Raw genomic sequence first — 115,343 nt, 5'->3', positions numbered from 1 at the left:
AAAAGACCGATAGAATAAAATACATAGTTGATTATTAGGGACGAATATCATTCGTAATTATCTAAAATAGCTTCTCCGAGTTCCTCTCCCAGCAACTGGTGACCTTTATCTATCACCAGCATCTTACAGGGAAAAGTGCCATCCATGAACTTCACACCCAGCACCGGAGGTATAACACGGTCATACTTACCAAAGATCAGCAGTGTTTTGACCTTGTACTTCCTCAGCAATTCCCTGCATTGTTTTTTATCCGGCATCATCTGCTTCATGCAGGTCCACACAAAATATACCCGTTCCCGTTTTTCCAGCGTGTTCATGCTCCCGTACGCAAACCGGTGCACACTGGGATTGAGGAAACCCAGCTTATGCCAGAGGTCCATCAATTTAAAAAGCAATCCGGGGTGATAGGTGCTGTACTTAAACAGCCAGGCGCCTATCTTTGTCTGCGTGGCAAACATATGCCAGGGGTTGTTCTTCAAACCATCCGGCGCCAGCAGGTACAAACGCTCTACCTGTTCTGCAAACGCAGGTATCACACACAATGCAGCCCTTGCTCCCATACTGTAGCCCATCAGCGAGAACGTGCGTTGCGACTGCTGTTCCAGCACAAGCTTTATCACCGCCCGCAAATCGTCTGGTGTGAACTGCCGGTTTTCCTTCCATTCTGTTTTACCATGCAGAGGAAGATCCAGCGCCACAATGGTGAATAGCTGCCCCAGTGTATGACGGACTTTCGAGAAACTCTCCGCATTTTCTCCAAACCCATGCAGACATATCAGCAGCTCCTCTCCATGCCCTTCGGAGATACCGTGAAAACGGCTGTTTGCATATGAGAGGAAAAAGGATGGCATATTACAAATGTATTAACTTTTAATTAGTGGTTATTTCCATCAAATCCATTAAATTACAAGAAGACTAAAACTTCATCACGATGGATGCCACAGTTGATAATAAACACGCGCTGAAAGGCGTAGAATTCCTCGTTAAAGAACCCGCTGCAAATGAAGTCTTTACACCCGAAGATTTCAATGAAGAACAACGGATGATCAAAGAAATGGCGGAACAGTTTGTAACCAAAGAAGTTTCTCCTGTATTAGACCGTATTGATAAACTGGAAGAAGGACTGATGCCTTCACTGCTTGACAAAGCCGGCGAACTGGGCCTGCTGGGAGCGGCCCTTCCTGAAGAATATGGCGGACTTGGAAAAGACTTTGTAACTGCTACCCTCATCAACGAAGCCCTGGGTGCAGGGCACTCCTTCTCTGTAGCCATGGCGGCACATACCGGTATAGGAACATTGCCTATCCTCTATTTTGGCACAGAAGAACAGAAACAGAAATACATCCCTTCCCTGGCCAGCGGCGCTATGAAAGGCGCCTACGCACTGACAGAGCCCAACTCCGGCTCAGATGCGCTCAGCGCCAAAACCACAGCAAAGCTTTCTGATGACGGGAAGTTCTACTTACTAAATGGCCAGAAATGCTGGATCACCAACTCCGGCTTTGCAGATGTATTCACCGTATTTGCAAAAATTGACGGCGATAAATTTACAGGCTTCATCGTAGATAAAGACACTCCCGGGTTTACACTGGGAGCCGAAGAACATAAAATGGGCATCAAAGGTTCCTCTACCCGCCAGATCTATTTCCAGGACGCAAAAGTACCTGTGGAAAATGTACTGGGAGAGATAGGCAAAGGACACCTCATCGCCTTCAACATTCTGAACATAGGCCGGTTAAAACTCTGCGCTGCCGCCCTGGGTGCAGCCAAGAACGTTACCACCCTCACCGTTCAGTATGCCAACACCCGCGAACAGTTTAAACAACCCATCTCCAACTTCGGCGCCATCAAACATAAACTGGCTGAAATGGCCATCCGTAACTGGGCATGCGAAGCGGCACTCTATCGTACCGCCCAGCTTATAGATGAAAAAGAAAAAGAACTCCAGGCTTCCGGCAAACCTTTCAGTGAAGCACTGCTGGGCGCTGCCGAAGAATATGCCGTAGAATGCGCCATCCTGAAAGTGGCCGGTTCAGAAGCGCTGGATTATGCTGTGGACGAAGGTGTACAAATACATGGCGGTAACGGTTTCAGCGATGAATACGTAATATCCAAAGCCTACCGCGACAGCCGCATTAACCGCATCTTCGAAGGCACCAACGAGATCAACCGCCTGCTCATACTTGACATGACGCTCAAACGTGCTATGAAAGGCCGTCTTGACCTGCTCAATCCTGCTATGGCGGTAATGAAGGAGCTCATGAGCATCCCTGACTTTGGCAGCGAAGATGAAACACTTTTCAGCGCTGAAAAGAAAGTGATAGCGAACCTGAAGAAAGCTATCCTGCTGGTAGCAGGTGCTGCCGCACAGAAGCTGATGGCAAAACTGGAAACAGAACAGGAAATTCTCATGAACATTGCAGATATGGCCATTGAGACCTTTACTGCGGAAAGCGCCCTGCTGCGACTTCTGAAAAGAGCAGAAGTAGAAGGCGAAAGCAACCAGACCTTACAGGCAGACATAGTACGCACTTATCTTTATGATACTGCAGACCGTGTCAATAAATATGCGAAAGATGCCATCAATTCCTTTGCTGAAGGAGATGAACAACGTATGATGCTGTTAGGTATCAAACGCTTTACCAAAACAGCTCCTTTCAATACACGGGATGCCCGCAGACGTATAGCTGAAAGGCTGATCGCAGAAAATAAATACGCCTGGTAAAACAGATCTTCATATTTTTCAATACTTTCGAAGTGCCATCCGTAAGAGCCGGATGGCATTTTTTTTGTTTATTCCGGGGAGGAACTATGAGGAGATTCGCATTAATATTACTGGTACAAATGGCATTTACAGGAGTACAGGTCCATGCACAGGCCTTCCTGAAAATGTTGCAACCTACAAGAACAGAGATTAACACCAATACAGCCAGGCAGTTCATGTCAGGCCGCACCTGTGTGGGCTGTAAAGTACTCCTGAATAATGACAGCATTCACGTATACCCCAACGGGGTATTTGCTTTAAAGCGCGATCTTAAACCAGGAAAAACACTCCTGGTGCTTTCGTCTACCGACAGTACAGGGAAATTTGTATCCCGTACCTACAACTACTATTTTAATCCGCCACCACCACTGAAGGTCACGCCTTCTTTCAGAATAGATTATGTTACCATCAGCCCCAAAACCAATACCATCGTTTCTCCCGGAGATACATTGCGGGTAAGGATGAAAGGCTACCCCGGCGGGAAAGCTACCTGGTTCAATAGCGAACCTCTCAGTGAACTGCCGGCAGATCAGACCAGCGGCATACCCGGCTTTTATACCGGTCTTCATGTTGTGACCGAGGCAGACTCCCTGCTCAACAACCGCATCAGCGTTACACTAAGAGACAGATCAGGCGCTACCGCCGTATTGCCCGGCACTTACCGTTATACTTACCAGCGCAACCAGCTGCTTGTAGGCCGTACAATAGACGATCAGACCTTTGTAACCGTTTCTCCTGAAGGAGACCGTCTGGGGCCGGAGAAAGCAGGGTACCTGGACAAAAATGTGCTGTTACGGATAACAGGTAAAGAAGGATCACATTATAAGGTACAGCTCAGCAGTAAGCGCTTTGTTTATATTCCGGAAGGGTTGGTAGATACAGCTACTCTTGCAGAACCCGCTCCTCTCAACATCATCGATACAGTGAAAGTCTGGGGAGATGATAAGTACGATTACATTTCTATTGTGCTTTCTGAGAAGCTACCCTATCTCTCCACACAGGAAGTAGGTCCCGGCAGGATCATCGTCGATGTACATGGCGCCTATTCAGAGCCGGACCTTGTACCTGAGCTGCAAAGCACCGGAGAGATCAGTAAGATTGGATGGCAGCAGACAGAACCGGACGTGTTCCGCATTGCTATCTCCCTGAAACATGCACAACCCTGGGGCTATAAGATCTATTATAACGGCAATACACTTATGGTACGTGTAAAACGTCAGCCGGCCAGCCTGTTGCTGAAAGATCTTGTTATTGGCCTGGACGCCGGGCATGGCGGCGGGAATGTAGGAGCTGTAGGGCCAATGGGAGTTTACGAAAAACAGCTCACCCTTTCTCTTGCCATGCTGGTGAAAGTAGCGTTAGAGAAAGATGGAGCGCGCGTTATTACCACCCGTATGTCAGATCAGTTTGTAGATAACCAGGACAGGCTGCTCAACTACCGTCAGCTTAGCCCTGACCTGCTGCTCAGCATACATATGAACTCTTCCGTCAATCCTGTTGATGTGAAAGGCACCGCCACTTACTATAAGCATCCCTTCTGCGAACCATTGAACCGGTATATCCATAACCGCCTACTGGAAACAGGATTGGGAGATTTTAAGAACAACGCCAATTTCAATTTCATACTGAATCAGCCTACTGAGTTTCCAAATGCATTAATAGAAACTTTGTTCCTGAGCTACCCTGAAGATGAAATGAAAATACTGGATGAGAACTTCAGGCTGTTACTGGCAGATAAGATAGTTCAGGGAGTAAAAGACTTTTTACAGGCTTCGGAAGAAGATGATAGCAAGATCCAAAGTTCAACCATTCAATAATTTAGAATAGCTCAATAAAGAAGAAGGCCCACAAAACTGCGGGCCTTCTTCTTTCTATTTTTTGATTCTGCTTTCTATATCCGTCCATGAATAGTAATGAAACACTTTCCCGTTACTCATTGCCACAAACATTCCTTTAGGAAATTTACTGCCCAATGGTACAGGTGTAACATCACTTCCATCACTTTCCAGTGTTGATACCGGGATCTCTGCCAGCAGCTTCTGGTCATTACCTTCACGGGGATACACCATAAAAGTATTGTTCTGCTGGTTGGAGACAAGCAGATAACCGGTGCTGTCTGAAGTTGGATAGATAGAAATGCCTTCGTGATCTGATACAAATCCCTCTGTAGCAAACAGCGCCAGTTCTTTATTGTCATACCTGGAAGGATCTGCCAGGTACTTGCGTACGCCAACGGTTTCGTCGGAGTAATAGATGTAACCGAGGCGGTTATCCACCGCAACAGATTCAATCTCCTTCTTACCGCTGTAAGCGCCAAACTTACGCACCAGCTTAGCTTTTATTACCCCGCCGGCATCTGCTAAACGGTATTGCCAGAGATAACCGTCTGCAGGACCGGACTTACGTCCTACTACGGCGAAGATGGCGCCATCTGCAGGACGGGTATAGAGGGCTATTCCCATTGGCGCACGTTCTTTCTCTCCCGCAAACACCGGGATGCCTCCATTGTCAAGCGGAGCCAGGTCAGGCAGGCGGAACACGCGGATGCTGTTGGTCTCACGTTCAGTCAGCACCGCGATGTCCACCACCTGTCCATTTAACTTAAAGCCATAAGCTATATCTACATTGTTAGGACGTTTTAATCCCAACACCTTATTCACGATCTTTCCCTCCAGGTCAAAAGCATATAATCCTCCGTTACTGTCTTTGTCAGTACCTATGATCAGGCTTTTTGACGTATCTGCGCTGTTGATCCATATAGCAGGATCGTCGGTATCATAGCCTGTTTCCTGCGTAACTATCACCGGTTTTATTCCATCCGGCCTTGTAACTGTTTTAGCCTGGTTCTGGCAGGCATTCAGAAAAACGATACAGCCTGAAAGTGCCAGTATATTCTTTAACATCCGCTCTTTTATTTAGGGTATTGTACCAGTCCGTCCGCCGGCGGATAGACTGATACAATAAGTATTTAAGAACTATAAATCAAACTTTAAACCGAAGTTATACCTTGGACGATAGTACTCTGCCTGCATAGTCCTGGAAGAGATACCCTGGTAATAACGCAGCGGCTGATTGGTCAGGTTGTTTGCTTCACCGAAGATCCTTAAACGTTTAGTCAGTTTAAAAGATGCGTTGGCGTCCAGGAAAAACTGTTTGTCATAGTAGCGGTCACTGAAATCGTCACCACCCAGTTCATCCAGGTAAGCAGCAGTGTAGTTGCCGGACAGCCTTGCCGTAAAGCGGCTGTTCTCGTAAGACAAGGACGCGTTGAACATATGCGGAGCAGTACCCGGCAGGGTTACGTCTGTACGTTTATCGCCATCAGCATTGAAGATACCGTCTGCCTTTGATTTGGTATAAGTATAGTTTACATACACGCCAAAGCCTTTCAGGAAACCAGGCAGGAAGTCCAGCTGACGCTGTAAAGCCACTTCAAAACCATATACTTTTACATTGTCGCCGTTACGCGCCTGCTTGTATGTCCAGTTCTCGCCATCAGGAACAGGGTTAGTAGCAATATCGCTGTAATCGCTTGCAAATTTTGCCCTGGTGTACTGATCATCCCTGTAGGTGTAGATAAAATCGTTGATGCTTTTATAGAATACACCACCGGAAAGAATACCTACTGATTTGAAATACTGCTCTGCCATGAGATCAAAGTTCCACGCATATGCAGCTTTCAGATGAGGGTTACCTGCACTTACTGCCGCATCGCCGGCTACGCTGCTCACATAAGGAGCAATGTCATAGTAATTGGGACGTGCAATAGAAGTAGTAGCAGCTGCACGGAGCACCAGGTCACTGTTTACATTGTATTTGAACGTAAGGCCCGGCAATACGTTGGTATAGCTGTTCTGCACCTCACGTTTTCCTTCCAGCTCTTCCTCTTCAGCTACCACGTTACCTTTATAATCGATATGTGTGTTTTCAATACGAACACCTGCAATCACAGACAGCTTGCTGGTAAGGTCCTGGTCCCAGCGGATGTAACCTGCTGTGATCCTTTCTTTGGCTTTGAAGTTCACAGCCAGGTATTCAGCAGGATTATCGCTCTTCTCAAACAGGGAAGCATTGTTTAACTGCAGGCCTCCCAGGTAAGTGTTGGAGATGAAGGTACCCGGTGTATATTTTGTTCCCGGCTGATAACCATCGCCGCTGATATTAACAGTAGGCATGTTGGCCAGGGTAGCAAAATCTGTTGTTGGTTCGTAGTCGAAGAAATTGTTATCACGTTTTTTGTCTTTCAGACGCAGCCTTCCACCTATACGCAGGCGTCCTTTCTGGTCAGGCAGGATGCTGAAAGGGAAACGCAGGTTCACTTTTGCACCAAGTTCGTCCTCTTTGGTATAGTCATGGTTTTCTGACAGAGAGCTTAATTCAAAATCTTCGTTTGTTACTTCCGGGGCAGTTGCCAGCGGGAAGCGGGTATTTGCGAGGTCTAAAGTAAGCGCTTCTCCTTTCTTGCGGTATTCAATATAACGTTCGTTAGGACGGTCTTCGCTGGCGGAAGAATAGCTCACTGCCCAGTCCAGGTCAACCTTGCTGCCCAGCAGGTGCTCACCACGCAGGGAGTAGTTTTGCACACGCTGGTCTTCCAGCCTTCTGCTCTTGTTACGGCCATTATCTATGCCACCTTTCGTTTCACGGCGTACCTGCCCGGTATAACCTGTAACATTGTTGCTGCCGTCATATTCAGGTTCAATATCTGCAAAACGCAGGCGGTAACGGTTTTCACGGTCATCACGCCAGTTGTACATAGCATTGGCGTAAATAGTGTTCTTAGCGTTCAGTTTATAATCGAGGGCGGCCGACAAACTTCTGCGGATACGCTGTACATTATATTTACGCACTTCCACTTCTTCTGTATACACATGGCCAAAATCGTCCTTCACCCAGGTAGCTTCCACGTCGTCAGAGCCATAGTCGTTGTTATTATAAGAAGCGCTCAATACGGCGCCCAGTTTATTGTTGAAAAAACGGTTGCCCAATACCAGTCCGCCGGTATATAAAGGTTTATTACGGATGGGGTTCACACCTCCGGAGATGGTAGCCGATACGCGAGGACCGTTTGGAGCGGCGCGGGTCACCAGGTTTACAGATCCGCCGATGGCGTCTGCATCCATATCCGGGGTAAGGGTTTTATTCACCTCGATGGTTTGTACCATATCTGAGGGAATAAGGTCCATCTGTACACGGCGGTTATCACCTTCAGCAGAAGGGATACGGTCGCCGTTCAGGCTCACAGCGTTCAGCTCGGGCGCCAGACCACGGATGATGATATTACGGGCCTCTCCCTGGTCATTCTGCATGGTGATGCCGGGAATACGCTTTATAGCGTCGCCAATATTGGCATCCGGGAAACGGCCTATCTGGTCGGCAGATACAATGTTGGTGACATTGGGATTATTCCTCTGCTGGTTCAGGGCTTTTGCCTGCCCACGGAGACGGTCGCCCACTACAAGCACCTCTTTCCCGGAAACGCCACCTGCCTCCAGCTGAAGAGCTACTTCTGTAGCTTTGCCGGAAGTAACGGTCACTTCCTGGGTAAATGGCTGGTACCCTATATAAGTTACTTCCAGGGTATAGGTACCTGCAGGTACACTGAGGAACTCGAATTTACCCTGCTGGTTCGAAACAGTGTAGTGACTGCCCGGTTTCAGTTTCAATGTAGCTCCGGGAAGAGACAAGCGCTGGTTCTTATCTATAATGTTACCGGTAACCAGTCCGGTTGATTGACCCAGGCATATCATGCTGAGCCAGGAGAATAAAACAGTTAAAAAGATTTGTCGCATATCGGTAGAAGGTTAATCCTTCGGCAAAAGTGCATTTGAGCCGCTATGAAGCAAAATTCTGAGGGTATACAAAAAGGAAACAGCGTTACAACTACCGTATACAGATAGGCAACAAGCGAAACAAAAACCACACAATCAACTGAATATCAGCCATTATCATCGTAACAGAATGACCGTTAAGAAAATATTACCGTAACATTATGGGAATGTTAAGCATATATGACGAGGTCAAATAAATATTTGACACAAACAAATAATAAATAATATGTTCTATAAGCTTTGGATAAAGGCGGTAAGGCTTTCCCCCTGCTGCAGGTTCAGTTTCTTTCTTAACCGGTAGCGTACCACACGAAGGCTATCCTGTGAGATACCCAGTAAAGTGGCAATATCAGTAGACCCCATATTCATTTTCAGCAGGGCTACCAGGCGGAGGTCATTAGCCGTCAGGGAATCACAATATTTCTTGAGATTGTCAAAGAAAGTCTGGTGCACCTGTTCAAAGATGTTCCGGAAATCTACCCAATACTGATCATGATTAAAGCTATGGTTGATTTGCTGAAGCAACTGTTTCAGCTGTTTCTTCTGGTCCCGTTTTTCATCCTTTACCATCTCATCCAGCCTGAGGCGCAGCTCTTCCAGCAACTGGTTCTTCTGGATAATGTGAAGGGTATGAGTGGTCAGCTCTCTCGACCTGGCCTCCAGTTCTTCTTTCAGTTTTCCTTCCTGCAGTTGTTTATTTTCCAGGGCGGTGGCCATCAGTTCTTTTTCTGTTTCAAAGATCTGCCGGTGCTGAAGTCCCAGCATCTGTTCATTTTTGATCTTCAGCCGCTGCCGGCTGATGATGAGCAGGCAAAGTACTACCAGCAGCAACACTACTATTATGATGGCCACAGTAATGATGCCGGTGGTTTTCCGGGCATTCTGCAGCTTCTCTATTTCGTTATTCTTCTTTTCAATGTCGTAAACGGTTTGCAGGAGCGCTACCTGTTTGCTGTTCTCGTCTGAATAGGTATCCAGCAGATACTCCCTGCTCTGCTCAAGGTATACAAAGGCGCTGTCATCCTGTCCCATCAGGTGATAGGCTTTGCCTATGTCCCGGTAGGCCCCGCTCATCTGCCGCTGTTCATTCAGCTCCATTGCCAGGATGAGGGCCTTGCGGGTCTGGATAATAGATTCCGGGTAATGGTCTGTCTTTCTCAGTACGTCTCCCAGGTTGTTCAGTATCTCTATGCGGGCAATCCGTTCTCCGGTCTGTTCATTCAGTTCAAGCGCTTTGCGGAAGTAGTAATAGGCGGAATCATATTTTGCCAGGTCTTCATAGATACTTCCCATATTCTCATAGATCTTGGCAGTGCCCTGCTTATCATTTGCCTGTAAGCTAACGCCCAATGCCCTGCGCTGGTAGGAAAAGGCGCTGTCGTACTGCTGCTGCTTCTCATACAGGTGGCCAATCTTTCCATAGGTGACTGCAATCCCGGCATTATTATGCAGCCGGGTATAGATGTCCAGCGCTTCTTCGTATTGCTTCCGGGCCATGTCCTTCTGTTTATTATAATAATATAGCAGCCCTATATGATTCAGGTTACTGGCAACCCTGTCCTGCGCTCCCTGCTCCCGGAATATCTGCCCTGCCTGCAGGTGATAATCCAGCGCCTGGGGGTAATGCCCAAGGTGAAAACAGATCTCCCCCATTTTCTCGAGGCAGTCTGCCGCTGCCAGCGGGTCTTTCTTTTCCACAGCCTGGTTATAAGCATCTTTCAGCGCCAGGAACTCAGTATTGGGGCCCTGTCTCCTGTATTCTTCATGTTGTTCCAGTTGTTGTGCGGCAAGATATATTACTGGTAATCCTCCTAAACACAGTAATAAAAAGAAGCGTATTACAAACATAGTCAGGCAATAATGCCGCAAAGGAAGGGTTTTAATATTATCTTATTGTTAAGGGGAGTAATAAGGATAATGCCCGGTGCAGCATCACTTCTTGTTATGTCTAATAACCTGTAGTTATAAATACCCCCATAACAAATTCATTATTAACACATTAAGAAAGCGGCCTTTTCAGTGCCAAATGACATAGTCTACCAAACAAGTAGATTGATTTATATTTGCTAATCTCTTCATAGCTTTAAGGTGTGCAAATAACTATAAAATGGCAGATGAGATAAAAGCTTTTAACGACTACCGGGCTAAAATGAACGAGGTGATCCTGGAAAAACAGAACAAGGTGATCAACCGCCTGTTTAACCTGGATACAAATACTTATGCTGAAGGAGCATTAAGTACCAAAGTAAAAGAAATGCTGGGACTGGTATCTTCGATGGTACTGCGTTGCGATGATTGTATCAAATATCACCTGGGTAAATGTTACGAACAGGGCATTACCACAGAAGAAATGTATGAAATATTCGCCGTAGCCAATATTGTTGGAGGCACGATAGTCATACCACATACCAGGAGAGCAGCCGAATACTGGGAAGCTTTACAGGCACAGGCTTAAGTTCAGGGGGGCATTATATGGAAGTATTCCTTATTGCGTAAACCGCTTAGCGCTACAATTCGTAACTTTGCCCACCGAAAATCATTTTTCTCTTTAAAATAAAAAAATGTCAACAGCAACTATAGCACCGCAGACATTAACAGCGAAGGATTTTGCAACAGACCAGGAAGTACGCTGGTGCCCCGGATGCGGCGATTATTCTATATTAAAACAGGTACAGACCATCATGCCCGGACTGGGTATTCCAAAGGAAAATATCGTGATAGTATCCGGTATTGGATGTTCTTCCCGTTTCCCTTACTATATGAACACCTATGGCATGCACTCGATCCATGGTCGCGCTACAGCCATAGCTTCCGGTTTAAAAGCAGTGCGTCCCGAGCTCAGCGTTTGGGTAGTAACAGGCGATGGTGACGGCCTTTCCATTGGTGGTAACCATACCATTCACTTACTGCGCCGTAACTTCGATATTAATGTCATGCTGTTCAATAACCAGATCTATGGTCTGACCAAAGGGCAGTACTCTCCTACTTCCGAAGAGAACAAGGTAACCAAATCCACTCCTTTCGGCAGTATAGATCATCCGTTCAACCCGCTGGCCCTGGCCCTGGGTGCTGATGCAACCTTCATTGCACGCAGTATGGACCGTGATCCCAAACACCTGCAGGAACTGCTGAAACGCAGCCATGCACATAAAGGCGCTTCCTTCCTGGAAATATACCAGAACTGTAACATCTTCAATGATGGCGCTTTCGAGATATTCACAGAAAAAGGCAGCAAGCCGGAAGAAGCACTGTTTGTAGAACAGGGTCAGCCGCTGGTATTCGGCGCACAGAAGAACAAAGGTATCCGCCTGGACGGGTTAAAGCCTGTAGTAGTTGAACTGGGAACCGATTATACCGCTGATGACTGCTGGGTCCATGATGAGAAAGACTTCTACAAGGCGCAGATCCTGACACGCATGTTTGACGATCCGCGTATTGAAGGACATATGCCACGTCCTTTCGGCGTGTTCTACCAGGCATTCCGTCCTACTTACGAAGACCAATTGAACTTCCAGGTAGAAGATGCCCTTACCCGTAAAGGTGCAGGAGACCTGGATAAGCTCCTGGCAGGTAAAGAGACCTGGACCATCAAATAGATTTTTACCACCACCAATAAAAGCAAAAGCCATTCGCAGTGTAAACTGACTGAATGGCTTTCTGCTTTTAATGTCTTTATATACTAATGTGTGATCGCTACATCAAATAATACTTTGTACAGCAGTACTAACCCAAACAGGATCATACTTCCACCCGCTATTTTATTCAGCCAGACCACATTACTAAAGGTCAGCTTATGACGGATCTTATCTGCTACAAATACCTTCAGTACGTCGGTAGATAATACCCAGATAAGACAGGTACCATACATTATTAAACGGTGGGAAACAGATGTGGCGGTATTGGCAATGCATACCGGCAACCAAAATACCAGTACACCAGGGTTCAGCGTATTCATCAGGAAACCGGCCAGCCAGATCTTAAGATAATCATGTGTACGGAACATTTCAGGACGCTCATCCCCCGTACTGATCTTTACTTTTTTGAAGAACAGGCCATACACTCCCATACCTATCAGCAAAGTACCACCACCTATACCTATCCATTCATTATATGCCTCCAGGCCTGTGATAAATGAAGTGAGCAGGTTACCGGTAAGCACATAGAAGATATCACTGAAAGATACTCCCAACGCAAAACTGATACCGGCCTTAAAACCGTTATTTATACTATACTTAATAATGGCGAATATTACCGGACCTACAGATAACGACAAAACCAATCCCAACCCAAGTCCTGCTACGAGTGCTGCTATCATCGCTTCAAAATTCCAATTACCGTTACCCTTCTGGGGTGTAAAAAATAAAGGGTAACCTGATGAATGAAGTTACCCTCTTTTGGTCTATAAAAATCGTTAAAAATTATTGATAATATATCCTCTCCCGGATAAAAGATCAAACAGACTTCACACTCAGAAAGCTCTCCCAGTCCTTCAGCTTGTCTCCTTTCAATACACGTGGGAACTTGTTCATAGCGCCTTCCTTACCCTTTGCCCTCATATAATCAATAAACACTTCATTAGGCAGTATCTCCACAAACAGCTCTTTCAGTGCAGAAGTCCTTTCAACCGCATAGTCATCATTCACCTCAGATAACGTCTGGTCAATGATCTCACGTACACGGTTGCTATCTACATTCAGATCATCAGTACCAATATACCAACGGTGAGCAAACAGGCCATTATAAGGGAATCCTGCAACAGTAAATTCCTTAATGGTAATACCCAGCTTCTTCTGCACAATATCAATAGCCCTGTTCATGTTGTCAATGCTCATGTGCTCTCCGCAAAGGCTCAGGAACTGCTTGGTACGTCCTACTATAATGATCTCATGTTCTTTCACGGAAGTGAACCTCACCACGTCGCCGATCAGGTAACGCCATGCACCCGCACAGGTAGACAGCATCACTGCATACTCCACATCCTCTACTACTTCGTGGATCATATAAGATTTCGGATTAGGCTTTACATCACCATCCGAATTGAAGTTCTCTTCGTTGAACGGAATAAATTCATAGAATATCCCGGTGTTCAGCACCAGTTTGATCCCTCTTACTCCCGGACGGGCCTGGAAGCCAAAGGAACCTTCAGATGCCATATAGGTTTCTATGAAATTGATAGGTTTACCCAGCAATTTCTGGAAGCTGTCCCTGTAAGGTTCAAAAGATACCCCACCGTGAATATATACTGCCAGGTTAGGCCAGATATCATGGATATTCTTTACACCGTGATATTTGATGATCTCCGCCAGTACTATCTGTACCCAGGCAGGCACCCCGCATACGGTACCTACGTCCCATTGCGGCGCCTTTCTTACTATCAGTTTAATACGCTGTTCCCAGTTGGGCTTTCTGGAGATATTGCCACCAGGCTTATAGAAACGTCTGAACCAACGGGGAATGTTCTTGGCCTGAATACCGCTCATGTCTCCTTCATAATAATCTCCCTTTTCATACAAGGCGGTGGTGCCACCCAGCATCAGGATCCCTTTGGAAAAGGATTTGGGAGGAATATCGAAGTTAGCCATAGAATACAGCTGTTTCACGCCTACTTTCTTGACGTTCTTCAGCATATCGCGCGTTACCGGGATATGTTTACTGGCTGATTCGGAAGTACCCGAGCTCAGCGCAAAATATTTGATCTTTTCAGGCCAGCTAACGTTAGCCTGCCCTTCCAGGCATTTGTGCCACCATTCATCGTGCATCTTATTGTAGTTATGCACGGGCACCTGGGCGCGATACTGCGCCATCATATTGGAGCTACTCAGTATTTCCTGGAATTTGTAATGCTGGCCAAACTGCGTATCCTTCGCTTTTGACAGCAAGCGGCGTAATACCTGCAGCTGATATTGGCGAGGTGTCCCTAACTTGAATGTGAATTTCTTCCTGATGCGCAGTGACCTGGATATAAGATTTCCTAAAATGGCCATTAATTACCTTCTCATTTATAATTCGCAAAAATACGCCGAATTTCGGATTGCCATGTACCCGGTTGGTGGGAATTAAAGGATTCCATTGTTCCCCTGGCAATCTTATACAAACATATTACTAAAAACGATATGGGCGGTAAAAAAATTCCCGCGTACCTTTGCCCCATGTTAAAATCAACCCTTCTTAAAGCTACACAAGCCGGCGGTAAAGTACTACAGCAATACTTTAACGGCTCCTTCCAGATAAGCAGCAAAAGCTCAGTCAATGACCTGGTGACGGAAGCCGACAAGAACGCAGAGACGGCCATATTCAGTGCCATCAGGGAAAATTTCCCCCAGCACTTCATCCTGAGTGAGGAATCCGGTGAGCTGAGCACTGACTCCAACGTGAAATGGATCATTGATCCGCTGGACGGCACCGTTAACTTTGCACACGGCATCCCCATCTGCTGTACCTCCATTGGTGTTGAACAGGACGGTGAAATGGTTATGGGCGCTGTCTACAACCCCTTCATGAACGAATTCTTCTTTGCTGAAAAAGGAAAAGGCGCAACCCTGAACGACAAGCCCATCCGTATCTCTGCCAAAGAAGACCTGAACAAGGCCTGCCTGGTAACCGGTTTCCCTTATACCTGGGAAGATTCTGAGAACAATCCTATCACTATATTTGAACACTTTGTCAAAAAAGGACAGCCGGTACGCCGTCTCGGCTCTGCAGCCATAGATCTTTGCTGGGTAGCCTGCGGCCGTTTTGACGGTTTTTATGAGCATAGCCTCAACGCATGGGATGCCGCTGCCGGTTTCCTTATTGTTGAAGAAGCCGGTGGTAAAGTGACCGACTTCAGCGGAAAACGTTACTCTCCCTACCAGAGAACCCTGATAGCTACCAACGGGCTGATACACCAGTCGTTGGTAGATGTTGTAAACGGTAAACGATAATCATTACAATAATGAGTGAAGAAAGAACAGAGATTAACGCGCTCGGCGAATTCGGACTGATAGAAATGCTGACCAAAAATATAGAGATCCAGCAGGCCAGCACTATCCTGGGCGTAGGCGATGACGCCGCTGTAATAGATCATTTTGGCCGGCAGACAGTTATCTCTACAGATATGCTGATAGAAGGCATCCACTTCGACCTGATGTATACCCCACTGAAACACCTGGGCTATAAATCAGTAGTGGTGAACCTTTCTGATATCTATGCCATGAACGCTACTCCCACCCAGATCACTATGAGCATAGCTTTCAGCAACCGCTTTTCTGTAGATGCCCTGAACGAGTTCTACGAAGGCGTATATGCTGCATGTGAGAAATATGGTGTAGACCTGATAGGCGGAGATACTACCTCCTCCCAGAAAGGGTTTGTGATCAGCGTTACCGCCATAGGTGAAGTATCTCCTGATCAGTTCGTAAAGCGCTCCACCGCCCAGAAAGGAGACCTGCTCTGCGTATCCGGAGATCTTGGCGCGGCCTACCTGGGACTTACCCTGCTGGAAAGGGAGAAAAAGATCTTCCTGGAAAGTCCGCAGTTACAGCCTGACCTGGAAAACCAGACCTATATAATTGGCCGCCAGCTGAAGCCGGAAGCCCGTAAAGATATCATTGAATTTCTCCAGGAGCAGGATATTGTTCCTACTGCCATGATGGATGTGAGCGATGGCCTCAGCTCCGAGATACTGCATATCTGCAAGCAGAGCAACCTGGGTTGTGTGTTGTACGAAGAGAAGATACCTATTGCAGGAGAGACGAAGGAAATGGCGCTGAAGTTCAGCCTGGACCCGACAGCTGCCGCGCTGAGTGGTGGAGAGGATTACGAGCTGCTGTTCACAATGAAGCAGGCAGATTATGATAAAATAGTGCTTTCAGAACAGATCAGTGTAATAGGTTACATGACAGATATCAGCGAAGGAGCACATATTCTCACTAAAGGAGGAAATAAGTTTAAGTTAGTGGCGCAGGGTTGGAATGCGTTCCAGCAATAAAGAAAAAGAGGCTGTACCGGTTGTGATACAGCCTCTTTTTAAATAAAAAAACAACTTATTCTACAATGACTTTTACGCCCTGACTATTATGTGTTGGAGGCAGCACACCTGCAAACACACAGAATTTCAGCTGGTAAGTACCCGGCTTATCCGGCATGATCACTTCCATTGTAACTATCTTCCTCTCTAATGCCCGCGTCAGTGTTATATCTGTTTTTACTGCCGGAACAGCGTCTTTCTTCCTTGTAAACGCATAACCTATTACAGGATTGGAAGTATCTGCAGGCAGTGGTTTGCTGTACCCGCTCCTTACATTCACAACAAAGTAAGCCCTGTCTCCCGGCCTTGCCTTCATTTCTTTCAATCCCGGCGTCATAGAGATCAGCGAATAAGAATAGTATGGATCAGCTATATAATAATTCCACTGACCCTTTACGGTACGCACACTGTCTGTTACCGGGATATCCTTATTAGATGGTTCAAAAGCTATCATTACCGGCTTTCCCCACAGCTGTTCTTCTGTATGCCAGTAATTGTACTGACTGCGGCGGGAATAACGGCTGTTAACGCTGTAAGAAACATCACCACTGTAAAACATGTATTTGGATGGCAGCTGATAACTGTTCAGGAATACCACCGGCTTTCCGCCCGCCTTTTCTTTCAAAGCTGCTGCCCAGGGTTTATTATTATGTATCTCCGGCCTTATTTCAACCCCTGGCAGAAAATCCCATACAAGATAGATCCTTACTATCAGCACCACCATTACAGTAATAGGCGCCAGGTATTGCAATACTTTCACCGACCATTTCAGGGAACGTTTCCTGCGTATAGCCTGGTGTGCAAGCACCAGCACAGGAGTGAACAACATTACCGTCCAGTTGGCCTCTACCCTTCCTTTGATAGTGCTCAGCAGGAAAAACGCCAGTACGCCTATAACGGAGATCTTTAATGCTCTCTCAAATGCGCTCTGTATCGGACATACAAAGGCATAGTATAATACCAGCCATCCTGCCAGCGGACCAAACAAAAGCAGCTGCCCAAGAATATATTCTGTTGTATAACTGAAATCATATGCGGGCGCATTCCGCTCTACCAGATGATATTGCAGTGAGGGAAATCCATGCGCATACTGCCAGTAGAGATGTGGAAAGAACAGGATGGCCGTTACCACACAGGCTACGTAGAATTTGAATACACGCAGCAGGTTGAGATTGGAAATAACGGTGAAGCCTACCAGTAAAATGCCGTGGTACTTGCTGTAGAACATCAGTGCCATGCTCGATGCAAGCAGTAATGTATTTTTCCAGCTTTGTTGTTCCAGGAAAGAACGGTATACCAGGAAATAAAGAGCAGCAAAAAATATAAGCGGCACATCAGGAACCGCCAGCATTCCACCTATCTGCATAGCGCCCATGACGCAAAGGAGAAGGTAAAAAAGACGGTTGTCCCTTCCCGGTATCAGTTTATCTGTGATGATGAGGGTGAGGAAGTTCAGTATTACCATACCTATACGCACGCCCAGTTCATTATGGAACAGGGAATACCCCAGTTTAATGAGCAACGCCACCATAGGAGGATGATCAAAATAGCCCCAGTCCAGGTGTTGTGAGTAAACCCAGTAATAAGCCTCATCATCCATCAGCTCTGTGAAACATGCCTGGCCTAGTACCAGCAACAGCCATGTAAGCAGGAAGAGATTCTTATACTGGTTCTTCTTTAAGAAATGTATGATGCTCATAATCAGCGATAATAAGAGTCAGCCCGGTAGGGGGAAGCTTGTTTTAATGTTCTGTTTTAAGCGTAGATCATTGCCTGTTCAGAGCACTAAGATAGGCCAATAAACTGTTCAATATCCCACTCTGCGTTCAGAGCAACCATTGCGGCACGGTATCCTGGAGCAATTTTCCCCAGCTCATGTTGTAAACCAGCCACTTTTGCCGGATAGGTAGACGCCATGCGCAGCGCCTCTTCCGGCGCAATACCCACTTTCGTGATACAGTTCTTTACTGCCTGTTGCATAGTAAGGCAGGAACCTGATAATATTCCATGTGAATTGACGAAATGATCTGCTTTCCTGATATGCTTATAAGGTTCTTCCCCTCCCTCTTCTACTGCGTCAGTAATGAGGAACAGCCTGTCTCCCATGATCTTTTTGCTGATGCGGATAGCGTTAAAATCCACATGTATCCCGTCTGCCACTACGCTGGCGCATACCTGCGGATGGTCGTAAATAGCGCCTACCAGGCCAGGAGCACGGCTTTGCAGGGGAGACATGGCATTAAAGAGATGGGTGGCAGTGGGAATGCCTGCCTCAAAGGAATTGTAAGCTGTTTTATAATCAGCGTTGCTATGACCGGCAGAGATCACCACACCTGCACTCTGCAGCTTTCTTACCAGTGCCGGATCACAGCATTCAGGCGCCAGTGTCATCATCTTCAGAATGCCTTCACCATACTTCAGCAACAGGTCTATCTCCTCTTCAGTAGGTATCTTGATATATTTTTCGGGGTGTGCACCTTTCTTTTCAGGGTTAATGAACGGCCCTTCCAGGTGCAGGCCTAATACGCCGGGACCTCCTTCTTCCCAGTATCGCCTTACAGCTTCAATGGCCTGCCGTATGGCCAGGTATGAATGGGTAGGAAGTGTAGGCATAAAAAAAGCCGCGCCGCCGGCGCTGCTGTACTCATAAATAGCGTGCAGGGTAGCACTGTCCAGTTGAGAGGGGAAGATCCTGCCGTTACCTCCATAGATCTGCAGGTCAATGAATGCGGGCGACAGATAAGTGTCTTTCAGGTCAACAACACCGGCATCCGCCGGAACCTGTGCCAACGGCAGAACATCTGTGATCCTTCCTTCTGATGTAAGCACTGCATAACCCTGCAGGCAGGCATCTCCTGTAAAAATGGTACTGTTAACGTAGGCAGTCAGCATTAACTATGGTTTTAACCGTTTATAAGTCTGCAAGTCATAGTTAATCCTGTCAGGTGTTCCTACAACTTGCTGTTAACCTTCATAAAGTTCCAGCGGTAATCCGTCAGGGTCCGTAAAAAACGTGAACCGCCTGCCGGTGTAGGGATCTGTACGTATAGGCTCGGGTACTACGGCATGTGATTTAAGATGAGTCACAGCCTGTTCAATGTCATCTACTGCAAAGGCAAGGTGCCGCAGGCCACAGGCTTCCGGACCACTCACCCGTGGCGGCGGGTCCGGAAATGAAAATAATTCTATAATATAATGACCGTTCAGGGACAGGTCCAGCTTATAGGACTGACGTTCCATGCGGTATACCTCCCGGATGATCTTCAATCCCAGTACCCGTGTGTAGAATTCCTTGCTACGTTCATAATCAGCGCATATTATCGCAATATGATGTATTCCTTTCAACATTTAAAAAACCTGGAATTTATCTGCATCCTTCAGGAAAGGAATATTCTTCCTTATCTCGTCCAGGCGGGAGCGTTCTAATGTAGTAGTGAAAATGTCCTCGTCATGCTCTTTCCTGTAAATGATCTCTCCCAGTGGGTCTATGATGCTGCTGTCGCCGCTATGGTAAATGTTGTTCCCATCATTGCCTACCCTGTTCACGCCTAAAGCGTAACACTGGTTTTCAATGGCACGGGCATGCAACAACGTTTTCCAGGCAATACTCCTTCTCTCAGGCCAGTTCGCTACATTGATCAGCACATCATATACAGGTGCGCCTGTTTCAGGAGAAATCACGTTGCGGGACCATACAGGGAAACGGAGGTCATAACAGATAATGGGGCAGATCTTCCAGCCTTTTACCTGGGCTATCAGCCTTTTATCGCCAGGCTGGTAGTGTTCATGCTCTCCTGCATAACCGAAGAGATGGCGTTTATCGTATGTACCGGCTACGCCGTTGGGTTGCATCCATATAAGACGGTTCAGGTACTGGTCATTTTCTTTAATGATCAGGCTACCTGTGATAATTATATTCTTTTCGGCCGCTTTCTTCTTCATCCACTGCACGGCACTGCCATCCATAGTTTCAGCCAGCTGCTCAGATTTCATGCTGAAACCGGTGCTGAACATCTCAGGCAGTATCACTACTTCTGTACGCTCTTTAATGGAATTGATCTTCTCATCGAACATGCGCAGGTTCTGCTCAATATTCTCCCAATGCAATTGCGTTTGTATCAGCGTTACTTTCAGGTCCGACATATATTCTTTTTATATTAAGAATTAAAATTAAAAAGACTTCCATTAAAAAATATGAAAATTTCGGGCAACATATCAGTTAATATTTTCAGCGGCCACAGTTCTTTTCCCAAAAGAAGCTCAATCTGAGGCAGTTTCCCTGTTTTTCTGATCTTTCGCAATCTGTTCCACAGCCCCCTGTACCAGCTCGGGCTCATACCCTTTCTGCAATAAGTACTGTATGGTCTTGTACTTCCGTTTCAGGTACTGTTCCCCTTTCAGGGAGGCATATTTCTTTATGGCAAGGCTGGTAAGCATATGTTCATATTCTGCGTCATCAATTTCTTCCATGCTCTTTTTAATGCAATAAGCAGATACCTGGCGTTGCTTCAGCTCTGCCAGGATCTTTTTTCGCCCCCACTGTTTGGTACGGAACTTCCCTCCTGCAAAAGCCCGGGCAAATCGCTCCTCGTTGAGGAAGTTGTCTGATATCAGCGCCGCTATGGCTTCATCCACTTCCTCCCCGCGCAACCCCAGCTCCAGGCATTTGTTCTTTATCTCACTGTGGCAACGTTCCTGGTAAGCGCAGTAATGGCGCAACTTCAATATGGCTGTTGACGGCATTTATCGGGAAAAAGGATATTTATTTCTTTACTATCATCAGGCGGGCGTAGTTCAGCATGATCTTCTTTTCGCCTCCGCCTTTAGGGAAATTGACTGTAGCAATACGGTTATTGGGCGCTCCTTCCATATTCAGGATGGTACCAAAGCCAAATTTCTGGTGTTCCACTTCCATACCTGCCTCCATAGTAGCCGGATCGTCCGGTGCAAAGCCAGCAGAAGGCACATGGGTGCTGGCAGCATTGGGAGCGGGCGCCTGCTTGGGCATAGGACGTGGTCCTGCCTGCGGTTGCGGCTGACCAGGCGCTTTTTTCTGCATGCGGTCAAACATGTTACTTCCGCCACTATTGCCCCAAAGTCCGTTGCCGGTGTTGAGGGAGCTGCGTACAGCACCACCGCCGGCATAGCTGCGGTCAATATATTTTTCCGGCATCTCTTCCAGGAAACGGCTGGATTCATTATTCACCAGCTGTCCGAAGCGGTAACGGCTGTTGGCATATGTAAGCCAGAGACGTGATTTTGCACGGGTAATTACCACATAGAAAAGGCGGCGCTCCTCTTCCAGTTCTTCCCTGGAATTGATGGAAAGACTACTGGGGAAGAGGTTTTCTTCCAGTCCAACAGAAAATACCACCGGAAATTCCAGTCCTTTTGCCGCGTGGATGGTCATAAGCTTCACTACATCGCTATCCTCATCCCCTCCTTTATCTGCATCTGTAAGCAGGGTGATCTGCTGCAGATAGGAGCCCAGGGATTTTTCCTGCAGTACCAGCTCTCCATCTTCCGTAGGCGTTTCTGTAAACTCTTTGATAGAGTTCAGCAACTCCTGGATGTTCTCGTAGCGGGCCAGGCCTTCTGTGGTCTTATCGTTGAAAAGCTCTTTTACAATGCCGGTCGATTTACCCACCTGGAAAGCTATCTCATAGGCATCATGTTTACCCAGCATGGCCTGGAAGCTTCTGATCATCATCACAAAGTTCTCTATCGCTTCCAGCGTACCGCTTTTGAAACCAAACTCTGCCGCTCTTTCCAGCACCTGCCAGAAAGTAAGGTTGTGATCGTTAGCCAGCACAGCTATCTTATCCATGGTGGTTTTACCTATACCACGCACCGGGTAGTTGATAATACGTTTCAGGCTTTCTTCTTCCTGGGGGTTGGTCACTACACGGAGGTAAGCTACAAAGTCCTTGATCTCCTTACGCTGGTAGAAGGACATGCCTCCGAAAATGCGGTAAGGAATGGCTTTACGGCGCAGGTTTTCCTCAAACGCACGGCTTTGGGCATTGGTACGGTAAAGGATGGCAAAGTCCCTGTTGGAGTAATGGTTGCGGAGTTTCTGTTCTGCGATGGTCTCTGCTACGAACTTTCCTTCCTCATTATCTGTCATGGTGCGTACCAGCTTGATCTTTTCTCCGTCGCCATTGTCTGTCCACAGGTTCTTTTCGATCTGGCCTTTATTATTGGCGATCACTTCGTTTGCAACGTTAAGGATGGATTTGGTACTGCGGTAGTTCTGTTCCAGCTTCACCACTTTGGCATCTTCATAGTCTTTTTCAAACTGGAGGATGTTCTGGATGGTGGCGCCGCGGAAGGAGTAAATACTCTGGGCATCGTCACCTACCACGCAGATATTTTCATGGGCAGCGCCCAGCAGTTTTATGATCTCGTACTGGGCAGGGTTGGTATCCTGGTACTCATCGATCATGATGTATTTGAACTTGTGCTGGTATTTGTGCAGTACTTCGGGGAAGCTTTTCAGGAGCACGTACATTTTGAACAGCAGGTCGTCAAAATCCATAGCACCGTTCTTGAAGCAGCGTTTAGCGTACATATCATACAGTTTCCCGGTAAGGGGCCTGTTGGCCCTCATATCTTCCTGCTGTACGGCATAGTCATGCTGGTATTCTTCCGGCCCCATAAGGCTGTTTTTAGCCGCGGAAATACGGTTATATACCAGGTTGGGCTTATAGTGCTTATCGTCAAGATTCTGCTCATTTATGATTGTCTTGAGCACACTTTTAGCGTCGTCAGAATCGTAGATGGTAAAGTCGTTGGGGTAACCGAGCCTGTGCGCTTCTGCTCTGAGCAGACGTGCAAAAACAGAGTGGAAGGTACCTATGTACAGGTTGCGCGCTTCTGTTCCTCCAAGTATCTTTTCCACACGTTCCTTCATTTCGCGGGCAGCCTTGTTGGTAAATGTAAGCGACAGTATATTAAAAGCATCCACACCATTCCTCATCAGATGAGCGATGCGGGTAGTAAGTACTTTGGTTTTACCGGACCCTGCACCTGCCACGATCATCAGCGGACCGTTGATATGCGCCACAGCTTCGCGCTGCCGCTCGTTCAATTCGTCTAAGTAGTTTGCCTTCATTCTTTTGTTTAAAAGGGAAGGCGTAAAAATACGAAAGAATGGAGAATTAATATCTCGCTATGCGGGATTTCAACATTTTGCGTGCAAAATGGATACGGCTTTTCACTGTTCCCAGCGGCTCATTCAGCATAGCCGCAATCTCATAGTATTTATACCCCTCAAAGTACAGCATAAATGGCTGCTTGAAAATAACGGGCAGATTGTAAACCGCCATATGTACATCTTTGATACGGAGGTTGGTTTCTGCCTTGTTGTCTATTACCGGTTGCTGCAGGTGAATGAGATAATCCCCTGCACCATTGTCCAGCAGGCGGAACTGCCGGTTACCTCTCCGGTAATTGTTGATGAAGATATTCCGCATAATGGTATACAGCCATGCCCGGATATTGGTTCCAGCCAGGTATTTGTCGCGGTTTGCCAGTGCGCGGAACAAGGTCTCCTGGTAAAGATCCTTCGCCGATTCTGCGTCTTTAGTCAGCGTAACGGCGTACGGGCGCAGGAAATCAGCGTTTCCCAGCAATAAGGTGTTAAATTCTGTGGATGACATAATGGTGAAGTTTAAGCATCTGAAATAAAATTGCTTCAGCTGATAAACCATTTTAAGGGAAACAATTGTTTAAGTAAAAGTTCGCTATCATATGTAAGGGTGTTAAATGGTTACATAGATCTTACTTACACACCAGGCCTCGTTGAAATGTTTACAGGATCGGGATATAACAACGGCTGCTTTTCTCAAACACGGTAAGGTTATGCTAATCAATTTCGTGAACTAAGTGATAAAATAACAGATAAGGCGCGATCGGACCAGTTCAGTCACACCCTGTGATGTGATGAAAACCGGACGTACGCTTACTGCGGGCGTTTCCATTTTTTGGTAAATTTTTAAGGTTACAAAATGGGGTTCAATATTGCTCTACTCCCAGCTCTTCCATACAATCATTCACAGACTAATCTCAGACAGAAATATATTACGAACTAACATCCAACTAACTGACTCTTAACACAATTTAACAAAATCAATTCTATTTACCAAATAAAATAAAAGGGATAACATATAATTAAAAAACGCAAAAAAGAACCTTATATGGTTCTTTTTTGCGCTATATACAGCTTAATAAAATAAGAAATGCCGGCTTATAAACAGGCAATCTTTCTCACCCTGTTTTCGTGGCGGCCACCTTCAAATGGAGTACTGATAAAAACATCTACCATCTGTTTAGCCACTGCATCATCTACAAAACGGGCAGGCACACATAACACATTTGCATTATTGTGCGCACGTGACAGACGCGACAGTTCTTCGCCCCAGCAGATAGCGGCGCGGATGCCCTGGTGCTTGTTGGCAGTAATGGCCACGCCATTACCACTGCCACATACAAGGATACCGAAAGCGGCCTGTTCCCTTTCAACCAGTGTTGCCACCGGGTGCGCAAAATCAGGATAATCTGCAGACTCACTGGAGTGTGCGCCTACATCTTTTACTTTCAGTCCTTTTGCTTCCAGGTAGGAGATGATCTCCTCTTTATATTCATACCCTGCATGATCTGAGCCGATAGCTACCGGCAGGGAAAGATCGAATAATGATTGTGATGCCATAACATTAAGTTTTTTTAAGACCATTCTTCTACTTCCGGTTCATTCTCCCTGTCTTCCATTCCTTTCAACGCTCTCTTCGAAATGTAGATACTTATTTCATATAACGCATACAAAGGCGTAAACACGATCAGCTGATCAATTACGTCAGGCGGTGTGATCACGGCTGCCAGTACCAGGATCACAACTATTGCATGACGACGGTAGGTACGCAGGAAAGTAGGCGTGATAAATCCTATTTTGGTAAGGAAGAACACCAGGATCGGCAATTCGAACAACACCCCCATACCCAGTACGATCTGTGTCATCAAACCAAAATAATCATCTATAAAGAACTGATTCACCGCCTTGTCTGTAACGGTATACCCGGCCAGGAAGTTGATGGTGAAAGGCGCCATCAGGAAATAACTGAATGCTATTCCAAGAAAGAACTGGAAAGACACCCAGAAAATAATTCCCCTCGCTCCTTTCAGCTCACGCTCTCTCAACGCCGGCTTAATAAAACGCCAGAACTCCCAGAAGATATAAGGAAATGCCGCCACCAGGCCAATCATAAAGGCCAGCTTGAACTGCAGCATTACCTGACCAACCAGTATGTGGTTCTGGAACACAATAGGTACCGGCTCAATACAAAGCTTATCCCCCAGCCCTACCAGCTGCCCCAGTTTACATAACGCTACATAAGAAGGGAAGTTCTTGTTGGTAGGTCCGAAGATCACATTATCAAGGATCTCTTTAGTGTAAACAAAGCCAAAAATACTGAACACAATCAGCGCTATAATGGACCGGACAATGTGCCAGCGCAGGTCTTCCAGGTGATCAAAGAAAGACATCTCCGCTTTCTCATCGTTATTGGCAAAAATTTTCTTGAACATATCTGTTAGTCGGGCTCTGTTAAACTATTATCTAAGGGCACAAAGATAGCTGTTGCCTGCAATAAAATACAGTGCATAGCCAAATCAAATGCGGCGAAAAGGTAAAGAAAAGTTTGAAGAAAGAGGAACAGAATTGACGAATAGTGTTAACAAAAGAGGGAAGGGGTGATACAGGTACAAAAAAAGAGCCAGCCCGAGAAGAATCAAGAGCCGGCCTTTCATCCATTGTTTGTTAACCCCAAAAAAGTTGAATTCGAGAATGTCTTTGTTTCCAGATTCACATTCCATCCGATTGATGGCAAGCTTTCAAGATAGTTTGTGCTTCTGGTTACTTTTAAATTTCTATTACAAAAATAGAAAGAATTATGTTATTATCAATGTTGTAACAATTTTTTTTACATCCTTTTAACAAAAATCAAATCATTGTGTTACATCATCCGTAGCAAATGTATAAAATTCGTGTTAATTCCCTACTACTTTTTTTAAATCGTTTTAGCAGGTTGGATGCTTTTTGATAATGCAAATATATTAAAAAAAATATAACAATGTCAACACCTGATTTCTTTTCTTTTATAAAAAACCAGTAAGTTCTCCTAAATAATTGACACCGAGAGAAATAAAAATCGGGCTTTCTGGAAAATAAACGTCAATTAATCGGCAGAAACTACCCAAGCACCTTCAGTTTTACCATTTCTATCCTTGTTTCCGTCACATTCAACACGTCAAATTCGTAATCATCAATGATGATCCTTTCTTTGAGACGGGGAATAGTTTCATGATGATTGATAATATAACCGGACAATGTTTCACTTTCATCTTCAGGAAAATCAAATCCGTATTTCTCATTGAGATAATCCAGTTCCAGTCTGCCGGAGAAGATATATTCTTTTTCAGCAATCTGTTTCTCTACAAACTCCTCCACATCATGTTCATCCTTGATCTCTCCGAATATCTCTTCAAGTACATCTTCAATAGTAACAATACCTGCAGTACCGCCAAACTCGTCTACCACCCAGGCAATGCTCCTTCTCTCCTTGTTAAACTTGCTGAGCAGGTCTATAGCGCTCATCGTTTCCGGAACGGCCAGGATAGGATGCAGGATAGCAGAAATATCTGCCGGGTTCTTGAACATATCCAGCTGATGGATATACCCGAGTATATTATCGATCGTAGATTCGTAAATAACGATCTTGGATAGCTTGGTCTCGACAAATTTGCGTTGTGCCTGTGCAATAGGGCTGCTGATGTCCAGGGCCTCTATCTCCTTCCTGGGAATGAGACAACCACGGATCTTTACATGGGTGAGTGACAGCGCATTTTCAAACAGCTCTGTGTTCAGCTCCTGGTTTTCTGTTACATGCTGCTGCGATTGCCTTATAAAATGCTCAACATCCACCCGGGGAAAAGATGTGGCATTTTCTACTATCCTCACATTGAAAAGATATTTCAGTATCCATTCAGATACAGATACCAGCAGGCTGCCTAATACAAACAGTGGTTTTGATATAAAAGAGATGGGTAATGCGAAGAAACCCAGTAATGCTTCCGGCCTTGAACGGAATACAGCACGGGGAATGAAGAAACCGAATGTAAGCAGGACCAGTGTTGCCAGCAGCACTTCCATGAGGAGCAACAGGGGCTGATAGCTGGTGTTCTCCTGCGGCGATAATATCCTGTCCCACAGGGGTTGAAAGAAACCGGCAAAAAGTATCCCATATATTACTACGGTTATGGTCAGTCCCAGCAAACTGGTAGCCAGGAAGCGGGAGGGGTTGTCATTAAAACCGGCTAAGATCTTTCCTGTAGCGCGGCCCTGTTTCTTCTTCAGCTCAATGCTCAATTTGTTCACATTGGCGAATGCCGTTTCCAACCCGGCAAAGAAACCTGCCAGCAATACAAGAGCAGCCAGTATCAGGAGTGTATACGTATCCATAGAGAACAAAAGTAAGTAATTAAAGATTCCGCATGTTTATGGGTGATGTTACCACTTTATTTTTGGGTTCAATAGTTTGCCGCAAAAAACGCAGCTCAAAATCATTTACTAAGAAAAGAAACTACTAACGCTTTTACAGCTGCATAAGCAGTTTCCAGGTCATCATTCACCACGATCTCATCAAACTCATGAGAAAAAGACATTTCATACCGGGCCTTTCCCAGCCTCTCTTCCAGAGACGCCTGGGTTTCTGTTCCCCTTTCGCTCAGACGTGTACGCAGGGTATCCAGGGTAGGCGGTGCTATAAATATAGTTAAAACACCGTTATGATACTTCTCTTTAATAGAGAGGGCCCCTTTTACATCAATATCCACCATCGGTACTTTACCGTTATCCCATATACGCTGCAATTCAGACTTCAGCGTACCATAATATTTACCGGCATATACCATTTCGTATTCAGCAAATGCGTTATCATCTATTTTCTGGTGAAAATCGTCCAGGCTCAGAAAGTGATAGTCCTTTCCATCCACTTCTGCTTCCCTGGCTTGCCTTGTGGTGGCAGATATTGAAAATGAGAGCTGGGGCAGTTCAGACAACAGCTTTTTTACGATGGTGGTTTTACCCGCTCCGGAGGGAGCGGTAATGATGATGATCTTATTGGCCATGATGCAAAATACGATTAATACAAAAGCCCAAAACCATGAGATAAGTGCGATTGTACAGATCATTCGCTCCTGTCTATAGCTTTGAGCTAACAGAAAGCTGACGCCTTACGGCACCAGCTTTAAATTCTTAAAATGCTTATTCAGCTTTAAACTCTTTTGATATCTGCGCCCAGCTTTCTCAAACGTTCATCTATATACTGATAACCGCGATCTATCTGTTCGATATTCTGAATGGTGCTCTTGCCTTCCGCGCTCAATGCGGCGATCAGCAGGGAAACACCTGCACGGATGTCAGGAGAGGACATTGTGATGCCACGCAGCTGGTGCTGCCTGCCTAGTCCTATCACCACAGCACGGTGCGGATCGCACAATACGATCTGCGCTCCCATATCAATCAGCTTATCCACGAAGAAAAGCCTGCTTTCAAACATCTTCTGGTGAATCATCACACTACCTTTAGCCTGTGTAGCCACTACCAGCACAATGCTCAGCAGGTCAGGCGTAAAGCCCGGCCATGGGTGATCTGAGATAGTGAGGATAGAACCGTCCAGGAAAGTCTGGATCTCATATGAATCCTGCGCGGGAATATAAATATCATTATTGCGGATTTCCATCTGGATACCCAGCTGGCGGAACTTCTCAGGGATAATGCCCAGGTGTTCTATACCCGCATTCTTAATAGTGATCTCACTCTGGGTCATAGCGGCCAGTCCAATGAAGGAACCGATCTCGATCATGTCCGGCAGCATAGCGTGAGTACAACCGCCTAAAGAGCTTACTCCTTCAATAGTGAGCAGGTTGGAACCTATACCGTTGATCTTCGCGCCCATACTGTTCAGCATTTTGCAGAGCTGCTGCAGGTAAGGCTCACAGGCGGCGTTATAGATTGTGGTGGTCCCGCTTGCCATTACAGCTGCCATTACAATGTTAGCCGTACCTGTAACGGAAGGTTCGTCCAGTAGCATATAGGCTCCTTTCAGTCCACCGTTACCGGATTCAAGGCGGAAGTAGTTATCGTCATTATCATATACAAACTGCACACCCAGTTTCTCGAAACCGATAATATGTGTGTCCAGTCTGCGGCGGCCTATCTTGTCTCCTCCCGGTTTAGGGATATATGCTTTCCCGAAGCGCGCCAGTAAGGGGCCGGCTATCATAACCGATCCTCTGAGACGCCCGGATTTTTTCTTGAATTCTGCACTCTCTATATATGGCAGGTCAATCTGGTCAGCCTGGAATTCGCATGTATCACGTGTTACCCTGTTGGTCTTCACCCCCATATCTCCCAGCAGTTCTATCAGCAGGTTTACGTCCAGGATATCCGGGATATTGCTGATGGTCACCTTTTCAGGTGTTAATAAAACAGCGCTGATGATCTGTAAAGCTTCGTTTTTGGCTCCCTGGGGCACAATTTCCCCCTTAAGACGGTTACCACCTCTTACTTCAAAGGCACTACTCACTTGTTCCTGTTTTTATTGTATTTATTGTTGTTATTGTGCTTGTTACTTTTCCCGCTGTTGTTTTTGAACTTGTTTTGCTGGAAGTTCTTGCGTTTGTTGCTGCCGCCACTGCTACCGCTGGTGCGGGGCTGGAATTCAGCATTGGTGTTGAAGTTAGGCTGGTTGGCTACTGCTGCTGCAGTTACCGGAGGGGTATAACCAGGTTGAAACTCTAACTGGCCGTTGGTAATGGAATTCAGTTCTGCCCTGATAGCGTCATCATGCACACTTTCCTTATGCCAGTTGCTATAGGCCAGCTTCATATAATTACCTACACATTGGGTAAACCCTTCTTTTTTCTCAGGATTGGTTTCGTTGATCGCTTTGTCGATCACTATTTCCAGGTTTTTACCGAAGTGGCGGTTACGGGGGTATTTTTTAGGATAACCCAGGCGCTCGGGTTTAGCCTTTAATGTTTCCCTGGTTGGAATAGGATATGGGGATTCCACATCCAGTTTGAAGTCAGATATCAGGAATAAATGGTCCCATAATTTATGCCTGAAGTCCTCTACATTGCGCAGGTGGGGGTTAAGCGTACCCATCAGCTCTATCAGTGACATAGCATTCCTCTGACGGTGTTCCATGTCTTCTATGCTCAGCACATATTCTATCATCTTCTGGATATTCCGTCCATACTCCTTCATTATCAAATGGTTACGGGTGGTATTGTATTCCATATCGCAAATTAAAAAATAATATCAGTGTAAATTTTGAAAGGTAAGTACTGCTCGCGCATTCACAAAGCAAAATAGCTACTGGAGAACATCTTTGTACCGGGGTAGTTGCCCGTACGGAATGACTTTTAATGTGAAAGCAACCGTTCTATGCAAACTTATGAAAAATAGTTTAATTATAAAGTGTCTCAGAGATCGGGATATTATACTTTAACTTTTTGGATGCAAAAATCGCTTCTGCCTTCGGCAAAAGCGGTTTTTGCGGTCTTTTTTGCCTTATGTGCGGCTGAAAAACCAAATAATTACTCTTCAAAGGCCAGCTTTCCCCAGTTCTCCAGCTCTTCTTCCGTCCATATTTCAGGGAAAAAGACGATCCTCTTATGCCTGGGGGGCAAATACTGCTGCCAGTTGGTACCACCGGTAGCGGCAATATCCTCCGGTTTACGGTTCAGGTACCTGACGGCAGATTTATAGTGCATGAGCGGCCATCGCACATTAATATTCAGGTCGTACTCTTTCAGCAACGGTAATACTTCCTGCTGTACTTCCGGCGCCAGTTCCTTATAACGCAGCTGCATATTGCAGGGCTTATAACGGTTAGCAAGCAACAGGAACTCCTGCATATACTTCTGCTCAAACTGCCGCAGGGTAAGGGTTTTCTTCCCTGTAGCCAGCTCTGTGGCGCCGCTTCTCCAGTAAATATTATCCAGCACCTCAGACAGCTCCTTATCTTTTAAGGGTGGCCGCTGGGGCTCATATACCAGGTTCACCAGCGTGGTGGAACATATTTCTATTTTCCTGAACTGTCCGCTCTGGAAACCGCTGGCCGGCAGCAAAGCCATTCTGAACTGCAGGAACTGCTGTTTATCCATCCCCTCTACCATGATCTCGAAAGAATTGATCAGGTTCCGGAAATAGTTATTGATCCGCTTCAGCTGGGTTTTGAACAGGTCTGCCGTCAGCACAGGGGCATGGCATACCTGCTCAATAGCCTGCAGGGTCAGCTTGAAATACAGTTCTGTGATCTGGTGATAAATAATAAAAATGTTCTCGTCAGGGATCGGGGTGCGGGGGTGCTGCAGGTTTAATAATACATCCAGCTGAATATAGTCCCAGTAAGTCAGATAGTCCGCGTAGAGGAGCCCATCAAGATATGATGAAAGATCCTGTCCCATAGCGGCATACTTTTCTTCCAGCCGTCTTATCTTGTCGGCAATTTCAGTTGTAACCATAACTAAATGTAGGAAAATATCAGGGCCGGCTAATAATATAGCCGGCCCTTTCAGTAATATTACTTACTCAACAACATTTATAGTCCTGTAGAAACTTTCCTCGAGAGAGATCAGCGTCTCAGTGCGTTCAATCCCTTTGATCTTCTGTAATTCATCATGCAGTATCCTTCTGAGCTGGCTTATATCCTTACAAATGATCTCAGCGAACATACTATAGCTACCGGTAGTATAATTCAGCCTTACCATTTCAGGGATCTTGCGTAATTCTTTGGCCACAGTATCATACATTGAGCTTTTTTCAAGATAGATACCAATAAAGGCAATTACGTCATACCCGATCATTTTTAAATCTACATGTAATTTTGTACCTTTAACAATACCCAGTTCTTGTAATTTCTTCATTCTAACGTGGATCGTGCCACCGGAAACGAAAAGCTTCTTCCCGAGGTCAGCGTAGGAGATTTCAGCATTATGCATCATTTCACTGATGATCTGCAAATCTAGTTTGTCAATATTCAAATTGTGGCTCATTTTTACAATTTGTTTTTGAATGTATTAAACCTATATGCAAATATTTGAAAAATTTCGAAATTTCAAAAATTTTTCTTAAAAAATTTGCAAGAAAACCTCCGTGTCTTTAGATTTGCATCATAATCGTTGTTCAAAAACGGAATTCGATATAAAGTCAGCCTTAAAAAACTGAATAAATTCGAAGAAACCCGGACAAAAGTTGAATAACCAGTTCTTTAAAATTGTGGGGTGATGAAACTGGCAGACATGCCCTCTTGTCTCGGGGGTGGGGATCACAGGATAAACACAGCATAATGGGTTGACCACTAATCTTATTTGTGCTGCGGCTAACTGCCCCGTGGAGGTTCGACTCCTTCCCCTACAGCTAAAAAGCCTGATCGTTTAAAACGGTCAGGCTTTTTTATTTTCAGCAGGATTTAGCCCCCGGCACTGCCCAAAAAACAGTTCTCCTCGGGAAAACATTATTTTTGCAGCAAATGGGACAAAAGAAATTACAACGCTTCGCAGAAATTGAGACTTTTCCTAATGTGCTCATCTACCCGGAAAATATGCCGGGCCAATGGCATACATTCTATAAGAATAACCACCCGCTTACACTTGAGCTGGCTTGCGGTAAAGGGGATTATACCCTCGGCCTGGCCCGCCGCTACCCGGAAAGGAACTTCCTGGGAGTAGACCTGAAAGGCAACCGTATCTGGAGAGGTGCTAAAACCGCCCTCGAAGAACCGCTGCCCAACGCAGGCTTCCTCCGTACACAGATAGATAAATTACAGAATTACTTCGCCCCCGGCGAAATAGCAGAGATATGGATCACTTTCCCCGACCCGTTCCTGCGTCAGTCCAAATCAAAAAAACGTCTTACACATCCGAAATTCCTGCAGCTGTATCAACCCCTGCTGGCTAAAGACGGCACCATCAACCTGAAAACAGATTCTGCAGAACTGTATGAATTTACCCAGGAAGTGATCACCGCCAGCGGTTGCACACTCATAGAGAATATCCCGGATGTATATGCACTTCCTGAAATACCACCGTTATTACAGATCAAAACCTTCTATGAAGGCATGCACCTGGAAGACGGCCGTACCATCAGGTACCTGAAATTTGCATTACCTTCCACGCCCCTCAACTGGCGTGAAATACAACTGCCATCAGATGCAACAGCAGCCGTTGAAGGAGGGGATTGATTTCTACTATAACGAACACGGGTATATGGTGTTCACCGAACATTATCACCTCCGGCGCGGATCCTGCTGCGGCAACGGCTGTAAACATTGTCCATACAATTATGAAAAAGTTCCCGAACCCAAAAGGACCACTCTCCTTGCCGGAAGAGAAAAAAAGGACGACCAGTGAAGGCTCCTTCTATGAAAGGGTATTCGAACTGGCAAGGCAGGTGCCCAAAGGCCGCGTAACCACTTACGGCGCCATAGCAGAAGCCTCCGGGCTGAAACTCTCCGCCCGCATGGTAGGCTGGGCCATGAATGGCGCAGGACATGTAAAACCACGCGTACCGGCACACAGGATAGTGAACCGCAACGGTATGCTGAGTGGCAAACACCACTTTGCAACCCCTACCCTGATGCAGGAATTACTGGAACAGGAAGGTATCCAGGTAAAAGACGATAAAATATTAAATTTTAAAGACGTACTTTGGTTGCCGGGTACTAAACCCACCGCTAAAAGAAGTGCGAAAAAATGACGACCTTGGCGAACATTGAATCACATATTACTATATGTCGGTATTAAAGTTAAAGCTGGACCAGGACCAACTGCTGGAAGATTTCTTTGAATCTACCCACATCGTTGGTGTTGTTTCTTCTGCCCGCGACTATCAACTCTGCTGGCAGATAAACAGGACCATGCACTTTAATTTCAGGGTCAATAATTCACTGGAAATTAATCTTTCCAAGAACAACAGGGCCTTCTACTTCAGCGTGTTCGATTTCGAAGAACCTACCAAATCAGCTGTACACTACTTCTATAATAATCACTGCCAGGCAGAGTTCCTGCTCCCGGAACTGAAAAATATCGATTACCTGTGGATGATAAAAGGAGACTATTATCAACTGCAGGATATCAAAAAATTAATAGAGCAGTTACGCCAGGTAGAGCTTGTACAATTAGTATCTTTACTGGACATCAGAGAGATCAAAAATAAGATGAACCTCATCTTCTGACCGGCTCACACCCCGGTCTTCCTTCGCCGAATCACCCCATAAAAGCCATGCTTTTATGATTAAATACTTTTGTTATGTGGGAAGAAAAAAACAACCAGTTGCATCGCTCTTTCACGTTCCACGACTTCAGGGATGCGTTTGCTTTTATGACAAAAGTGGCTTTATTAGCTGAAAAAATGGACCATCACCCATATTGGACAAATGTTTATAACAAGGTAGATATATACCTGAATACACACGATGCGGGAGATGTGATCACTGATAAGGACCGGAAAATGGCTAAAGCCATAGACGGTTTGTTGTAACACTTTATTACTTGACAGTGAATCGTATTTATTTACTATTCCTGTTCCTTTGTAGCTCCCTCAATATCTTCGGTAGCGCACCGGCCAACGACACCCTGGCAGCAGACTTCAGCCATCTGCCGTCAGGTATTGATTTACGCCCGTACCTATTCAGTATCGAAGATAAAGGAGAGCATTTAACATTGAAACAGGTGCCAGCAGCAGAGTTTAGCCACAACTATCTGATTTTCCATGAACAAAGAAAGAACATAGGAAAAGAACATAATTGCTGGCTGAAACTGCATGTAAAAAATACCGGCCAGTCTGATTCAGCACTTACCTTCTTTGCCGGCTGGCATGACTACATGTACTGGTACATACAGGACAGCTCACAGCAATTACACCTGCTGAGGCAAACAGGTATGATGCTGGACCGCGATAACGTGCGCAGATGGGAACATTACGGGTTTCCCATAACCGTACCCCCCGGACAAACACGCACCTTCTTCCTTCATATCAACAATAAGATCCATAATGAGAACGCATTGATGCCCACCCTCTTCAATGCACTTCAATATGAAGGTTTCAGAAGCAGCCAGCTGGAATTTTACCGCAAAGAAACCGTACTGGTACAGGTCCTGCTGGGCATGCTGCTGGTATGCCTGGCCATCGCCATCATCAACTACATCCAACTGCCGGACCGCTCCTACCTCTATTTTGCAGCCTATATGCTGGGGCTGATCCTCTTCTTCACCCTCCGCCTTGAAAGCAAACCTTACCAGCTCTCCGTGTTCTACCGGTGGCCCATGCTAAAATATTACTGGGACGTCCCCGCACTGCTTTTCTGCTTCTACCTCATGTACCTGGCATTCGGGAACGCCTTCCTCAACCTGCAGGAACGCTACCCTTTCATGGAAAAACTCTTTAACTATGTAGCTGCTTTCATCGGGGCCATTATCCTGCTCTGCTTTTACTGCATAGCGATGGAGCAATACCACGTGCCCGGCATGATATACAGTTATGTTTACCTGGCCACCCTCCTGCCCCTGCTGGTAGTATTTGCAGCACTGGCAAGACGCTCCAGGCACCATCCGCTGGTACGCTTTTTCCTGTTCGGCTCATTATGCTTTTACATTGCCTGTTTCGGCTCATTTATCATGCTGGTAAAGCCATTAGGGCTTATCAGCGCACTGGGAGAGCTCTCTGCTCCTTCCCTCCTTATCATAGCCGGGGTGTTACTGCAATCCATGTTCTTCCTGGCAGGGCTCAGTTACCGGAACAAACTGGTACACAATGAACGTACCCGCACCCAGGAAATGCTCATCAAACAACTGAACAAGAACAAAGAGCTGCAACGCAAGCTGAATGAGCAGCTGGAAGAACTGGTAAAGGAACAGACCACAGAAATACTGCGTAAGAAACAGGAGCTGGAAGAACAAAGAAAAATACAGCTGGAAACAGAGTACGATAAAAAACTGACGGAAATAGAACTGAAGGCCATCCGCGCACAGATCAACCCCCACTTCATTTTTAACTGCCTGAACTCCATACAGCTGTTCGTAATGCAGCGGGATTATGAATATGCACAGAAATACCTATCAGATTTTTCTTACCTGATCCGGAAAACGCTGGACTTTTCCCGCCGCAACTTTATCTCCCTGGCAGATGAAATTGCCTACCTGAATACTTACCTTGGACTTGAAAAGATGCGCTTTGAGAATAAGATGGAGTATGAGATAGTCATAGATCCTGTCATTGCCACGGCAGAACTGGAAGTACCGGCCATGCTGCTGCAACCTTACGTGGAAAATGCTGTTAAATATGGAATGACCAACAGCAGCCAGGCCATAGGCCGCCTGCTCATCCAGTTTAACCAGGTAGCACCGGATATGCTGGAATGCCTGATAGAAGATAACGGCATAGGCATTAACCGCTCCAAAACATTGCGTACTTTACCCAAACATCACCAGTCGTCCGGCATGGAGATCAGCTTCAACCGCGCCGAACTGCTTAATAAGATGTATAATACAGGTATCCACATATACGTCATAGACAAATCTGAAAATAATAACACAGAAAGCGGTACTATTGTCAGGATCCTGATTCCGCAGTTATAACCGCCCCATCCATTTTAAGTTATGATAAAGGCCGTTATTATAGATGATGAACGCAACAGCCGGGATATAATATCCCTGATGCTGGAGAAATATTGCCCAAATGTACAGATTGCCGCCACCGCATCTGATTGTGCCGGCGGTATAGAAACTATTCGCCGGCATGAGCCACAGCTGGTATTCCTGGACCTTGAAATGCCTGACGGCACAGGGTTTGACGTGCTGCTGGGCACTCAGGAAATACCTCCGTTTGAAGCCGTGTTTGTGACTGCATTCGAAAAGAAATTCCTGCATACCATACGTTTCAGCGAAGTAGAGATCATTCTCAAGCCTATTGACAGGGAAAGCCTGATGGCTGCTGTAGAAAAGATCGCTTCCCGGATAGAAGCACAGGCCAGCACTTACAGGTATAAAGTACTGCTCGATAACTTCAACAACGGGCATAACATCAATATGGACCTGGTCATACCCGCCGGAGGTAATGAAGAACATATTATTTCACTGAATACCATTGCCTTCCTGGAAGCAGGTACAGAGAAATGTGTATTTCACCTGAATGATGAACAGCAGCTTGATGCAGAACGTTCCTTCCGGTATTACACAGACCTGTTCAGTACCTTACGTTTTTTCCAGATCAATAACCACCAGATGGTGCAGCTATCGCAGATCAGCCAGGTGGATGCAGAGCATAACAGGGTTTCCCTGAAGAATGGGGTGAAGCTGGAGGTGGCAGAAAGAAGGAAAAAAGACCTGGTAAGCCACTGGAAACAGTATAAATAATAACAAAAAGCGCTTTTGCCAAAGGCAAAAGCGCTTTTTAAATATCGGCTGTAAATCAACCGGAAAAAATTATCCATTCATTGAGATCAGGAACTCTTCGTTGTTCTTGGTTCCTCTCATATGCTGCAGCATAAAGTGCATAGACTCTTCAGTATTCATATCTGCCAGGTGATTACGCAGTATATGGAGACGTTTGAGAATGTCTTTTTCCAGCAGCAGGTCATCACGACGGGTAGAGGAAGCAGATACATCGATAGCAGGGAATATACGCCTGTTAGCCAGTTTACGGTCAAGCTGCAATTCCATGTTACCGGTACCTTTGAACTCTTCAAAGATCACCTCATCCATTTTGGAACCTGTATCTATCAGTGCAGTAGCCAGGATAGTGAGAGAACCACCGTTCTCTATCTTACGGGCAGCACCAAAGAACTGTTTAGGCTTCTGCATGGCATTTGCTTCCACACCACCACTCAATACTTTACCGGAAGCAGGAGCTACGGTGTTGTGCGCACGGGCAAGACGGGTAATGGAATCCAGCAGGATCACTACGTCATGACCGCATTCTACCAGGCGTTTAGCTTTCTGTAAAGCAATAGCAGATACTTTAACGTGTTTCTCTGCAGGCTCGTCGAAAGTAGAAGCAATTACTTCTGCCTTCACGCTGCGCTCCATATCTGTCACCTCTTCCGGACGTTCATCGATCAGCACCACCATCAGGTATACTTCAGGGTGGTTGGTAGCAATAGCGTTAGCCACTTCTTTCAGCAGCATGGTTTTACCCACTTTAGGCTGAGCTACGATCAAACCACGCTGGCCTTTACCTATAGGGGTAAACATGTCCATGATACGTGTCGAGTAGTTGTTGGAAGTGGTGGTCAGCCTCAGCTTTTCGAAAGGGAACAGCGGGGTCAGATAGTCGAAAGGTACGCGGTCACGCACTTCTTCCGGAGACTTGCCATTAATGGTTTCCACTTTCAGCAGCGCAAAGTATTTCTCACCTTCTTTCGGAGGTCTTACAGAACCTTTCACAGTATCTCCTGTTTTCAGTCCGAAGAGCTTTATCTGGGAAGGAGAAACATATATATCGTCAGGAGAGCTGAGGTAGTTATAATCTGAAGAGCGCAGGAAGCCATAGCCGTCAGGCATCATTTCCAGCACACCTTCACTGATGATTATTCCATCAAACTCTATATTAAATGCAGGCTCTTTTTTTCCGAAGCGCTGTTTCTGCGCCAGTACCGGCTCTTCCGGCATTACAAAGTCATCCTCGTCATCCTCCTCGTCTTCTTCCTCTTCTTCTGCCACAGGCAGCTTGGTGATAACTTCTTCTTCCTCTTCTTCTTCTTCATCTTCTGTGAACTGGGGAATGATCACATCATCATCATCATCAAAAGTTAAAGAAGGAATGCTATCTAGATCTATATCAAAGTCTTTTTTCTTGGATTTGGGTTCTGGAGCTTTATGTTCTTCCTGTTCTGTGTCTTTGGATTTTACACCGGCAGCTGGTTTCCTGCCACGTTTCGGTTTTTCATCTGCAGCCGTGGTTTCTGCTACAGGAGCCTCTTCAGCGTCTTCGTCTTTCTTTGATTTTCGTTTCCGTGTTTTTTTCTCCTCACCATTGGCCGGGTTACCTTCAGAGGCCATTACTGCCTGCTTATCGAGTATTTTATAGATAAGATCCTGTTTGCTCAGTTTTTTGGCGTTTGGCACATCCAGTTTCTCTGCAATGTCAAGCAGCTCAGGAACGAGCATGTCGTTCAATTGTAAGATGTCGTACATCATCGTGTGTTGTCAAATTTTAGAAGTGTTGCAAGGTGGGTACCACTACATACCAACATACACCAATTATAAATAATTGTTTTTTGAGTCCAATAAATTTAATCTGGTTTATTAAATCTGATAGGGAATGTTGAGTTTAGGACTGCTGATGAAGATGGAAATTAGAACTTAATCAGACAGATTATACCGCAAGATTAAAACAACTTTCGCTATTATCCAAAAAAAATGCACTTTACCAACCCCTGCTAAGTGGTGCCAGACAAGCATCTGTCACTTTTCACCTGTTATAAAACACGCTCCGGTAGCTGGTTTTCGGTTTTTCATGTCTATTCTCATCAATATTCCTGCCAGATTGCTGGCTATCAATGACAAATTATTTTAACATTTTATTTAGGAGTCCGTCCCTCTGTGGTATACTTCCCTATGCAGTCTGCCTGTTATCCATTATTTTTGCAGTCCAAAATTTATATTCATATGAGCCAAAGAGTAAAAGTCAGGCAGATACTGCAGGACGAGAAAACAAACTACGATGTAGTGGTAAAAGGTTGGATACGGTCTTTCCGCAACAACCAGTTCATAGCTTTGAACGATGGCTCTACCAATAATAATATCCAGGTAGTGCTGGACCAGGAATCCGTAACGCCGGAGCTGCTGAAACGCCTTACCACAGGCGCAGCCATCAGTGTTAAAGGTGCTGTGATCCCTTCCCTCGGGAAAGGACAGCGGGTGGAAGTAAAAGCTGTTGAACTGGAAATACTGGGAGATTGTGACCCCGAGAAATATCCGCTGCAGCTGAAAAACCGCCCCAGCCTGGAATACCTGCGTGAAATAGCTCACCTGCGTTTCAGGACCAACACCTTCGGCGCTATCTTCCGTCTGCGTCATTCACTGGCTTTTGCCGTACACAAATTCTTCAACGAAAAAGGATTTGTATACCTGCACACGCCTATCATCACTGCATCTGACGCAGAAGGCGCCGGTGAAATGTTCCATGTCACATCTTTCGATATCAAAAACCCGCCACTCACAGAGAACGGCGAGATCGACTATAAAGAAGATTTCTTTGGCCGCGCCACCAACCTCACCGTATCCGGTCAGCTGGAAGGTGAACTGGGCGCTATGGCCTTCGGAGATATCTACACCTTCGGTCCTACCTTCCGTGCAGAAAACTCCAACACCGCCCGCCACCTGGCAGAATTCTGGATGATAGAACCAGAAATGGCATTCTATGACCTGGACGATAACATGAACCTGGCTGAGGCCTTCATTAAATATGTGATCGGCTACGCACTGGAAAATAACAGGGAAGACCTGGAATTCCTGGCACAACGCCTGCTGGAAGAGGAAAAACAGAAACCTCAGAACGAACGTAGTGAAATGGGCCTGATAGAGAAACTGGAATTTGTACTGAACAATGAATTTATGCGCATCACTTACACTGAAGCCATAGATATCCTTAAGAACAGCAAGCCTAACAAAACAAAGAAATTCTCTTACCTGATAGAAGAATGGGGTGCCGACCTGCAAAGCGAGCACGAACGCTACCTGGTAGAGAAACACTTTAAAAAACCAGTTATCCTGACAGACTATCCTAAAGCCATCAAAGCCTTCTACATGAAACAGAATGAAGATGGTAAAACCGTAAGGGCGATGGATATCCTGTTCCCCGGTATCGGTGAGATAGTAGGAGGTTCACAGCGTGAAGAGAACCTGGATAAACTGGTAACCCGTATGCAGGAAATGCACCTGCCGGTAGAAGAGATGAGCTGGTACCTGGATACAAGACGCTTCGGAACAGCGCCGCATGCCGGCTTTGGTCTCGGGTTTGAGAGACTGGTGCTTTTTGTGACCGGTATGGGTAATATACGTGATGTAATACCTTTCCCACGTACACCTAAGAACGCGGAATTCTAATAAAAGAAAAAACGCTTTTGCCTTCGGCAAAAGCGTTTTTTCTTTTAACATATCTTCTGACTTCAGAGCGCCTTAATGTTTAAAAAAGTTTTTCCATCACTTATGGAATTTCAGCCATCTCCCATCTGTATATAAAATATCTGTTATGGCTGAAATGAATACCAACAACCCGCAAAGCAGCCGCAAAGGCGGTACCCGCTCAAAGAAATTAAGTACCCGTGTAGATATGACACCTATGGTAGACCTGGGTTTTCTGCTTATCACCTTCTTCATGCTCACCACTACACTATCTCAACCCAAGACACTGAAGCTGCTCATGCCAGCCAAAGAAGATCACCAGCCTCCCAGCCTGCTGGCAGAAAGCAAAGCGCTCACTATCCTGCTGGGCGCCAACAACACAATACGCTATTATGAAGGAATGGGTAACGACCCCGCACATCCGCCAATGGTTAAAAACAGCTCTTACGCCAACAGCAAAGGTATCAGGGATGTGATCATGCAGAAACGTGACCAGGTAATAACCCGGTCCGGAAAGAATGACCTGATGGTGCTGATCAAAGCAGACAAATCTGCCAATTACAGGAATGTAGTGGATATTATGGATGAGATGCTGATCAGCCATGTGGAAAGATATGCCGTAGTAGACATCACCCCGGAAGATGTAGCTTTCTTAAAATGAGTTAACTTAGTAAGGAAAACTCATTATTATGGCACTTACTCATTCCATCCCGGTTGTGGACCTCGCCGCCTTTACTTCAGGCAATGCTGCAGATAAAGCAGCTTTTGTACAGCAACTTGGCAAAGCTTATGAAGAAGTAGGCTTTGTAGCAGTAAAGAATCATGGCATACCTGACAGCCTGATCGCAGACCTCTACAAATACGTACAACTGTTCTTCACTCTTCCCGCTGATGTAAAACGCGGGTACGAGATCCCTGAACTGGCCGGCCAGCGTGGCTATACCTCTTTCGGGAAAGAACATGCAAAAGGGTACGACGCTCCCGATCTGAAAGAATTCTTCCAGTTCGGACAGACTGTAGAGGATGGTGACCCTATCAGCGAAGAATATCCTGAAAATATATCAGTACAGGAAATTCCCGCCTTCACCCCTACTTTCTTCAAGGCATACCGTGCTTTTGAAAAGTCAGGACGCTCACTGCTGCAGGCCATTGCCATTTACCTCGGGCTGGATGAGCATTATTTTGACAACTACGTACATAACGGTAATTCCATTCTCAGAGCTATTCATTACCCTCCTATCACCCAGGAGCCGAAATCCGCCATCCGTGCAGAACAGCATGAGGACATCAACCTCATCACCCTGCTGGTAGGCGCCTCCGCCGATGGATTGCAGATACTGGATAAGCAGGATAACTGGGTACCGGTCACTTCTCTTCCTGAACAGATAGTAGTGAATGTGGGAGATATGCTGCAAAGACTTACCAATAACAGGTTGAAATCTACTACACACAGGGTGGTAAACCCTCCGCGTGAGCTGTGGAATACCAGCCGTTATTCCATTCCTTTCTTCCTGCATCCCAAGTCGGAGATGCCATTGAATGCGCTGGAAAGCTGTATAACGGCAGATAATCCGCTGGCCTACGAGCCTATTACAGCGGGCGAGTACCTGGATGAACGGCTGAGAGAAATCGGATTGAAGAAATAAAGACTTTTTTGCGCTGCACACAATGCAAAAGATCCTCTCTCAAAAAAGAGGTTTCACCTTCATATCTGGCCGGTCTGCGACCGGCCACCTCAAAAAAGGGTTTCGCCAAAGGCGAAACCCTTTTTTGAACAATTTCTTCCGGTCTTACATCAAAAAGAAATTTAAACGCGCGCACTTCCACCTGCTTTATCGTTTAATTGTTTGATATTTTCAGGATTTTGTTGAAATTCGGGCATCTTAAAGATGCTCACGTTACGTCATATTCCCTTTTTGAAAGCTGTTTTCCTGCATAGCATAACGGCCTATGGGGGCCCGCAGGGCCACCTGGCGATGATGTTGAAAACATTCGTACAGCAAAGAAAAGATGTGACAGAACAGGAACTGATGGAGTACAATGCCTTCTGTCAGCTATTACCCGGCGCTTCTTCCTCGCAGACCTTAACCCTCATAGGATATAAAAGAGGCGGTGTCTCCCTGGCCATAGTAACATTGCTGATCTGGATAGCGCCCGCCTGCATCTTAATGGGTTCCCTGAGCTTTCTTCTTCAATACCTTGACAGGAAAGCATTAAACACCGATATTTTCAAATACGTACAGCCAATGGCTATAGGCTTCCTGCTGTACGGCAGTATCAGGGCGTTCCGCGTCAGCATAAAAAACCTTGCTACAGCAGGTATCATGATAGGTTCACTGTTTGTGGCATATTTTCTTAAATCCCCGTGGACATTCCCCATATTGATCATACTTGGAGGCACCGTCTCCAATTTCAGCGATAAACGTATCCCCGATATTGCAGACAAGCCTAAAAAGATCCGGTGGAACAATATCTGGCTGTTTGTCTCCCTCTTTATCCTGGCGGGTTTCTTTTCGGAACTTGCCCGTACACATAACTGGATCACCCGTCGTCCGTTTAACCTTTTTGAGAACTTCTACCGTTTTGGCAGCCTTGTGTTTGGTGGTGGAGATATACTGATAGCCATGATGCTGGAACAGTATGTATACCGCGCCAAATCTGCATTTATGGACGAGAGCGATCTTCTTACCGGGGCTGGTATCATGAGAGCTTTACCCGGTCCTACTTTCTCTATTACAGCATATGTGGGAGGAATGGTGATGCGCAACCTGGGAGCAGGCTACCAGCTGCTGGGATGCATACTGGCGCCCGTAGCCATCTTCCTGCCCAGCCTTTTGCTGGTGCTCTTCTTCTTCCCCATCTGGCATAACCTGAAGAAATACGTGGTGATCTACCGCGCACTGGAAGGCATCAACGCAACCGTTGTAGGTATTATGTGGGCAGCCACCATCATGCTGTTTATGGCCATTCCCATGACCTGGTACAATATTACCATTACGCTGACCACACTGGGCATCCTCTGCACGTCAAAGGTCCCTTCTCCCTTTATTGTACTTGCCTGCCTGCTTTTAGGCTGGCTCACCACCTGAGCCTAGTCAGGCCGGGTAGTTTTCTGATTTCTCTTGAATACCATAGCTCCTATCACTGAAGCCAGTACACCCAGTACCAGGTTGGTAAAGAGAATATTGGTGACCAGGAAGATCCAGAAATTAGATGCTTCTATCCCTTCCTTATACCTGCCAACAAGATGTAACACAATATTAAAAGCAGAAATGATCACAACTGTCCACAACGTAGTTCTGAACCCCATGGAGAACAGAGCCAGTAAAGAGGTCCTTTCATGATGCTGGCTGTTGTAATGAATAATAGAAAATAATACTCCAAGAAATACCAGCAGGTTTACAAAGTATCCTGTCCACAAGGCGCCGGAAGTATTTGTGAAGTAGAAAATGGCCATGAAGACGATAGATATCACCGATATGGATATACCGTACACGGGAGTCAGGTTAAGATGATGATTTGCTGTTCTCATAACTAAAGATTTATTACTTTTCTCAGATCGTTTTTTACAGATAAAATGCCTTCCCACAGGTCTCCCACTTCATTTAATCTCTCCTGCATGTTGAAAATGGTAAAATCTCCAATAGCCAGATCATCCGTCAGCTCATCCCAGCTTAAAGGGGCAGATACTGTTGCTCCCGGCTTCGGACGTACGGAATATGGTGAAGCCACCGTCTGTCCGCGGCTGTTCTGCAGATAATCTATATATACTTTCTTATTACGCTGCGATTTTGCCCTTATGATACTGGTAGTACGCGGTAATTTCTTTTGCACCAGCCCGGCTACATATTCCGCAAATAAGCGGCAGGTATCATAATTATACTTTGCCCCGGTCGGAATATAAATATGAATGCCCGATGCACCGGAGGTTTTGCAGAAGGCAGTCACGCCCATTTCATCCAGCGTTTCCTTTATTACCTGCGCAGTTTCTACCACATATCTGAATGAAATACTCTCCGGGTCAAGGTCCAGCACTATATAATCCGGGTTATCCGGTTTTTTGATCTTAGACAACCAGGGATTGACCTCTATACACCCCAGGTTGATCATATAAGCCAGTGTGGCTTCATTATTACACACCAGATAATCTACATTCCGGGAAGTAGATTCCGAGTAAATGGATATTGTTTTCAGCCATTCAGGAATGGTGGCCGTATCAAGGTCCTTCTGATAGAACCCTGCACTTTTTATACCATCAGGAAAACGATGCAGGCTTAAAGCACGGTCTTTTATATATGGCAGCACATAATCTGCCATAGCCAGGTAATAATCTATCAGCATTCCTTTGGTGATCTTTTCTTTGGGCCAGTACAGTTTCTGCTGATTCGTGAGCGTTACCTTTTTGCTGTTCAGCGTAAGTGTACGTTCTTTTTCTGCTGCTGCAGGCGCCTTCTCAGCTATGTTCTTTGTTGCCATATCTGCAGATCTTGCGGTCTCTTTGCGTACTTCTTTCGCCGGCTTGTCCTTCCGTAATCCGAGAAATACCGGCTGCCGTAAGTGATTGCCTCCCGTCCAGGAAGCAAACTTTACCTGGCATACCAGCTGAGGTTTTACCCAGGTGACCGGCGTAGGCGTCTTTATCTTTTCTTTCAGCGGAGATTGCTTCTGTACCAGGGGCTGCATCTTTGTGTACAGCTCGTCTATCAGCGCACTGTTCAATCCGCCGCCACAATTACCGATGTACTTCAGCACTCCCTCATTATCGTAAAGCCCCAGCACCAGCGCGCCTATCTTTTTACGGCTGCCCCTGGGTTCAGTATATCCGCAGATGATGGCTTCCTGCTGATCCACTATTTTTATCTTCAGCCATGACATCACACGCTTTCCCTGAACGTAAGTACTATCTGCCTGTTTGGCAATAATACCTTCCCATCCCTTACTCTGTGCCTGCTTATAGAATTTCTCCCCATTCTCCAATACATGATCAGAGTAGATCACCCGTTTATCACCCAGCTGTTCCACTATCTCTTTCAGCAACTCCTTACGCTGCACCAGCGGCATATCCTGCAGGTCCTGTCCATTCAGCTCCAGCAGGTCAAAAACAGCATAGACAAGATTCCCTCTCTTCTCAGACCTGTAATTCTGTAATGATTGGAAATCTGTCACTCCATTCTTTTCAAGTATCACGATCTCTCCATCCAGTACTACATTGTGCTGCAGTTTCTCTACAGCTTCCACCACGGGGGAATAATCTTTATTAAAAGAGAGATGGTTCCGTGAATAAAGCGCAACCTTCCCCTTCCGCACATCTGCAATGGCCCGGTATCCGTCCCACTTGGTTTCAAACAGCCATCCCTCCCGGCTAAACGGTTCATCTACCAATGTTGCCATCATGGGTGTAAATAGTTCCTTCTCTGTCTTCTTCTCAGCTTTTTTCTCTGTCCTTTTCTCAACAGTCCTGCTTTTTGTTTTTTTAGCAGATGATTTCCCGTTATGCACTTTCTCGCCTTTATCCCTGATGCGTTGTGGCGTATAATCCTCACTGTTATAAGCCTCCTTCACTGCATAATCGTCTTTATGCTTTAACAGCAGCCAGGCATTATCGTCACTGTTCTTCATCTTCACCAGTGCAAATTCACCCTTCACCTTTTTACCCTTCAGACGGATCTTCAGGTTACCGCTTCTGATCTCTTTTTCCGCTTCCTTATCAAAACTAGTCCCGTCATGCAGCAGCTCATAATTGCCTTTATCCCATATGTACACGAAACCTGCACCATAATTCCCTTCGGGTATAATACCTTCAAAATCCTTGTAATCATATGGGTGATCTTCTACCTGCATGGCCAGCCGTTTATCAGCAGGGTTCATAGACGGACCTTTGGGCACAGCCCAGCTTTTCAGTACACCATCCACTTCCAGCCTGAAATCATAATGTAACCTGGATGCGTGGTGACGTTGTATAACGAAGATGTGTGCTTTCCCCGCGCTCTTCTTCTTACGCCCGGCAGGTTCTGACGTAGATTTAAAATTCCGCTTTTTATCATAGACGTTTAAACTCATGATGCACGTTTTTTACTTTTGCTGCCATTGCCGCCCAGACTGGCTTTCAGTTGAGAGAACAGATCGCTGCTCCGGGTATGTACTACTTTCATCTTCTTCACGGTACGGCGTTTACCGCTGGCTTTCGCCTTAATGATCTTCATCAGTTCATCACGGTAGGTATCTTTAAACTGGCTGATGTCAAAAGGTTCTGTGTATTGTTCTACCAGTTTAACGGCCATGTCCAGTTCCTTTTTTACGATCTTCGGATCGGCCGGGATAGAGAGGTCTTTAGGAGAACGTATCTCTTCTTCAAACCTCAGCTGATGCAGCAACAGGTAATCTTCCCTGGGGCGTATTACAACCAGGTGCTCGCTGGTCCTGAGCACAAACCTGCCAACGCCGGCTTTACCTGTTTTCTCCAGTGTTTTAAGTAATAGACCATAGGCTTTCACGCCGGCTTTATCAGGTTCTATATAGTAAGGAGATTCGAAATAGATATCGTCTATTTCCGTCTGGTCCACGAATGATTCTATCGTGATGATCTTACTTTTTTCCGGGCTTGCTTCTTCAAAATCCTCATCTTCCAGTATTACATATTCATCATTCAGCAGGAATCCTTTCACTATCTGTTCCCAGGGTACTTCTTTCCCCGTATCTTCATTAACGCGTTTAAACCTGATATGGGCGTGGTCTTTTTTGTCCAGCATGTCAAGGTCCAGCCTGCTGTCCTGTACCGCACTGTACAGTTTGATTGGAATATTTACCAGCCCAAAACCGATTGTTCCTGACCATACTGCTCTCATAATGTTATGATTTAAATGGTGATGATCTAATAAGTCCAAACTATATGCCATGGCACGTCTTTTGGTTTTAACCTTATAACCAAATAACCTTTGTTTATGGAAAAGCCAGGCGAAATGACCACCCTTAGCCGGGTGATGCAAAAGCTGCACGATAGGGGTCTTGATCATGAACTGAAGATGAGTGATCATGGCAGAATGCAGAATATTGACAAACAAAAGATCTACAATCCGGAAGAATTGAAGATCATTAAAACCTACCGGTTTGAAGGTGAGTCAGATCCGGCAGATATGTCGGTACTATACCTTATTGAAGACAAAGAAGGGGAAATAGGTTATGTACTTGATGCCTATGGCGCTTATAGTACACATGAGGAATCAGGCTTTGACGAATTTCTTCAGAAAATACCGGTAGAAGACAGGGAAGATCAGCTGATCTTCGCCTGATCAGTATAAATAAGATAAAGGTTGCCACATGCACTAAGTCATATGGCAACCTTTATTTTTTTCCTGCTTCCAGGAATTTCAGCAGTACTTTTTCATCATTATGCAGCCCGCTCTTCGCGGTTTTGTTCCTGCCAGCCCTCAGCTCAGACAGATAAGGTTCGAGTTCACATTTTTCATATGTTTCCAATAACCTGGGATGAATGTAATATTTCCTGCAAACTGCGCGTGTATTACCCAGTTTTCCGGCTACACTGTCTATAATATTCACCAGGTTCTGCTTACATTCTGTGGCAGAGGAAAAAGGGGCCAGGTCTGCCAGCAAATTCAATGCGTTGACCGATCCTGACCAGGTACGGAAATCCTTACAGGTAAAATCTTCTCCCGTCCATAGCTTCAGGTATTCGTTGATATCTCCTGAATCGAGACTTTTATGCTCATCTCCTTCATAATACTGGAAAAGCTCCTGTCCGGGTATTTCCCGCACTTTCTGCAGCAGTTTTGCCAGTTGTGCATGCCTGAGGGTGATCTGCTGTATTACGCCTTTTTTGCCTTTAAACCGGAAGAAAGCGGTATTTCCGTTTATTTTGATATGCTGGTCGCGCAGGGTGGTCAATCCGTAGGATCCATATAATTTTTCATAGGAAGTATTGCCTACCCTCATCAATGTTTCCTGCATGACGCTGAGGGCAATAGCTGTGACTTTTTCTTTATCCATATTTCGTTTGCGCAGGGCGGCCTCCATATTCCTGCGCAATTGCGGTAGTTTCTTCCCAAATTGTAGCAGCCGGTCATATTTGGTTTCATTGCGCACCTTTGCCCATGTGGAGTGATAACGGTATTGCTTGCGGCCTTTTGCATCAATGCCGGTAGCCTGCAGGTGCGCATTCTCATATGGTGAGATCCAGACATTTTCCCACGCAGGTGGCAATACCAGCCCGCGGATCCTTTCCAGTACTTCCTTGTCTGTGATCTTTTCACCATGCTGGTCCAGGTAATAAAAACCATTCTTTGAGCGCTGGCGGCTAAACCCGGGCATTCCTGTCCTTACATACCGTAGTTTAACAGCCCTGGCGGTGGCCATTGCTTCTGCAAGCACATCCATATATCATCCTGTTTATGATCTTAAAAAAGGCCCCTGGCATTATTACATGCAGAGGCCCTCCGGGTTTCTATGTGGATGAACTTTTATTCTGCAGCAGCTTCTTCATTTACGGAAGACTCTGCGATCTGTGTGAGCAGACTATCTGTTTCCTTTTCTTCGTCCAGCGTTGTCTGCAGTATCTGTGCCGCCTCTTCATGACCCATTCTGTGTGCCAGCGTACGCAGGCTTCCATAGGCGGCAATTTCATAATGCTCAATTTTCTGGGCGCAGATGATAAGGCCTGCATCCCTTACGGCGCTGTCTTCTTCTGTATCGTCTATTACTTCCTGCCCTTCAGCTATCAGCCCTTCCATTGCTTCGCATTTTTTTGCTTTAGGAGCTTGCCCCATCTGTTCGAAGATCTGTTCAATACGTGTAACATGTTCTTTTGTCTGTTCCTGGTGTTCCACAATAGCATTGGCCAGTTCTTCAGAAGTGGCGGCCTTCTGCATTTTACCTAATGCTTTCACCAGGTTCTTCTCTGCCCAGTAAATGTCTTTGAGTTCGTCCATAAACAGTTTATGGAATTTTGAGTTGGGCATCTCTTCGCGTTTTGTCTTGTTACTGCTGCGGGATGCAGTTGCTGATGAGCGGCTGTTGCCGGTAGTGCGGGTTTGGGTTCTTGTTGCCATAATATCTGGAGTTTAATAGTGATGAAGCTATTCCTCAGGAATTGGCCGTACGCTGTCTTCCTGGTCGTAAGTGTCGCCTGTTTCCATAATAGTTGGATCAGGGAAAAGGTCCGGCGATCTTTCTTCTCCATCTTCCCTGTCCTGTTCTGCTATCTTTTCAGCCCTTTCTTCTAACTCCCCTTCCTTTTTCTTTGCTTTAGGCGTGGGCGGATTACGTTCAATATCATGCCCGGGTATTTCGTCCGGCGTCTTCTCCGGAGGGCCCTGTGGCGAAGGTGGAGGTGTAATTTCCGGCCCTGGCTGGGGCGGAGGCCCCTGCGGCCCGGAGGGCGGTGTTATTTCCGGTCCGGGATCTTTTCCGGGTACACTACCCGGACCCGGATTCCCGGCGGACATATAATAAACTTGCATGATTTTATTTTTTTGGGTGAACGATTCTTTTTGTCCTGAGAGTATTATTCTTTTAAAAAAACAAAGTTCATTCCACAGGCCCGCTACTATAGTATTTACGTACATGCGGAAATATCATCCTCCTCACAGAACGCCATACAGATATAGGATACAGCCACTTCAAACTAACGTATAAGGATATACTCATTAATAAAGCAGCCACGGCTATAACTCCTGTAGAATATGCCTTGCACTATGTGGAAATTGTTGAACAATAAGCGCTGAGCGCTGGACAGTATCCTATTTTCCCGTAAATTCGATTGCTCACCACATAATTCTCTGGCTAATGCATATTCCTGTACAGAAGAAGATAAGAGTAGGTTTTTTTGTAGCTTTTACTGTGATCATAGTAGCTTCAGTTTGCTCCTTCCTTGTAACGAAAAATCTCCTGGACAATGCCCAGCGGTTGAATCATACCATACAGGTATCAAAAAGCCTGGAGGTGATCACCCGTCAGCTAAAGGATGCTGAATCTGCCATCAGGGGGTATAATATCACTAAAGACACCGCCTTCCTGAAACCCACCATGCGGGAAAGAAGTAACAAGATACAGGTTGAATATATGCAGCTGAGGCTGATAACATCGGGCAATCCCCAGCAACAACGGCATCTGGATACACTGAAGAGCTTACTGGATTATAAATACCGTCAGCTGAGAGAAGGTGAGCAACGTATTACCACCCATGAGAAAGATACCTCCGCAGTACATCAGGGTGAGAAAACCATAGATAAAATAGAACGGAAGGTGCAGGATATGCTGAAAATAGAGGCATCATACCTGAACCGCAAAGCAGTGCTGCAACGTTTCTATTCTGCCATCTGGATACCTGTTATCTTTATTTCATCGCTGATGGCTATCCTGATAGGGATCTATTCCTATATTACCCTTACGCGCGAGTTCAGGTTACAGCTACATATAGAATCAAGACTGAAAGCTTATCAGCGGGACCTGCAACAGAATATCAGACTGCTGAACAAGTCTAACGAAGAACTGGAACAGTTTGCCTATGTAGCCTCTCACGACCTGCAGGAGCCCCTCCGTAAGATCTCTACATTCAGCGACCGTTTACAGTCAAAATATGGTGATAACCTGCCGGAAGAAGCCTCAGACCTGCTAAAGCGGATGATGGCTGCTGTAGGCCGTATGCGGGTGCTCATCAATGACCTGCTGCTTTTCTCCCGTGCAGGCAGGATCACCCCGGAAAACGTTGCCCTGGTAGATATGGTGGCCCTGGTCAATGAAGTGGTGAGTGATGTGGAAGAAGGTTTACTGGAAAAGAATGCAATTGTAAATGTAGGCCCTATCCCTCCCATAGAAGGAAATGCCACCGCTTTCCACCAGCTTTTCCAGAATATCATTACCAACGCCGTTAAGTTTGCATCTCCGGAAAGGCGGTTGGTCATTAATATCACATCATCCACGATAGATAATCTATGCAGTATCCATGTTGAAGATAACGGTATAGGCTTCGACCCTGCCTATGCCGAGCGCATTTTTTTACTCTTCCAGCGTTTACATGGCATGAGTGAGTATTCCGGAACGGGAATAGGCCTGGCCATTTGTAAAAAGATCGTAGACAGTCACCACGGACATATATCTGCTACAGCCCTTCCCGGAGAAGGCGCTACTTTTATTGTTGTCTTACCGCTAACACAAATTAATCTACATGAAAGTTAGCCTGACATAAAAAAACTAGCATTCTTATTGCAGAGAATTGCTGAACCTGGCAAATATTTCGGCATATGACAGATCAACCCGTAAACATATTAATGGTAGATGACGATGAGGATGACTTTTTCCTGGTAAGCCAGCTGCTGCAGGACATTTCACCAGGACAGTACCAGCTGGACTGGGCACCTACCTACTCAAAAGCCGTTGAAGAAATAGACCGGAAAAAACATGATATTTACCTGGTGGACTATCGCCTGGGGCCATACACCGGTATAGATATCCTGCATCATTTTCAGCAGCTGGAATACAGGGCCCCGGTAATAGTGCTGACCGGTAAGGGTGATTATACCATCGATAAGGAAGCCATGCAGGCAGGTGCTTCAGACTATCTTGTAAAAGGAGAGATCAGCGCAGACCAGCTGGAACGCTCTATCCGTTATGCTCTTGATGAAGCACATCACCTGCGGGTTATTGAGGAGAATGAGAAAAAGTACTTTGGCGTGTTCGAAAAAGCGCACGATCTCATTATTCTGGCAGATTGTGACAAGAATGTCATAGACGCCAATCCCGCCGCACTCAGAAATCTGAAGTATTCCAAAGAGGAAATGCTGAACTTGAACCTGAAAGAACTGTTCTATCATGAAGACCAGTACCGGCATTTCTTTGAGAATATCTGTGGGGAAGATTCCAGCCTTCGGACAGAATATAATTTCCTGACCAAAGAAGGGCGTAAACTGGACGTAATGGTCAGCGCCGTTACCCTGGATGAAACGGAACAGATCTTTCTATGTGTGGCGCAGGATATCACCGAGCGCAAACGGGAAGAACAGGAGAAACAGCAACAACAGAAGTTTGTGGTAACAGGCCGTATAGCAAGGGTCATTGCCCATGAGGTGAGGAATCCGCTCACCAATATACTGCTGGCAGTGAGCCAGTTCAAGGGAGAACCTGTAGACCCGGAGGAAAGCCAGGTATATGTGGACATTATTGAGCGCAACTGTACCCGTATTAACCAGCTGATCACCGAACTGCTGCATTCTACCAGGATGATGGAACTGAATATCCAGCCTCATGGCATCAATGAGCTGACAGATAAAGCACTTACACTGGCGCAGGACCGTTTGCAGCTGAATGAGATAAAAGTGAATAAAGACTATCTGAAGCAGGATATCATCATCCCGGCGGATGAGGAGAAAGTTGTGATAGCGTTGCTTAACATTATCATCAATGCTATTGAGGCTATGACGCCGGGTAAGGGAGTACTTACTGTGCAAACCCTTCAGCAGAAAGATAAGGCTGTCATTACAATAAGTGATAATGGCCCTGGCATTCCGGAAGAGATGAAAATGCGGTTATTTGATCCTTTCTTTACCAGTAAGCCCAAAGGTACAGGGCTTGGCCTGACCAGCACACAGAACATTGTCATGAATCATAAGGGCACTATCCATGTAGAAAGTGAACCGGAGGCAGGAAGTACGTTTACAATTACGCTGCCTGTTAATGGATAACTGCCTGCTGGTCAGAAGGACCGGTTTCGCCGGAGGTGAAACCGGTCCTTTGAGTAGCTGATACACTTCCCATTATATTTCATTGAACTTCTCGTCTGTATTTTCTATTGCTTCTTCCACAGAATGAGATTCCTTCATGTTCATTCTTTTCTTTGTCTCCTCTGCAAGCCTGGAGTAGTATTTATGCAGCGTATCGAGCTCATCTTCCGTCAGGTCTTCCACTACTATCAGCCTGTTACTCGCTGCTCTGTTGGCTGCTATCAGTTCATTCAATTTTAACTGGATGGATTTTGAATCTTTATTCTGTGATTTCTGGATCACGAATACCATCAGGAAAGTGATGATGGTAGTGCCTGTATTGATGACCAGCTGCCAGGTATCTGAATAATCGAATACCGGTCCTGTTATTCCCCATATAATGATCACTGAGAGTGCAATAAAGAATGCCCAGGGAGTTCCTGTCATCTGTGCTACTTTACCGGAAAAGCGTTCAAAGAAATTGTTATTGATCTTCTCTCCGGCAGCAGAATTAATTTGCTGTTCCATAACGTACCTGTTTATCAATACAGGCGTTGCAAATAGTATACCGTGCACATGAAAAAGGGCGCTTGCAGCGCCCTTCCCTGATCAGTAATTTATGTTGAGCAATCGTAGTTTGTTGTATAACGTCTTACGATCTATGTTCAGCAGTTGTGCCGCTTTCGTTTTATTGTATTTCACTTCTTTCAGCACATTGATGATCTTGTTGTATTCTGCCTGCAGCGCTACTGTTTTAAGATCGTTCTCATTGGTAATGGATATCAGTTCTCCGGCCATATTCACCTGGTGGTCATCTTCATAAGAAGCCTGAGAGAATGATTCTTTCATTTCCAATGGTAATGTAGACAGGGTAATATCGTCATGCTCTGGCGTGAGCAGGCATGCGCGTCTGATCACGTTTTTTAGCTCACGGATATTACCTGGCCAGTTATATTTATTAAAGCATTCCCATACTTCGTGGGTGATCTTCCCGCAATTCTTCTGCAGCTCTCTTTCCACCTGGCGGATAAAAGCGTCTACAAATAGCGGCAGGTCTTCCACTCTTTCCCTCAATGGCGGGATGTAGATAGTGAATTCGTTAAAGCGATGGAAGAGATCTTCACGGAAACGGCCTTTAGCAACGGATTCCGATAATTTCTCGTTCGATGCTACTATGATACGGACATCGATAGGTATCTCTTTCAGGCTACCTACGCGGCGTATCACTTTCTCCTGGATAACACGCAGCAGGGCTACCTGTATATCGTAAGACAGATTTGACACTTCATCCAGGAAGAGGGTACCTCCATGTGCCTGTTCAAAGGCGCCGATCTTGGTATTGATAGCACCTGTAAAGGCCCCTTTCTCATGACCAAATAGTTCACTGGCGGCCAGCTCTTTGGATAGGCTTCCACAGTCCAGTGCTACGAAGGGTTGGTTATGTCTTTTACTGTGGTGATGGATAAGGTGTGCAACTGACTCTTTACCGGTACCTGTTTCTCCGAAGATGATCACACTATAATCAGTTGGCGCAACCAGTTTTATTTGCCGGAACAGTTCGCGGGCATTACTGCTTTCGCCATAAACGTATTTATGTGTTTTATCCAGCATTTCGCTATTAGGATCGTCAGGTGTGGGCACTCCGTCGGCATTGCCGTTACCGTTAGCTGCACGTATTGCCGGCATGGACGATTCCCGTTCACGTTCTGAGTCCATATGGGCAAATGCTTTGTGGACCAGGTTGAGTATCTCGTCAGGGTATAGCGGTTTGGAGAGATAATCATAGGCTCCATTTTTCACCATATCCACAGCAACTCTAACGTCGGTATAGCCAGTGATGATGATCACTATTGTACGTGGATTTATCTGCAGGATATCCTGCAGCAGCTGGGCACCATCAGTGTCCTTTAAACGGTAGTCACACAACACCAGGTCGAAGGTCTTTTCCTTCATCATCTTCAGGGCAGTTGCACCACTCATTGTAGTATCCACCTTAAAGCCATGTTTACCAAGAAACTTGCTTAATAACGTACAAATATTTATCTCATCGTCAATTATCAAAATATTTCTCATAATATTTATATGTGGTGTTAGACAACAGCAATTAAATTTACAAATTTATAATGACCTTACTTTCGGCTTAACATAACACCCATTAATTCATCCAGGCTTTTCACATTGAATGGTTTAGCCAGGAAATAACTGGCGCCTGCATTCAATGCTGTTTGTTTCTCCATGCCGTTATCATATGCACTGATCGTTATCACTGGCAAGGTGGGACATTTCTTCTTAATAGCCGGAAGAGCTTCCAGTCCTGAGCCATCTGGCAGATGGATATCCAGGAAGAGAAGATCCGGTTGTTGTTGTTGTAAATATTGCAATCCGTCGGTAAGTGCATGAACATACTTGACGTTATATCCATATCTTACAAGGCTAAGCTGCAACAGTCGGCAGATATCCGGTTCATCGTCAATTATCAAAATAAACGATCCTTTCATCCCCTCTTTTGATAACATTTCGTCAGACGGGTGGTCCACGTCTGGTTTAACATGTTGTACCATGCGTTCACTTATTCCATTAACTAATTGATTATCAAATAAGAAACAATCCTTCCTCAATTACAGGTCTTTTCTCTTGTTTTCTGTTTCCAAAATACCTATCCTTCTATACTTCCAAATATCAATCCATTGCTGAACTGGCAGCTCCGGCAAGCGTTTACCTTTCAGGACTGTGGAATTTTCTCCACAGTCCCGTTATCGGTTCCACAAATACGAGCGCTTTTTCTGGCAGGTGCCACTCTCCTCCTCTGAGAGGAAGGGGGGATGGTATGGTAATTGGACTTTTTCAGAAGCATTTAGTTTTTTCATTCATAGCTGTTGTTTTAGTTATTGTCCCGGGGTACATCTCCGGGACAATTTTATTTCATTAACATCCCGTTCACAGATTTCTGTTTTCTCACCTTTATTTTTGAATCTGTCTTTTGGTTTTTTATTGAGTTTTAACAGGTTGTTTTCTTGTTTTAAATAACAGAGCCAGGTTCTTTAGCCTGGCTCCTTCAATTGTTAAAGATTTATTAACCTCACTTTTTTTGTGTCCTTGCATTAACCCGGTAATATTACCTGTTTCAAAAACCTGTATGCCAATGCCCCTCAAATAAATTATTGATGACATGAACGCCACAATAGAATATGGCTTTCCTGGTATCCCGGAACACCATATTAAAGTAATCCATCAGCTCCCCTCCCATTATGCAGCATATCGTTGTGATTTTGCAGATCCGGTACTGGTCAGCGCTCCACCGGCGGATATCATTTACCATACAGCCATGGTACAGGGTTGCTCCGTAAGTAATAATGTTTTTATTGTCAGGGAGCCCATACAGCTTCTGCCTGCTGTAAAGGAACCGCTGAGTACTATCAGCTGTATGCTGCAGGGCAGTGTGAATGTTGTGCGTCATGACATGACGGTACTTCCTCTTCTGCAGGGACAGTATAACTGTTTGCAGGTAGACCGGCTGCAGCAGCCAACTCTTTTCACACCGGGCATTTATGAGGTGCAACATTATGAGTATTCTCCTGATCTCCTGGCTACCTTTTCATCTGGTTCTCTTTTGGTAAACAGATGGCTGTCTAAAATAAACAGCGGTGTTCCCGGGGTGTTGACGCCTACTCCGGGGGTGATATGGGATAAGCTGTATCATCTGAACAAGGAGGTAAAATATAATATGGTCAATACTACGCTGCGTAAGGCCTGGTTATCCCGCAAGCTCCAGGAGCTGCTGATCCTTGAACAGCGCTACTACTCTTAAGTTTCCTTTTAAGTTTGCCGGTAATTTAAGAGAAATTACTATTGAGGGAGAAGCCTATCTGCAAGTGGCAAAAGATCCAAACCGGCCTTTTATCCTGCATACCCCAAAAGGCGCCGTGCAGGTACTCGGCACCTCCTTCAATGTGAATACATATGACTCAGGTATGGTAAAGGTTTCTTTAGTAGAGGGCGCTGTTGCTTTCAACTCAGTTAAATTAAACCCTGGACAAGCTGCTATATCTACAACTGAAACTACAGTGACTACCCTGAATGAAAATGACCTGCTCTGGATAAAAGGCAGATATAAACTAGACAATACGCCATTGTCGGAAATCACGAAGATATTGCCCCGCTGGTACGGAATCCAGGTAGTTATAGACAACAGTAAAATTGCAGACAAAAAGTTTACTGGTACAATATTGAAGTCAGAACCAGTTGAAGAATTCCTGGATGCAATAAAGATAACTACAGGAGCAGAATACTATTACAAGGATAAAATATTACATATCCATTAATGTCAATATTATCCAGATTTACCCCAAATCTTCACTAAAACCGTACTTTTGCCCCGATGCAAAAATACGCTACCATACTCTCCGCTCTCCGCATAGACGAGCTGAACGAAATGCAGCTCGCTTCCATAGAAGCGAACCAACAATCAGACAACGTCATTTTACTGTCCAATACCGGCTCAGGAAAGACCCTGGGATTCTTAATTCCCATCCTCGAAAGGCTGGATAAAAACATCCCCGGTACTCAGGCACTCATAGTTGCCCCCTCCCGGGAACTGGCAATGCAGATTGAAAAGGTCTGGAAACAAATGACCACCGGCTTTAAAATAACCTGCTGCTATGGTGGGCACCTGAGGGAAACAGAAGAAAATAACCTGCTGGAAGCACCAGCTCTTATAGTCGGTACCCCCGGCAGACTGGGAGACCACATCCGCAGAGAAAATATAAAAACCGCAGGTATCACCACTCTTGTATTGGATGAGTTCGATAAATCCCTTGAACTGGGCTTCCAGGATGAAATGGAATTTATCATAGAATCCCTGCCTAACCTAAAAAAGAGGATCCTCACTTCCGCCACAGAAGCGGTGGAAATACCCGATTTTGTTGGCTTGGAAGAACCGGCAAAACTGAACTTCCTTACAGAAGGAAAGTCTGAAGCACTCACCCTGAAATACGTAGATAGCGAGGATAAAGACAAAGTAGATACCCTGTTCAGGCTTATCTGCCACCTGGGCAGCCGGCCCACTATAGTCTTCTGCAACCACAGGGAAGCCGTAGAACGTACCAATGGATTGCTGAAAGAAAAGGGACTAACCAGTGTTTTCTATCACGGCGCCATGGAACAACAGGAAAGAGATGCCGCCCTCTGTAAATTCAGGAACGGCACTTCCAACATCCTTGTCACCACAGACCTTGCCGCCCGTGGCCTCGATATCCCTCACATCCGCTACATCATACACTACCATCTGCCTCATAACGTCGAAACCTTCACCCACCGCAATGGCAGAACGGCCAGGATGGATGCCAGCGGAACCGCTATCCTGCTCATAGGACCAGATGAGAAGCTACCGGAATATATCAATGAGGAAGTTGAACTGATGACGGTTCCCGATAATGTCGAATTACCGGAAAAACCCAAATGGACCACCTTCTTTATAGGAGCAGGTAAAAAGGATAAGGTAAATAAAGTTGACATTGTAGGCTTCCTCACCAATAAAGGACAGCTGAAAAAAGATGATATAGGCCTGATAGAAGTAAAGGATTTCTTCTCCTTTGTAGCTATAAGGAAGAGCAAAGCAGCAGTTACCCTCCCACTCATCCAGGGACAAAAGATCAAGAACAAGAAAGTGAAAATGGACATCGCGAAATAGATTGTATACAAAAGGACGCTTTTGCCTCCCGGCAAAAGCGTCCTTTCCTACTCCTCAACTCCCCCTTTCAAGTATGTCTCAAGCATGTTTAAAGCATGTCTTAAGCATGTTTAGTGCATGTATTGCGGTAGCACTTTAGCGCCACGGTATAGTTATTTAATTAACCACATCTTCGTATTCAGGTTATCCGCTCCCTGGCGGGTCACCGCTTCCATACGATGCACCCCGTTAAGAGACTGTTCCTTCAACGGATAGATAAACCTCACCGGTACCAGGTTATTATTCAGGTTAGACGGTCCCGGAATAACCTCCGGCATTCCCGTCCTTCTCCAGTCATACCAGGCCTCCAACCCATTAAAATAAAATGCGATCCACTTCTGCAAGGCGATCTTCGCCAGCACATCCCCCGTATAAGCAACGGTGGTCTGGGTAAGATAACCAGCAGGCATAGTCACATCAATACCATATTGAGCAGGAACTATACTCTTCCAGTAGTCAAAATTGGCAGTAATGCCATTAGTATAATAAGTAGCCGCATCACCGGTAGAGATCAGGTTCTTCTCCCGGGCCTCTGCAAGAATGAACTGAAGCTCAGCATAGGTCATAAGCAACGCCCGGGGAGCAGCAGGGTCCGGCGGAGCCTGGTTCAGGTCATTACATACCAGGCAGGCAAAAGTATACCCCACACGGGATACACCCTGTACACCACCATTATACGCCAGCGCATCCACATCGCTCAGGCCATTAGGAATACCTTGTATCTTCGGAGTACCAGCTGTTACGGAAGTCTGCGTCGGCCGACCAAACACCTTCAGCCTGGGGTCGCCCAAAGCCGTAAGACGATCACTCAAAGTCTTGCTGACACGGAACTCGTCGATAGAACCCACACGGGAAGTATACAACGGCCACTGGTTAGGAGCGGCTGACAGATAGACCATCTCCGCATTATCAGCATTACCGGTAAACACAGGATTATTAACAGCATCGGCAACTATCGCCTGCATCTGCGCACTCACGTTCTTCTGTTTAGACATACGCAACAGGTAACGTAACCGCAGGGAGTTAGCCAGCTTACGCCACTTGATAATAGAAGCCGCTCCACCACCAAACAGGATATCCCCATCCAGCGTAGTACCACTTACCGCCAGCAGGGAGTTAGCACGAGCCAGATCTTTCAGGATACCGGCATAAATATCTTCCTGCTTGTCATACGCCGGCTGATAAACACCCTCCAGCTTGGCTTTACCGGCCTCAGAATAAGGGATGTCGCCATAAGCATCAGTTGCCTGGGCAAACATCCAGGATTTCAACACAAGAGAAACTCCATAATAAGGGTTAGTAGTATCCTGCCCCAGCGTAGTGAAGATGTTCTGCAGATTGCGATAATTATCATATACATCGTCCCACACACTGTTCTGCTCTCCCCAGAGGTACCGGTCCTCATTTACGAACTGGATCTTGGCGTGATGCTGTACCACAATGTTGCCAATGCCCCAGGCGCTGTTTACCTGCCGGTTCATCATATTCCTGATCACACCACTCAGCAGCAGGTCAGGCGTTACATTAGTAGGATTGTTATTGTTGGTATTGGTTTCCCTGAAGTCCTTGGTACAGGATGCCAGAAGCCCTGCCAGTATAAATATCTTAAATAGTTTCATCTGTCAATATTTGATTTTTATCGGTCAGATGGAACCGCGAATACAGGAGAATCTGTCACCCGCGGTTTCATTCCTGTCCTTTTTAGAGTTTAAAGCTGAGATTCACACCATAACTACGGGTGGTAGGAAGGCTCATATATTCAATACCTGGCAATGCAGTACCACCGGAATAAGACATATTCTCAGGGTCCACATGCGGTACATTATCCCACAGCAACAGGTTACGTCCCACCAGCGATACATTCAGCCCCTTGATCAGACCTTTGCCAAAAGAAGGGAAACTATAGCCTATCTGCAGCTCCCGAAGCTTTATAAAAGAAGCATCATACATCACCCCTTCTGCAATGGAACGGCCACCGGTCCAGGCACTATGCCACTCACGCACAGGCACTTTGGTAGTGTTAGTAGCAAAAGTGCCATCTGTTTTCTGGGTAACGCCCTGTCCTATCACACCATTACCTTCTTTAGTGATGTCATAACCATCTGCACGGCCTTCCAGGGTCTCTTTAATGATCCCGCCTTCACGGCCCACAGTCTGGGTATGGGAATAAAGTTTACCTCCCTGGCGAATGTCAAACAGGAAACTCAGCTTCACTCCTTTATAATTGAAAGTATTACCTACCCCCATCAGCCAGTCCGGATTGTAGTTACCCAGCTTGATCTTTTCTGTAGTAGCCATCGGGCGACCATTAGCCGCAAATACCATCTGACCGGTATACTGCTTCGATGCATCATAATATGGCGCATCAGGGTCAGAGCTCTGCACTCTTGCAAAACCGATTCCATATAGGTCTCCCATACGCTGTCCTACCCTGGCTTCCACGCTTACGCTTCTGTCTGCCATTACATAGTTGTCCAGCTCATCGCTCAGCTCTATCACCTTGCTGCGGTTGGCAGAGAAGTTCACATAAGCGTCCCAGCTGAAATTTTTCGTTTTCACCGGCATTACATTCAGCATCACTTCCACACCATTATTGCGGATAGAACCGGCATTGATAACCCGGGTCTCATACCCGCTGGTATTAGATAAAGGAATGTTCAGTATCTGGTTCCTGGTATTACTCTGGTAATAGGTCACATCCAGTCCAAGGCGGTTCTGGAAGAAACGCAGGTCCGTACCAAATTCATAGGCAGAGCTGATCTCCGGTTTCAGGTTCAGGTTAGACAACCTGCTGGTCTCTTCATACACCTGTGCTGCCCCATAAGGATCGCTACGGTTGTAGGTCTGGGTAAATGCAAACGGATCGGTGTCATTACCTACCTGCGCAAAGCTGGCTCTTACTTTAGCAAAGCTGAACACAGAAGGCAATGTGATCATATCACTGATAATAGCACTCAAAGCCACTGAAGAATAGAAATAGGAATTCTGCTCCTTACCGAGGCTCTTCAGATCTTCCGGCAGGGTCAGGGCGCTGCTCCAGTCGTTACGGCCCGTTACATCCAGGAACAGTTTGTTCTTCCAGGATACACCGGCAGAACCATATAAACTGTTGATCTTCTTACCCACGTCATTCTCATTAGACACCAGCGCTATCCTGGAATTGGTTAGCCTGTAGATATTGGGGAGGTTCAGCTGACCAGCCACTGCTTCTTTAAAAAGGGAGGTCTGCTTCATCTGGTTACCGCCAAAAGTACCGTTCACAGAAAAGTCTGAGTTGATCTCTTTATTGGCAGTGAACAGGAAATCTGAGTTACGCTCTTCGTTGATGATGTCCACTTCCCTGTATTCGCCATAAGGGAAACGCTGGGTGCTGAATGCACGGCGGTATTCCCTGCGTTCGCTGCTCCAGTCCGTTGCAGTACGAAGCTGAACGTTCAGCCAGTCTGCAAGGTCATAACGGAGGATCACGTTCCCAATGATCCTGTCATAAAACTGACCGTTAGTGTTTTGAAACACGGTCATGTAAGGGTTATCGTGATAGTTGTAGTTCCAGTTGTACTGCTGCTGGTTTTCGCGCCCCCTCATCCACAGGCGTTTCAGATCGCTCACTTTCACAGAAGCGGGCAGCCAGCAGTTGAACAGGTACATAATACTTTCTGTACCGTAGCTGATAGAAGGACGGTTGTCGCTCTCACTCTTGATATAGCTCACAAAAGCCCTGGCAGTGAATTTGGGCGTCAGGTGATAGCCTCCGGAGAAAGTAGTGGTATTCCTGTCCAGGCCTGTATTAGGTACAATACCTTTCTGGTGAAGATTGGTATAGCTTAACCGGAAATCACCATTATCGTTAGCGCCGGTAAGGGCTACGTTATTAGTGAAGGTATTTCCCGTTTCAAGGAAGTTCTTCAGGTTGTCATTGTCGGCCTCCCATTTTGTGGGGGTAATAGTGCTGCCTGCAGGGGCATTCAGATCTCCACCGGTATAAGGAATAGCCTGGCCGTTCAGGGTACGGGGAGAATTGAACTGTGGATAAAGCTGTCCTTTAAAAGCGGGTCCCCATCCTTCGTCGGTACCATCTGCCAGTCCGCCGCCGGCGCCGTTCACAAAGGCGAAGTCGCCGCCGCTGCTGTTACCCTGGCCGTATACTTTCTGGTATTCCGGCAGCTTCAGGGGAGTTTCTATAGTAAGGTTGCTGTTTACCTCTACGCCGATCCCTTTTTGCTTACGCCCGGCTTTTGTCTTGATCATTACCACGCCATTAGCTGCCCTGGAGCCGTATAAGGCAGCTGCTGCAGGGCCTTTCAGCACGCTCATGCTCTCAATATCGTCAGGGTTGATGAAGCTGGCGCCGTTGCCAAAGTCCACCTCCATATTATTACTGCCATTTGCACCGGTGATGGCATTGCTGATGGGCACACCATCAATTACATACAGGGGCTGGTTCTTATTGAGGTCTACAGAACGTTCCCCACGGATAGATACCCTGGCAGAACCGCCTACACCGGAAGGGCTGCTTATTACGGTCACACCTGCTACTTTACCGGCCAGCTGGTTCACTACATTGCTTTCACGGGCTACGGTGAGGTCGTCTCCTTTCACTTCCTGGAGAGCATAACCCAGTTTCTTCCGCTCTTTTTTAATACCAAGAGCGGTCACTACCACCTCTCCCAACCCTTTGGTGTCGGTAGCCATGGCCACAGTAGCGGCGTCGCCGGCTTTCAGTTCCTGGGTGGTAAAGCCAACACTGCTGATAATAAGGATGTCATTGTTCCCGGCCTGGATGGTAAAGTTGCCGGTGTTGTCTGTAATGGCTCTTTTTGTGCCCCCTTTCACCTGGATGGTTGCGCCAGGTAAGGGCTGTTTATCATCGCCGGAGATCACTTTACCGGTGATAGCCTGCTGGGCTACTGCCGTAAAAGAGAGAAAAAACAGGAGGAATCCTGCGGCAAAGATGCGCAGATAAGAATGGTTTAGTGGCATGCAGAATATAGATTATTAAATAATGATGAATCTGCTGCAAAAATGCCTAACCTATCTTATCCACATCTTAACAAGACGTTAACATTCAATTAAATAAATCCTTTCTCTAAGGAAAGGAAGGCTTCCCGTGGATTAAGATGTTGCCACAATATGGTATAAACCGCCTGAGCCACAGGCATATATGCACCTACTTCCAGGTTCATTTCAAATAGGCATTTACTGGCGTAATATCCTTCAGCTATCATGTTCAGTTCCAGTTGCGCGGCTTTTACACTGTAGCCTTTACCTATCATATTCCCGAAGGTGCGGTTACGGCTATGCAGGGAATAACAGGTTACAAGCAGATCGCCCAGGTAAGCGCTGGCATTATAATTATGCTCCTGTCCTGCCTCCGTATGTTCTTTACCGTAAGCCTCCAGGAAATGCTGCATTTCCCGGAAACAGTTGGTTATATATACACTGATGAAATTATCTCCGTATTCAAGACCATGGGCTATACCTGCGCCAAGAGCATAAATGTTCTTCAGCACCGCTGCCAGCTGTACACCTATTACATCATGGTTCACTATCGTTTGCAGGTAACTGTTAGTGAACATGTCTGCCATTGACTGGGCCTGCGTTTCCTGCAAACCGGAAAAGGTCAGGTAAGAAAGTTTTTCATTAGCCACTTCTTCTGCATGACAGGGGCCGGTAATAGTGAAATATCGTTCCAGCGGCAGATCAAAGATCTCAGAAAGATAATCGTTGATGAGCAGGTTGTTGCCCGGCACCAGACCTTTAATGGCATTGATCACCTTTTTACCTTCCAGCATTTCAGGTGTTAACTGCAGCAACACATCTTCCAGGAAAGCAGATGGTACGGCAAGTACCAATACATCACTGGCTGCAACTACTTCCTCTATGTTGCTGCTCAATTGTATCAGACTGGTATCAAAGTATACAGAAGTGAGATAGTGCCTGTTGTGATGGCGTAACTGCATGTAACGGATAGTATCCTCATTCCTGATCCACCAGGCAATCTGCCTGCCATTGTCCGTTAATATTTTGGCTAACGCCGTGGCCCAGCTGCCACTACCTATAATACCTGCTTTCACGTATCTGCTCTTTTTTCCGCAAAGTAAGGAATTTTACTTGCTAATGTTATCATACCGTTAAGTCAGTACTCCGGATAGTTATGCGTACTATCATTCACGTAGTCCAAAAGAGTTGCTTTCATATAATCCTTAAAATATTTATATATAACTTCAAAAGCAACACGCCTAAATATTGCAATAAATTAAATATCACTTCTTTTGGGTCAATCATCACAGAGAAATACACTCTCTTCTCTATACTTTTTCAATTAAAGATGACCATTCCAGATATTCCAACCAAAAATAAAATTGACATTAATTAACCTATAGCTTAATTTAGTGGTTAAGAGAATTGCATATATAAATAGAAAGATCTGACACAAGCCGGAGGCAAGTGTGCATAGATGCCGAAAATGAAAAAGAGATTTTGAGGTTTCTTAAAGAAGATCCTGCTCGTATAAAAAAGTTTCGGCAAATAGTTAATCTATTAATAGAGGGCATTCGGAATACAGAGCTGTATGACAAAGAAGATATTGATTCCGGATGTAAGGATGTTACAGCCATGAAGATGTTCAAAAAGGGTCAAAACATCAGACTGTATTGCAAAGAGCAAAAAGGACCTTTGGGTACATATTATATTATAGTTAGTGAGTTGTTGAAGAAAAAGAAATCTCAAAAGAACGGGAATACAGAAAAGACTCTCATAAAAAAAGTTTCCAACTATGACTACGAAATCAAAGAGCGCCCGGAAGAATAATCCATGGGAAGAGATCTTAACTCCAGCTACCCATAAAGAAAAGATAGAGCTTGACACGCAAATGCTTGCTTTCAAATTTCTGTCTATAGTTGAAAAATGCCAGGATATCAGGAAAATATCCCGAAAAGAATTAGCTAAACGGATCAATACTTCCCCAAGCTACATAACTCAACTCTTCCGTGGCGACAAAATTCCCAATCTGGAAATATTAGTCAGGATGAGTAAAGCTATGAATTTCGATTTTCAGATTTCGGTCTCTACGAATGAAAGTATCCTGGAAGAATTCAAGGAAGATGAATTACTTAATACTATGAAAAAAGCCCGCTCTGAGCGTGTAAGGATGGTATTAAAAAATACTCCGGCAATCTCTGCTGAAATATACAACAAGTCAGCTATTCTGTGTCCAATAAATAATGAAGAATATCAAGATGAAAGTAAAGCCATCCCCGCTTGAATTGAAAGAATTTGTCGTATTGGATTTTCATTACGATTTCAATCATCCTGAAAAAGAAATATCTATTCCTGAATTATTTAAAGAATACAATTACGACTTAGACTTTGCAATTAAAACAAGCGATCCTGCATTAATACAGATCTTTGTAAAATGTGATGTTAACCGGGGAGTTTCGGAGCCTTTGCCTGGGTATTCTCTCAAAGTGGAATGCATGGGTATGTTTTCAATTACTGAAAACCAGATCCTTGACAGCAAAGAAGAAATGGAAACACTTGTAGTAAACTCAGGTGTTGTTATGACCATTAGTTATATGAGGACCTTTCTGGCTGGCATAACAGGACATTTTCCCTTAGGCAGAATTCTGTTTCCGTCTATTGATCTAAAAGATCTGATAGCCAGGAAGAAGGAGCAAGCAAAAGCAAAACAAGAACAATCCGGGAAGAAAAAAACAAAAAAAGGCGCGAAATAAGGTTCAAATTCAGCACAGGCTGTTCTTTTTCACCAAATACACACGGCCCATATATAACAAGTGTACTGTTATATATGGGCCGTGATTATTACTATGAAAAAAGCTTACTCTGTTACGGAAGCGGTCTTTTCAGCTGCGGCTGGCTTGGCTTTCTTTGTTGCCTTCTTCTTCACAACTGACTTCTTCTTTTTGTCCAGCCCTTTGCTAAGCAGTTTAGCAGCTTTTCTGATCCTGTTCTTAAATTTAGTATCCCCAAGTTCCTTTTTCAGATCAACCAGGAGAAGGTCCAGTTTCTTTTCAATGGTATGGCGGGCTTCTTTATTGTCCGGCTTGGCTGGCTTAGTGGCTTTCGTACTTGACATAACTTATTCTAAATTGGTTTAATGTGGTAACATAAATTTAATCTTAAATTAACACTGGGCAATGTTAAGTTTTTTAGGACAGAGCCTTAAGCCAACAAAAAAGCGCTTTTGTCAATGACAAAAGCGCCTTTAAAAACAGATGCTTAAATATTATTTAGCGGTGCCTTCAAACAGTTCTTTCTTGGCAACCACCTTTACTTTCTTGTTGTTTTCCAATTGTTTTGATACTGCAGAATAAGGAGCACTGATTATCTGCTCTCCCGGTTTCAGACCGGAAAGTATCTCGATATTACTCTCATCCTGCAAACCGGTGGTTACTTCCACCTGTTTTACCGTATTATCTTTATTCAGCACAAACACCACTTCTTTAGATGTACGGGAAGCTTCTTTGGCATCTGCTTCATCTTTTTTACCACTTGCCGCTTTGGTAGAATCAACAACATCCCTGGTCGTTACTGCATTGATAGGCACTGCCAGAACATTGTTCTTACGACGGGTCTGTATATCCACACTGGCACTCATACCCGGACGGAAAGGAAAATTCTTCAGGTTAACGGGATCTATCAGGTCTTTATAGCTTTCAGGTAATATCCTGATATGTACAATATAACTTGTTACCTGCTCTGCTGAAGAAGAGGTGGTAGATGTTGTTGTGGCGGCGCCTTTGCTGGAACTGGCTATCTGCGTTACAATACCTTTGAATTTACGGTTGTTGTAAGCATCAACTTCTACGATAGCGGTATCATTGTATTTTACCCTGGGAATATCGTTCTCTCCCACATCCACCTGTACTTCCATTATGTTCAGATCAGCTATGCGCATGATCTCTGTACCGCTCATCTGACCGGTACCAACCACACGTTCACCTTTCTTTACCGGCAGCAGGGAAACGATGCCGTCCATAGGTGCAACGATAGTAGTTCTTTTCAGGTTGGTGTTAGCTTCGGTCAGACCTGCGGCAGCGCTCTGCACGGCAAATCTGTAGCTGTTCACCTGCTCCTGGGCAGCGTTATAATCTGCCAGGGCTGCCCTGTAACTGCCTTCTGCCGTTTCAAATTCACTCCTGGACACCACTTTCTGGGCATAGAGTTCTTTGTTACGGTCATAGGCTGCTTTATTCTGTTCCAGTTTTGCCTTGAATGCGTTCAGCGAAGCGGCAGTGTTGGCCAGTTGTGCCTGCGCCTGGCTGAGAGAGGCTGTGGCTTTATCCCTTACGGAGCCATAAACGTCAGCATAGATCCTTGTCAGTACCTGTCCTTTTTTTACAGAATCTCCTTCCAATACAGGCAGTTCCACTATCTCACCGGATACGTCAGAACTAACCTTTACTTCTGTTTCGGGGTATATCTTGCCGCTGGCGGATACTACCTCAATGATGTTCTTCTCCTCGACTTTATCTACCGCAACTTTAATGCTATCATCTTTTCCTGCTCTTGAGAGGGCGATGATAATGACAAGTAAAACAATGCTACCAATAATCCAGAAAAGTGTCTTTTTCTTCATAAACCGGCTTATTTCAAAAGGAAGGGAGACTACAGGGTGATCTTCTGATCTCTGTAAAACTCCAGTAGTTTCATTTTAAAAATATAATCGTACTGAGCGGAAACCTTATCGATCTGCGCCTTAAACAGGTTGCTTTGGGTAGTAATATAGTCAATAGTATTCATTAATCCCAGGTCAAACCTTTTGGTAGCAAAATCATAAGCACGCTGGGAAGCTTCCACTCCTTTAGAGGATGCTGAGAATTTCTGAATAGCAGCTACTGCATTAGCATGGGCCGTGTAAATATCCTGTCTCAGCTTCTGGTTATCCTGCTCTTTGGTCAGCTGCTGATTGAGGATGTTCACTTTTGCTTTCTGCATATTGGTACGGGCCTGCCAGCCATTCAGGATGGGAATGTTCAGGGAAAGACCTACAGACTGACGGAAGTTATTATTAAGCTGATCAAAGAAGGGAACGGTTTTAGTATATGCACCTGTACCTGATACAATCACCTGGCGTACAGTATACTTGGTGTTAGCATCTACATCTGCAACGCCAAATGGTGTATTCAGCGTATCCGTCCGGACCCCTGTATAAAAGGTATTCTTGGAAGTGGTAGCGTAGCTGCTGTTGGCATTACCGGAAAGGGTCAGTCTGGGATACAGCTGGGCTTTTGCCGCCGCATAGGAACGCTCTGAATACTTGATAAGTTGCTCGTCTGCCTTCATCAGCGGATTTGAATTCAACGCTGCACTGTACACCATTTCAGGATCAACTTCAGATAATCTTGGTAACGGTATAGAAGCTATATTCTCAGGGATCTGTGGTACAAAAGGCACATCAAATCCCAGGTTCAGCAATGCTTTTATCTGTAAGGTGGAGAGTATTACCTGGTTCTGGGCATTTACCAGCTGCACACTGTCGCTCGCCAGTTTAGACTCAAGATCTGCCTGGTTGCTTTCCGGCACAGAACCAGCTATCACCAGTTTCTTTGTATTCTCCAGCTGAGACAACGTCAGTTTTACCTGCACTTCGCTGATATGCACCTGCTCATTATTAAGCAGTATCTGCAGGAAGGCGCTGGCAATGTTGAATGCCACATCATTTCTTGCCTTATCCAGCAGGAAACTTTGCGCATTGGACTGGTACTTATTGGCAGAGATGGTATTTCTCTGGTAGAACCAGTTGAAAAGAGTAGCACCTATTGATGCACCTGCACCAAAATTGAAATAACTCTGGGTAACGAAGGCGTTGGAAATGGGGTCAATGTTACGGCCGGAACCCAAACCGCCATCAAAACCAAGATTAACGGTAGGGACCTGTGCCAGTTGGCTTTGTTTGAGGGTAAGTTCTGCCAGCCTTTTCTGCACTTCCTGCTGCCTGATGGTTATATTATTTGCCAGAGCGTAATCTACGGCACGCTGGAGTGTCCAGGTATCCTGGGCGTTTACCGCCACAGGGTTCGCAAACAGGAAGATGAGCGCCAGGAGGCATCCCGGGATTTTGGATAATTTCATGACGTTCCAAAAATATAATAATTGTGATGATAACATAAATCTTTTCTTTATCAAGAGCATAAAACTTTATTCCGGACAAACAATTCCCGGTAAAGTTATCCGGAACGAAGCAGGCCTCTGGCTCCTGCATAACGGACAAGACGTTGCTCAACCGGGAAACAACAGCCTGAATTATGCGATCTTACCGTCACGGATCTGTATGATCCTGTGACCGTAAGCTGCATTTACATCGGAATGCGTCACCTGTATGATGGTGATCTTATCTTTCTCATTCAGCAGCTTGAATAATTCCATGATCTCCTTTGCCTGGTCTGAATGCAGGTTTCCGGTTGGTTCATCCGCCAGTATCACCCTGGGCTCTGCTACAATAGCCCTGGCAATGCCTACCAGCTGTTGCTGTCCACCCGATAACTGGTTAGGGAACAGGTCCTTCTTTGCCACAATATTAAACCTGTCCAGTACATCCGCTACCCGGCTCTTTCGCTCTGATGCAGGTACGTTCTTGTATAAAAGTGGTGTCTCAATATTCTCATATACTGTCAGCTCATCTATGAGGTGATAAGCCTGGAACACAAAACCAATGGCTCCTCTGTGCAACTGGGTCCGCTTTTTCTCATTCATTTTGTGCACAGATTCTCCTTCAAACAGGTATTCTCCCCGGGAAGGCTCTTCCAACAACCCTAATATATGCAATAATGTGGATTTACCGGAACCGGAAGGTCCCATTATTGAAACAAATTCCCCTTCAAAAATAGTAAGGTCAATGTCATTCAGAATTTCATGCTTTCCAAATCCAACAGGATAATGTTTCGAAACGTGCTTTAACTGTATCATTCGTGATTCTTTTTTCCGGTAATCTAAAATAAATTTAATACGCCTATTCTGTTCTGAGCGCTTTCACAGGATTCATCAGTGCAGCTCTGACAGACTGCACACTTACGGTAAGCAACGCTATCAGTATGGCCAGCAGGGCCACACCTGCACACATCCACCATTCTATTGAAATACGGTAGGTATAGTGCTGTAACCAGCGGTGCATAATATAACAGGCTACAGGGGTAGCTACTATAATAGCTATAAATACCGGCTTCAGGAATTCGCCGGACAATAACACGGTAACCTGCGTTACGCCCGCTCCCATCACTTTTCTGATACCCACCTCCTTTTTCCTCCTGGCAGTAGCAAATACAGATAGGCCCAGTAACCCCAGGCAGCTGATCACAATAGCCAGCGTAGCAAATATTTTCACCAGGCTTCCCAGCAGTTTCTCATACGCATATTTCTGCTGATAAGATTCATCTACAAATGAATACCCGAAAGGATAATCAGCATTGAAAGAATGATACACCTTTTCCAGCCTGGCCATACATTCACTTACAGACAGGTCCGGGTTCATCCTGAACGTGATCACCCCTCTCCAGGAAGGATTATAGGGAAACACCATGGGGCCGGCCGGCATGTAAGACATCTCCCAGACAAAGTTCTTTACCACTCCGGTAATGGTCCTGGTCTGTCCGTTCAATACTATCTGCTGACCTGTAACCGGTTCCTTCAGCCGCATTACTTTCAGGGCCGCTTCATTTATCATGATGGAGAAAGAATCTGCCGGTGAAAGGAAATCCCTCCCCTCTTTAACCGTAAGCCCGAAGGTAGAGGCAAAATGTTCTGTGCCCGTCAGTATCCCGAAGTTAATTTCCTTCTCTCCTTCCCGCTGTCCGGGCCAGCTTAGTCCCCAGACACTGCCTGACGGAGTGGAAATAGAATTCATGACAATGGTACCGTTGGTAACGGCGCCGCTGGCAATAGCCTCTTCCCTGAAAGCACTATATTCATCGTAGACCTTTCCTTCCAACTGTACATCTACCAGTCCTTTTACGTTATATCCAACAGGCTGCTGTTGTATAAAACGGATCTGCCGGTATATCACCACAGTAACTATCATCAATGCAACTGCCAGGGTAAACTGGAATACCACCAACGCCTGCCGCGGCCGGAAAGTGCTTCCTACCTGGATAATACTGCCCTTCAGCACCGCTACCGGTCTGAAAGAGGACAGGAAGAAAGCCGGATAACTGCCGGAAATGATCCCGGTCAGCAGTCCCAATCCTACTACTGCTATCCAGAACGCAACAGGCGCCTGCAATAAGGTCAGGCTGCTGCCCGTCAGGGTATTGAACCAGGGCAACAGGGCCCACATCAGTATCAGGGCCAGCAACAGAGATACACCTACCAGCAGCAGGGACTCTCCCATGAACTGCCCTATCAGCATTGTCCTGTTAGCGCCTATCGCTTTCCTGACCCCAACTTCCCTTGCCCGCTGTTCACTTTGGGCAGTGCTCAGGTTCATAAAGTTTACACATGCAATCAGCAGTATGCCCAGCCCTAATAATCCAAATAAACGTACAGTGTCGATCTTACCCCCTGTTACTTTTCCATCTTTTATTTTGTCATACAGCTTCCATTCAGACATAGGATGCAGCATGAGGTAAGTACTGGCAGGTATGGATGCCTGCTGTTCATGCAATACATCTCTTATTTTACGTTCTACTGCTGCAGCATTTGCTGCCTGTTCCAGCTGGACGTATGTATTTACGCCAAAGTTTCCCCAGGAATTTTCCTGTACCCACAATTCATTTTTCTCGAATAACCTCCAGCTTAACAAATATGAAAATGTTATAGTTGAATTGCCCGGCGGGTCTTTTACCACGGCAGCCACCATAAGGGACTGCTTTGTGTCAAGCTTCACCATCTGCCCCACCACGTCCGTCTTTCCAAATAGCGTACGGGCCGTACTTTCTGTCAATACAATGACGTTCACATCGCCCAGCGCCTGCTCAGAACCTTTAATAACCGGGAATGTGAACAGCTGCTGGAACTGAGGATCTGTATACATACCATTCAGCTTCACAGACTTTTCTCCTGCCTGCAGCAAATGGGGTGCAGGGTAAGAAGTACGTACCGCATAACGGATCTCCGGTATTGTTCTCTTTAAATAAGGCGCCAGTGGAATAGGTAGATTAGGCCCACCTTCGCCACCGGTTTTTACAGCAAAAACCGACCTGTTGTTCTTATGGAAACTGTCAAAGCTGAACTGGAACAACACATAAAGTATAAGCAGGAAGCTGACAGCCATTCCTATAGCCAGTCCTGCAATATTGATCAGGGAGAAGGTCCGGTTCCTCCTGAGGTTCCGTAATGCTATCTTAATGTAACTGGTAAACATAAGCTCCTTTTGAAGGCTGTTAAAAAGGTAAGGGCCGGTAGACACCCGCCCACTTCATTTTTTACTTGTCATTTTAACGTAACGAACTTTAAAGACCTATTCCGTTCTTAATGATCTTACCGGGTTGCTGAGCGCTGCCCTTACTGTTTGCAGGCTCATTGCCAGGAATGCGATGATCAGTGCCAATGCGCCCGCCAGCAGGAATACAGACCAGTGTATATTGATACGGTATGCAAACTCCTGCAGCCATTGGTACATAAGGTACCAGGACAATGGCATAGCTATAAGCAGTGCAATAAGCACCAGTTTTAAAAAGTCTTTTGAAAGGAGGAAAAGTATACTTCCTACAGAAGCACCCAGCACTTTCCTGATACCTATCTCCTTTGTACGTTGTATCACTATGTAGGAGATCAGCCCCAGCAACCCGAGCACAGCCAGCGAGATAGCCAGCAGGGTGGCTGTCAGTACCAGGCGGCCAAAACGTTCTTCATTCCCGTACTGACGGTTAAAGGCGTCGTCTACAAAGAAATATTCAAACCGTCCGTCAGGTGCATAACGGTTATACAGGCTTTCAACACCGGCCACCACCTTCTTCGCCTGCTCCGGACGTACGCCAATGGTGACAAGCTCAAAGCTGCCCGGTTCAAAACGGATGGTGAGAGGGTGAATATCATCCCGCAGAGAATGATAGTTGAAATTCTTCACTACGCCTACTACTTTTCCATCACGCCCCCATTGCGAGAAACGTTTGCCAACAATATCCTCCGGTTTCGAATATCCTAATGATTTAACTGTAGCTTCATTCACCAGCATGGCCCTGGTACTGTCAGTACCCATCTGACCTGAAATGTCACGTCCCGCTATCACCTTTATACCGTACTGCTTTATAAAGTCGAAATCCACGAAATAAACGTCAATATTACTTGCCTGCATCTCCCCGCTCTTCATCTCCATTTTGCTATAGGCAGAGCTATGCTCCCTGCTGGGAATAGAAGAGCTGAGAGTTACCCCGGTCACTCCCGGCATTTGCAGGATCTCCTGCTTTATATTCACCCATTTATCTTCCTTCTTCTCAATTCCTCTTAACTCTATTACCAGCTGTTGTTCTTTCTTAAATCCCAGGTCCTTTTCCTGCATATAGGTAAGCTGATGATAAACGATCAGTACCCCTGCAATCAGTATTATTGTGATGGCAAACTGCAGAATAACAAGCCCCTGCCGCAGGAACAGCCCTTTGGTACTGCTGCTGAAAGCGCCTTTCAGTACAACTACAGGCTTGTAGGAAGACAGCACCACTGCCGGATAAATGCCTGCCAGCAGCCCTGTCGCAACAGCTATCAGGAAGAACCATATTACCGCAGCATTCGCAAATATGTAACGGGCGATCTCCTTTCCGGACAGCATATTGAACGCGGGCAACAACAACTGGCACAATACGAGAGACAGTACAAAGGCTACCAAAGCCAACACCAGTGTTTCACAGAGAAATTGCAGGGTCAGCTGGCCTTCATAAGCGCCCACAGCTTTCCTTACTCCTACCTCGCGCGCCCTTTCCGTAGCTCTTGCCGTAGCCAGGTTCACAAAGTTGATCACCGCAATCAGCATAATAAAAAGGGCAATGAATGAAAAGATATAAACGTTGGTTACACTACCTTTCACCGGCGCCGTCTTTTTGGATGTCATATAAACATCCTTCAGGCGCTCCAGGTGCAGCGTGTAGTACATGTTGCTGGTCTTCATCATTTTACCCACATGCCTTTCCATGAAGTCAGGCAGTTTCCTCTCCAGTTTCGTTGCATCTGCTCCCGGCTCAAGCAACAGGTAGGTCATAGCGCCAAAATTACCCCAGCTGTTTTCCAGGTCTACTCCAAGCCCCTTGGAAGCAGTGGTCATTGATACCACCATATCAAAAGGCAGATGGGAATTTTCCGGTATATCTTTCATAATACCGGTTACTTTCATCGTATATTTCTTTCCTTCCACCTCTAAGGTTTTACCAATAGGGTCTGCATTCCCAAAATATTTCTTTGCCTTGCTTTCAGACAATACCAGGGAAAAAGGCTCCGCCAGCACCCTCTTGATATCTCCCCTTATCAAGGGGAAAGAGAACATGCTGAAAAAGCCGGAATCCGCTACCAGCACTTTAGATTCATGGTATTTATTCTCTCCCGCCAACACCAGCATATCATCCTGCAATATTCTTACGCAAGCTTTCACTTCCGGAAAATCAGCGTTGATATTCGGCCCCATAGGCATAGAGGTAATACCACTCTCTATCAGCTCTGTCGGCGTTTTTACGTCAGTCACCACCCTGTATATATGATCTCCCTGTTTATGGAAAGTATCATAGCTCAGTTCAAATCTTACATACATGAAGATCAGAAAGCAACAGGTCATACCTATTGTAAGTCCCAGGATATTCAGGATAGCATAGAACTTCTGCTTCCTGATATTCCTCCATGCAATCTTTAAATAGTTCCGGATCATAATACTATTCTGTTTTAAGTGACCGTACAGGATTCATGAGTGCGGCTTTTACTGCCTGGAAACTAACGGTACATAATGCCACCATAACGGCTATGCCGCCCGCCAGTCCGAATACCCACCACTGGATGGCTATACGGTAGGCATAGTCCTGCAGCCATTTGTCCATCGTATACCAGGCTATGGGGATAGCCACCAGGATGGCCACACAAACAATTTTCATGAAGTCTGTAGTAAGTAATGTTATAATATTGGTGATGGAAGCGCCCAGTACCTTCCTGACGCCTATTTCTTTTATACGCTGCCCTGTGGCAAATGTGGCCAGGCCAAACAATCCAAGGCAGCTGATAAAGATGGCTATACCGGCAAAGTAATTGAACAGGCGGCCTGTACGCTGGTCTGTATGGTACATTTTATCCAGGTCCTGGTCTACAAATGAATAGCTGAAAGGATATCCTTCATTGTAACGTTTATATAATTTTTCAGCAACAGCTATTGCCTTTGGGGTATCCTTTCCCGTAGTACGTACATAGATCTTCCAGCTGTTAGGCTGGTAATAAAATACCAGCGGACCAATCCTCTCATGCAATGAAGAATAGTGAAAGTCCTTCACTACACCGGCAATAATACCTTCCCGGCTCCACAGCTTGAACCGCTTACCCACAGGGTCTTTCATTCCCATCATCCTGACAGCAGTTTCGTTGACGATATAACGCGCAGAATCTGAAGAGTTGCCAAAGAAGTTTTGGCCTGCTACCAGCTGTAACTTCATAACGCTCAGGAAGTCCTTATCTGTTCCTATATTACGGAATATCATGGAGGCGTCCTTCTCTTTCCCGTCCCATTCAGTATCCCCCGTGCTATTATCAACATGTATCAGGTCCTGGTTGGCGGTAGATACACCGGCTACGCCTGCTGCGGCAGATAATTCATCCACCGCACTGGCAATATGCTCTCCCATACCTCCTGAAGCAAACGTGAATACATTTTCCTTATTATATCCTAGTTCTTTATGCCTGATATAACTCAGCTGCTGCGCTACTACCAGCGTACTTACTATCAATACGGTAGCTATGAGGAACTGTACCACTACAAGTGCCTTACGGAATGAGATATTGCCGGAACCCGGCGCCAGCCGTCCTTTTAATGCTTTTAAAGGGTTAAATGACGATAGTAATACTGCAGGATAAATACCCGCAACAACAAGCGTAAGCAACATAGACAAGCCTATGGCCACTATCAGCTGCAGGTTATGGAGGGTTAAAGAGAGATGTTTGTCAGTAAGATTACTATAGAAGGGAATAACAAGGACTATCATTATCAGTGCCAGTACAAGAGATAATAAGAACACAAGTACAGATTCCCAGAGAAACTGCATGAACAGCTGCCCCCTGGTGGCGCCGATCATTTTACGAACGCCTATCTCTCCCGCCCTCTGTATGGCCCTGGCTGTAGAAAGGTTCACATAATTTACACAGGCTATGAGCAGGATAACTATTGCTATTATGAGGAAGATCCTGACTATCTTAATACTACCTTCACTCTGGTCAGGATTGTACAGATGCATATCCTTTAGCGGCTGTATATTATAACGCATGCTGGGGTCTGGCTTGGAATCCGGCCTTAACCGGGCCAGCTGTGCCGCTACCTTTCCAGGCAAGGCATTAGGAGAAAGCCGCAGGTAAGTGTCAAAGAAAAAATCTCCCCAGTCGCCATCCAGCGATCCCCAGTAAGTATTCTTGCCAAATTCCTGCGCCAGTATACCATAAGGTAGCAGGAAATCAAACCTGATACTGGATTGTTCAGGGAAATCCTCAATTATGCCGGTTACGGTATAGTTTGTTTTATCATTTACCCTCAGCACCTTACCAATGGCATTATCAGTGCCGAAATATTTCTTTGCCGTACTGCGGGTCAGCACCACAGAAGCATTGTCCGGGAAAGGATGCTGTACATTTCCTCTTATTAACGGGAAGCTGAAAAAGGTAAAGAACGAGGCGTCAGTGTAAGCACAATTCACATCGAAGAAATCCTTATCTCCATATGTGAGCTTTGAAATACTGCCCCAGTTGCCTCTTATCCTGACAAAACTTTCCACCCCGGGTATTTCCTTCACCGCATGAGCCCCCAGGGGGGCAGGAAGACCGGTCCAGGTCTGTACGTCCTTACCGGAAGTGAAGGTTACGCTGGCTCTGTATATCTGCTCTCCGTTCTTATGGAATTTGTCATAGCTTAATTCATCCTGCACCCAAATCAGCAGTAAGATACCTACCGCAAGCCCCAGTGCAAGGCCGCCAATATTTATACCACTATAAAGTTTTTGCCGGAGAATATTCCGCCAGCCAAGGCGCAGGTAATTGCTGATCATAACAATTTTTTAGACGATGATCTTACACATGAAATTGTTCCTTGATATTCTCGGTCACTACTTTACCGTCAAACAGGTTCACAACACGATGGGCAAAGCCGGCATCATAAGGGCTGTGAGTTACCATGATCATGGTAGTACCGGCTTCATTCAGCTCCTGCAACAATTTCATCACCTCTTCACCGTTGGTAGAGTCCAGGTTACCTGTAGGCTCATCCGCCAGGATCATTTTAGGCTTGGCAACAACGGCCCTGGCAATAGCCACACGCTGCTGCTGACCACCAGACAGCTGCTGAGGGAAGTGATTACGGCGGTGCATGATGTTCATGCGTTCCAGCACTTCCTCTACTTTCTGCTTACGCTCACTTGAGGGAACTTTCAGGTACAGCAACGGTAATTCCACATTCTCGAATACGGTCAGTTCATCAATGAGGTTAAAACTCTGGAATACAAACCCGATAGAGCCCTTACGCAGCTGCGCACGTTGGCGCTCGCTCATCCTGGCTACTTCATGGTCCCAGAAATGGTATTCACCTCCACTGGGATTGTCCAGCAGGCCCAGTATATTCAGCAGGGTAGACTTTCCGCAACCGGAAGGGCCCATGATAGCAACAAACTCACCCTCCCTCACTTCCATGTTGATCCCATTCAGGGCCGAAGTTTCTATTTCCTCTGTAGTAAAGATCTTTTGCAGATTAACCGTGCGTATCATTGATTATGGTTTAATAACTAAAAATGGTGTTAATATGGCCATCCGTGGCGTAACCCCTGCAGTTAAGCAGAGGCCACGGCCAGGACTAAAACAACTGTAACTAAAATACTAAAACCTCTTTGTCACCGAAATTCTCATAGGAAGAGGTGATAACCTGTTCTCCTTCCTGCAATCCTTCCAGTACTTCAAAATATTGCGGGTTCTTTTGTCCGAGGGAAATATTACGTTTTACCGCACGTTTACCACTCTTATCTACTACATACACCCAGTTACCACCGGTATCTGAGAAGAAACCTCCTACCGGCAGCAGTATAGCAGAGGAAGACTTACCCAGCTCCAGGCGGATAGGGGAAGATTGTCCGCGGCGTATGCCTTCCGGCGTTTCTTTTTCAAACTTCATATCTACATTGAACCGGCTATTCTTTATTTCCGGGTATACCTTGATGATTTCCAGGGGATAGGTTTTACCGTTGAATTCAAAGGATGCCTTCAGGCCGGCAAACACACGGGCAACATAGTGCTCATCCACTTCCGCCCGCATTTTGAACCCGTTCAGGTCATCTATCTGACCTATGTTCTGACCTGCAGTGATGCTTCCACCTACTTCTGCATCTACAGAAGAAAGCTGACCATCTATAGGGGCCTTTAACACCAGGTTGTTCAGATTGTCTTTCATCATCTGAAGGTTACGTTGCGTACGCTGGATGGTAGATTCCAGCCTTTCTATCTGTATCCTCGCATTCTCTTCCTGGAACTGCTGGCTTTCTATCTCTATCTGCCGTTGCTTTACCAGCCGCTCGTATTCTATCTTATTTTTGTTGAATTCCTGTCTTGACACTATTTTCTCATCTACCAGCTGTTTGGTACGGTCATACAGGTCTTTTGCCTGTTCTATCTGGTAATCCAGGCTGGCTACGGTCTGCTGCATGGTGAAGCGGTTCTGTTTGAGGGACTGCCTGGTATTCTGCAGCTCATTGATCAACCTGTATATCTCGGTCTCATGGTTCACGAAATCCATCATCAGGTTCTGGTTCTCCAGCCGGAGGATACTGTCACCTCTTTTTACCATACTACCGCCTTCCAGGTATTTCTGGCTTACATATCCACCTACAATAGCGTCCAGGCGGATGGTTTTCAGGGGTAACACAACTGCAGTAACAGCTATATACTGATCGAAGGTGCCTTTTGTAACGGAAGAGATGGTGATCTTATCTTTCTCCACATTCAGCTTGGAGCGGTGATCAGCAAAGATCAGGTTATACAGCAGCAGCAATGCTACTACCGCTCCTCCGCACACCAGGGTGATACGCTTCTTTGACCAAAACTTTTTTTCTATTTTCTTATCCATAAATGATTGTAAAACTTTGCCATACAGGTAAGACAACCGGCATGCCAAAGCTAAAAACCCTTTACCATAGCAGGTTTGCAGCCATCCTCCCGTCAAATCAACGTTCTGTAACGTACACCGCACGTTCATTTCCGGACAATTTCGCCAGACCGCCCCACAGGCACTGAGAAAACCGAAATCTTTTTATAATATTGCCAGTGGCCGCATCCGTCACCGGCAATAAGTCCCCATCCCCTGCCGGGAACGTCATTTGCGGGTATATTACCAATAATCGGTCGTGTTTCAGTTTGGCCCGCAGGGCCAGACTACCTGGTAAAAGCTCAAACTGATACACCACCAACATAATCAGATATAAGTAGTTGATATGACCACACCCTTGCAAGGAAAGATTCTTATTGTGGATGACGATATGGATGTGCTTCGCGCCGCCCGCCTGTTGTTAAAACGTCACTTTGAACAAGTAGATTTTGAACGCAATCCGCAGAAGATACCCTACCTCGTCACAAATTTTGAGTACGATGTGATCCTGCTGGACATGAACTTTACCCGCGATCTTAGCAGCGGTAAGGAAGGCTTTGAATGGCTGGACCGCATCCTGGACGTACGCCCGGATGCTGCGGTAGTGATGTTCACCGCCTATGGCGATGTGGAAATGGCTGTCCGCGCCATTAAGGCCGGCGCTACAGACTTTGTCCTGAAACCCTGGGAAAATGAAAAGCTGCTGGCCACCATGCAGGCGGCATACAGCAAGAAAACCGGGTTGAAAGACAAGCCTGCGCCTCCCCCTGCCACCTCCCAGTCCGGCATCAATATCATTGGCAGCAGCCCTTCCATGATGCAGGTACTGGATACAGCAGAAAGAGTAGCTTCTACAGATGCCAATGTCCTTATCCTGGGCGAGAACGGTACCGGCAAAGATATGCTGGCAAGACATATTCACCAGCTTTCCCAACGCGGCAAAAAACCTTTTGTAAGTGTAGACCTGGGCGCCATCAGCGAAACACTCTTTGAAAGTGAGCTGTTCGGCCATGTGAAAGGCGCTTTTACAGACGCCAGGGAAGACCGTTCCGGCCGTTTTGAAGAAGCCGCCAACGGCACCATCTTCCTGGACGAGATAGGGAACATCTCCCTCCCCTTCCAGGCAAAGCTGCTCACCGTACTGCAAAACAGAGCCGTTACAAAAGTAGGTAGCAACAAGGCCGTTCCTGTAGATGTACGTCTTATCTGCGCCACCAACAGGGATATTGTTCAACTGGCAGCACAACACCTGTTCCGCCAGGACCTGCTGTACCGTATCAACACAATAGAGATACAACTGCCTCCCCTGCGCGAAAGGAAAGAAGATATCATTCCCCTGGCAGAACATTTCCTGCATGTATATGCCTCCAAATATAAACGCCCTGTCAGCTCCCTGCATGAATCGCTGGTACAACAGCTGCAGCAGCATGACTGGCCAGGCAATATCCGCGAATTACAGCATGCCATGGAAAGGGCGGTGATCCTCTCCCAGGGTAAAACCCTGTTGCCCAAAGATGTGTTTGTAAAGAACCCAGTACAGGACCAGTCTTTCAACACAGGTTATAATCTTGAAGAAATGGAACGCAACATCATCACCCAGGCAATGAAGAAATGCAACGGCAATATCACCGAAGCGGCCAAAGAACTGGGATTGAGCAGGGCGGCACTTTACAGGAGACTGGAAAAGTATAATATCTAGCCGCTGTTGACATGAATAAATTCAGCATCAACATATTACTGCGTATCCTGCTGCTCACACTCAGCACCATTGCCGGTGTATGGGTGTGGAGCACCCTGGGCCCTGTTCCCGGGCTGGCTATCTGTATACTTATCTCTATGCAGATATATGGTATGTATTACTATATCAACCGGGTAAACCGCAAACTGACCCTCTTCCTTGAATCTATCCGGTATGAAGATTTCTCCATCCGCTTCAGCGCAGATAATAAGCTGGGCAAGAGCTTCCAGGCGCTGAACCACCAGTTCAACGAAGTACTGGAAGCCTTCCGGCAAACAAGGGCTGAAAAGGAAGCCAACCTGAAATACATAGATACCATCGTTCAGCATATCAGCATAGGCGTACTGTCTTTCGATGCTGAAGGCAGGATAGAGCTGATCAACCCGGCGGCTTTCCGCCTCCTGGGCATTTACAGGCTAAGGAATATCTCAGAGCTTAAGTCCGCGCATCCGGGGCTGCCCGAGCTGCTGCTGCAGGTACGCTCAGGCAATAAGATACTCTACCGTACCAGGCTGGATCAGCAGCTTTCCATGCATGCCGCCACGGTAAGACTGCAGGGACGGCTGGTGAAGCTGATCTCCATACAGAACATCCATGCAGAGTTGCAGGAAAAAGAGCTGGAAGCATGGCAGAACCTGACCAAGATACTCCGTCATGAGATCATGAACTCCGTAACGCCTATCGTATCGCTGATCAGCACTATGCAGGATATTGTGGAACAGGATATCTCTCCGGGTACAGATCAGCCGGAGGCCATTGCAGATCTGCATGAGGCGCTGGAAACCATTAAAAGCAGGAGCAAGGGCATCATGAACTTTGTGAATGCTTACCGGGATTATACCACTTTGCCCAAGCCCCAGTTCACCCATGTGAGCCTGAAAGATTTACTTACAAGCGTCAGCAATCTGCTGCAGCCGGAGTTAAAGCAGGCGGGTATTTACTATCACTACCAGATAGAAGCTGCCAGTACAGAACTGCATGCAGATGTGGCACAGCTGCAGATGGTGCTTATAAACCTGGTCAAGAATGCAATGGATGCACTGGAACAAACGCATACACCGGCTATTCATGTAAAGGCTGCGTTGCAAAGTCCGGCCCAGGTGTTTATTGAGATCACTGATAACGGCCCGGGTATTGAATCTGAAGCAATGGATAAGATCTTTATTCCTTTTTATACTACCAAGAAGAAAGGAAGTGGTATTGGGTTGAGTCTTTCACAGCAGATCATACAGTCACACGGAGGACAGCTGAAAGTGAGCAATACGGGTGACAGCGGAACTACTTTCCTGATACTATTACCTGTCAGATAGGTTTTCAGCTGGCCTGGGGCCAGCTGAAAACCTCAAAAAGCTGCCTTTACTAAAGGTGAAGGCAGCTTTTTAAGCAATTCCCCACACCGATAAAAAGCCTCTTTGCAAAGGCATTTTTTAATTGTACTTTCATACTATGCGCAATGGAAGTATATACATCTTATTCTACGCAGTCACGCTTGCCGTTTACATCTTCTCCATCACAGCACATCAACCCATTCCCGGTTATATATCCAAGTTATTCTTATCGCTGATCCTCGCCATTTATTTCTACAATGGCACCTCCGGCGTACCTGCCGTATTCAGGATATTACCTTTATCAGCGTTGTTCTTTGCCGGCCTGGGAGATATGTGCCTGCTCTTTGCCGCACAGGAGCGTACATTATTCACAATGGCACTGGGTATCTTTATCCTGTCATTACTTTCGTACAGCGGCTTTTTCCTGAAGATCAGGTACAGCAATTATCCGCTTCCAAAATGCCAGTGGGCATTTATCATAATATCAGAAGCCGCCATAGTAGCATTCATCTATCTGATGCTACCCTATCTTGGTAGTATGGCCGTCCCTGTTATACTCTTCACTATAGCTATTTCCTTAGCCCTGCAATGTGTCAGGCATGCCTTCCGGCTGGAAGAACAGCCACAGGGCTGGTATGCACTGGCGGGAGCATTACTTTACGTTGTTTCTTCTGCGTTCATAGCCATACAATACTTCTATCATCCCATTCCCGGCGGAGAGATCTATATCATTTCCACTTATGGCCTGGCACAACTGGGATTGATCCAGGGAGGGCTGCTTTACCTCCGGATGCGTATGGCCCCGGCTAACAATGAATTGGATTAAATTTAGCCGTACATTTGGTGCTTGCTTGAGAACTTATGCAACAGACAGACTTTTTAGTGATTGGTTCAGGTATTGCAGGACTGACATATGCCTTAAAAGTGGCTGAAGCATGTCCTGACAAAAAGATCACCATCATCACCAAGACCAGGGAAGATGAGACCAATACCAAGTACGCACAGGGTGGAGTAGCCGTAGTGAACGATCTTGAGAACGACAGCTTTGAAAAGCATATTGAAGACACCCTGATAGCGGGAGATGGCCTTTGTAATGAGCAGATAGTGGAGATCGTGGTAAAAGAAGGGCCTGAACGGGTAAACGAGATCATAGAATGGGGTGCAAACTTTGATAAGGATGCCTCCGGCGATTTCTCGCTTGGTAAAGAAGGCGGGCACTCTGAGAACAGGGTGATCCATTATAAAGACGTTACCGGCAAGGAAATAGAACGCGCCCTGCTGGATGCCGTGCGTAAACACCCGAATATAGAGCTGGTTACCCACTGCTTTGTAGTAGACCTCATTACCCAGCACCACCTGGGATACCTCGTTACCAAATCCACTCCGGATATTGAATGTTACGGCGTATATGTACTGAACCTGATCACCAACAAAATAGAAAAGGTACTCAGCCGCATTACCCTGCTGGCAACCGGTGGTAACGGACAGGTATACCGCAGCACCACCAACCCTATCATTGCTACCGGCGATGGCGTTGCTATGGTGTACCGCGCCAAAGGCAGGATAGAGAATATGGAATTCATCCAGTTCCATCCCACAGCCCTGTATCAGCCGGGTGTAAATAACGCCTTCCTGATCACTGAAGCTGTCCGTGGCGATGGCGGTATACTCCGCAACGTCAAAGGAGAAGAATTCATGCATAAATACGACGCCCGGCTTTCCCTGGCGCCACGTGATATAGTAGCCCGCGCCATAGACAGCGAGATGAAGATTGCAGGTACAGAGCATGTATACCTGGACTGCAGGCATATGGACCTGGAGAAGTTCATTCATCACTTCCCCAACATCTACGAAAAATGCCTTGCTTCCGGTATCGATGTGCAGAAAGACATGATCCCCGTTGCCCCTGCCGCCCATTACAGCTGCGGAGGTATCAAGGTGACCGAGTGGGGCCGCACTTCCATCAATAACCTGTATGCCTGCGGCGAATGTTCCAGCACAGGCCTTCACGGCGCCAACCGCCTGGCTTCCAACTCCCTGCTGGAAGCAATGGTGTTTGCACACCGCTGTTACCTGGATGCTATAAAGACCATCAACAGCACTACCTTTAAAGAGAACGTGCCCGACTGGAATACTGCCGGTACCACTGCACCCAAAGAGATGATCCTCATTACCCAGAGCCTGAAAGAACTGAAACAGATCATGAGCGATTACCTGGGTATTGTGCGCACCAATGAACGTTTACAGCGCGCCATGCGCAGGCTGGACATACTGCACGAAGAAACAGAATCATTATACGAAAAAACAGAGGTCTCACCACAGCTCTGTGAGCTGAGAAACCTCATTACCGTTGGCTACCTGATCGTGAAAGGCGCGTCTTTCCGTAAAGAAAGCCGCGGATTACACTTTAACACTGACTATCCGCAAAAGAGCACCCTGGTACAGAATATCGTGTTATAGAAACCGGAGCAGACATGTATTATTTCTTGCTGGCATTTACATATTGTATCTCAATTTTGCCTTTATGGCTGTTATACCGCATCAGCGATGTATTGTACCTCATTGTGTATTACATAGTGGGATACAGGAAAAAAGTTGTGCTTGACAACCTGCGTCAGGCATTTCCCGAAAAGAATGAAAAGGAAATAACAACGCTGGCTAAAAAATACTATCTCAACCTTACAGACATGATGGTGGAAACGCTCAAGCTGCTCACTATGAGTACAAAGCAGCTGCAGCGCCGCTTTGTGTGCGACCTTACCGTACTTCATGACCTGTATGCCAGAGGGAAAAGCTGCCAGATGCACCTGGGCCATAATTTCAACTGGGAATGGGCCAACCTGTTCTGCATGCAGGGCGTAGCATTTCCTTTCCTGGTAGTATACATGCCGCTGACCAATAAGACAGGCGACCGCCTCTTCCGTCATTTCCGTGAAAGAGCCGGCAGCGTGCTGCTTCCCGCCAACGATATCAAGAACAGTATGCAGCCCTGGCTGGATAAGCAATACCTTATAGCCCTCGTGGCCGATCAGAACCCGGGCAATCCCCGCCGCAGTTACTGGTATCCTTTCCTGAACAGGATGACGGCCTTTTACAAAGGGCCTGAAATGACCGCTAAAAGAAATGATGTGCCGGTGGTGTTTGTAGATATCCGCAAAAAGAAGAGAGGGTATTATCATGCTACTTTACAGCTGGCGTTTGAACATCCTCAGCAGGAGGCGGATGGAGCTATTACGGAAGCATTTGTCAGATACCTGGAGAAGAATATAAGAGAGCAACCGGAAGTATGGGTATGGAGTCACCGGAGATGGAAGCACAAATATCCCGGGACTGATATAAACTGATATTTATTCGAAGAGCGCTTTCTGAAGCAGAAAGCGCTCTTCATGTTTTTTACTGCATCGTTATTTTACAACATTGCTATCTGTTTTCATAGTATCGCCGGCGGGAGGTGGCGGAGGCGGAGGAACTGCTGCCTGCACCATAATGTTGTTTGTTACTGATTTTACACCGGCAACGCTTTTAACAGCATCTTCTGCCGCCATTTTTGAGGCATCGTCAGCAACTTCACCCCCCAATGTTACAATTCCATCCTTCACATCGGCAGTTACACCGGGGGTAGAGCTGAGTTTTTCATTAACAGCCTTTTGCAGGTGAGAATCACTAGGCTGACAGGAGAATAAGCATACGGCCAGCAGCATGAGGCCGGCCATCAGGAAAGTTTTACATTTCATGGTTAAAAGTTTAGCTAAATAAAAACAAATAACATGCTAGAGCATGTTTTTGTTAAAGTACAAATAGCTGTTAATCAGGTGGGTATTAAAAATCAACCATTATCTGCAAATCCGGGGTATAAAGTCATCCCCCCATCCACAAAAAGGGTAGTGCCTGTCACATAATCGCTCTCATCACTAGCCAGCCAGACCGCCACTTTAGCTACGTCTTCCGGTATCCCGACACGCCCGTAGGGAATCAGCTCCAATAACTTTTTCTCATCTTCTGGGGTGTCCCAGGCATCTTCGTTAATACGCGTTTTGATGGCGCCCGGCGCAATACTGTTCACCCTTATCTTATAGGGGGCCAGCTCCTGAGCCATAGACTGCATGAGAAGCTTCACCCCTCCTTTGCTGGCAGCATAGTTTACATGCCCCGCCCAGGGTATTACTTCATGTACACTGCTCATACAGATGATCTTCCCGGCAGCCCTGGAGCGTTCCGGTTGTACCCCTCTTCTTTTGAACTCCCGGGCAGCTTCCCGGGCGCAAAGGAACTGTCCGGTCAGGTTGGTGGCTATCACCTTATTCCACTGTTCCAGCGTCATGTCAAGGAAGGAGGCATCCTGCTGAATACCGGCATTTGCCACTGCTATGTCCAGGGTACCAAACTGAGCAAGAATTTCCGCAAACATCTGCTTTACCTGTTCTTCATTGCTGGTATCACATTGCTTTATAACCCCGTTGCCACCGGCGGCCTTTATAGTATTCAGTACCTCCTCAGCGCCTTTCAGGCTCTTGTCACTGTGATGGTTTACCACAACAGTAGCACCTGCTTTTCCCATCGCCACGGCTATTGCTGCGCCAATACCTGAACTGCTGCCGGTAATGAGCGCTATCTGACCTTCCAGTTGTTTACCCATAAAGTTTTTTTATGGAAACGGTCAAAAAGCATACCCATCCTTAGTGCATCAGGCGGCCCAACTATTCCTGCATAAACAGGAAAAGGCGTGATAGTATTACCACGCCTTTTCCGGAATAAATTATCGGTGATCAGTTCAATACATTCTTTTCCTGCACCACTGTCAGCCCTTTAGTTGTTTTCATGGCATTGTAGCCACCTTCCACGTTCCTCAGGTTATGAATGCCTTCACGTTTGAGGATAGAGCAGGCAATAATGCTGCGGTATCCGCCCTGGCAATGTACATAGAGATTATGGTTCTCATCAAAATCCCCCAGGTTGCCGGGATCTGTCATGTCGCTCAGCGTGAGGTTCAGGGCGTCTTTGATATGACCGTCTGCATACTCAGCCGGTTTACGCACGTCCACTATTACCAGGTTAGGATCGTGTGGCATATCCATAGCCAGTTCATCCGGTTCTACTGAGATGATCATGTCACGTTTTTCTCCTGCTGCTACCCAGGCCTCATATCCGCCTTCCAGGAAGCCGGCAACATGGTCAAAGCCCACTCTTGCCAGTCTGACAATAGTTTCTTCCTCTTTCCCTACAGGTGTAACCAGCACTATCTCCTGACCAAAAGGCAACAGGCTGCCGGCCCATTCAGCAAAACGGCCTTCCAGCCCAATGCTGAGGGAACTGGGTATAAAACCATCTCCGAATACAGTAGCCGGACGGGTATCCAGTACCAGTACTCCTTCCGCTATTTTCTTTTTGAACTCCGCTACGGAAAGTGGCTGATTGCTCTTTTCCATAACGGCTTTAAGTGCGTCATATCCTTCCTTATTGATCTTCGCATTGATGGGAAAATAGGAAGGTGGTGTGCTCAGGCCAGCTGTTACTTCTGCTATAAATTCCTCCTTGCTTTCTGCTCTCAGGGCGTAGTTGGTGTTTTTCTCATCCCCCAGGGTGCTGTAGGTATGAGGTCCCAGGTTTTTACCACAGGATGATCCGGGGCCGTGAGCCGGATAAACGGTCACGTTGTCTGGTAACACTTTTATTTTGTTGTTCAGTGAATCATAGAGGTAGCCTGCCAGTTCTTCTTTGGTAAGGTTACCGCTGAACAGGTCCGGCCTGCCAACATCTCCAACAAACAATGTATCCCCGGTAAAGATGCTATGAGGCTGCCCCTGCTCATCATACAGCAGGTAGCAGGTAGATTCCAGCGTATGTCCCGGAGTATGGAGGACTTCCAGTGTGAGTTTGCCGATAGTGAATTTCTCCCCGTCTTTAGCCAGGTAGATAGGAAAATTGGTCACAGCTTCCGGCCCATATACAATAGGTGCGCTGGTGGCTGTGGCCAGGTCCAGGTGACCGGAAACAAAGTCGGCATGAAAATGTGTCTCGAAAATGTACTTTATAGTGGCATTACGTTCTCTGGCAAGGTCAAGGTAAGCGTCAATATCCCTTAATGGATCTATCACAACAGCTTCTCCCCCGGACTCTATAAAGTAGGCAGCTTCTGATAAGCAATTCGTGTAAAGTTGCTTGACGAACATGTGGTTTTTGATTTCCTGTAAAGTTAAGCATTTATATGCGGAGGGAATATATGACAAAAAAGACTCCCCCCGTTATCTTTCAATAACAGGATTATAGCAGCAATCTTATATCAGATAGTGATAACCACACCTTCCTTTAAAACAATTAGAGCCTAACTAAAAGTATTTTGCACACTCTCAGTTAGGCCCGAATATTTTTTCAGTTTGACCAGTACTCCGAAACCAGGATTAACCCACCAGCTCCTCTACGAATTTGGCAACTTCTGCTATACGCTGTTTGTTGATCGTATAGTGAATGAACTTGCCATCTCTTTCAGTTATCACAATGCCGGCGCGGCGCAGGATAGCCAGATGCTGTGAAGCCACTGATTGCTCCAGACGCAGTTTAACGTAGATTTCCGTAACTGTCATTTTTTTGTGATCTTCCAACAACTTAATCATTTGCTGGCGCAGTTTATGGTTGATTGCACGCAAAACCATAGCTGCCTTCTTAACGGCAATGTAATCCAATTTAATTTGGTCTTTTTCATTGGTACCTCTAGAAATAATAAGAGTATTAGAAGAGGTCGTTAATAATGTTTTTTCCATCGCATAATAGTTTTTAAATAATGATGAAATGAAAGGGATCAACGGACAGTAAACCCATAACTTGTTAGAAAACAATAACCGGGTGTCGATTTATACAAAAATATAATATTAGTCGTAATAAAAAAAACTTCTATACCTTATTTTTTAATATATAGAAGGCGATTACTTGCCAATTAAACGTAATTTGACAGTTCTATGACAAAAAATTGCCTTAAGCGTGCCGGGTACGCTTAATTGATAGGGTAAAATGGCGTAAAAGGTACTGTAGAGGCTATTTCTTCATGGTTGAATGGAAAGGCTTGAGGTAGTAGGGGCTGAAATATGCAATGTCTTCAAATACCTGCTGATGGTATGCGGCAGTTGATAAAGCTACCATATCTGCAGCGTTCAGTATATATGAGGTAAAAACGGCATTTGGATGTACAGGCATCAACTGCTGCCATTTATCACTGCCGTTTCCGAAGAAATATGTCTTTTTATTTTCAACTTGTTCTCTGAATGATTCTGATGTGAGTATCAGCGCATGCGGTGCTGTCAGAGTTTCCAGCAGACCGGAATATACGGCGGTGTACACTTCCATTCTACGGGCATCCAGCATGGGGCAATAGAATGCGTCCATATCCATTGTTTGCGAAAGCATGCCCTGTGTCATCATCTGCAACGTAGAAACCGCTATCAGCGGCTTTTCCCAGGCATAGCACAACCCTTTGGCAGTAGCTACGCCTACGCGCAGACCGGTATAAGAGCCGGGACCTGCGCTTACTGCAACAGCATCTATCTGTGCAGGAGTAATGCCCTGTGTCTGCATGATCTCCTGTACAAATAATACCATGGTTGCAGCATGGTCCTGCTGCTTATCATTCACCAATGTCTGTAGTGGCTTTCCGTCTCTGGAAAGACAAACAGATCCTATGCTGGTAGCTGTATCTATGTTCAGTATTAAAGACAATCTGCCTTATTTTTTAATGTTATTATGCGGCTTCCTGCGCCAGTAAAGCGCTTACTTTATAACGCTCATTCCCTGATGCTTTGTATACGGCGTCCAGTACCGCATATACCTGTTTCACACCGATACGTTCACACCATTCAAATGGCCCCAGCGGATAGTTGGTTCCCAGCTTCATGGCTATGTTGATATCTTCCCGGGAGGCGGTTCCCTCTTCTGCGGCAAGGTAAGCTTCGTTGATGATCATACAAACTACTCTTGGCGTTACCATTCCTACCCTGTCTTCCACCACTTCATATTCCCAGCCTAATTCCTGCATGATCTGCTGCAGCCGGGGCCGTTGTTCCTGATCCATTACAGAAACTTCTGTTACAGACATTGCAGTGAAGCCTGGCAACCAGTTGCAGCCTATCAGGTTAAAACCGTAGCTGAAGGCGTGCTCATTCATCACAGCAGATAGTGAGGTCTTCACTATACCTGCCAGTACCGGCACTTCCGGATGCCTGGCATATATTGCGCCACGTTCCGTATGTTCATCGAAATCAAGATCTATTATCAGCTGGTAGATACCTGGTTCTTCTATGCGTTCCAGGCCGGACACCCGCTGTACCTGGTGACCGTTCAAACCACCCTTTTCAACCAGGGCGGCGTATTGTTGCCCATCTCCTATTACAAGAATATTCATGCGCAAAATTTTCGCAAACCTATTAATTAATAACTAATAATAACGCCCTATTTTTACGTTCATGGAAAAACAGATCATCAACACAAAAAATGCGCCTGCACCAATAGGCCCATATAACCAGGCTGTTCTTACAGGCAATCTGCTCTTTGTATCCGGACAAATAGCACTGCATCCTGAAACCAATCAACTTGTACAGGACGATATCAAAACAGAAACGCGCCAGGTAATGGAAAACCTGAAAGCTATACTGACAGCAGCAGGAATAGATTTCAGCAATGTGCTTAAATCTACCATCTTCATTACAAATATGAATGATTTTGCACAGATCAATGAAGTATACGGTTCCTATTTCAGCGATGCTTACCCTGCCCGCGAAACTGTGCAGGTAGCAGCCTTGCCGAAAGGGGTGAATGTAGAGATCTCTGTTATTGCAAGTAAATAATTATCTCAAAGAAAACGCTTTTGCCTGGGGCAAAAGCGTTTTCTTTGAGTAAGGCTTGCGCCTGGCTTTAAGAATTTCTTTTATTTCTTTCCGAACAACGTAGCCGTCAGGCGGGCATCATGTCCATAAACATCATCCCTGAAATTCAATCTGCCTTCGCTATCTACAAAGGCGGTGAAATAACCTATATATACAGGTACTTTTTCTTTCAGTGTTACGAATTGTTCTTTCCCTGCGTTCATAGCTGTCACAATCTTTTTCTGCGTCCATGAAGAGTCTTTTCTGAGCAGCCATTCCGCCAGGTGCTGAGGTTCGGAAACACGGATGCAGCCATGACTGAAGGAACGTTTGCTCTCGCCGAACAATCCTTTTGAAGGGGTGTCATGCAGGTAAATATTATACTCGTTCGGGAAAAGGAATTTTACTTTACCGAGCGCATTGGCGCCACCAGGTTTCTGTCTTACAATGTAAGGGAAATTAGTGCCGGAGTATTTACTCCAGTTGATGCCTGACACAGGTTTACCGCTGCCATTCACCACTTCCATATTCTGTCTTGCCAGGTAGCCCCCATTACGTTTCATAGCCGGCAGCACTTCATGCGCCAGTATTCCCGGAGGTACGTTCCAGTAAGGACTGAATACAATGTATTTCATTTCATGGCTGAAGATAACAGTGTTGGTTCCGGGCCTGCCTACTACCACATTGCAGCTCCAGTCCAGTTTATTGTTATCATACACATAGAGCTTGAATGCAGGAATGTTGACCAGCAGGTATTCTGCAGGAGACTCTGCCGGCACCCAGCGAATACGTTCCATGTTGATGAGTATCTGTTGTATGCGTTTCTGCGGAGATACATTCAGTGCGTTGAGCACCGGCAATTGCACCGTACCGTCTATTTTCAGCCCCATACGGTCCTGGAAATTGCGTATAGCCGAATCCAGGAGCGGAGTAAAGCGGTTACCGGTGTCGGAAACAGGCAGGTCGCCCAGAAGATGCAGGCGTTGTTTTACCTGAGTGATGAATACCGCACTATCTCCTTTCTTATATAGCTTCTGGGATGATTTCAGGGAATCCCAGGGCGTCTTTTCCAGGTTCGCCAGTTTCTTCAGCTGGTCACGCAGTAGTTTGTATTGCCTGTTCACTGGTTCTTCAAAAGCGTTTGCCGGTTTGTTGACCATAGAATCCAGCAGGCTTTGCATATTTATTTTCTTCCGGGGGATGAACCATTCCAGGTCTTTCGCACTGTCTGAAGTGAATCCACCCCATATTTTATTTCCGTAAGCGAAGAACTGGGTGGTAAGGAGCAGTTCCGCGCGGGAAGTGGTTTTATCTCCCGGCTGAAGCTTTCCGCCTTCTATCATGAGGGTATCATACAGCTCGCGGAGAGGGGTGTTCATGCTGCTGTCATTCAGTCCATAGGAAGCATCTGCCTTCATCATATTGATGAAGTTGCCGGCTTGCTCCGTAAGCTGACCATCATTGCCTATCCAGGCATAGTGAAAATCACGCTGGCGATAGAAGTCGCGTATATAGTCAGCATAAGAGTTATAGCCGGTGTCCTGTTGCAGAAACCTGTTGACGGTGTTGCTGTCCAGTTTCAGGTCAATATATTCCTGTCCGGTATAATGGCTGGTATCCCTTTTCAGGCCCTTCTTTCTTCTGCCCTCGCCGCAACTGGTGAACAAAAGAGCAGCCAAGAGTAAATACGAACAATAACGAAAAAACATAAACGATTGGAGTTTTGACTTTAAAAACAACATTGTCCCGGGATAAAAAGTTGAATATGTAAAGATAGAAACAATACAAAAAGAAACGCTTTTGCCTGGGGCAAAAGCGTTTCTTTAACAACGTGGGCCTGACCTGTGGCCAGCTGGTTATAATTTAATTTCTTCGTCGCTTGCGTCAAAGAAGCGATATTCAGTAAGGTGATAGTTCGAATCTGCCTTAACCCTGACCCATTTCTTATACATAAAGTACCATTTCCATTGGCGGGATGTAAGGAATCCTTTAGCAAGGTAGGCGTAAAAGATAGGATGTACTCTGATAGTAAGACCTTTGTGCTGATGATTGATCAGGTACTGAAGGTTCTTTTCTATTTCATCTATGATAAGTACGGAAGCGCCGATCTTGCCGGTACCATGACAGGTGGGGCAATCTTCCGCCACAGAGATAGTGACTTCAGGTTTTACGCGCTGCCTGGTTATCTGCATCAATCCGAATTTGGAGATGGGCAGGATGGTATGCTTGGCTCTGTCCTGCGCCATGAATTTCTCCATAGCTTCGTATACTACCTTTTTATTTTCCGGCAGCTTCATATCAATGAAGTCAATGATAATGATGCCGCCCAGATCGCGTAGCCGGAGCTGGCGGGCTATTTCTGCAGCAGCCTCCAGGTTGGATGCAAGGGCATTCTGTTCCTGGTTATTGCTGGAGCTTTTATAGCCGCTGTTCACGTCTATTACATGGAGGGCTTCAGTAGCTTCGATGATCAGGTATACGCCACTGTCCAGGTTGACGGTTTTGCCAAAGGAGGCTTTTACCTGGCGGGTTACGCCATAGTGATCAAAGATGGGAGCTCCGTTGTGATAATGCTGAACGATGTCCTGTTTTTCCGGCGCTATCTTCTGGATATACGCACGGGTATCAGTATACATGTTCTTGTCATTAATGACAATACGGTTGAAGCTTTCGTTAAGAAGGTCACGTAAGATGCTGGTGGTTTTTGCCTGTTCGCTCAGTATTTTCTGCGGGGGTTGGGCGCCGCGCAGGTTGGACTGTATATTTTTCCAGGTTTCTACCAGGGTAGTAAGATCTTCATGCAGTTCTGCCGTTTTCTTTCCTTCAGCTGCCGTGCGAACAATTACGCCGAAGTTGGGCGTTTTGATCGCTTCCACGATTTTCTGCAATCTTTTTCTTTCTTCGGAAGAGTGTATCTTTTTTGATACAGCAACAATGTCATTAAAGGGTGTTAACACGATAAACCTTCCGGGAAGAGAAATTTCGCAGCTAAGGCGGGGGCCTTTGGAAGAAATAGGTTCTTTCAATATCTGCACGAGGATGTTAGGTTTTCCGCCCAGTACATCTGTGATTTTTCCGGTCTTTACAATTTCCGGTTCATTCTTAAACTTCGTAAAGTCAAACCCTTCGGGGGTTTTATCTGAAATAGCCTGCTGGGTAAATTTGAGTATAGAACGTATATAAGGGCTAAGGTCAGTGTAATGAAGGAATGCATCTTTTTCAAAACCCACATCAACAAAGGCCGCATTCAGGCCTGGTATCAGTTTTTTTACCCGCCCCAGGTATAAATCTCCTACAGAAAAGTTGGGATTGCCGCTTTCGTGATGCAATTCAACCAGTTTCTTGTCTTCCAGCAACGCTATTTCCACACCAGTAGGTGCCGCATTTATAATAAGTTCCTTGTTCAAGCGTCCAAAATTTTAACCATTATTACTTCACCTTTGAGTTATGCAATACTATTCAATAATAGCTTACTGCATACCAGATTACAGTCAACGAAATGTTGACGTACGTGATGATGGATTGCTTAAGGGTTTAGCGATCTACAGGTAATATCCGGATTCTAGCGGGATTTGTGGAAAAACCTGCATGACTTCCAGCAATTTAAGAATAATCGCCAAAATCATGCAGGATATATAAAAATTTTTATCCGAATCGCCGCGCCGTAATTAAAACCTGGTTAGTATAAATGGCGGGAAACAGGAGAAAACTATTTCTTATTCTTCTTATGCCGGTTCTTTCTCAGTCTTTTTTTACGCTTGTGAGTTGCTATTTTATGTCTTTTTCTTTTCTTACCGCAAGGCATACGCTAATAAGTTTTTAAATGTTTAAAAAATGAATATTATTGAATACTCTTAATATAAGTGTCTATTTCAGCCTTCAGGGAAGGATCTTTCAGCAGTTTTTTACATTGCTCAAAAAGTTCGACTGCTTTCTTTACATCCCCTTTACTGCGATAAGCTTCTGCTAATACGAATATAGCTTTAGGCTCTTCCGGATGCCGCTTTAAAAACGTTTCCATCCTTTCTATAGCCTTATCAAACTGATTTGATTGAATAGCCAGGTTTGCTAACGTTATCTGAGCTTCTGCATTGTCGGGATTGGCAGCCACCAGGTCCCTGAGTTTTTGCACACCTACCATAGGTTCGCCGGTATTCATATACAACAGCGCCTGCTTTACAACGAGGGAATCGTTACCAGGATTCAGCTTAATAGCCTGATCCAGTAGGGTAATAGCCTGCTGGCTCTCCCATTTCATAATAGCAGGGTCCTGAGCATGTTCCAGGTGAGCTAAAAATAAATTGGCTGCAAAGGTGAGGCTTTTTTCGGAATTTTCCAACTTGGCGGCTTCGCCAAGATAATACGCAGCTATGGGTAGTTGGTTAAGGCTATCCCAGGAGGCATATAATTGTCTGTAAGCGTCTATTTGCTGATTCTTTACGTCTCCCCGCACTACCTTATTCTCCCAGGTAGTGATAGAAAATAATTTCTCTGCGGGTACTTTTTGCTTGGCTGCGGCCAGCAATTCCTCGAAGGCAATAGGTTTTCCCTCCTGTCCGTCATGTACATGAGCGGCAGTTGGCATCGCTTTTTTATCCGAATGAGGTATGGTGCGGCCGAATGCGACTAATACTATCAGTAAAGTCACGGCGGCACCTACCAGTAGAACTTGAGTTTTTTGCACGCCTTAAATATTAGGCTGCAAAATTACGAACTTTTAAGCTTCTTTACTTCTGCAACGAATTCTTTAGAAGGCTTAAAGGCCGGAATAAAATGCTCCGGAATCTCTACTGCAACATTCTTCTTAATGTTACGACCGATCTTGGCAGCCCTTTTCTTGGTAATAAAGCTACCAAAGCCCCTGATATAGATATGCTCGCCATTAGCCAACGCTTCCTTGACCTCCTTAAACATGGCCTCTAGTGTTACTAACACATCTACTTTAGGTATGCCGGTTTTCTCAGCAATATTGTTTATTAAGTCAGCTTTTCTCATAATTGAAGCGAAGGATTACTTGTCCCAAAATTATTTATTTTTTTTTAATTGCTGAATTCAAAGCAAATAAATTTTATCTTTTTTTCTTATACCAGTAATGTTCATAATATATTTGCTTGTAAATCATCATTCTATATGTCAAAATCACTGAAATCGGGTAACCTGCATCAAGGGAGGGACTTATTAGCTCTGGACCAGTACAAGTCTACTTCGATAGGCTGATCATAAAATTTCACTAAACCACTCAATAACGAATATACAAAAAATAATATTCATTTCGCCTTTTTTTTCTTTGCCTAAGGAAAAGATAATGTTTTAATCCCATAGTTAACAACTTCCGGGCAGCTCTTATACAATAACGCAATTCTTTCCGTATTCGTTTATTTCTCAACAAGTTCCATGCTAATTTATTATACATCACTGCAAATAGGTTGCCGTCAGTGTCTATTACTTATATAAATAATATAGATTTTTCCGTTACCTGTTATCAATCTTTCTTATAACCTGCTTCCCATATATTTGCATAGTACTATGTTCAGAATGAAAGAATCTTTTACCAACGCCCTCCTGGAATGGAACCAAAACGGGAATACAAGGGCAATGCCCTGGAAGGGTGAAAAAGACCCCTACCGTATATGGCTGTCCGAAATCATCCTGCAACAGACACGTGTGGAACAGGGATGGGCCTACTATGAGAAGTTCATTCTCAACTATCCCACGGTACAGTCGCTCGCCGCAGCACCTGAAGAAGCAGTATTCCGCCTCTGGCAGGGACTCGGATATTACGCACGCTGCAAAAATATGCTGGCTGCCGCCAGGCAGATCGTCACACAATACCACGGCCATTTTCCCAACACTTACGATACCATACAGTCGCTCAAAGGAATAGGCCCCTATACAGCGGCGGCTATCGCTTCCTTTGCCTTTAATCTTCCCCATGCAGTGCTGGATGGCAACGTGTTCCGTGTACTGTCCCGCTATTTTGATATAGATACACCGATAGACAGCACGGCGGGTAAAAAGCAGTTTGCAGAACTGGCACAGGAACTACTCCCCCACGGACAGTCCGCTGCTTACAATCAAAGCATTATGGACTTTGGGGCAGTAATATGCAAACCACAGCAACCGTCCTGTACCACATGTCCTTTATCTTCCGGTTGCAAAGCGCTGAAACTGGGACTAGCCGGTCTGCTGCCTGTAAAGACAAAAAAGCTCGTCATAAAGAAAAGGTACTTCCACTACCTTGTTCTGCGTTATAAAAAGCTCATTTATATCCGGAAACGTACAGAAAATGACATCTGGCAAAACCTCCATGAGTTCATCCTCATAGAAACCCCGGAGCCTGTGGATACAGCTTCCTTACAGGCATCTGCCGGGTTCAGAGAAATATTCGGGGATATACGTTATAACATTGATGGGACTTCAGCAGACTTTAAACAACAGCTTACACACCAGACCATACACAGCCGGTTTATCCTGATGACTGCCGCCCAAAAGCCTGAAATACAAGGCTACATGGCCATTCCGGAGCAGGACATGGATAACTATGCTTTCCCGAAAACGATTACAGACTTTCTTAAAAAAGGGAAACTTAGCCTCTTCTGATACAAAAAAAGACTGATGGTCAATAGCGCTCAACTTGCTGCGGCAAGGTATTTGAGCTAAAAACATACAGTAAAATTTTCCTGTCGATTGGAAAAAAACATTAACTTTAGAAAGGTTGTTCATTTAAAGAAGATTATATTTTCAATAGTTTAAAATCAATAGATTAAAACCTGCAACAATGAGAGGTGTTAATAAAGTAATCCTGATAGGCAACTTGGGTAGAGATCCGGATGTACAGTTTTTGGAAGGAAACATAGCAGTAGCTAAATTTTCCCTGGCTACTACTGAAACATTTAAGGACAGGGCCGGTAAGCTGATCTCCCAAACAGAATGGCATACAGTGGTCTTATGGCGTGGATTGGCGGAACTGGCGCAGAAATACCTGCATAAAGGCAGCCTCGTTTACATTGAAGGACGCCTCCGTACCCGCAGCTGGGAAGATAAGGAAGGAAATAAGAAATTTGCCACCGAAGTAGTAGGCGACAACCTTGTTATGCTGGACAAACGCATGGACCTGAATAACTCTGAACATGCTATTCATCACAGCAATACAGGGAGCAACACAGGCGACAATTTCCCCAATATGGAGATACCCCCCCAATTAAACGATACAGCGGACGATCTGCCTTTTTAACTATCCAATAAAAAATTAATTCTTTTTTGATTGATAATCCCATAAAGGGGTATTACTTATATTTGCATATAGGGAAAGCGATTCAATTTAAGACACTGAATTACTTTCCCCTTTTTTTGGAACCTGCTTTGTAGTGTGATGTTCCAGGTTTTAATATTTCTCACATAAAGTTGAACAATTTGTACACCTATCCGGCAAGCATTCTATCTGGCAAATTCCCCCTAATGCAGGCGGCGACACCGATCGCCACTCCGAATGTGGTTATTTACCTGCTTGTGATCTTCATACTGCTCCTCATGGCCTTCATCGTTTCAGGCGCAGAGGTGGCCTTCTTCTCACTGAACTATAAAGACCTGAATGCCCTCAAAACACGGCAGAACACCAGCGGAAAACTGATCACCAAACTACTGGAAAAGCCCCGCTCATTGCTGGCATCCCTCCAGATAGCCGGTATCCTGCTCTCCCTGGCATTCATCCTCGTTACCAGCTACCTGATCACCCAGATGGAAGACCTGCAGACACTGCCAGTCGTTTCATTTGTAGTGCGTATAGCCATCATCGTCTTCCTGCTCCTCTTCGGCGGACAGGTACTGCCCCGGGTATGGGCGGCCCAGAACAATATCCGCTTCGCTACCTACTTTGCCTGGTTTGTAAGCATCATACATGCCACCCTGGAACCTATCAGCGACTTCTACGTAAGCATCAGCGAAAGCATAGAAGGCCGCTTCTTCCATAAAGGCAGCGCCGTAAACTACCAGGAAATAGACGAAGCCATTGAAATGAGCGTAGACCCTGCCGCCTCCCAGGAAGAAAAGAACATCCTGAAAGGCATCCTCAAATTCGGTAACATCACCGTAAAACAGATCATGCACACCCGCCTGGACGTATCAGGCATAGAATACGACGCTGACTTCGACGCCATAGTAAAACGCGTGGCTGACCTCCACTATTCCCGCCTGCCGGTTTATAAAGGCAACCTGGATAATATTGTAGGCGTCATCCATACGAAAGACCTCCTGCCCCACCTGAACAAAGGCAAAGCCTTTGACTGGCACACAGTAATGCGCCAGCCATTCTTTGTACACGGCCACAAACTGATAGAAGACCTGCTTTCCGAATTCCAGACCAGACGTATGCACTTCGCTGTAGTGGTAGACGAATTTGGCGGCACCTCCGGTATCGTGACCCTGGAAGACATTGTGGAAGAAGTGATCGGCGATATCAAAGACGAATTTGATGAAGAAGAATTCCACTACAGCAAAGTAGACAACAATACCTATGTTTTTGAAGGCAAAACCATGCTCAACGACGTTTGCCGTATCATGAACATCCCGCCGGATACCTTTGAAGTGGTGAAAGGGGAAAGTGATTCTATCGGGGGACTGATCCTTGAACTGGCCGGCAAATTCCCGGAAGAGAACAGTGTGATCTCTCACGATAACTACGACTTCACCATCCTGGAAGTCAGCAAAATGCGCATTCAGAAAGTACAGGTAGCTATCCGCCAGAATGTGGAAGAAGAGAATTAAGCAGGATACCAAACAGCATGTCATGAAGATCAACGGGAATAAGAGATACCACACAAAGATCACCACTATCTGCAGCCTTATACTACTGGCACTGGCATTCACCGCCTGTGAACAGCATTATACACCCAAACCCCGCGGATACTTCCAGATACAGTTCCCAAAAAGGGAATACCGCACCTTTGATATGCCCGGCTATCCTTACACCTTTGAATACCCCGCGTATGCCAGGGTCGTGAAAGACAGCCTCTTCTTTGGTGAAAAAACCGAAAATCCATACTGGATCAATGTTGAGTTCCCTTCCCTCAACGGTAAGATCTACATGAGCTATAAAGAAATAGGCGCCAAAGGCAACGATTTTCAGCAACTGATCAACGATGCCTTCAAGATGACCTACAAACACACCTATAAAGCAGAATACATTGAGGAAAAGAATATCAGCACGCCTCACCAAGTAAGCGGCCTTTTCTACGATGTAGGCGGTAATGCCGCCTCAGCCAAGCAGTTCTATGCCACAGACTCCCTGAAACACTTCCTTCGTGGCGCACTCTATTTTGATGCCGCCCCCAATGCAGACTCCCTGGCGCCGGTACAGGCCTTCCTCCAGGAAGATATGTGGCATTTGGTGGAGACGCTGAAATGGAGATAAGAATTGCCTCCCGCCGGCCAAAGAAATTCTTACCTTTGTCCGGACAATTATGATCATCATAGACGATAAATACATCAGCGACGAGTTAATTGAGGAGCAGTTCGTATGTAACCTGGGGGCCTGTAAAGGGGCCTGCTGCGTTGCAGGCGATTGCGGAGCGCCGCTGGATAAAGCAGAAGTGAAGCTCCTCAAAAAGATCTACCCAAAGATCAAGTCATATCTCCGCCCGGACGGTATTGCTGAAATAGAACAAACAGGCACCCATACCATAGACGACGAATACGGTTATGTAACGCCTATCGTGAATAAAGGCATCTGCGCTTATGCTACAATAGACGATCACGGTGTTGTAGGCTGCGCCATTGAAAAAGCATATAATGAAGGAGTTGTGGACTTCAAAAAGCCTGTCTCCTGCCATTTATACCCCATCCGCGTAACAAAATATGAAACGTTTGAGGCACTGAACTATGACCGCTGGGATATCTGTAAACCGGCGTGTAAGAATGGTAAAAGCCTCCGTGTTCCCGTATACCGCTTCCTGAGGGAAGCGCTCATACGCAAATATGGTGAAGAATTTTACCAGCTGCTGGATAAAATTGCACTCAAAAACTACGATGCGGAGTGATCAGGTAAAACAAGCCCCAAAACCGGAAATACGGTATGGGTTTTGTAATTCGGAATCAGCAATTTGACAAATTATGCATCAGAATGCCTCCTCCTTCCTGGAAAAAAGTGAAAAGAAAGCAGGCGATCTTGGTCATCGCCAGACGATAAATTTCAATATCGGCAAATATAATACTGCAGTAAAGGCAGGTAAACAGCAGTTTGCCGACCTTACTACAGCCCGTGAACGCGCCAAGAACATCAAGTGGAGAGCATTAGATAACCTGGATAAACACCTGGAAGAGTTTGAACAGAACCTTACAAAACGCGGCGGGAAAGTGATATGGGCTGAAAATGCCCAGCAGGCACTGGACGAGATCCTTGCCATCTGTAAGGCCAAACAATGCAAAAGCATCGTAAAAAGTAAGTCTATGGCTACGGAAGAAGTTCACCTGAACAGCTTCCTGGCCAAACATGATATAGAATGTGTTGAGACAGACCTGGGTGAATATATCCAGCAACTGGACGGAGAACCACCCTACCACATCGTTACACCGGCCATGCACAAAAGCAAGGAAGATGTGGCCCGTCTCTTTGCAGAAAAACTGGGTACTCCCCCGGACCTCACTCCACAGCAGCTTACCCTCGTAGCACGTGAAAAACTGCGCCAGAAATACCTGGATGCAGAGATAGGCATCACCGGCGCCAACTTCATCATTGCTGACATAGGTGGTGTAGCAGTAACCGAAAATGAAGGTAATGCCCGTTTAAGTACCGCTTTTCCTAAAACACATATAGTACTGGTAGGCATTGAAAAGATGCTGCCTTCCATCAATGACCTGGCCCTTTTCTGGCCGTTACTGGCTACTTATGGTACAGGACAGAATGTAACCGTGTACAACTCCATCTTCAGCGGCCCCCGCCAGGAAGGAGAAACAGATGGCCCGGAAGAGATGTACGTGATCCTGATGGATAATGGCCGTACCAATATCCTCATGGATACAGAGGCCCGCGAAAGCCTTTATTGTATCCGCTGCGGTTCCTGCCTCAATGCTTGTCCGGTATATAAAAATATTGGCGGCCATAGCTATGGCACCACCTACAGCGGCCCGATAGGGTCTGTTATCACCCCTCATCTGCGGGGTATGGAATCCTACATACACCTCAGCTATGCTTCTTCACTTTGTGGTAACTGTACGGAAGTATGCCCGGTACGCATCAATATTCATGAATTACTCCTGCATAACAGGCACAAGGCTGTAGAGGAGAATTACACCTCCGGCGGAGAGAAAATGTCCTGGTTTGGCTGGAAACAGGCCAGTCTGAGCCGGCGGATGATGAACCTGGTTTCCGGTAATGTGAAGAACTTATTCATGAAAAAATTCTTTGCAAAGGCCTGGGGAGATGACAGGGAATTACCCGTTTTTGCATCTAAGTCTTTCAACCAGTTGTGGAAAGAAAGAAGAAAATAAATCGCTTTTCGCGAAAAAATCACTTTAAAAGAAACGCTTTTGCCGAAGGCAAAAGCGTTTCTTTTAAGTAAGATACCGGCCTGCGGCCGGCTAATTTTTTTGCGGAATTAAAAAGTAGTAACTTTTAAACATGACACTCATAGCAATCTTGTTACCCTGGCTTTCTTTCCTGCTAAGAGGCAGGATCCTTTCCGGCATTTTATGCCTTATACTTCAGATCACCGTAATAGGCTGGCTGCCGGCAGCTATCTGGGCAGTTGTATCCCTGCAGGACAGCAGGGCAGACAGAAGAAACAGGAGACTGGTCAGAGCTATCCGCAGGAACGGCGCCTGAATTAAGGATTAAAAGGCACATCTACCTGTACACGTGTGGCCTTGCCATCAGAAGCCGGTAACCATGCCGGCCCTTCCTTCACTACACGGATGGCTTCCGCATCACAGTCCGGCTGCAGCTTCCGGGTTACCTTAAAATCTTCCAGGGTACCATCAGGCAGCACACGGAAAGATACTCTTACCCTGCCTCTTACATTGGTAGCCTGTGCAGATGCCGGGTACTTTACATTTTTTGACAGGTATTGACGGTAGGCCTCATACCCTTCTCCCGGAACAGGCGCCTGGTATACATCTTTTTGTGAACGGCCCGTTACTGTAACTTCCTCCAGGGCTGATCTATTCTCTTTTATGGCGATATCCACATTGTTTTCCCTTGAAGGTACAGCCATCTTTTTGGCCTTATAGCCAACTGCTGCCACTACAATGCTTACATCTTTGGCACTATCTACCTTGATGGCAAAATTTCCTTTCTGATCAGTAAGCGCTCCCGCTTTACTACCTTCCACACTTACAGATGCCCCGGCCAGGCCATTATTGCTCAGGTCTTTTACACGTCCCTGTAATACCCGGGTGTTTACAGATGGCTTTTCCGCTACCTCAGTGCTATCTGCCATTGCCATAGTTGCCTGGTCTGCAGCAGCGGTAACAGGCAGAGGAGCCGCAGGCACAGGAGGCGCTGACATTACAGGAGCCATTGCAGGCAGAGCGGCTTCCGGAACAGGACTGTCTGCCATCTGTGTAGCCCTGTACCCTTTTTCAACTGTGACAGGAGACGTGGAATTGGCCACTGGCCTTTCACCCGTCATATTAGCATATGATAAAGTATCGGTGATAACGCTTTCGGAGGACTGGTCCTTTTCCATCTTTGCCAGTCCGCCCGGCTGAGCATCTTTCTTCCATATCCATAATCCTCCCACTCCCAGTACTATCAATATAGCTGCGGCAGCCGCCCAGCGGTACTGGAGGGCTATTACCTTACGGGTCACGGTACCCTTTACCCGCAGCGCCAGCCTGTTTTCCAGGTCTGCCAGGTGACGGCGCTGGTCAGGAGCGTGGTTTTCAAAGCCTTCCAACGCTTCTGCCAGGAAAGGATCATCCATGGCCTGCCGTTCCAGGGCGTGCATAGCTTTGTTGTCCAGCTCGCCGGCCAGGTAACGGCGGATCAGATCAGGATCCACCCTATGGTTAATATGATTATGCTTCTGAGGCATTTTGTTGTTCCATACAGATTTTCAGGTTGCGCTTGCCATTCTGGATATAACTCTTCACTTTCTTCATGTCATACCCGGTAATGTCTGCCACTTCACGGTAGCTTTTCTCTTTCAGAAAAAACAGGTCCACACTACGTTTCTGCTCTTCCGGCAGCGTTTCAAGGCATTTTTCCATGCCTTGCAGGTGTGACTCCATGCTTGTTCCGTTCTCATGATGCCCGAATTGATCATTTTCCATAACGGGCAGTCCTTCTATTGATATTTCCCGGTTTTCCCGGTTTTTCATGGAGCGCAGCTTCATCAGGCAGTGGTTCCTGGTCAGCACGTGCAGCCAGCTTTTAAAGTTCTGTACTTCATGCTGCTGCAGTTTGGCTATCAGTTCTTCAAAGATCTGCATAACAACATCTTTGCTGGTCTCTGCATCAAAATAACGGAGGCATACACCATATACCAGGTTCATATAACGCTGGTAAAGAGCTGCCAGATAATCCAGCTTGCCGGAGCGTTTGTACTCCAGGACAAGTGTTGCATCATCCGCATCCTTCATGATATTATGGTGTAAAAATTCTGCCAAAGGATAGTTGCTGTTATATCAGGTGGACAATAGTAAAAAAAATTTGGGAATAGATACTTAATTAAATGAAAAAGACCGGCGGGGCCGGTCTTTTTCATTTATAGCAAACTATGACTAGTGTCTGAAGTGACGGGTGCCGGTCATTATCATTACCAGCCCGTTCTGTTTGCAATACTCAACAGAATCATTATCCCTTACAGAACCACCCGGCTGGATAATAGCTGTAATACCTTCCCCATGGGCAATACGCACACAGTCATCAAACGGGAAGAAAGCATCCGAAGCCATTACCGCACCTTTCAGATCAAAGCTGAACTGACCGGCTTTTTCAATGGCGTGACGTAATGCATCTATACGGGAGGTCTGTCCGCAGCCTTTACCTATCAGCTGCCTGTCTTTTACCAGGGCTATAGCGTTGGACTTAAGGTGTTTGCAAACCAGGTTGGCAAATTCAAGATCAGCTTTTTCAGCAGCAGTAGCAGGTCTTGCACCGGCATCTTTCCATTCCAGGTAATTGCCTTTGTCGTTTTCCTGCAGCAGTACGCCATTCAGCACGTTCTTATAAACATAAGGCGCTTTCACCGGCTGCAGCTGCTGTAACAGGATACGGTTCTTCTTTGCCTGTAATACAGCCAGGGCATCTGGCTCAAATGCAGGTGCTATCAGTATTTCAAAGAAGATCTCGCTGATAGATTCTGCAGTTGTTTTATCCACAGTAGTATTACATACCAGCACACCGCCAAAGGCGCTTTCCTTATCGCCCGCCAGTGCAGCATCCCATGCTTCTTTCAGCGTAGGCCTGCTGGCAATGCCACATACGTTTGTATGTTTGATCACCGCGAAAGTAGTATCTGTAAATTCCTGGATCAGCTGGCAGGCAGCATCTACGTCTACCAGGTTGTTATAAGAAAGTTCCTTACCGTGCAGTTTGTTGAAGATCTCAGAAAGGTTACCGTAGAATACGCCTTTCTGATGAGGGTTTTCTCCATAACGCATTACCTGGCCCTGCGGAGCGGATACCTGGAAGTAAGCCGCCGGCTCGTTATTCAGGAAATACCGGGAAATAGCCACATCATAGTTAGCGCACACTTCAAATGCTTTTGCAGCAAATGCACGACGCTCTTCCACGCTGGTAGCACCATTCTGCTCAACCAGCACTTTTTCCAGGTCAGCATACTGATCTTTGGAAGCAACGATCACCACATCTTTGTAGTTCTTACCAGCTGCCCTGATCAGGGATACACCGCCAATATCTATCTTTTCAATAATGGTCTGCTCTTCTTTGGTGCTTTTCACTGTTTCCTCAAACGGATACAGGTCAACTATCACCAGGTCAAGTTCCGGAATAGCATACTGAGCCAGTTGCTCCAGGTCCTGTGGGTTCTCCCTACGGGCCAGGATACCACCAAATACTTTCGGATGTAATGTTTTTACACGTCCGCCAAGAATAGACGGGTAAGCGGTCAGATCTTCCACAGCCACACATTTCACACCCTGCTCCTCAATAAATTTCTGTGTACCGCCGGTAGAGTAAATGGTTACTCCCTGTTCGCCTAACTTTTTTACGATGTTCTCCAGGTTATCTTTATAGAAAACGGAGATCAATGCTGATTTAATTTGCTTTTGCATGTATGGAAATCATTAGAAATTTACAACATAGGCTCCCTGGTCCGGAACCGAAAAGAAGCGCAAAGTTAGCGCGTAACAATCACTTTTCCATTTCCGAATCCTGCCGGAAGAACAGGAAGCGTCAAAAATATAGCATCCAACATCAAACAGTGACTCCAATTGTCTGATATCCACATGTGGATTATGTGAGAGTAAAAGATAATCTGTTTTGAATTTTTCTGCGGAACGCCGCTTCGGCAATGCACTGTCTACCACAACAAGCCGGATATTTCCTGCCTGCAGGAAGCTGCCGGTAAGCAGATTGTAACTGTCAACTCCGTAATACGACAAGGAAGGCTGAAGATATTTGCGGACAATCCCGCCATCTTCAACCAGGCCACTATCTGCCAGCAGCAAGGCCTTTCTTCCGTAAATGACACTGACCGCGGTATGTCCCGGTACCTGCCAGACCACCATTTTCTGTTGACGCTGTTTATTCAGCCGGTCTGACAGAACAGCTGCACTCCATAGAAAAACAGCGAACGATGCCATTAACAGCCCCGTGCGCCAGCGGTACAGGCAAAATCCTGTTATGCCGGCAAGACATACATATGCGCATACAGTAACAAAGAGAGAGGTGTCAATATCTGTTATCAGGGCGCCGGGCCAATGTCCTATCCATGCAATACAGGTATTCATCCAGCCAATGATCTGCTGTAATGCCTGTCCTGTCCAGTAAGCGCCCGCCTGCCACGGGCTGTACAGCAATAACAACATTTCACCATAGAGGATAATGGTGGATAAGGGTACGGCTAACAGGTTGGCTGGCAGAAAATAAACAGGGAACTGGTGGAAATAATACAGGCATACCGGCAAAGTGAATACCTGCGCAGCAAGTGTAAGCGCCGTAGCGCCCCATAGTTTATTAAGCCAGCGGTTCTTTATTTCCCATAAACAATACAGAGGCCTGTAACAGATCATAATGCTGAGCACCGCCAGGTAAGATAACTGGAACCCTGCATCCAGCAACAGCCGTGGCTCATAGCATAACAACATGAAAGCGGATGCCGCCAATGTATTGTATGGATTGGAATAACGCTGCAGGAAGAACTCTCCTGTTGCCAGGAAAGTGAACATTACCGTTGCTCTCCATACAGAAGCGCCGCCGCCTGTAAGGAAGGTAAAACCCCATAGCACCAATAATATCAGTATACCTTTAACCACATCGGTAAACCGGTTGCGCGGCCACCATCCTAACAACCATACAAGACTGCCGTAAATTAAAGCCATGTGCATACCGGAAATAGCAATGATATGCACTATACCTGTCTGCATATAATCCTGCATCATCCCGGCATCCAGCTCATAACGGTAACCTATCAGCAATGCAGCCGCCAGTCCGGCCTCCTTCCCTCCTATGTATTGCTGCAGTATCTGTAAACAGTAATTCCTGCAGGATGCTATTAATCCCCCGGTTTGCCGGTCTGCAAATATCCACTCATCCCTATGCACAAATGCCTGCCGGTGTACCTGCTGTAAAGCACAGTATTGCCGGTAATTAAAGGCCCCGGGATTGCCACTGTAACTAACCGGCTGCAGGCGGTTACGTAATAACAACCGGTTGCCATCCTGTATTGTAACAGCGGCACTATCTGCTTCCAGGTATAGTAACAGCAAGCCTTTTGCCGGTATTACACTATCACCTCTTATAACTGCTATTACCTCTGCTCTTGTTTTAAAGGTCTTCTTCTTCCGTTGCAGCGGCTCTTTTACCGTTACCAGCAACAGGTCATCCGCCTTTGCTACATGTAAAAAATACCCGCTGTCGTTACGCACATCGCTGAAATGTACCAGCAAAGCGCCGGCACCAGACAGTATCAGTTGCAACATACACCCTCTCACCCATGCCATACTGAACTGAAGATGTAAAGGCAACCAACCCGTCAGGGCGGATAATAGCCACTGCACAGCAATTGCAGTCAGCCATACTTCTGCAGGTAACGGTATATATAACTGGAAAATGATACCCGCTATAAGAGGCGTCGTAATGCGGATAAACGGCGCTCTTTTAATGAAGTTAACAAACATAAATGTCCGTATCAGGTTAACAATGAGGGTGTGAATATAAACCATTCATGTATATAATATGTTCCTAAAATGAGAGCAAAACATATTTTCATGCCGGGCGGAAGAATAGCTTTTTTGGAAAAAAAACGGAGCCCCCGTACATCTATTTTTACACATTAAATTAATTAATAAATCATTAATCAATTGATAACAATCATTATACTAATTATGTATATTTACATCTGTTATTGATTAGTTAACATCTTCTTAATATTTAATATTTATAGTAAACTGCATTACCGGTCACGCTATTTATACACATAAATAGTCGTGTCTTTAATGGTTATTTTGAGGGAAAAGAAAGAGCCTGATTTTTATCAGGCTCTGATCATTTTAAGACTATCCATCTCAATTTATCAGGGAAGAAGAGATTACCCTTAAAAGCGAATAAATTAGTAGATTCACTCCATCACATCTCTTAACCTGAAACAATGCACAACAAGTCTATTTCCCAATTAATTCTGACGTGCCTGTTACCCATTACAACCCTGGCACAATCCACGGAAACACTACTGCTGCGTTCACCAAGTATCAGCCAGCAAAAAATTGCCTTCAACTATGCAGGCGATATATGGGTGGCCGATGCCAACGGAGAACATCCGCAGCGCATCACCGTTAATCCCGACGTTGAAATGGACCCTATGCTATCTCCCGACGGTAAATGGATAGCTTTCAGCGGCAATTACGATGGTAACGTAGACGTATATATTGTATCCGTAAATGGTGGCACTCCACGCCGCATTACCTGGCATCCGGATGCAGATGTTGTACGCGGATGGCATGGCAACGACAGGATACTTTTTGCCTCTACCAGGGCGTCTTTTACATCCCGCTTCCAGCAACTGTTTGAGGTGGGGACCGATGGCGGCATGCCCGTGAAGCTGAAAATGCCGGAAGCACAGCAGGGTAATATATCGCCAGACGGACAATACACCGCTTACATCAAAGACCCTGATCCTACTGAAAGAGGCCGTACTTACCGCCCCTTTAAACACTATCGCGGCGGCGGAATGCCAAGAATCTGGATCTTCAATAACAAGACCAATGCTGTTACTGAAATACCAGCGGCAGGTTCCAATAACATACGCCCCGTATGGCTGGGAAATGATGTTTATTTCCTGAGTGACCGTAACGGCAATATGAACATCTTCCGGTATAACACAACTACAAAAGCTGTTACACAGGTAACTTCCCATAAAGACTATGATGTAAAAACCCTCTTCTCAGACGGCCGTACACTGGTATATGAACAGGCTGGCCGCATCAACAAATGGGATGCTGCGTCAGGTAAAAGCACCACGCTTTCCATCAGCCTGCAGGCAGATCTTCCCTATAAGCGCCCACATTATGTTAGCGCTTCACCCAATACGCTCAGCAATATCAACATCTCTCCTACCGGGGTGAGAGCTATCATACAATTCAGGGGAGAGATACTCACCGTTCCGGCAGAGAAAGGAGATGTACGCAATCTTACCAATACAACGGGAGTGCATGAACGCTCTCCGGCATGGTCGCCCGACGGAAAGCAGGTGGCCTATTTCTCTGATGCCAGCGGTGAATATGCTTTACACCTGCGCGATCAGAAAGGGGAAAAGCCCGCTACAGTGATACCGCTGGGTACGACAGGATTCTATTATGACATTGTATGGTCGCCGGATAACAAGAAGATAGCTTATCGCGACAAAGGCCTCCGGCTTCATTTTGTTGACCTGGATACAAAGAAAATAACAACAATAGATGAGGATACATATGACCGGCCGGACCAGTCTTTCGAAGCGTCCTGGAGCCCGGACTCAAAATGGATCGCTTACCAGAAAAGGCTGCCCAACAGCCTCCGGGCCATTTTCCTTTACAATATAGCCGATAAGAAGTCCAGCCAGGTCACAGACGGACGCAGTGAAGCATCTGATCCTGCTTTCAGCAAAAACGGGAAATATCTCTTCTTCACTGCCAGTACCAACTACGCCCAGAATACCGGCTGGCTGGATATGACATCCTTTGAAAGAGAAACGAAGAGAAACATATATGCTGTTATCCTGGCAAACAATGAGCCTTCACTCCTGATGCCGGAGAGTGACGAAGAACAGGGCCGGAAGGAAGAAGCGAAAGACACCTCTGCTAAATTCACCCGCATAGACATAGACCGTATTGATCAACGTATAATACCATTACCGCTGCCGGCGCAGAACTATACAGATCTGAACGGCAGGGTAACGGGCAAGCTCCTGTATCGTGATAACAACACCGTTTATAGCTATGATATCGCCAAACGGAAGAGTGATCCGCTTATCAGCGGTATCAGAGGATATGCTATCAGCAGTAACGGAGAAAAGATGCTCTATTTCTCAGGCGCTGCCTTTGGTATTACCTCCGCAACTGCCAAGGCTAACGTTGGCGATGGCGCCCTGAACATCACAAACGTCAGGGTGCTGGTAGATCCTGCCGCAGAGTGGGCGCAGATGTTTGATGAACTGTGGCGTATTGAACGTGATTTCTTTTATGTAGAGAACATGCATGGCGCTAACTGGAAATCCATTAAACAGAAGTATGAAAAACTCCTGCCGTATGTGGGTCACCGTGAAGACCTCAATTACCTCTTCAATGAAATGATGAGTGAGCTGGTAATAGGCCATAACTACGTGGGCTCCGGCGATGCTCCTGCCCCTGTCAACGTAAGCGTGGGACTGCTCGGAGCTGATTATACCATTGAAAACGGACGGTTCCGCTTTGCCAGGATATATTCAGGGCTTAACTGGAACCCGCAGTTCCAGGCGCCGCTTACACAACCGGGTGTCAATGTGAAAGAAGGCGATTACCTGCTTGCTGTGAACGGTATACCTGTTGATGGTAAAGGTGAGGTATACAGCTACTTTGAGAACACTGCCGGCAGACAGGTACGGATACTCGTTAACCAGCGGCCGGATACTGCGGGGGCAAAAGAGTACACCGTAGTCCCCGTCGGCAATGAGTTTTATCTCCGCAATATGAACTGGGTAGAAGGAAACCGTAAAAAAGTAGATGAGCTGAGCAATGGTAAACTGGCCTATGTGTATATGCCTGATACCGGCGGCGATGGCTATACTTATTTTAACCGTTATTACTTCTCCCAGCTGGATAAAAAAGGCGTGATCATAGATGAACGCTTTAACGGAGGCGGCTCCGCAGCAGATTATGTAATAGATCTGCTGAACCGGGACCTGCTTAATTATTGGGGCACCCGCGAAGGACAGCCTATGACCACTCCCGGCAATGCTATTTTCGGCCCCAAAGCCATGATCACTAATGGCTATGCCGGTTCTGGCGGAGACCTGATGCCGTTCATGTTCCGTGAAAAGAAACTGGGCCCCCTGGTAGGAACAACTACAATGGGAATACTGGTAGGCATCTATAACTATCCTCCGCTGATGGATGGAGGTTTTATGACTGCCCCGCGGTTAGGTATTTTTAGCAAGGATGGAAAATGGATAGTGGAAAACGAAGGAATAAAACCTGATGTGGAAGTAGAAATGACGCCACAGGATGTAATTGCAGGGAAAGACCCGCAGCTGGAAAAGACGGTGGAATTGCTGATGAAAGAATTGAAGGATAGCGCTCCGGTAAAGAAGCCTGCAGGCCCTAACAGAGCTGAATAATATATAAGACCGGTAAACAAAAAAAATGCTTTTGCCAATGGCAAAAGCATTTTTTTTTTGAGAGTATTTTGTTTGGCCTGCGGCCAACTGTAAACTTATTTATTACTCAGATACATACTCTTCTCCTTATACAGCTGTCTGAAATAAGGATCTCTCAGATCTTTAATGAAACGGATTGCTTCACCGGTAGATTTCATTTCAGGGCCTAACTCCTTGTTAACGCCCGGGAATTTATTGAAAGAGAACACCGGTTCTTTGATAGCAAAACCGTCCAGTTTCTTCTCGATCTTGAAATCAGTGAGTTTATTAGCGCCCAGCATTACTTTGGTAGCAATGTTCAGGTAAGGTACCTGGTAAGCCTTGGCAATGAACGGAGTAGTACGGGAAGCACGTGGGTTCGCTTCTATCACAAACACCTGGCCGCCTTTGATAGCGAACTGGATGTTGATCAGACCACGAATGTCCAGCGCCCTTGCTATTTTCTCAGCATAATATTCCATAGTGGTTACTTCCATAGGGCTGAGGTTGAACGCAGGCAGTACCGCGTTACTATCGCCACTGTGAATACCGGCAGGCTCAATATGCTCCATAACACCCATTACATGGAAGTTCTCACCGTCAAAGATGCCATCTATCTCAGCCTCCTGGCAACGGTCCAGGAAGTGGTCAATCAGGATCTTATTACCTGGCAGGTGTCTCAGCAGGCTGAGTACAGAAGCTTCCAGCTCTTCCTCGTTGATCACGATCCTCATACGCTGTCCGCCCAGTACATAGGAAGGACGTACCAGTACAGGATAACCTACTTCTTTCGCTACTTCGATAGCGTCGTCAGTATTATAGGCGGTACCATATTTAGGATAAGGGATGCTCAGTTCTTTCAGCAGGTCGGAGAAACGGCCGCGGTCTTCCGCGATATCCATGTTATCGAAAGAGGTACCGATGATGCGTACACCTTTTTCTTCAAGGCGTTTTGCCAGTTTCAG

At 45.9% G+C, this 115,343-nt stretch carries 99 protein-coding genes (2 of these 99 cut by a window edge); 40 read left to right on the top strand and 59 right to left on the bottom strand.

Annotated elements, in window-relative coordinates; translation table 11 throughout:
- Nucleotides 1–25 carry the 5' end (the start) of a glycosyltransferase gene (locus GO493_RS03920; protein WP_157304790.1) on the bottom strand. It extends 1,118 nt beyond the left edge of the window, so 25 of the gene's 1,143 nt are visible here — the first part of the coding sequence; it begins with the start codon at nt 23–25; the stop codon falls past the left edge of the window.
- 22 nt (nt 26–47) lie between these two features.
- Nucleotides 48–851: an alpha/beta fold hydrolase gene (locus GO493_RS03915; protein WP_157304789.1), complete on the bottom strand. Its 804-nt coding sequence runs from the start codon at nt 849–851 to the stop codon at nt 48–50.
- An 80-nt stretch (nt 852–931) separates the two neighbouring features.
- Between GO493_RS03915 and GO493_RS03910 the strand changes: the two genes are divergently transcribed.
- Nucleotides 932–2,725 carry an acyl-CoA dehydrogenase family protein gene (locus tag GO493_RS03910; protein WP_157304788.1) on the top strand — a complete coding sequence of 598 codons (1,794 nt, stop codon included), beginning with the start codon at nt 932–934 and terminating at the stop codon, nt 2,723–2,725.
- Between the two features lie 86 nt (nt 2,726–2,811).
- Nucleotides 2,812–4,581 carry an N-acetylmuramoyl-L-alanine amidase gene (locus GO493_RS03905; RefSeq protein ID WP_157304787.1) on the top strand — a complete coding sequence of 590 codons (1,770 nt, stop codon included), beginning with the start codon at nt 2,812–2,814 and terminating at the stop codon, nt 4,579–4,581.
- Nucleotides 4,582–4,635: 54 nt separating this feature from the next.
- Here the strand turns inward: GO493_RS03905 and GO493_RS03900 are convergent, their stop codons facing one another.
- The 3 genes from GO493_RS03900 to GO493_RS03890 all read right to left on the bottom strand — a co-directional run bounded on the left by GO493_RS03900 (nt 4,636) and on the right by GO493_RS03890 (nt 10,443).
- Nucleotides 4,636–5,667 (bottom strand): phytase, encoded by a 1,032-nt coding sequence (locus GO493_RS03900; RefSeq protein ID WP_157304786.1) that lies wholly within the window; start codon nt 5,665–5,667, stop codon nt 4,636–4,638.
- 72 nt (nt 5,668–5,739) lie between these two features.
- Nucleotides 5,740–8,556 carry a TonB-dependent receptor gene (locus tag GO493_RS03895; RefSeq protein ID WP_157304785.1) on the bottom strand — a complete coding sequence of 939 codons (2,817 nt, stop codon included), beginning with the start codon at nt 8,554–8,556 and terminating at the stop codon, nt 5,740–5,742.
- A gap of 270 nt (nt 8,557–8,826) precedes the next feature.
- Complete coding sequence (locus tag GO493_RS03890) at nt 8,827–10,443, bottom strand: tetratricopeptide repeat protein (protein WP_157304784.1); 1,617 nt, start codon at nt 10,441–10,443, stop codon at nt 8,827–8,829.
- A gap of 259 nt (nt 10,444–10,702) precedes the next feature.
- Between GO493_RS03890 and GO493_RS03885 the strand changes: the two genes are divergently transcribed.
- Together GO493_RS03885 and GO493_RS03880 are read left to right on the top strand one after the other, a co-directional pair.
- Entirely contained in the window at nt 10,703–11,050 is a 348-nt protein-coding gene (locus tag GO493_RS03885; RefSeq protein ID WP_157304783.1) for a carboxymuconolactone decarboxylase family protein, read from the top strand.
- A gap of 106 nt (nt 11,051–11,156) precedes the next feature.
- Nucleotides 11,157–12,191: a 2-oxoacid:ferredoxin oxidoreductase subunit beta gene (locus GO493_RS03880; protein ID WP_157304782.1), complete on the top strand. Its 1,035-nt coding sequence runs from the start codon at nt 11,157–11,159 to the stop codon at nt 12,189–12,191.
- An 83-nt stretch (nt 12,192–12,274) separates the two neighbouring features.
- Here the strand turns inward: GO493_RS03880 and GO493_RS03875 are convergent, their stop codons facing one another.
- Nucleotides 12,275–12,910: a LysE family translocator gene (locus GO493_RS03875; protein WP_157304781.1), complete on the bottom strand. Its 636-nt coding sequence runs from the start codon at nt 12,908–12,910 to the stop codon at nt 12,275–12,277.
- Nucleotides 12,911–13,046: 136 nt separating this feature from the next.
- On the bottom strand, nt 13,047–14,579 hold the full coding sequence (locus tag GO493_RS03870) for a GH3 family domain-containing protein (protein WP_157304780.1): 1,533 nt from the start codon (nt 14,577–14,579) through the stop codon (nt 13,047–13,049).
- Nucleotides 14,580–14,744: 165 nt separating this feature from the next.
- Between GO493_RS03870 and GO493_RS03865 the strand changes: the two genes are divergently transcribed.
- Nucleotides 14,745–15,518: an inositol monophosphatase family protein gene (locus tag GO493_RS03865; RefSeq protein ID WP_198315472.1), complete on the top strand. Its 774-nt coding sequence runs from the start codon at nt 14,745–14,747 to the stop codon at nt 15,516–15,518.
- A gap of 11 nt (nt 15,519–15,529) precedes the next feature.
- Nucleotides 15,530–16,564 carry a thiamine-phosphate kinase gene (thiL, locus tag GO493_RS03860; RefSeq protein ID WP_157304778.1) on the top strand — a complete coding sequence of 345 codons (1,035 nt, stop codon included), beginning with the start codon at nt 15,530–15,532 and terminating at the stop codon, nt 16,562–16,564.
- A gap of 55 nt (nt 16,565–16,619) precedes the next feature.
- Here the strand turns inward: thiL and GO493_RS03855 are convergent, their stop codons facing one another.
- The 15 genes from GO493_RS03855 to GO493_RS03785 form a co-directional block, all read right to left on the bottom strand.
- Nucleotides 16,620–18,302, bottom strand: a complete 1,683-nt coding sequence (locus GO493_RS03855) for an ArnT family glycosyltransferase (RefSeq protein WP_157304777.1) — start codon at nt 18,300–18,302, stop codon at nt 16,620–16,622.
- Nucleotides 18,303–18,388: 86 nt separating this feature from the next.
- On the bottom strand, nt 18,389–19,495 hold the full coding sequence (gene nagA / locus GO493_RS03850) for an N-acetylglucosamine-6-phosphate deacetylase (RefSeq protein WP_157304776.1): 1,107 nt from the start codon (nt 19,493–19,495) through the stop codon (nt 18,389–18,391).
- Nucleotides 19,496–19,567: 72 nt separating this feature from the next.
- Complete coding sequence (gene gloA2 / locus GO493_RS03845) at nt 19,568–19,951, bottom strand: SMU1112c/YaeR family gloxylase I-like metalloprotein (RefSeq protein ID WP_157304775.1); 384 nt, start codon at nt 19,949–19,951, stop codon at nt 19,568–19,570.
- Nucleotides 19,952–20,746 (bottom strand): amidohydrolase, encoded by a 795-nt coding sequence (locus tag GO493_RS03840; protein WP_157304774.1) that lies wholly within the window; start codon nt 20,744–20,746, stop codon nt 19,952–19,954.
- Between the two features lie 117 nt (nt 20,747–20,863).
- Nucleotides 20,864–21,346 (bottom strand): regulatory protein RecX, encoded by a 483-nt coding sequence (locus GO493_RS03835; RefSeq protein WP_157304773.1) that lies wholly within the window; start codon nt 21,344–21,346, stop codon nt 20,864–20,866.
- Between the two features lie 19 nt (nt 21,347–21,365).
- Complete coding sequence (locus GO493_RS03830) at nt 21,366–23,717, bottom strand: ATP-dependent helicase (protein ID WP_157304772.1); 2,352 nt, start codon at nt 23,715–23,717, stop codon at nt 21,366–21,368.
- A 46-nt stretch (nt 23,718–23,763) separates the two neighbouring features.
- On the bottom strand, nt 23,764–24,264 hold the full coding sequence (locus GO493_RS03825) for an RNA polymerase sigma factor (protein ID WP_157304771.1): 501 nt from the start codon (nt 24,262–24,264) through the stop codon (nt 23,764–23,766).
- Nucleotides 24,265–24,851: 587 nt separating this feature from the next.
- The gene (gene rpiB, locus GO493_RS03820; protein WP_157304770.1) at nt 24,852–25,313 is read right to left on the bottom strand and encodes a ribose 5-phosphate isomerase B; all 462 of its coding nucleotides are present in this window, start codon (nt 25,311–25,313) and stop codon (nt 24,852–24,854) included.
- A 14-nt stretch (nt 25,314–25,327) separates the two neighbouring features.
- Nucleotides 25,328–26,185: a twin-arginine translocase subunit TatC gene (gene tatC, locus GO493_RS03815; RefSeq protein ID WP_157304769.1), complete on the bottom strand. Its 858-nt coding sequence runs from the start codon at nt 26,183–26,185 to the stop codon at nt 25,328–25,330.
- Nucleotides 26,186–26,849: 664 nt separating this feature from the next.
- Nucleotides 26,850–28,118 (bottom strand): hemolysin family protein, encoded by a 1,269-nt coding sequence (locus tag GO493_RS03810; RefSeq protein WP_157304768.1) that lies wholly within the window; start codon nt 28,116–28,118, stop codon nt 26,850–26,852.
- Nucleotides 28,119–28,219: 101 nt separating this feature from the next.
- The gene (gene gmk, locus GO493_RS03805; protein WP_157304767.1) at nt 28,220–28,786 is read right to left on the bottom strand and encodes a guanylate kinase; all 567 of its coding nucleotides are present in this window, start codon (nt 28,784–28,786) and stop codon (nt 28,220–28,222) included.
- Between the two features lie 146 nt (nt 28,787–28,932).
- Complete coding sequence (gene murA, locus GO493_RS03800; RefSeq protein WP_317165401.1) at nt 28,933–30,246, bottom strand: UDP-N-acetylglucosamine 1-carboxyvinyltransferase; 1,314 nt, start codon at nt 30,244–30,246, stop codon at nt 28,933–28,935.
- Nucleotides 30,243–30,962: a DUF4290 domain-containing protein gene (locus GO493_RS03795; protein ID WP_157304766.1), complete on the bottom strand. Its 720-nt coding sequence runs from the start codon at nt 30,960–30,962 to the stop codon at nt 30,243–30,245. Before GO493_RS03795 ends, murA begins: the two co-directional genes overlap by 4 nt.
- 299 nt (nt 30,963–31,261) lie before the next feature.
- Nucleotides 31,262–32,191, bottom strand: a complete 930-nt coding sequence (locus GO493_RS03790) for a tryptophan 2,3-dioxygenase family protein (RefSeq protein WP_157304765.1) — start codon at nt 32,189–32,191, stop codon at nt 31,262–31,264.
- Between the two features lie 63 nt (nt 32,192–32,254).
- Nucleotides 32,255–32,722 carry an Lrp/AsnC ligand binding domain-containing protein gene (locus GO493_RS03785; protein ID WP_110053192.1) on the bottom strand — a complete coding sequence of 156 codons (468 nt, stop codon included), beginning with the start codon at nt 32,720–32,722 and terminating at the stop codon, nt 32,255–32,257.
- A 476-nt stretch (nt 32,723–33,198) separates the two neighbouring features.
- On the opposite strand from GO493_RS03785, the gene trmB reads away from it, so the two are divergent.
- The 7 genes from trmB (at nt 33,199) to GO493_RS03755 (ending at nt 38,080) form a co-directional block, all read left to right on the top strand.
- A complete protein-coding gene (gene trmB / locus GO493_RS03780; RefSeq protein ID WP_157304764.1) occupies nt 33,199–33,909 on the top strand; it encodes a tRNA (guanosine(46)-N7)-methyltransferase TrmB in 711 nt (236 codons plus the stop codon).
- On the top strand, nt 33,878–34,078 hold the full coding sequence (locus tag GO493_RS30805; protein WP_198315471.1) for a DUF5522 domain-containing protein: 201 nt from the start codon (nt 33,878–33,880) through the stop codon (nt 34,076–34,078). Before trmB ends, GO493_RS30805 begins: the two co-directional genes overlap by 32 nt.
- The gene (locus GO493_RS03775) at nt 34,011–34,424 is read left to right on the top strand and encodes an MGMT family protein (protein WP_157304763.1); all 414 of its coding nucleotides are present in this window, start codon (nt 34,011–34,013) and stop codon (nt 34,422–34,424) included. Before GO493_RS30805 ends, GO493_RS03775 begins: the two co-directional genes overlap by 68 nt.
- Nucleotides 34,425–34,458: 34 nt before the next feature.
- Complete coding sequence (locus GO493_RS03770) at nt 34,459–34,902, top strand: IPExxxVDY family protein (protein WP_157304762.1); 444 nt, start codon at nt 34,459–34,461, stop codon at nt 34,900–34,902.
- A gap of 74 nt (nt 34,903–34,976) precedes the next feature.
- Nucleotides 34,977–35,207 (top strand): 4a-hydroxytetrahydrobiopterin dehydratase, encoded by a 231-nt coding sequence (locus GO493_RS03765; RefSeq protein WP_157304761.1) that lies wholly within the window; start codon nt 34,977–34,979, stop codon nt 35,205–35,207.
- A gap of 17 nt (nt 35,208–35,224) precedes the next feature.
- A complete protein-coding gene (locus GO493_RS03760; protein WP_198315469.1) occupies nt 35,225–37,303 on the top strand; it encodes a histidine kinase in 2,079 nt (692 codons plus the stop codon).
- A 21-nt stretch (nt 37,304–37,324) separates the two neighbouring features.
- Entirely contained in the window at nt 37,325–38,080 is a 756-nt protein-coding gene (locus GO493_RS03755) for a LytR/AlgR family response regulator transcription factor (protein WP_157304759.1), read from the top strand.
- A gap of 69 nt (nt 38,081–38,149) precedes the next feature.
- On the opposite strand, the gene rho is transcribed toward GO493_RS03755, so the two are convergent.
- Nucleotides 38,150–39,859 (bottom strand): transcription termination factor Rho, encoded by a 1,710-nt coding sequence (rho, locus tag GO493_RS03750; RefSeq protein ID WP_157305230.1) that lies wholly within the window; start codon nt 39,857–39,859, stop codon nt 38,150–38,152.
- A 474-nt stretch (nt 39,860–40,333) separates the two neighbouring features.
- Between rho and asnS the strand changes: the two genes are divergently transcribed.
- The 4 genes from asnS to chrA all read left to right on the top strand — a co-directional run bounded on the left by asnS (nt 40,334) and on the right by chrA (nt 44,880).
- A complete protein-coding gene (asnS, locus tag GO493_RS03745; RefSeq protein WP_157304758.1) occupies nt 40,334–41,773 on the top strand; it encodes an asparagine--tRNA ligase in 1,440 nt (479 codons plus the stop codon).
- 145 nt (nt 41,774–41,918) lie between these two features.
- Nucleotides 41,919–42,452: an ExbD/TolR family protein gene (locus GO493_RS03740; protein WP_157304757.1), complete on the top strand. Its 534-nt coding sequence runs from the start codon at nt 41,919–41,921 to the stop codon at nt 42,450–42,452.
- Between the two features lie 28 nt (nt 42,453–42,480).
- Nucleotides 42,481–43,437 carry an isopenicillin N synthase family dioxygenase gene (locus GO493_RS03735; protein WP_157304756.1) on the top strand — a complete coding sequence of 319 codons (957 nt, stop codon included), beginning with the start codon at nt 42,481–42,483 and terminating at the stop codon, nt 43,435–43,437.
- A 243-nt stretch (nt 43,438–43,680) separates the two neighbouring features.
- Entirely contained in the window at nt 43,681–44,880 is a 1,200-nt protein-coding gene (chrA, locus tag GO493_RS03730; RefSeq protein WP_157304755.1) for a chromate efflux transporter, read from the top strand.
- A gap of 2 nt (nt 44,881–44,882) precedes the next feature.
- On the opposite strand, the gene GO493_RS03725 is transcribed toward chrA, so the two are convergent.
- Genes GO493_RS03725 through ku form a run of 3 tightly spaced genes read right to left on the bottom strand, consistent with a single transcriptional unit; the run spans nt 44,883 to nt 48,636 of the window.
- Nucleotides 44,883–45,323 (bottom strand): hypothetical protein, encoded by a 441-nt coding sequence (locus GO493_RS03725; RefSeq protein ID WP_157304754.1) that lies wholly within the window; start codon nt 45,321–45,323, stop codon nt 44,883–44,885.
- A 2-nt stretch (nt 45,324–45,325) separates the two neighbouring features.
- The gene (gene ligD / locus GO493_RS03720; protein ID WP_157304753.1) at nt 45,326–47,851 is read right to left on the bottom strand and encodes a DNA ligase D; all 2,526 of its coding nucleotides are present in this window, start codon (nt 47,849–47,851) and stop codon (nt 45,326–45,328) included.
- Nucleotides 47,848–48,636, bottom strand: coding sequence for a non-homologous end joining protein Ku (gene ku / locus GO493_RS03715; protein ID WP_157304752.1), 789 nt, complete (start codon nt 48,634–48,636; stop codon nt 47,848–47,850). The genes ligD and ku overlap by 4 nt, the downstream gene beginning before the upstream one ends.
- Before the next feature lie 96 nt (nt 48,637–48,732).
- Here ku and GO493_RS03710 point away from each other — a divergent pair, with 96 nt between their 5' ends.
- Nucleotides 48,733–49,080, top strand: coding sequence for a hypothetical protein (locus GO493_RS03710; protein WP_157304751.1), 348 nt, complete (start codon nt 48,733–48,735; stop codon nt 49,078–49,080).
- 52 nt (nt 49,081–49,132) lie between these two features.
- Here GO493_RS03710 and GO493_RS03705 read toward each other — a convergent pair whose 3' ends face one another.
- The 3 genes from GO493_RS03705 to GO493_RS03695 all read right to left on the bottom strand — a co-directional run bounded on the left by GO493_RS03705 (nt 49,133) and on the right by GO493_RS03695 (nt 51,264).
- Nucleotides 49,133–50,182: a DNA topoisomerase IB gene (locus tag GO493_RS03705; protein ID WP_157304750.1), complete on the bottom strand. Its 1,050-nt coding sequence runs from the start codon at nt 50,180–50,182 to the stop codon at nt 49,133–49,135.
- Between the two features lie 83 nt (nt 50,183–50,265).
- Nucleotides 50,266–50,853, bottom strand: a complete 588-nt coding sequence (locus GO493_RS03700) for a YciE/YciF ferroxidase family protein (protein WP_157304749.1) — start codon at nt 50,851–50,853, stop codon at nt 50,266–50,268.
- A 27-nt stretch (nt 50,854–50,880) separates the two neighbouring features.
- Nucleotides 50,881–51,264 (bottom strand): hypothetical protein, encoded by a 384-nt coding sequence (locus tag GO493_RS03695; protein ID WP_157304748.1) that lies wholly within the window; start codon nt 51,262–51,264, stop codon nt 50,881–50,883.
- A 325-nt stretch (nt 51,265–51,589) separates the two neighbouring features.
- Here GO493_RS03695 and GO493_RS03690 point away from each other — a divergent pair, with 325 nt between their 5' ends.
- Together GO493_RS03690 and GO493_RS03685 are read left to right on the top strand one after the other, a co-directional pair.
- Nucleotides 51,590–52,981 (top strand): sensor histidine kinase, encoded by a 1,392-nt coding sequence (locus GO493_RS03690; protein ID WP_157304747.1) that lies wholly within the window; start codon nt 51,590–51,592, stop codon nt 52,979–52,981.
- A 65-nt stretch (nt 52,982–53,046) separates the two neighbouring features.
- Nucleotides 53,047–54,483: a hybrid sensor histidine kinase/response regulator gene (locus tag GO493_RS03685; protein ID WP_157304746.1), complete on the top strand. Its 1,437-nt coding sequence runs from the start codon at nt 53,047–53,049 to the stop codon at nt 54,481–54,483.
- A gap of 72 nt (nt 54,484–54,555) precedes the next feature.
- On the opposite strand, the gene GO493_RS03680 is transcribed toward GO493_RS03685, so the two are convergent.
- The 3 genes from GO493_RS03680 to GO493_RS03670 all read right to left on the bottom strand — a co-directional run bounded on the left by GO493_RS03680 (nt 54,556) and on the right by GO493_RS03670 (nt 57,062).
- On the bottom strand, nt 54,556–55,029 hold the full coding sequence (locus GO493_RS03680; protein WP_157304745.1) for a low affinity iron permease family protein: 474 nt from the start codon (nt 55,027–55,029) through the stop codon (nt 54,556–54,558).
- An 81-nt stretch (nt 55,030–55,110) separates the two neighbouring features.
- Entirely contained in the window at nt 55,111–56,574 is a 1,464-nt protein-coding gene (locus GO493_RS03675; RefSeq protein WP_157304744.1) for a sigma-54-dependent transcriptional regulator, read from the bottom strand.
- Nucleotides 56,575–56,630: 56 nt separating this feature from the next.
- Nucleotides 56,631–57,062, bottom strand: a complete 432-nt coding sequence (locus GO493_RS03670; protein WP_157304743.1) for a response regulator transcription factor — start codon at nt 57,060–57,062, stop codon at nt 56,631–56,633.
- 608 nt (nt 57,063–57,670) lie between these two features.
- Here GO493_RS03670 and GO493_RS03665 point away from each other — a divergent pair.
- From GO493_RS03665 to GO493_RS03655, 3 genes are read left to right on the top strand one after another with little or no spacing between them, the layout of a single operon-like run.
- On the top strand, nt 57,671–58,309 hold the full coding sequence (locus GO493_RS03665) for a hypothetical protein (protein WP_157304742.1): 639 nt from the start codon (nt 57,671–57,673) through the stop codon (nt 58,307–58,309).
- Nucleotides 58,287–58,823, top strand: coding sequence for a FecR family protein (locus tag GO493_RS03660; protein WP_157304741.1), 537 nt, complete (start codon nt 58,287–58,289; stop codon nt 58,821–58,823). Before GO493_RS03665 ends, GO493_RS03660 begins: the two co-directional genes overlap by 23 nt.
- A gap of 56 nt (nt 58,824–58,879) precedes the next feature.
- Entirely contained in the window at nt 58,880–60,190 is a 1,311-nt protein-coding gene (locus GO493_RS03655; RefSeq protein ID WP_157304740.1) for a DEAD/DEAH box helicase, read from the top strand.
- Between the two features lie 152 nt (nt 60,191–60,342).
- Here GO493_RS03655 and GO493_RS03650 read toward each other — a convergent pair whose 3' ends face one another.
- The 3 genes from GO493_RS03650 to GO493_RS31320 all read right to left on the bottom strand — a co-directional run bounded on the left by GO493_RS03650 (nt 60,343) and on the right by GO493_RS31320 (nt 66,303).
- A complete protein-coding gene (locus GO493_RS03650; RefSeq protein WP_157304739.1) occupies nt 60,343–61,848 on the bottom strand; it encodes a SusD/RagB family nutrient-binding outer membrane lipoprotein in 1,506 nt (501 codons plus the stop codon).
- Between the two features lie 82 nt (nt 61,849–61,930).
- The gene (locus tag GO493_RS03645; protein WP_157304738.1) at nt 61,931–65,209 is read right to left on the bottom strand and encodes a SusC/RagA family TonB-linked outer membrane protein; all 3,279 of its coding nucleotides are present in this window, start codon (nt 65,207–65,209) and stop codon (nt 61,931–61,933) included.
- Between the two features lie 89 nt (nt 65,210–65,298).
- Entirely contained in the window at nt 65,299–66,303 is a 1,005-nt protein-coding gene (locus GO493_RS31320; RefSeq protein ID WP_317165400.1) for an NAD(P)H-dependent glycerol-3-phosphate dehydrogenase, read from the bottom strand.
- Nucleotides 66,304–66,676: 373 nt separating this feature from the next.
- On the opposite strand from GO493_RS31320, the gene GO493_RS03635 reads away from it, so the two are divergent.
- From GO493_RS03635 to GO493_RS03625, 3 genes are read left to right on the top strand one after another with little or no spacing between them, the layout of a single operon-like run.
- Nucleotides 66,677–67,039 carry a hypothetical protein gene (locus GO493_RS03635; protein ID WP_157304737.1) on the top strand — a complete coding sequence of 121 codons (363 nt, stop codon included), beginning with the start codon at nt 66,677–66,679 and terminating at the stop codon, nt 67,037–67,039.
- Entirely contained in the window at nt 67,005–67,493 is a 489-nt protein-coding gene (locus GO493_RS03630) for a helix-turn-helix domain-containing protein (RefSeq protein ID WP_157304736.1), read from the top strand. Before GO493_RS03635 ends, GO493_RS03630 begins: the two co-directional genes overlap by 35 nt.
- Nucleotides 67,453–67,962: a hypothetical protein gene (locus tag GO493_RS03625; protein ID WP_157304735.1), complete on the top strand. Its 510-nt coding sequence runs from the start codon at nt 67,453–67,455 to the stop codon at nt 67,960–67,962. Before GO493_RS03630 ends, GO493_RS03625 begins: the two co-directional genes overlap by 41 nt.
- 104 nt (nt 67,963–68,066) lie before the next feature.
- Here the strand turns inward: GO493_RS03625 and GO493_RS03620 are convergent, their stop codons facing one another.
- The 9 genes from GO493_RS03620 to GO493_RS03580 all read right to left on the bottom strand — a co-directional run bounded on the left by GO493_RS03620 (nt 68,067) and on the right by GO493_RS03580 (nt 81,458).
- Nucleotides 68,067–68,324, bottom strand: a complete 258-nt coding sequence (locus GO493_RS03620) for a hypothetical protein (protein WP_157304734.1) — start codon at nt 68,322–68,324, stop codon at nt 68,067–68,069.
- 150 nt (nt 68,325–68,474) lie between these two features.
- Complete coding sequence (locus GO493_RS03615; RefSeq protein ID WP_157304733.1) at nt 68,475–69,827, bottom strand: efflux RND transporter periplasmic adaptor subunit; 1,353 nt, start codon at nt 69,825–69,827, stop codon at nt 68,475–68,477.
- Nucleotides 69,828–69,856: 29 nt separating this feature from the next.
- Nucleotides 69,857–71,323 (bottom strand): TolC family protein, encoded by a 1,467-nt coding sequence (locus GO493_RS03610; protein WP_198315467.1) that lies wholly within the window; start codon nt 71,321–71,323, stop codon nt 69,857–69,859.
- Nucleotides 71,324–71,494: 171 nt separating this feature from the next.
- On the bottom strand, nt 71,495–72,157 hold the full coding sequence (locus GO493_RS03605) for an ABC transporter ATP-binding protein (RefSeq protein ID WP_157304731.1): 663 nt from the start codon (nt 72,155–72,157) through the stop codon (nt 71,495–71,497).
- A 43-nt stretch (nt 72,158–72,200) separates the two neighbouring features.
- Nucleotides 72,201–74,546: an ABC transporter permease gene (locus GO493_RS03600; RefSeq protein ID WP_157304730.1), complete on the bottom strand. Its 2,346-nt coding sequence runs from the start codon at nt 74,544–74,546 to the stop codon at nt 72,201–72,203.
- A gap of 96 nt (nt 74,547–74,642) precedes the next feature.
- Nucleotides 74,643–77,033: an ABC transporter permease gene (locus GO493_RS03595; protein WP_157304729.1), complete on the bottom strand. Its 2,391-nt coding sequence runs from the start codon at nt 77,031–77,033 to the stop codon at nt 74,643–74,645.
- Between the two features lie 4 nt (nt 77,034–77,037).
- The gene (locus GO493_RS03590) at nt 77,038–79,398 is read right to left on the bottom strand and encodes an ABC transporter permease (RefSeq protein ID WP_157304728.1); all 2,361 of its coding nucleotides are present in this window, start codon (nt 79,396–79,398) and stop codon (nt 77,038–77,040) included.
- A 22-nt stretch (nt 79,399–79,420) separates the two neighbouring features.
- Complete coding sequence (locus tag GO493_RS03585) at nt 79,421–80,110, bottom strand: ABC transporter ATP-binding protein (protein ID WP_157304727.1); 690 nt, start codon at nt 80,108–80,110, stop codon at nt 79,421–79,423.
- 100 nt (nt 80,111–80,210) lie between these two features.
- Nucleotides 80,211–81,458, bottom strand: coding sequence for an efflux RND transporter periplasmic adaptor subunit (locus tag GO493_RS03580; RefSeq protein WP_157304726.1), 1,248 nt, complete (start codon nt 81,456–81,458; stop codon nt 80,211–80,213).
- A gap of 364 nt (nt 81,459–81,822) precedes the next feature.
- Here GO493_RS03580 and GO493_RS03575 point away from each other — a divergent pair, with 364 nt between their 5' ends.
- The 5 genes from GO493_RS03575 (at nt 81,823) to GO493_RS03555 (ending at nt 87,886) form a co-directional block, all read left to right on the top strand.
- Nucleotides 81,823–83,175 carry a sigma-54-dependent transcriptional regulator gene (locus tag GO493_RS03575; RefSeq protein ID WP_157304725.1) on the top strand — a complete coding sequence of 451 codons (1,353 nt, stop codon included), beginning with the start codon at nt 81,823–81,825 and terminating at the stop codon, nt 83,173–83,175.
- 11 nt (nt 83,176–83,186) lie between these two features.
- Nucleotides 83,187–84,524 (top strand): sensor histidine kinase, encoded by a 1,338-nt coding sequence (locus tag GO493_RS03570; protein WP_157304724.1) that lies wholly within the window; start codon nt 83,187–83,189, stop codon nt 84,522–84,524.
- A 136-nt stretch (nt 84,525–84,660) separates the two neighbouring features.
- A complete protein-coding gene (locus GO493_RS03565) occupies nt 84,661–85,368 on the top strand; it encodes a lysoplasmalogenase family protein (protein WP_157304723.1) in 708 nt (235 codons plus the stop codon).
- Nucleotides 85,369–85,403: 35 nt separating this feature from the next.
- Nucleotides 85,404–87,002 carry an L-aspartate oxidase gene (gene nadB, locus GO493_RS03560; protein WP_157304722.1) on the top strand — a complete coding sequence of 533 codons (1,599 nt, stop codon included), beginning with the start codon at nt 85,404–85,406 and terminating at the stop codon, nt 87,000–87,002.
- 14 nt (nt 87,003–87,016) lie between these two features.
- A complete protein-coding gene (locus GO493_RS03555; RefSeq protein ID WP_157304721.1) occupies nt 87,017–87,886 on the top strand; it encodes a lysophospholipid acyltransferase family protein in 870 nt (289 codons plus the stop codon).
- Nucleotides 87,887–87,946: 60 nt separating this feature from the next.
- On the opposite strand, the gene GO493_RS03550 is transcribed toward GO493_RS03555, so the two are convergent.
- The 6 genes from GO493_RS03550 to GO493_RS03525 all read right to left on the bottom strand — a co-directional run bounded on the left by GO493_RS03550 (nt 87,947) and on the right by GO493_RS03525 (nt 92,931).
- Nucleotides 87,947–88,276, bottom strand: coding sequence for a BON domain-containing protein (locus GO493_RS03550; protein WP_232538726.1), 330 nt, complete (start codon nt 88,274–88,276; stop codon nt 87,947–87,949).
- A 92-nt stretch (nt 88,277–88,368) separates the two neighbouring features.
- Nucleotides 88,369–89,178, bottom strand: coding sequence for an SDR family oxidoreductase (locus tag GO493_RS03545; RefSeq protein ID WP_157304720.1), 810 nt, complete (start codon nt 89,176–89,178; stop codon nt 88,369–88,371).
- 130 nt (nt 89,179–89,308) lie between these two features.
- Entirely contained in the window at nt 89,309–90,712 is a 1,404-nt protein-coding gene (locus tag GO493_RS03540; protein WP_157304719.1) for an MBL fold metallo-hydrolase, read from the bottom strand.
- 228 nt (nt 90,713–90,940) lie between these two features.
- Nucleotides 90,941–91,300 (bottom strand): ArsR/SmtB family transcription factor, encoded by a 360-nt coding sequence (locus tag GO493_RS03535; protein WP_012788619.1) that lies wholly within the window; start codon nt 91,298–91,300, stop codon nt 90,941–90,943.
- 271 nt (nt 91,301–91,571) lie between these two features.
- Nucleotides 91,572–92,249: a tRNA (adenosine(37)-N6)-threonylcarbamoyltransferase complex dimerization subunit type 1 TsaB gene (gene tsaB, locus GO493_RS03530; RefSeq protein ID WP_157304718.1), complete on the bottom strand. Its 678-nt coding sequence runs from the start codon at nt 92,247–92,249 to the stop codon at nt 91,572–91,574.
- Between the two features lie 22 nt (nt 92,250–92,271).
- Nucleotides 92,272–92,931 carry a 3-hydroxyacyl-CoA dehydrogenase family protein gene (locus GO493_RS03525; RefSeq protein WP_157304717.1) on the bottom strand — a complete coding sequence of 220 codons (660 nt, stop codon included), beginning with the start codon at nt 92,929–92,931 and terminating at the stop codon, nt 92,272–92,274.
- A gap of 61 nt (nt 92,932–92,992) precedes the next feature.
- Here GO493_RS03525 and GO493_RS03520 point away from each other — a divergent pair, with 61 nt between their 5' ends.
- Nucleotides 92,993–93,373, top strand: a complete 381-nt coding sequence (locus tag GO493_RS03520; protein ID WP_157304716.1) for a RidA family protein — start codon at nt 92,993–92,995, stop codon at nt 93,371–93,373.
- A gap of 80 nt (nt 93,374–93,453) precedes the next feature.
- Here GO493_RS03520 and GO493_RS03515 read toward each other — a convergent pair whose 3' ends face one another.
- The 4 genes from GO493_RS03515 to GO493_RS03500 all read right to left on the bottom strand — a co-directional run bounded on the left by GO493_RS03515 (nt 93,454) and on the right by GO493_RS03500 (nt 98,386).
- On the bottom strand, nt 93,454–95,100 hold the full coding sequence (locus GO493_RS03515; RefSeq protein WP_157304715.1) for a L,D-transpeptidase family protein: 1,647 nt from the start codon (nt 95,098–95,100) through the stop codon (nt 93,454–93,456).
- Nucleotides 95,101–95,247: 147 nt separating this feature from the next.
- Nucleotides 95,248–96,798, bottom strand: a complete 1,551-nt coding sequence (locus tag GO493_RS03510) for an Rne/Rng family ribonuclease (protein ID WP_157304714.1) — start codon at nt 96,796–96,798, stop codon at nt 95,248–95,250.
- A gap of 434 nt (nt 96,799–97,232) precedes the next feature.
- The gene (locus GO493_RS31315; RefSeq protein ID WP_157304713.1) at nt 97,233–98,075 is read right to left on the bottom strand and encodes a tetratricopeptide repeat protein; all 843 of its coding nucleotides are present in this window, start codon (nt 98,073–98,075) and stop codon (nt 97,233–97,235) included.
- 23 nt (nt 98,076–98,098) lie between these two features.
- Nucleotides 98,099–98,386 carry an HU family DNA-binding protein gene (locus tag GO493_RS03500; protein WP_073084475.1) on the bottom strand — a complete coding sequence of 96 codons (288 nt, stop codon included), beginning with the start codon at nt 98,384–98,386 and terminating at the stop codon, nt 98,099–98,101.
- Between the two features lie 531 nt (nt 98,387–98,917).
- On the opposite strand from GO493_RS03500, the gene mutY reads away from it, so the two are divergent.
- From mutY to GO493_RS03465, 7 genes are all read left to right on the top strand, one after another.
- Nucleotides 98,918–99,991: an A/G-specific adenine glycosylase gene (mutY, locus tag GO493_RS03495; RefSeq protein ID WP_232538725.1), complete on the top strand. Its 1,074-nt coding sequence runs from the start codon at nt 98,918–98,920 to the stop codon at nt 99,989–99,991.
- A gap of 178 nt (nt 99,992–100,169) precedes the next feature.
- Complete coding sequence (locus GO493_RS03490; protein WP_089834641.1) at nt 100,170–100,625, top strand: single-stranded DNA-binding protein; 456 nt, start codon at nt 100,170–100,172, stop codon at nt 100,623–100,625.
- 224 nt (nt 100,626–100,849) lie between these two features.
- Complete coding sequence (gene gldE, locus GO493_RS03485; RefSeq protein ID WP_157304712.1) at nt 100,850–102,154, top strand: gliding motility-associated protein GldE; 1,305 nt, start codon at nt 100,850–100,852, stop codon at nt 102,152–102,154.
- Complete coding sequence (gene gldD / locus GO493_RS03480) at nt 102,135–102,800, top strand: gliding motility lipoprotein GldD (RefSeq protein ID WP_232538724.1); 666 nt, start codon at nt 102,135–102,137, stop codon at nt 102,798–102,800. Before gldE ends, gldD begins: the two co-directional genes overlap by 20 nt.
- A 49-nt stretch (nt 102,801–102,849) precedes the next feature.
- Entirely contained in the window at nt 102,850–103,425 is a 576-nt protein-coding gene (locus GO493_RS03475; protein WP_157304711.1) for a DUF3109 family protein, read from the top strand.
- Nucleotides 103,426–103,498: 73 nt separating this feature from the next.
- A complete protein-coding gene (locus GO493_RS03470) occupies nt 103,499–104,875 on the top strand; it encodes a LutB/LldF family L-lactate oxidation iron-sulfur protein (RefSeq protein ID WP_157304710.1) in 1,377 nt (458 codons plus the stop codon).
- A gap of 130 nt (nt 104,876–105,005) precedes the next feature.
- Nucleotides 105,006–105,209, top strand: coding sequence for a YqaE/Pmp3 family membrane protein (locus GO493_RS03465; RefSeq protein ID WP_157304709.1), 204 nt, complete (start codon nt 105,006–105,008; stop codon nt 105,207–105,209).
- A gap of 1 nt (nt 105,210) precedes the next feature.
- Here GO493_RS03465 and GO493_RS03460 read toward each other — a convergent pair whose 3' ends face one another.
- The 4 genes from GO493_RS03460 to GO493_RS03445 all read right to left on the bottom strand — a co-directional run bounded on the left by GO493_RS03460 (nt 105,211) and on the right by GO493_RS03445 (nt 110,689).
- A complete protein-coding gene (locus tag GO493_RS03460; protein WP_157304708.1) occupies nt 105,211–106,419 on the bottom strand; it encodes a TonB family protein in 1,209 nt (402 codons plus the stop codon).
- A complete protein-coding gene (locus GO493_RS03455) occupies nt 106,403–106,966 on the bottom strand; it encodes an RNA polymerase sigma factor (RefSeq protein WP_157304707.1) in 564 nt (187 codons plus the stop codon). The genes GO493_RS03460 and GO493_RS03455 overlap by 17 nt, the downstream gene beginning before the upstream one ends.
- A gap of 141 nt (nt 106,967–107,107) precedes the next feature.
- Nucleotides 107,108–108,622, bottom strand: a complete 1,515-nt coding sequence (purH, locus tag GO493_RS03450) for a bifunctional phosphoribosylaminoimidazolecarboxamide formyltransferase/IMP cyclohydrolase (protein WP_157304706.1) — start codon at nt 108,620–108,622, stop codon at nt 107,108–107,110.
- Between the two features lie 12 nt (nt 108,623–108,634).
- On the bottom strand, nt 108,635–110,689 hold the full coding sequence (locus GO493_RS03445) for a ComEC/Rec2 family competence protein (protein WP_198315466.1): 2,055 nt from the start codon (nt 110,687–110,689) through the stop codon (nt 108,635–108,637).
- Between the two features lie 470 nt (nt 110,690–111,159).
- On the opposite strand from GO493_RS03445, the gene GO493_RS03440 reads away from it, so the two are divergent.
- Entirely contained in the window at nt 111,160–114,360 is a 3,201-nt protein-coding gene (locus GO493_RS03440; RefSeq protein WP_157304704.1) for a S41 family peptidase, read from the top strand.
- Between the two features lie 95 nt (nt 114,361–114,455).
- On the opposite strand, the gene carB is transcribed toward GO493_RS03440, so the two are convergent.
- Nucleotides 114,456–115,343 carry the 3' portion of a carbamoyl-phosphate synthase large subunit gene (gene carB / locus GO493_RS03435; protein WP_157304703.1) on the bottom strand. Its footprint extends 1,932 nt past the window's final position, so 888 of the gene's 2,820 nt are visible here — the last part of the coding sequence; its start codon lies beyond the right edge, outside the window; the stop codon is at nt 114,456–114,458.

It is taken from the genome of Chitinophaga tropicalis, from assembly GCF_009758205.1.
GTDB classification, from domain to species: domain Bacteria; phylum Bacteroidota; class Bacteroidia; order Chitinophagales; family Chitinophagaceae; genus Chitinophaga; species Chitinophaga tropicalis.
Note: the sequence above shows the minus strand (reverse complement) of the source record. Positions and strands in the feature narration are given on the sequence as shown.

Bases quoted from the DNA above. Each gene is read 5' to 3' on its own strand.
- GO493_RS03915 (WP_157304789.1), bottom strand. From the start codon at position 851: ATGCCATCCTTTTTCCTCTCATATGCAAACAGCCGTTTTCACGGTATC.
- GO493_RS03910 (WP_157304788.1), top strand. From the start codon at position 932: ATGGATGCCACAGTTGATAATAAACACGCGCTGAAAGGCGTAGAATTC.
- GO493_RS03905 (WP_157304787.1), top strand. From the start codon at position 2,812: ATGAGGAGATTCGCATTAATATTACTGGTACAAATGGCATTTACAGGA.
- GO493_RS03900 (WP_157304786.1), bottom strand. From the start codon at position 5,667: ATGTTAAAGAATATACTGGCACTTTCAGGCTGTATCGTTTTTCTGAAT.
- GO493_RS03895 (WP_157304785.1), bottom strand. From the start codon at position 8,556: ATGCGACAAATCTTTTTAACTGTTTTATTCTCCTGGCTCAGCATGATA.
- GO493_RS03890 (WP_157304784.1), bottom strand. From the start codon at position 10,443: ATGTTTGTAATACGCTTCTTTTTATTACTGTGTTTAGGAGGATTACCA.
- GO493_RS03885 (WP_157304783.1), top strand. From the start codon at position 10,703: ATGGCAGATGAGATAAAAGCTTTTAACGACTACCGGGCTAAAATGAAC.
- GO493_RS03880 (WP_157304782.1), top strand. From the start codon at position 11,157: ATGTCAACAGCAACTATAGCACCGCAGACATTAACAGCGAAGGATTTT.
- GO493_RS03875 (WP_157304781.1), bottom strand. From the start codon at position 12,910: ATGATAGCAGCACTCGTAGCAGGACTTGGGTTGGGATTGGTTTTGTCG.
- GO493_RS03870 (WP_157304780.1), bottom strand. From the start codon at position 14,579: ATGGCCATTTTAGGAAATCTTATATCCAGGTCACTGCGCATCAGGAAG.
- GO493_RS03865 (WP_198315472.1), top strand. From the start codon at position 14,745: ATGTTAAAATCAACCCTTCTTAAAGCTACACAAGCCGGCGGTAAAGTA.
- thiL (WP_157304778.1), top strand. From the start codon at position 15,530: ATGAGTGAAGAAAGAACAGAGATTAACGCGCTCGGCGAATTCGGACTG.
- GO493_RS03855 (WP_157304777.1), bottom strand. From the start codon at position 18,302: ATGAGCATCATACATTTCTTAAAGAAGAACCAGTATAAGAATCTCTTC.
- nagA (WP_157304776.1), bottom strand. From the start codon at position 19,495: ATGCTGACTGCCTACGTTAACAGTACCATTTTTACAGGAGATGCCTGC.
- gloA2 (WP_157304775.1), bottom strand. From the start codon at position 19,951: ATGTTGAAAGGAATACATCATATTGCGATAATATGCGCTGATTATGAA.
- GO493_RS03840 (WP_157304774.1), bottom strand. From the start codon at position 20,746: ATGTCGGACCTGAAAGTAACGCTGATACAAACGCAATTGCATTGGGAG.
- GO493_RS03835 (WP_157304773.1), bottom strand. From the start codon at position 21,346: ATGCCGTCAACAGCCATATTGAAGTTGCGCCATTACTGCGCTTACCAG.
- GO493_RS03830 (WP_157304772.1), bottom strand. From the start codon at position 23,717: ATGAAGGCAAACTACTTAGACGAATTGAACGAGCGGCAGCGCGAAGCT.
- GO493_RS03825 (WP_157304771.1), bottom strand. From the start codon at position 24,264: ATGTCATCCACAGAATTTAACACCTTATTGCTGGGAAACGCTGATTTC.
- rpiB (WP_157304770.1), bottom strand. From the start codon at position 25,313: ATGGCATCACAATCATTATTCGATCTTTCCCTGCCGGTAGCTATCGGC.
- tatC (WP_157304769.1), bottom strand. From the start codon at position 26,185: ATGTTCAAGAAAATTTTTGCCAATAACGATGAGAAAGCGGAGATGTCT.
- GO493_RS03810 (WP_157304768.1), bottom strand. From the start codon at position 28,118: ATGGATACGTATACACTCCTGATACTGGCTGCTCTTGTATTGCTGGCA.
- gmk (WP_157304767.1), bottom strand. From the start codon at position 28,786: ATGGCCAATAAGATCATCATCATTACCGCTCCCTCCGGAGCGGGTAAA.
- GO493_RS03795 (WP_157304766.1), bottom strand. From the start codon at position 30,962: ATGGAATACAATACCACCCGTAACCATTTGATAATGAAGGAGTATGGA.
- GO493_RS03790 (WP_157304765.1), bottom strand. From the start codon at position 32,191: ATGGTTACAACTGAAATTGCCGACAAGATAAGACGGCTGGAAGAAAAG.
- GO493_RS03785 (WP_110053192.1), bottom strand. From the start codon at position 32,722: ATGAGCCACAATTTGAATATTGACAAACTAGATTTGCAGATCATCAGT.
- trmB (WP_157304764.1), top strand. From the start codon at position 33,199: ATGGGACAAAAGAAATTACAACGCTTCGCAGAAATTGAGACTTTTCCT.
- GO493_RS30805 (WP_198315471.1), top strand. From the start codon at position 33,878: ATGCAACAGCAGCCGTTGAAGGAGGGGATTGATTTCTACTATAACGAA.
- GO493_RS03775 (WP_157304763.1), top strand. From the start codon at position 34,011: ATGAAAAAGTTCCCGAACCCAAAAGGACCACTCTCCTTGCCGGAAGAG.
- GO493_RS03770 (WP_157304762.1), top strand. From the start codon at position 34,459: ATGTCGGTATTAAAGTTAAAGCTGGACCAGGACCAACTGCTGGAAGAT.
- GO493_RS03765 (WP_157304761.1), top strand. From the start codon at position 34,977: ATGTGGGAAGAAAAAAACAACCAGTTGCATCGCTCTTTCACGTTCCAC.
- GO493_RS03755 (WP_157304759.1), top strand. From the start codon at position 37,325: ATGATAAAGGCCGTTATTATAGATGATGAACGCAACAGCCGGGATATA.
- rho (WP_157305230.1), bottom strand. From the start codon at position 39,859: ATGTACGACATCTTACAATTGAACGACATGCTCGTTCCTGAGCTGCTT.
- asnS (WP_157304758.1), top strand. From the start codon at position 40,334: ATGAGCCAAAGAGTAAAAGTCAGGCAGATACTGCAGGACGAGAAAACA.
- GO493_RS03740 (WP_157304757.1), top strand. From the start codon at position 41,919: ATGGCTGAAATGAATACCAACAACCCGCAAAGCAGCCGCAAAGGCGGT.
- GO493_RS03735 (WP_157304756.1), top strand. From the start codon at position 42,481: ATGGCACTTACTCATTCCATCCCGGTTGTGGACCTCGCCGCCTTTACT.
- chrA (WP_157304755.1), top strand. From the start codon at position 43,681: ATGCTCACGTTACGTCATATTCCCTTTTTGAAAGCTGTTTTCCTGCAT.
- GO493_RS03725 (WP_157304754.1), bottom strand. From the start codon at position 45,323: ATGAGAACAGCAAATCATCATCTTAACCTGACTCCCGTGTACGGTATA.
- ligD (WP_157304753.1), bottom strand. From the start codon at position 47,851: ATGAGTTTAAACGTCTATGATAAAAAGCGGAATTTTAAATCTACGTCA.
- ku (WP_157304752.1), bottom strand. From the start codon at position 48,636: ATGAGAGCAGTATGGTCAGGAACAATCGGTTTTGGGCTGGTAAATATT.
- GO493_RS03710 (WP_157304751.1), top strand. From the start codon at position 48,733: ATGGAAAAGCCAGGCGAAATGACCACCCTTAGCCGGGTGATGCAAAAG.
- GO493_RS03705 (WP_157304750.1), bottom strand. From the start codon at position 50,182: ATGGATGTGCTTGCAGAAGCAATGGCCACCGCCAGGGCTGTTAAACTA.
- GO493_RS03700 (WP_157304749.1), bottom strand. From the start codon at position 50,853: ATGGCAACAAGAACCCAAACCCGCACTACCGGCAACAGCCGCTCATCA.
- GO493_RS03695 (WP_157304748.1), bottom strand. From the start codon at position 51,264: ATGCAAGTTTATTATATGTCCGCCGGGAATCCGGGTCCGGGTAGTGTA.
- GO493_RS03690 (WP_157304747.1), top strand. From the start codon at position 51,590: ATGCATATTCCTGTACAGAAGAAGATAAGAGTAGGTTTTTTTGTAGCT.
- GO493_RS03685 (WP_157304746.1), top strand. From the start codon at position 53,047: ATGACAGATCAACCCGTAAACATATTAATGGTAGATGACGATGAGGAT.
- GO493_RS03680 (WP_157304745.1), bottom strand. From the start codon at position 55,029: ATGGAACAGCAAATTAATTCTGCTGCCGGAGAGAAGATCAATAACAAT.
- GO493_RS03675 (WP_157304744.1), bottom strand. From the start codon at position 56,574: ATGAGAAATATTTTGATAATTGACGATGAGATAAATATTTGTACGTTA.
- GO493_RS03670 (WP_157304743.1), bottom strand. From the start codon at position 57,062: ATGGTACAACATGTTAAACCAGACGTGGACCACCCGTCTGACGAAATG.
- GO493_RS03665 (WP_157304742.1), top strand. From the start codon at position 57,671: ATGAACGCCACAATAGAATATGGCTTTCCTGGTATCCCGGAACACCAT.
- GO493_RS03655 (WP_157304740.1), top strand. From the start codon at position 58,880: ATGCAAAAATACGCTACCATACTCTCCGCTCTCCGCATAGACGAGCTG.
- GO493_RS03650 (WP_157304739.1), bottom strand. From the start codon at position 61,848: ATGAAACTATTTAAGATATTTATACTGGCAGGGCTTCTGGCATCCTGT.
- GO493_RS03645 (WP_157304738.1), bottom strand. From the start codon at position 65,209: ATGCCACTAAACCATTCTTATCTGCGCATCTTTGCCGCAGGATTCCTC.
- GO493_RS03630 (WP_157304736.1), top strand. From the start codon at position 67,005: ATGACTACGAAATCAAAGAGCGCCCGGAAGAATAATCCATGGGAAGAG.
- GO493_RS03625 (WP_157304735.1), top strand. From the start codon at position 67,453: ATGAAGAATATCAAGATGAAAGTAAAGCCATCCCCGCTTGAATTGAAA.
- GO493_RS03620 (WP_157304734.1), bottom strand. From the start codon at position 68,324: ATGTCAAGTACGAAAGCCACTAAGCCAGCCAAGCCGGACAATAAAGAA.
- GO493_RS03615 (WP_157304733.1), bottom strand. From the start codon at position 69,827: ATGAAGAAAAAGACACTTTTCTGGATTATTGGTAGCATTGTTTTACTT.
- GO493_RS03610 (WP_198315467.1), bottom strand. From the start codon at position 71,323: ATGAAATTATCCAAAATCCCGGGATGCCTCCTGGCGCTCATCTTCCTG.
- GO493_RS03605 (WP_157304731.1), bottom strand. From the start codon at position 72,157: ATGATACAGTTAAAGCACGTTTCGAAACATTATCCTGTTGGATTTGGA.
- GO493_RS03600 (WP_157304730.1), bottom strand. From the start codon at position 74,546: ATGTTTACCAGTTACATTAAGATAGCATTACGGAACCTCAGGAGGAAC.
- GO493_RS03595 (WP_157304729.1), bottom strand. From the start codon at position 77,033: ATGATCCGGAACTATTTAAAGATTGCATGGAGGAATATCAGGAAGCAG.
- GO493_RS03590 (WP_157304728.1), bottom strand. From the start codon at position 79,398: ATGATCAGCAATTACCTGCGCCTTGGCTGGCGGAATATTCTCCGGCAA.
- GO493_RS03585 (WP_157304727.1), bottom strand. From the start codon at position 80,110: ATGATACGCACGGTTAATCTGCAAAAGATCTTTACTACAGAGGAAATA.
- GO493_RS03580 (WP_157304726.1), bottom strand. From the start codon at position 81,458: ATGGATAAGAAAATAGAAAAAAAGTTTTGGTCAAAGAAGCGTATCACC.
- GO493_RS03575 (WP_157304725.1), top strand. From the start codon at position 81,823: ATGACCACACCCTTGCAAGGAAAGATTCTTATTGTGGATGACGATATG.
- GO493_RS03570 (WP_157304724.1), top strand. From the start codon at position 83,187: ATGAATAAATTCAGCATCAACATATTACTGCGTATCCTGCTGCTCACA.
- GO493_RS03565 (WP_157304723.1), top strand. From the start codon at position 84,661: ATGCGCAATGGAAGTATATACATCTTATTCTACGCAGTCACGCTTGCC.
- nadB (WP_157304722.1), top strand. From the start codon at position 85,404: ATGCAACAGACAGACTTTTTAGTGATTGGTTCAGGTATTGCAGGACTG.
- GO493_RS03555 (WP_157304721.1), top strand. From the start codon at position 87,017: ATGTATTATTTCTTGCTGGCATTTACATATTGTATCTCAATTTTGCCT.
- GO493_RS03550 (WP_232538726.1), bottom strand. From the start codon at position 88,276: ATGAAATGTAAAACTTTCCTGATGGCCGGCCTCATGCTGCTGGCCGTA.
- GO493_RS03545 (WP_157304720.1), bottom strand. From the start codon at position 89,178: ATGGGTAAACAACTGGAAGGTCAGATAGCGCTCATTACCGGCAGCAGT.
- GO493_RS03540 (WP_157304719.1), bottom strand. From the start codon at position 90,712: ATGTTCGTCAAGCAACTTTACACGAATTGCTTATCAGAAGCTGCCTAC.
- GO493_RS03535 (WP_012788619.1), bottom strand. From the start codon at position 91,300: ATGGAAAAAACATTATTAACGACCTCTTCTAATACTCTTATTATTTCT.
- GO493_RS03525 (WP_157304717.1), bottom strand. From the start codon at position 92,931: ATGAATATTCTTGTAATAGGAGATGGGCAACAATACGCCGCCCTGGTT.
- GO493_RS03520 (WP_157304716.1), top strand. From the start codon at position 92,993: ATGGAAAAACAGATCATCAACACAAAAAATGCGCCTGCACCAATAGGC.
- GO493_RS03515 (WP_157304715.1), bottom strand. From the start codon at position 95,100: ATGTTTTTTCGTTATTGTTCGTATTTACTCTTGGCTGCTCTTTTGTTC.
- GO493_RS03500 (WP_073084475.1), bottom strand. From the start codon at position 98,386: ATGAGAAAAGCTGACTTAATAAACAATATTGCTGAGAAAACCGGCATA.
- mutY (WP_232538725.1), top strand. From the start codon at position 98,918: ATGTTCAGAATGAAAGAATCTTTTACCAACGCCCTCCTGGAATGGAAC.
- GO493_RS03490 (WP_089834641.1), top strand. From the start codon at position 100,170: ATGAGAGGTGTTAATAAAGTAATCCTGATAGGCAACTTGGGTAGAGAT.
- gldE (WP_157304712.1), top strand. From the start codon at position 100,850: ATGCAGGCGGCGACACCGATCGCCACTCCGAATGTGGTTATTTACCTG.
- gldD (WP_232538724.1), top strand. From the start codon at position 102,135: ATGTGGAAGAAGAGAATTAAGCAGGATACCAAACAGCATGTCATGAAG.
- GO493_RS03475 (WP_157304711.1), top strand. From the start codon at position 102,850: ATGATCATCATAGACGATAAATACATCAGCGACGAGTTAATTGAGGAG.
- GO493_RS03470 (WP_157304710.1), top strand. From the start codon at position 103,499: ATGCATCAGAATGCCTCCTCCTTCCTGGAAAAAAGTGAAAAGAAAGCA.
- GO493_RS03465 (WP_157304709.1), top strand. From the start codon at position 105,006: ATGACACTCATAGCAATCTTGTTACCCTGGCTTTCTTTCCTGCTAAGA.
- GO493_RS03460 (WP_157304708.1), bottom strand. From the start codon at position 106,419: ATGCCTCAGAAGCATAATCATATTAACCATAGGGTGGATCCTGATCTG.
- GO493_RS03455 (WP_157304707.1), bottom strand. From the start codon at position 106,966: ATGAAGGATGCGGATGATGCAACACTTGTCCTGGAGTACAAACGCTCC.
- purH (WP_157304706.1), bottom strand. From the start codon at position 108,622: ATGCAAAAGCAAATTAAATCAGCATTGATCTCCGTTTTCTATAAAGAT.
- GO493_RS03445 (WP_198315466.1), bottom strand. From the start codon at position 110,689: ATGTTTGTTAACTTCATTAAAAGAGCGCCGTTTATCCGCATTACGACG.
- GO493_RS03440 (WP_157304704.1), top strand. From the start codon at position 111,160: ATGCACAACAAGTCTATTTCCCAATTAATTCTGACGTGCCTGTTACCC.